This is a genomic window from Bacillus sp. CCB-MMP212 (assembly GCF_022748145.1).
Classification (GTDB): Bacteria; Bacillota; Bacilli; order Bacillales; family Bacillaceae_G; genus Bacillus_A; species Bacillus_A cereus.
In genome coordinates, this window is sequence record NZ_JALDQE010000008.1 from 57,672 (window position 1) to 173,014 (window position 115,343).

Sequence of the window (115,343 nt, forward strand, 5' to 3'; positions counted from 1 at the left end):
CCTATGTGTTGTGGTTGAGTTTTAGAAACAAGTTGTATTCTTGTTTCAATTATGAAAGGGCTTCTTTGAGCCGATTAGTGTATATATAGCTTATTTTGCTATGCACATTTTAATCGACTTGAAGAAGTCCTTTTTGTGTTGTCTTCGAGTTAGGAATCACTTATACATAAATCTTCAGGACTAAAAGTATGCTAAATGAGAAAACACATATTTTGTGCTTTTTGTTTAATTTAGAGGAGAGATTATATGAATTTTTACAGAGTATAGCTTGAACTACTCACCACTTAACGTCCTAACGGACTATTTGAAGTGGGAGATTCCTGCGAACACCGATGCATCCGCGAGTTATCTTAGCAGGCTCTACCCGCAGTCCCTACGGTGAGAACATAAGTATCTTGTACGCTGACCCACCACACTACCTACTTTAGCTTGGTTTTCGCAATTTTGAGAAGCGTGGGGCGATAGAACGTTGAAGATTTTACGGTTGCAACGTTTTTCTGCAACCAACCTCATATCTTCAGTTTTCGAAGAGCAACCTGTACAAGTAAATGATAGCAAATATGTTGGCTTATGCCAACCGACATTCATCTCCCACCTAAAATTGGTGTTTCACACCTTCACATTTTTGAGGAAGGAGTCTTCTGTCGGAAAACGATAAAAAAATATGGATTAAACGCACATATTTCGTGCCTTTTATTTAAAAAAGAGGATATTTATGATGAAATATGAACATGCAATTACTTTAGATAAGTCAACATTATCAATAGGGGAAATGATTTAAAACTTTCAAAAGAAAAAAATTAATTACCACGTTAAAAGTTATGAACTTACTATCTATAAAATCAAACCTTTATCGCTCCTTTATACTGTTGGAAATTCCAACAGTTTACGATGAAGTAAGATAATAAGTATTAATTCATAATGGCATTCGAAAGAGAAGAATAAGGGAATCTAAATATGTAAAGTACTTGTTGCAATGCTAAAAGCACAAGAAATTAGAATATGAAACTTGAGAGGAGTTATATAATATGATTACAGTTAATCGAGGATACATATATGATCCAGATGATAATGAAGTCTTAATTACCGAAATTTATTATGAAGCTGCTACAGATACTAAACTAGGAAGTAAAATGAATAATTTATCTTACTCAGACATTCCTAATGAGATTAAAGAAAAAATAGAAGCAACTGCTTCATTATCCTATGTGGAAAGCATTGAGATGTCTCAGCCATTAGCTGTCGTATATCAAAATGAAATTAACATGTATGGAAAACCAGAAAAATTATACTTTGAGTATACAAACATTTAAAAAGAAAAAAGACATTGAACAGTTTGTTTCAATGTCTTTTTTCTTTTTAAACTATAGTGGAACAAATGTTTAAGGTTTTGTTTGGCATTCTATAGTATTTTAGGTGTGTTATACTTATATTTATAAATTATAATATTTCGTATAATTCTAGGTTTGTTTGCTACTATTCGATATATATAACTGGAGGAAGAATTATGGGTTTTTTTTAAAAGATAGTATGTGTTGTTTGTGATAAAAAGGTTGGTTTAAATCGTTATAAAATACTAAAATCTGATGCATGGCTATGCCCAGATTGCTTTCATAAAGCAGGTGGCTTGGGTGTTGTAAGTGTAAGTACGGACACTATCGAAGAATTGAAAGCTACAATCGATGCAAAGATAGCAAAACTTGCTGAGGATCCATTGTCATGCGCTGAAGGAATGTATCAATTCTGTATAGATAATAAATTCGGTTCTGGCTTTAATGAAAAGTGGGGTGTAAAACACTTCAAGGACTAGAAGATAACTTGATGAATGGCGAAAAAATTCATATGACTTATATCGGAATGCATGATTATCAATCTACAACAAAGCATGATGGTAATTATGCCTACGCCATAACTAATAAACGCATTATGTTCGGACAAAAAACAATGGCTGGTGAAAAATTCAAAGCAGTAGATCATGAAAAGATAAATGATATATCTTTTGAAACAGGGATGTTGTTCGGCTTTCTAACAATTGATACTCCGCAAGAAAAGATCAAAGTTGCGTTAGATAAAGATTCAGCAAAATCCATTAATAATCATATTCATCAAGTTCTAGATGCTTTAAAAAGCAAACCTACTGAAGCTCAACCACAAGAAGTATCTGCTCCAATATCAACAGCAGACGAATTAAAGAAATTCAAAGAGCTGTGCGATATGGGTGTTATTACAGAAGATGAGTTTAACGCCAAAAAGAAGCAGTTACTTGGTATATAAATACAAGATAAACAAGGCAAGTATATTAGAGGGAAAAAGACATTAAACGTATTTGTTCAATGTCTTTTTTATTACACTGTAGAGAAGCATGTATAATAAATATTGTAAATGAAATAGAAACTGCACCCTATACGAATTATTGGCTAAACTAGAGTTTCTTTTTAGATGACAGTTTATTAAATTTTTAGCGATAAAAGCCAATAATTTAAAATTGAGACATCCTATTTCTTATAATTTGACTAATAATTTTTGTTACCTAGGACAAGGATACCAAGGTGCTGAGGAGGTACTAAGAAAAGTACGAATTTGCCCAAAGTCATCATAAATATTGCGTGGAATAGTCCACGTGTGCGTGACAGTATAGTTCTTTAACCTACAATCAGGTGATACAATATCCCGCCATTCAGTAAGGAACCCTCCATCTTTGGTTAAATAAAGAATCTGAAAAACCGTATTCCACACTGCTTCCCCAAGAGGGTCATGTTGTTATTTAGGATGCATGATAAACTAACTTGATTACCCTTATCAGAATTTAGCATAACTGTACCAGTAATGTTAGATATAAGAACATCACTTTTATCCCCAGTACTACTGTTGAATACAATCCAGCCTGGATCAAAGTATGTTTTAGTTAAGCGGTTATTATCCGCTTCAGCAATTTATAAGACTGTTTCTTTTGGTTCAAATCCCATAAAATATCCCCTCTTACCCAATTATATACTCATTGCATGAATGTATTTTTGTTCTAGTAAATTGGATTTAACTATTTTTAAAAATTAGGCAGTATTACTACTTTACTTAAATCTAAAATACATAAATTGTCATGAACGAATTATTATTTTGAAGGAGATGAAATATTAATGCATATAGTTCCGTGTTGTCATCTACAGGTATATACATCATTTACACCAAATCCTATGCAGCATATTCCATATGGGTCATGGGATAATTTTGTACAGCTCAACCCGCAACCACTACCTCCTTGTACTTTTGTAGAACTTAATCCACAGCCACTACCTCCAAGGTACTATTATTAAAAACAAAAGCTTTCTAAAAAACTTAAATTGCAGAGTACCTCTAAAGACCACTGGAAAGGTGGTCTTTAGAGGTATTTACATACAGAACATTGCTTCATATACAACTACAGAGGAACAGACCATTCTATTACAAGTAACCCCTAATTTAACTTTCACTTACCTTTGGACTTTCGTCCTTCACCAAGTTAAGGAATAAGATATCTGTGATGATGGGTTCTAACAAGACTTCAAGAAGATTTACAAATGTTATTAGGCATTGGAGGCCGTTGGGAAACAAGGGCACAATATGAAAATAAATATGTAATAGTAAGGAGAAGAGAAGCGCATGTATAATATACTTAAACGTCAATATAATTCTATTTTCTGAGGGGTGATTTGGATTAACGAGGAAGTACAAAGAGAGCTAAACCTATTAGTACAAAAAATTTGTGAAACCGTATCTTCTGTCCAAAAAATTATCCTTTTTGGCTCTCATGCTTGTGGCACACCAAATAAAGATAGTGATTTTGATCTTTGTATTATTGTGGATGGTGTAGGATCAAGAAAAAGAGAAGTGATTAATCTTATCAATTGGGGTATTTACGATGTGATGGAAACACCAGTTGATCTTTTAGTATATGGACCTGAAGAGTTTCAAGAACGTGCTAACCGTAATGTAACCATGGAATACAAAATTGCACTAAGGGGGCAAGTTTTATATGAAAAATACTGAGGATCTAGAAGAGTGGCTATTCATTGCAAAATCTAATTTAGATTCTGCTAGGTACTTAGCTCACATGAAACCTTTCCCTGCCTCAGTTATTTGTTACCATAGTCAACAATGTGTTGGGAAACCTCTAAAAGGATTTCTTACACTAAACGGTAGAACAGCCCCTAAAACTCATAACCTTTTAACAAATTTCCGGAAAGAATTCTCCTTCCTCAAGCGTGTGAAGGGCGTAGCCCAACGGTAGGTGGGAGATGAATTTCGGTTTGGCGTAGCCAAAAGGTTTTCCTTTTTATTTTGCCTCTGATATAATCAGTCTTATAAATTATAAGGGCTGGTATATAAATGAAATTAGATAGTAATAACCATTCAGTATTCTTGTTATATTATCACCTTGTGTTGGTCGTGAAATACAGAAGAAATGTGTTTGATGATGATATGTCAGACTATGCAAAAGATATGTTTGTTCGACTATCTGAAAACTATAACATCACGTTAGTTGAATGGAATCATGATGTAGACCACGTTCATATTTTGTTCAAGGCACACCCTAATACAGAAATGACAAAATTCATCAATGCTTATAAAAGTGCAAGTTCTCGACTTATTAAAAGAGACTTTCCACAAGTGAAAAAGAAACTTTGGAAAGAGATGTTTTGGTCAAGAAGTTTTTGCTTGCTAACTACTGGTGGTTCGCCAATAGACGTAGTAAAAACATATATTGAAAATCAAAGTGAAAAGTGAGGTGAAATGATATGACAAAGCAGAATAAAGCATATAAATTCCGTTTGTATCCAACAAAAGACCAAGCACATCTTATGCGTAAAACTTTCGGTTGTGTACGTTTCGTGTATAACAGAATGTTAGCTGAACGGAAAGAAGCGTATGAAAAACATAAAGATGATAAGAATCAACTAAAGAAACAAAAGCTTCCCACTCCTGCGAAATACAAAGCAGAATTTGAGTGGTTAAAAGAAGTTGATTCATTAGCTTTGGCAAATGCTCAACTAAACTTGCAAACTGCCTATAAAAATTTCTTTAGTGGTCAAAATGACTTCCCAACATTCAAAAGCAAAAAAGACAGAAAGTCTTATACAACGAATGTAGTGAACGGAAATATTATGTTGCTTAACGGTCATATCAAATTGCCAAAACTGAAAATGGTACGTATCAAACAGCATAGAGAAATACCACAAGGCCATATAATCAAGTCATGTACGATTTCTATGACACCTACTGGTAAATACTATGTGTCCATTTTGACTGAATACGAAAAAGAGATCGTACAAAAAGAAGTAGAAACAGTTGTTGGATTAGACTTTGCGATGGATCAATTATACGTCAGTTCTGAGGATGAGAGAGCCAATTATCCTAAGTTCTATCGTGAAATGTTAGACCGATTAGCAAAGGCTCAACGAGTATTATCAAGACGTACAAAAGGTTCAGGGCGTTGGAATAAACAACGTATCCGTGTAGCTAAGCTGCATGAAAAAGTAGCAAACCAACGTAAGAACTTCCTTCATCATAAGTCTAAAGAGTTAGCTACTCATTTTGATGTTGTAGCTATTGAAGATCTAAATATGAAGGGAATATTGCAAGCACTTCATTTTGGAAAAAGCGTCGCTGATAATGCTTGGGGTATATTCACTTCTTTCTTAGCTTATAAACTACATGAACAAGGCAAACAGCTTGTGAAAATAGACAAATGGTTTCCTTCCACAAAAACATGTAGCAGTTGTGGAAATGTGAAAAATATGTCATTGTCTGAGCGAGTCTATTCTTGTATATGCGGTGTAAATCTCGATAGAGATTATAACGCAGCTATCAATATCAAAAATGAAGCAATACGCCTATTGGCGTTAGCATAGATAGCAATAAAATAACCCTTGGAACAAGGGAGTTAGCTCGGCTGTCTTAGGACGAATTCGTTAGCTACCAAAAGTAACGACTAACCGAGAAGCCCCCACTTCAAACAGTCCGTTAGGGCGTTAAGTGGCGGGTAGTTCACTGCTGCACAAATCTTGTCGTAAATTAGTTGAGGAGTTCTCATTGATTTTAGAACAATACGTGAAGCTGAATGGTTATGTTACAGACATTCGTTATCCGTATTTTGAAGCACTTATTGTCCAAGATGGATTAATGGCTCAACATGCTCAAAAAGTAATGAGTTTCTATAATGAAAAATTAAACAAGCTAAATATACATGAAATTGTGATTGATTAAAAATAGAGGATATACATAAGAGAGGGTTCCTATAGCAAGGGACTCTCTTTTTCTATGTAAAAAAGAAGGGGCAAGTTATATAATGATGAATACTTATAGAGAAATTAAAGAGGAAATGAAAAAAGTCTATTTATCTCGAGATTGTTGTTTTGTAGGTTACAGTGGGGAAAAGATAGTCCGTTGACACTATTATGTAATACAATTGCTGAGATTCTGTTAGAGAACCGTACAAAACCTATTGATATCTTGGCTTCCTAGGTTGGAGTAGAAACACGTCTATGATGGCTGATATCTCACTGACATTACAAAGTATCTAGGCTAATACAGATAAATAAGAAGCTAATCGCTTGTTTATACACTTCTAAACCTCTCGTCATAACAGTAATTAAGTTCCTTGCCTAATAAGACAAACAATGAATGTATTTCGTATTTGCTGCGCCAAGATACGTATATTCAACCCTTCACGTTTTAATTCAAGTCGTATCATCTTTTGTATTGCAACCTCAGACAAAGCCTTTGGCACATCTTTTTCGTAAATTCAACGATATGTTCCCTGATTAAAATTAAATGCTATAAACAAAGGATTATCTGTAAACCGTCTAAGCCTTACATGTTCAGGAATAGTTGTATAGTATTTGTAAAGATGCTTTGTATCTTCCTTAGTTAAGGAAACAGACCTAGTTACTCCATTTTCTCCTGGAACAATTAAAGAGCAAGCTGTATATGGCTCATATTAGGCCATACAAGCTCTTGTAAGGACAACCCCTAGTTTACTACTAAATCTATTATAAAAGCGTTTCTATCCATAATAAGAGGGCGATATTTAACTTATCTTTCTGTTAATCCTTTTGTTGAAAGGATAGTTTGTTTTAATAGTTTTTTTCTGCTTCGATAATAAAACCCTTATCACTTAGTGATTGGTCAGGAAATACGGAGAGGTGCAAATTATCTACTGAAGTATAGATATGTTCAATTTATTTAAGAACCGCCATATTCTGTGCCTTGTTTTCTAGCTTATAGAAATACTCCTAATAATTTTCTTTAGGTAGTTCAATTCATGATTTGATATGTAGGATTTTTTCAGCTTCTAATACTACTTCTAAACTAATACCCTTGTTCATTATAATCACCTAAATTCTTATCATATATTATAACAAAAAATAAGTGAAAGACCTGCTACCGCCCTTTGCTACGCTCGGTTGCTGGCATATCAAAAAGGAAAACGGACAAACAACCCTTTTCCTTTTTGATATGTTGTTTTTTATTTTCAATGAAAAAAAGACAAATCTCGTCCTAATAAGGATTCGTAGATTTGTCCTTTTACATGGGAGTAATGATATGTTTAATTACCATTATTATAACGGATTTTACAAATATTTTCAATTAGGTCTGACATCTTATTAACAAGCATACTAGCTGTATTAAAAATCTATTATAAATATATATCTTATATATTAAAAAGAAATAAAGATAAAACTATTATAGGTTATCAAAAATAGGGGAAAGATCTACTGCTACAAGGGAAAATTTGATGTTGGAACGTAAAAAATCATAAATAGTAGAAAATGTATCCGGAAATTCAATAATTATTAGACTATCAATTCTACAAAAAAGCATAAAGAGAATCACATATTTCTACATGAAATCGGAAAGGAATTGATGCAAATGACTTTATATTTATCCAACTGTGGAAATAGGCTTTATTTTCTTTATTTTGTTAAATACAGCAGTATCTAGCGTTCAATTACCCACATTTTATCCAGATTAGGCTGCTATTTGCTAACATAACTCAGCATTTACACATAACTCACATTATTATTGATGATTTTTATTAGATAAATGCAACAACATTAGTAATTACAATGGTTTTAGAAAGATTATATTCACAATGAACCATATTTGTCCGCATATCCACTATTTTTATAATTTTCCTTTTGATTTTTTGTAGGTATTATGAGATAGGTTTTAATACATTAGAAGAATACTCCCTAGTATTATGTGGAGAGTTATATATTGCTAGAATTGAATTTGTATAGAAGTGCATAAAAAAGGACTCCATTTTATATGAAGTCCTTTCGATTTGGTATTTATAAGTAGAGTAGCAGAAATGGATTACTAATTATACAAACACGAACAGCCCTCTACTTTCGATTTTTTCAAAAATAGAGAGCTCATTACTATTATTTTATTTCCATTGCGGTTAGCACCTGATCTGGAGTTGTTATTGTTATTCCAGCACGTACTAAACGTTCGAAGGTACGCATAAACTCTAGTAAATTAAACTGCTTTGGTAGTTCAATAACACGAAGTTTTTCTTGTGGCAGCTTATCAATTGCCTCGATAAACCATTCACGTACATCACTTGGAATCGTGCGTTCTTTATGGCCACGAACTTTTAGTTTTTCACGCATTTCAATTTCTAAAGCGATATATGCATGGAGATTAACGCCCTGATCATATGCATATTTTCTAAATAACGTTTCTTCCTGGTATTTTAGATAATTACGGTGATAAGACTCTTCCGTCACTGGTACCGCAAACTTCTGCTTCAGTAGTGAATGCACATTCTTAAACATCTTCTTAATGTTGTGAAGAGAGTACATAGAATAATGTAAACCGAAATTAAAGACAGCTTGCTCACGGTCACTATTTCTTTCTTTTGGTATATGCTGCGCAATAAGAGGGTAGATACCTTCTTTTGCCGCTGTATCGAGAATTTGATATTGAGATGTTTGATGCAATAGTTTCTTCAATGTATATACAATTTTCGTTGGATATCCTTCTTTTCGATCAACCATGTCACGTAGTCCGCGGATTACACTGCGAATTTGACGATGACAAGTATGCTTTAATACATGAATGAATTTATTCATGTCTGCAGACAATTCACCGATATTCATCTCTTGTAGGACTGCTTCGATAAATTTCGCTTTTCGAGCATAGGTAACTTTTGGTGTAAATGGATCTCTATGTTGTTCTTCTCCAGCTTCTTTCGAACATAAGAAGTCTGAATGGATAGACAGATATAATGTTGTATATCGTTTTGTATGCTTTACACCTTTTTGCATTTTGCAAATTTTGAATAGGGGATTCCCCGTACATGGTAATGCAGTTGTTAATTCCTCGATAACCGCACGAATCTGATGCGGATATTTTTTATGTAAGAAACGATACATCCCACCGAAGTGAGTTTTGTTTCCTCTTTCGTCCTGCTTGTCCAAAGAACGCTTTAATGTTGTTTCCGTATGTTGTTGCATCGCAATGTCTAAGAATAATTTCTTAGCTGCTACAGATAGTTTAAAGAAAGCCTTTGTAAATACAACAGGACTAATATATACGTATGGATTTGCTTTTTCTGTTTCCTCGTTCATAAAATGAGTTAGTTTGATTGTATATCGGCTATCTAAGCCATTTTCAATAGAGATAATGTTATGTAAGCTTAACTTTTTCAAAGCGATATAGAATTGAGAATGCTGAATGTATGCAAGCTCTTCTTTATATTGCTTGTAATCTTCCCACATCATATGTATGGTTACATTGGGAATAACACCATTAGTAAAGCATTTCTTATGTAGATATAAGAACACTTCAAGATCAGCATTCGTGATGCCGTATAATTTATGATTTCTTCCAGTTTTTTCTGCAAGTGCAGACATTGCGCGACGTGAAAAAGATGGTTTAGCTTTTTCAACAAAGCCTTCTACGTCAGCAATGCGATCTTCGTATGTCATGTGCTGTAGAATATCTTCTAAATAAGTATCTTTATAACTGTAGTACTTCTCTTCAAATGCTTCCACAAGCTTTTGCCAAGATTTGAGTGTTACTAAAACTGCGTTTGTTGTTTCCCCATTTAAGCTACGTTGATTACGTATCACAAATGATTTCCCCATCTTTTTCACCTCCGTTCTACAAATTCAGAAATATATGCCAAAATACTATAAAATATACCAATTTTGATTATAGCAAATCGAAAATTGATGAAAGGTGCTCCTTTAAGAAGAAAAATAGCAACTTGCAACACCTTATAAAGCTAGTTGTATCAAGGGATAAGAGAATTTCATGAATTTTTTTTGTGTTAAGGATACCGCAAACGTGTTGCAAGTTGTGTGGTATGTATAAAAGTAAGTGAAAAAGCACCTAAACCCTTGGTATATAAAGGATTAGAGTGAAAATGGTAGAGAAGTTAGGGAAAGGATACCGCAAACGTGTTGCAAGTTAGTGAATGCAATCATTAAAAATAAATTGTAATAATTAGCCTTGATATAAAAGGACTTGTTGGCATTTATAGAATGAAAGTAGGGAAAGGATACCGCAAACAGTGTTGCATCGTGTGAGAAAAATAAGGGTATGCATACCGCAAACGTGTTGCAAGTTGGGTAATATGTATAAAAATAAATAGAAAAGTACCTAAACCCTTGGTATATAAGGGATTACAGTGAAAATGGTAGAGAAGTTAGGGAAAGGATACCGCAAACGTGTTGCATATTATGTATGTAATTTATTAAAAATATGAGATAAATAGCTGAAAAACTTTAAAATGACATGATTTTTTTTAAAATTATTTGGTTGAGAAATAAATTATACTGTTGCAAGTTGAAAGAAATAGGGAAAGGATACCGCAAACGTGTTGCAAGTTGATTGAAAATAGGGAAAAGAAAGAGCAACCGTGTTGCAAGTTGAAGAATTAAGGAAAACAAGGCGCAAAAGAAGTGTAGGAAGTAGAAATAGGTAAGAGAAAGAGCAAACTGTTGCAAGTTGAGAAATATAAGGCAAACAAAGCGCAAAAGAAGTGTAGGAAGTAGAAATAGGGAAAAGAAAGAGCAGCATGTTGCAAGTTGAGAAATATAAGGCAAACAAAGCGTAAAAGAAGTGTAGGAAGTAGAAATAGGGAAAAGAAGGGCAACTGTGTTGCAAGTTAAGGAGTTAAGGAAAGCAAAGCGCAAAAGAAATGCAAGTAGGTAGAAATAAGGAAGAGAAGGAGCAATATGTTGCAAGTTAAAGAGTTAAGGAAAGCAAAGCGCAAAAAGTGTGCAAGTTGAAAGAAATAGGTAGGAGAAAGGGCAAACTGTTGCAAGTTAAAGAGTTAAGGCAAACAAAGCGCAAAAGGAATGTAAGTAAGGGGAAATAGGTAAGAGGAAGAACAACCTGTTGCAAGTTGAGAAATATAAGGCAAACAAAGCGCAAAGAGAATGTAAGTAAGGGGAAATAGGTAAGAGGAAGAACAACCTGTTGCAAGTTGAGAAATATAAGGCAAACAAAGCACAAAGGGAATGTAAGTAGAAATAGGTAAGAGAAAGAGCAACTGTTGCAAGTTGAGGAGTTAAGGAAAGTAAAGAGCAAAAAAAATGCAAGAAAAGAAGAATAGGGAAAGAAAGAAACAAAAATTTGTAAATATCTGTTACAATAAATTAACTATAATAGTAGTTAAGATTTTTATCCTGAGAATTATTTTATTGTGATCCATGGTTTAGGGAGGAAAAGAAAGTGGATAACTTATTACAAATGTTTCGAGATGCATTGTTAATCTCTGAGCCAATTTATAAAACTAACGAGCTAGTATGGAATAAGTGGAATGCATACTTTAAAGATGTTGAAAACAATAATAATAAGGTGCTCACATCAACCCATGCTTCTCCATCATTTACTGCATTAGTATCTTGGTTAGAGAAAAAGCAAGAGTCCGGAATTACATTAGTACAAATATATGCGAAAATTGATTCTTATAAAGAAGAAATATATAAAGAAATTGAATTATTTATAGAAAAAGAATTTCAAGATGTAGTACATTCTAATTCCTTGATATTGGAAAATGATCAAAATATAGATAAGCCAAATATAGTGAATCACGAGGATTATTACGAGGTAAATAACTCTGCTGTTTATTATAAATTAAGAGATGGGATTGCAAAGAATCAATTTGAAGAAGATGAAATAAGTAAGGTTCTACAATATCCCATTGAAACGAGGTCTTCTAATGGTGTAGCTCAACTTTCTTCACATAAAGATGAAGACTTAAGACTTACCAATATAGAAGAAGCAGCTCGATGGAATACCCTTGTAGATGACGTAATGAGTAATATGGATGATTTAACGGCAGATTGCTTAGATGCAATCACAATACAGTGGATCAATGAAGCAAAATCTCCAGATGATTTTATCGACTTTTCTTATGAACAAGTTTTAGAAATGTGTAACATTCCAAAAACAGTTGTTAAAAATAAAGAATACTATAGAGCGGAAGATAAAATTAAGATAGCAAAGAGAATTGCAGCTTTAGCAAGTATTTTTATCTATTTAAATGATGATAATGAAGTCGTTGTATTAAATGACCGTGATGATGATGGGGAACGTTTAGAATTAAAGCGTGAAGTTATCAAAAGATTATTTGTATTAGATTCAGTTGTTTTATGGAGACATAGTGTTACTAATGAATACATGGGCATTGAATCTTGTCGTATTAAGCCGGGTAGCTTTTTAACTAATTATTTGTATGGATCAAATAATACAACAGCCCTATTGTCTAAAAAAGCACTTGAATACAATAGTTATAGACACAAATATCATAAAAGATTAATTCGATACTTAACATGGCAATGGAGAATTAGACAAATGTATTCATCATTGAAAAAGCCATATTCTATAGGTGGAGACAAAGGACTACTAGCAGTAATGGATATCCCAAAAGATTGGAAGCCGAATCGTATTAGAGAACAGTTAGAAAATGTTCTAATGGATTTAGAAAATGAAAAAGTAATCTCTCATTGGGAGTATAGTGATCCACTGGATGAACAACAAATTGGGAAACGTAATTGGTTTAAAAATTATTACACTAACTTAGGAATAACGATTTTACCACCTGAAGAAATGCTACAGTCAATGGATAGGGTAATAGGAAAGAAGAGTATAGAGGAACCACAAGAGCAGTTACCCGAAGTAACAGTTGTTAAAGAAATAAAGAAGACTGTAGAATCAGTCGAACAAATAGAGAAAAAGATCCGTGACCAAATACTGAAAGTACACAATGAAAAAAAGGTAAGCATTCGTGAAATAGCAGATGAAATGAGTATTTCTCCATCGACATTATCTAGATTTTGTAATTATAAAACAAAACGTTTATCTAAAAAGGCGTTAGAAAAGTTAACGAAATGGTGTGAAAGACAAGAAATATTAGAAAAGATGTAACATAGACTAAATATTTCTTTTAATAATATTCAAGTTAAAAATACACATACATTATGTATGTGTATTTTACTTATTATTACTAACAAGAGTCTGAATTTTCTTTATTTATGGCGGTTTTGGCAGGTGAAGATCCTACCGAAAAGTCATTATAGTTATGCTGTTTAATCCACTGCAATTAAATTTCTTGTCTTATCGATATGGTTCAGTAACATACGATACTCTTCTTCATACATAGTTATACGTTGTAGAAGAGATTGATTCTCTGTTTCTAAATCTTCAATTTGATTTTGTAACTTTGTCAATTCATTCACATCTTTATAAGTTTGTAGAAAGAGAATAATATCATCTAATGTAATAGACAAAGAGTTTTTTTCTATTTGTGATGGGGAGAAGGGAATGTTGTTTCCCATTTTTCGGTCTTGTTTTGCTTGTTGTATTTCTTCTTGGTATTGTTTTCTCACATATGAATTCCAACGAAATCCACAAGCTGCAGGTGTTCTAGCTAGTAGTTTTGCTACTTCTTTGAATGCAGCTAACTGTGTTCCACCGTTACGAATATTCTGAAGTACTGTTGATGCGAGAAGTAAATCGTTATCATCAGTCCAGGAATCTTGTCTTGAGATTACCACGTTTTAACCCCCCTTATATGTTTTATATTATATATATGCAATTACTCAAAATGATAGAAGTTCAATTTCTCTTGAAATAATTGGGAGTAAGTTGGTAGAAGTATGTATGATTTTACATGCAAAATTGCATTTAAGGTTGACTATTCTACAAGGTGTAACTATACTGGTTACAGTGATGTAACTGAATTAATAAAGTTGTTGGTATGAATTGGTTGTATTAATGATGTATAAACAAATATTAAAAAATGAATGGGGTTGAAAATATAGTCCTACATATAAAACGTTTGTATAAAAAGAAATTAGGTAATATACATTTTTTTATAAATATATATAAATAAAAAGAGGTGTGCGTTTTGAAAATTTTTAAGGGAATTCTAGTTTCTTCAATTGCATTAACAGCATTTAATGGGGTGGGCGGACTACTTCCAAATGAAAAATCAGAAGTTGCTTATGCGGCTACTTACAATTATTCAAATAAGCAATTGAATTCTACTGTACATAAGCAAGTTACTAAACAATTAATTTTGAAATTTAAAAATGAAGCGAATTTACCATATCAGGATGGAATAGAAAAATTCATTAAAGAAGAAAAACAAGATCCTGAATTAATTGGAATTTTAGCTGAATATCCAAATGTAACTATAAATCGACTTTTTAATTCTTTAAATCCTAAAGAAATTAAAAATCTTGGTAAAGAAATAAAAGATTCCGATCAAATTTCTTCTAATTTGTTAAACTATTATATTGTAGAAGCTCAAGATGATATTGATGTACAAGCATTACTTACAAAAGTTGAAAAATCATCTCTTGTTGAAACGGCGTATTTACAGGAAGAAGAGGCGCCACCAGCAGAGCGTTTGCCAAATTTATCTGTTAATCCATATGATGAGCCTAGACTTACAAGACAAGGTTACCTTGAACCAGCACCATTAGGAATTAATGCACCTTATGCCTGGAGCATAAAAGGTGGAGATGGAAAAGGAACTACTTTCGTAGATATGGAGTATGGGTGGTTATTTAATCATGAGGATTTAGTGAATCAAAAGATTGAACTGATATCTGGACAGAATAAAAGCGAGCACCATGATCATGGTACCTCAGTCTTAGGAATTGTTTCGGCAGAGGATAATAACATAGGTGGAATCGGGATCGCACCGAAAGCTAAGGTAAAGGTTGTATCTCAGATTAGGGATAACGGAAATTATAATACAGCTGATGCTATTTTAAGTGCGGTTAACAATATGCAAGCTGGAGATATTCTTTTACTAGAGGCACAAGCAACTTACGATGGATATGGGGATAAGAACTATTTTCCTGTGGAAGTAAAACCAGACATATTTGATGCAATTCGTATGGGAACAAATAAGGGAATTATTATTATTGAAGCAGGTGCAAATGGCGGAAATGACTTGGATCAATTTAGAGACCGTAATGGTAAACAAGTTTTAAATCGTAATAGCCCTGATTTTAAAGATTCAGGGGCAATTATGGTTGGGGCAGCTTCTGCAAGGGTTCCTCATAAGCGTTCATATTTCTCTAATTATGGTAGTAGAGTGGATGTGTATGGATGGGGGAATGCAGTAGATACTACAGATGCTAAACCAAGTGAATTTATAACAAATTTATATACATCTAGTTTTGCTGGAACATCTAGTGCATCGCCTATTATTGCTGGTGCTGCAGCATCAATTCAAGGAATTGCAAAAAATAGTCAGGGGAGAGTATATACACCAAGACAGCTTAGGGCTATTTTAAGTGATTCTAGCACCGGAACGAAATCCAATGATCCAACTTCTGATAAAATTGGTGTTTTACCTGACTTAAAAGCTATTTTATCTAAACTTGGTTTTTCACCAAACTTAGGTAATGATTCTTCCATTGTATTTCCTGAGGAACAAGAAATAAATAAAGGAAATAAGGGAAATGAAGGATCTACTATTACATTCCCGAAAGAAGATGCCGCTAATAGTGAAGAGGACTCTAGCTTTATTTTCCCAGAATAATAGAAATACCTCCTATTAAGCATGGGGCAAAATAGTTTACTCAATAAGAATAAAGGATATGAATTCAATAGAAATATGAATTTATATCCTTTTTATTTTAAGCTGTTTTTACTACCTTACAAAAACGTAATGTTAGCGTAATGGAAATGAATTTTGGCAGCCAATAGATTAGGATATAATTTTTGTGAGAAAAGATATGAGGTGAATAATATGAAACGAATAGTGCTTATGTGTAGCGTTTTTGTGATGTTTACTGTGGTGTTATCCGGGTGTAATTTAAATCGTCTTGGTACAGATACATATTATGTGCAAATTACCAAGGATGGTGAAAAATTAAAAGAGAAAAATGTAAATGGGGATACGACTTACGAATATAAATTACCTGGATTTGATAAGGATGGTAATGAGAAAGAAATGGAGTTTACAGCGTTAAAAAATCTTCGTAAAGAAGCGTTTTTACGTATATATTACTCTGAGAAAAAAGGTGTGAAATCTTGGGAAGAAGTTAAAAAAGACGAACTCCCTACAAAGGTAAAAGAAAAAGTAAAGGTGGATTAATATATAATGCTTTGTTAGAGCAATATATCCTCAAACTATTAGAATGTATATTGTGAAATAGGCTAAAGTTTTTTAGAGTTGTTAAAGTAAGAGGCTGATAGTTATTGTCAGTCTTTTACTTTTGCAGGAAGAAAATATAAAAGGTATTTAACAGGCAAGTGTTGGATTATTAACAATTATTTAAGATCCAAAGCTACAATATATCTACCCCTGAACTATAATAATTTTAGGTCAGAAATAAGCTTCTGATTTTGTGAGGAGTTAAGTACTAAAAAAGCTTAATTTTGTTTACGTATTTATAGTCGTTTAAAGGATTTAAGATTGGTTATGATATAATAAAATTCAAGTACAATAAGGGGGATTAATTAAATGATTTTTCAAAGCATGATAACAGCTATTATAGAAAAATTACAAGAGACGGTGAATCCCTATTGGATAATTGTGTTTGGATCAACGGCTGAGAACAGAGAACGAGAAGATAGTGATATTGATATAGCTTATGTAAGTGACACAACATTAGGGAACTATGAACGTTTTTTATTAGCACAGGAGTTAGCTAACATTGTTCATAGAGATGTTGATTTAGTTGATTTATCCGAAGCTTCTACAGTTTTTCAAGCTCAGATTATACATACAGGAAAGACAATATTTTGTTCGGATGAAAAACGTAAGGTTATTTTTGAAATGAAAACCTTAAAAATGTATTCAAAATTGAATGAAGAACGACAGGTAGTATTTGAAGATATAAAGAAAAGAGGTTCTATATATGAAGAATGAGGTTATTTTAAATAAAATTTCTACAATAGAGCGTTGTATAAAAAGAATCCAAGATGTGTATGGAAATGACCCTGAAAATTTAGAGGACTTTACAAAACAAGATTCAATAATATTGAATATACAAAGAGCTTGTGAAGCGAGTATTGATTTAGCAATGCATATTGTTGCGGGAAAAAAATTAGGACTACCACAATCTAGTCGAGAGGCCTTTGATTTATTGGTTACAGCAGGATTACTTAGCGCTGATCTAGCAAATAAGTTAAAGGCGATGGTTGGATTTCGTAATATTGCCGTTCATGATTATCAAAGTGTAAATTTAGATATTGTTCGTCAAATTATTGAAAAACATTTAACTGATTTTAAACTATTTACAAAAGAAGTAATGGGGATATTGGAATTTTAGGAAAAAGAACAGAATAATAGGGCTGAGAAAGAAAGTAATTCTATGATTCCTAAAGCAGCTATTGAAACAATCACTTAATTTCGTAAGAAGAAACGCGGTCATAAGAAGAATTTGTTTATGTTGTAGTGAGGCTTTGCATGAGATGTGTAGATAAATAGTAGGGAAAATATCCATATACAATTTTATCAACAAATAAGTAACTATTTTCAAAACTAATTTTTATGCATATAATGTATACCCAAAACAAAAGAGTTTCCTTATGGAAACTTTTTTGTTTTGGGTAAATTTATAATGGTTAATTAATATTCAGTTTTTGAAAAAAATGATGAATCATGTCAAATCATCTTCATTTACACAAACATGAACGTAGTATAAAAATGAAGCATATCCAAAATAATTAAAGGGGCTGAAAAAAATGATTAAAAAACTTATTATTAGTTCTATTGCTTTAGGTGCAACAATAGGAGTGAGCAAACCTACATTTGCTGCTACAATACATTCTCCATCACAGTTTAAAGAAATTCGAAATGTTCATGTGCAATCCCTATATTCTCCATGGCAGTATTTAGGGCAAACTTCAAGGGAACTTCAAATTAAAAGTAAGGATCCAAAAGTACTAGCTTTTGAACTAGCAAAAGAAGCACCATTTTATGAAGAAGAATTAGTAGACATATGTTCTGTAATTTTAGATGCAAATGTAGATGTTGTATATTGGACAAGTAAGGAATGGGTTAGATTTGAAGAAGGAAATTATGAATTTAAACATGAAATTAAAATTTTTAGAGATAAAGAACGTCAGCAATTAATTACTGCACTAGAATCTTAGATCATTTACAAAAAAGAAGCTATCTTTAGTATGCTATTCTCCCCTCATAGTAGATAGGAAAAAGAAAACACATTAACCTATTTATTATGGAGGGGATTTTTCTATGGGGTAAATTAGAATTACTTGCTATACAAAATGAAAGGAAAAGGAAGTGCGTTTATACTTAAAAGAAGATGTAAAACTGTTAAGAAAGAAATAGCCATTTATTCTCCCATTGTAAGACGTTAAATGAAATGATTCGAAACTTTAGGTATTAAAGAACTAGAAGAAGAACGTGGGAAAACAAAAGGGTTATGTTTAGGTAGAATGAAACCTAAAGGTTCGGGTACTAAGACTAAACGATTGGAAGAAGAGGATGGGATGTTAGAAAAATGAAGGAAAGTATGTCGCGAAAGTAAAACTTTTAGGATAATGCATATAACAAAGACTTCTTCATCTATGTTAAGTCCGCAAATATATACAATTTTATAACCATCAAACATTTCAAAAGAAATTAAATAACCTGAGTCCATACAAATATAGACTCAGGTGGCTTAGCTATACTTTGAAAATACTGTTTACCTGACAGGGCCCTCTCTCTGTATTCTTCAAATAAACAAACTGAAACAAGACTATTAGAATTATTAGCGAATTATCCTCTCTTTAATTCTTATATCGTGTCTCTTACCTCTAACAAGTACAAGCATAACTCATTAATCTATATTATCTTTAAAATATTTATAAATTTGATGCTATAAAAGCAATAGAATTATGTAATAAGTGAATCAAAAAAACAACCCCAAAAGCAGACATGGTAACCTGATATTTTTCATTCTTTTTTTTATATACCCAATAAGCATAGTTATATAAAAGTCCAATTATCGTTGTACCAACTATATAAGTGATTCCATATGGATGATTTAATCCAAATATAATTGAAGCTATTAAAATGATAAGGTAATCGCGATTTTTAATGTAAGGAATCCAACTTAATAGCCAAAATAAAAATACTTGAAAAACTACTGTTTCATATATAGGTACCGCTAATACCCCTAATAAAACTTGAAGAATAAGAGGTGCTTCTGTTATTGGGTTTTTTTGTATTTCAGGTAAGAATAGATCTAATGGTATTACAAATAAAAATGATCCTAATAAAATAAGAAAAACAAAAGAAATTGTAGGCAAAGCAAACATAAATCTATTTATTTTTTTGAGCATATATATTTCTCCTATAATCTTTTATTATATCTATACGAAAAGTAATAAATAATTGAGTCTCTTTTTGTTTGACATGTTTTCGTCTACTATTGATGAAAACCGTTCTGTAATTGAATCCTTGGCTTATATGTAGGTGTAGCGATAAAGTAGGGATATATTAACACTATATTGTTAATATTAAAATATTAAAGAGCTAAGTGAGATATTAAGGTCACACCAATTGTATGATGAATATAATATCAAGCCCCTTAAGGAAATATGCTGTATAGGACACGCTTGTACTGTTTATTTTACTATATGAATATTTAAGTGCATATAGTTTTGGAGGAGTATGTATTTTTGCATTTTTTAATACAAAAGTTTTTTATTAAAAATTTACTTTCTGCGCTACCTCATATGAATTTAAGACAATTGAAGAGTAAAGGCCAAAAGAGTCTAAGTTTAGATTGTACAGGTAAATATTATAATGTTATAGAAAAATAAGGGAAAAAGTTATAAAATAGGAGATTGAATTAAACTTTCAGATTTTATTTTTGAGCAAGATAAAGATAACTAAAGATAAGGCTCTTAAAAATTCTTGTCTTTATTTAAAACCAACGATAGTATAAAAAATCCTCGCTGAAGGTACTGCAACAAATCTAATTTGAAAATCTTTAGGAGATAAATATGGAATTTTAAATAGTCTTAGGAGTCCACTAAACATTATAGCAATTATTATAGGCAAACCCTTTAATATAATTGATTTAGAAGAAATCAGTACAAATAGAAAAGATGAAGTAGTAGAAGTATTACGTCTTCCTTTTAATAGATTTCCAGGAGCAGGTGGACATATAAAAGATGCAATTGTAAATGAAAAAAAATGGAACGTTTGGTTGAACGATTAGTATGCTATTTTAAAGTTTAAATTAATAACAGAAAGAGAACCTTTTAATATGTTACTACTTTGTTTTTGTATTGTTGAAAATAAGAAAGGTGAAATCAATGAAAAAATATTGGCATAAGCTATCGTTGCTTCAGAAAAATGTATTACTAACGGTATTAGTAATTCTGACCCTTGTTGGAAGTATGGGAGCGTTAAGTTTTAATATGTTTCAAAATAGTATGATGTCTATATTTGAGAGGCAGTCTTTTGAAACAGGTGCTGCGGTATTAAATCAATTAGATCTAGAAATAGTAAGAGATGTATCAAAAGACCCCACAGCTCAAAGAGTGAAGAAAGAAAAATTGACAGAGCAATTAGATAAATCTATAAAAGATATGAAAAGTGTTGGGCAAACATATGTTACAGGAGCCAAGCTAAATGATAAAGCTGAATTACAAATAGTAGCTTTGGATACAGAATTAGCAAATACTGTTTCTGTAAAACCAGGTGAATATTATGAGCAGCCTACTTATTGGATGAAAACATATGATAAAGTAATACAAACAAAACAGGCACAAATGACAGAAGTGTATGAAGATGAATTAGGGTTCTGGGTAACAATTTTAGAGCCAGTTACAGATGAAAATAAAAATATAATTTCAATTGTTGCAGCGGATTTGGATGCTTCTATTATTCCTCTTACAAAGAAACAATTTATGATACAAGGTTTACTATTTATTATAATTTCATTAACAATCGCAATTACAATTCAAATATTTATCTCACGAAACTCTCTATCGCCTTTAAAGGATTTACAAGAAGGGTTACGTAAAGTTGGTGAAGGGGATTTAAGTATTAAATTGAATGAAAGATCTGATGATATAGGGATAACTAATATCTATTTTAATAACACTATTAAAAAGTTTAATAGGATTATAGATAAAGTAAGGCAGACTGCTGAACAGGTTTTGACATCTTCACAGGAATTGTCGGTAAGTACAAAAGAAAATAGCATAGCCTTTAAAGAAATTGCAAGTGCTATTACAGGATTAAATTTAGGAGCACATTCTCATGAATATGTAGTGCAAAAATGTTTAGGGATTGTTCAAGAAATGGAAAGTAAGATGAAAGAAATTAAAGGAGCTTCAAAACAAGTTGGCAATGCTTTGGAAGACATGGAACAGCATTCTGTAGAGGGAAAAGATTTGATTAAGCAAACCGTGAATCAAATGAAAAGAATCCAAGATACAGTTCAGGATGTACCTTCTAGTATTTATGCATTAGAAGCACGATCTAAGGAAATTTATGAAATTCTTACTGCAATTACAATCATTTCAAATCAAACAAATTCATTAGCTTTAAATGCTTCTACTGAATCCTCATGTGCTGGAGAGATGGGGGAAGAATTTTCAGGTGTTGCGGACGAGGTACGTATATTAGCGGAAAGAACTGAGGCATCTGCAAGGGATATAGCTAAATTAATTGGTGAAATCCAGGCTGAAGCAGAGAGAGCCGTAAGATCCATACAGAAGAGTTCAAAGGAAGTAGAATCAGGAATAACACTAGTTCAAAGTAGTGGTGCTTTTTTTGAAAAGATTTCAGAATCTGCACAATCTGTTACAAATCAAATTAAAGCGACTTCGAATCATTCAAGTGACATTTTAAAAGATAATCAAACTATTGTTCAGTTTGTAAATGAATTATCACATATTGCAAATACATATGTGAATAGCAGTAGTAATGTGGAGACAAGTATGAAAGAGCAAGAACTATATGTACAAGATATTGCAGAGTTAGCAAATTCTTTGAATTGGCTCTCGCAAGAGTTACAGGGGTTAATAGGGGAATTCAAAAATAAGTAGGATAGAAGAAGGTAAAGGTATAGAGTATGACCTATACCTTTATCTATTCCTATATAAGAGATGAAAGCTTAGGTATATATGTAAAATAGCTAAACGAATAATTTTTTGCATATTTTGTTGGAAATAGAGCATGATATTACCAAATTCAACGGAGGTGTTTAAAAAATGCAAATTCGCGAAAATAATAATTCAAACGAAATCTTAATAGCAGCTGCAGCAAGTGCAATTGAACAAATGAAATATGAAATTGCTCAGGAGTTTGGTGTTACACTTGGACCGGATTCAACTGCACGAGCAAATGGTTCAGTAGGTGGAGAAATTACAAAACGTTTAGTTCGTATGGCGCAAGAGCAGTTATCTGGTCAATATAAAATTCACTAAAACTAAAGGTATATCCCATTGAAGGGATATACCTTTTTAATTTGTTTTTAAAGAGGATCGTTACATTTTTTATTATTGGTTAAGTTTAGAAACAGCAAATTTAGCTGTAAAATTCATCTTCTTCATGTACGTAGAATTTACACCTGCTTGAAATTGTACAGAAATATTACCGTCTTTTTGCGCTTTAAATACACGACCATATGGGGAATTAGCATTGAATGTGCCAATTACTTGATTATCTGCATCAAAGGCCGTATAAGAAATTGGGAACCCTGAATTTTGTACAAAGACTGTAAGTTCGTCCCCTTTTTTAAGATTAAATGATTCTTTTTGAGACACTTCATAGGAACTCATAGAGTAGTATTTTGTGACTTCTTGAATTTCTAAATTCGTAGTAGCTGCACTCGCTTTTGATGCCTCAGCTCCTGGTAAGTTCATACCTGAAAATACTGCAATTCCTAGTGCCCCTGCTAAAATCAATTTTTTCATAATAGTATTTCCTCCTTTAATATATTGTGAGATTTGAAACGAAAGTGAAAATTTCAATCCCTGAAACCATTATAGTTACAATGAGAATTATTTTCAATAAGGGTTAGTATGTAATTTTGCATATATAAAGTATTAACATAAGGTAATCAGTCAAGTTTTGAAGTATTCTTAACAGAAGGGAAGGAAAAAATTAAAAAATCATGAATGATATTGTAACCGAACTATATATCTTTTGAGCATATTCCGTCTGCATCAAGTGAATATATTATTAATTTTATTTTTATTTGTTTTTTATTATAAAACATTTTAAGGTTGATAAAGTTTTATTTAATGGAATTATTAAACAAAAATGATAAATTATATGTTATGATGAAAAGGCAATAAAGTACATCATCCTGACTTTATTGTGTATGTTTAGCCTATGTATGTCGTTTGTATTAGAAATAAGAAGTCTCCTTAAAAAGAGACTTCTTATTTTTTGTATGGAGGGGTTATTACAGATGATGGATTATTATCAATTTTTTTAATTACCATGGCAGGCATTGCCTTATTTTTTTATATACAACATGCTGGAAAACCAACGAAAAGAAACAAATGGAAGTTTTTAATTATAGTATTTTTATTTTATCTTTTGAATTATTTATTTCTTAAATTTTTATAAATAAATATAGGAGGGGATACGTATTGAATTCTAAAATATAAGAAAAAGGAAGGGATAATCCTTCCTTTCATCATCCAGTATGCCCATGTGAATATTTAATAACATTTATGGTACTTTGAGAGCCTGTTGAAGAATTTGATCCAAAAGTTACTGTTACAACAATTAAAATACCTAGTAAGCTAACCGCTAATTTTTTCATTTTAATGCTCCTTTTTTAAAGTTTTTTTCACTGGCTTTACTAGCTTCATAAAAATAATAGCTGGCTTTTTTATGATTATTTTCTTTGTAAAATTGGGTTGCTAACTTTTCAGTATATTCATTTATATACTCATATAGTTCTTCTCGTTCAAAATAAGAAATTCCTTCTAAAACAGTTTTTTCTAAATCATTAGCACAGCTATGTAGATTTATTTTTTCTAAAATATTAAAGTGATGAATATAACCTTCAATTCCCAATTGAGTAGAGAGTTGAAGGCCCTTTTTTATTAATTCTTGAGCAATTTCATGTTCTCCTAATTTATAATGCTCTCTAGCTTCAATGAATACAGCTTTATAATCGCTGGGTAGTTTCTGATTAACTTCGGATAAATATCGTAATGCTACTTCAGATAGATTCTGCGTAGCGTACATAAACCCTAGATTGTGACGGACAATTAAAATATTGTATTCTAAATTTTCTTTTTGGAATGTATCCATAGCAGAGATAAAGTGTTCCTCAGCTAATTCCCATTCCTTTAAGTGAGTGCATGCTAATCCATATAAGTTATTACAGAAGGCAACTTTTAATTCATATCCAGGATGCTTTGAAAATATATCTTTCGCCTTCATTACATGATTAATACATAAAATTGATCTATGTGTATGACAATAGAAAATGGCTAACTCATAATGGAATTCAGCATGTTCAATCTCATCAGGTATGGTTTCTAACAAGTATTCGGCTTTATCGTAATGTATTTTTGCAAGGCTATGATTGCCAGTAACATTGGAATGAATGGCTTTAAAGAAGTGATAATAGTATGAAAGGAAATCGTCTGTAGGAGTTTTGTAAGCATCACTTTGTTTAAAGCTATCTTTAGAAATACTTAAGCTATCAATTAAATATTGATGTCTAAAATCTAGTAGTGAGTAGTATAATAATATCGTTTGATTTTCTTCTATATTATGGATTTTGTTTTCAATTTCTTGTTTAAGTAATTGAGCGGCGTCTACATGCCTAGCCCTAATTTCTTGATACCATTCATTTAATAAATGAGTTATTTGCTCGTTCCCCTGTATATGAACATTCATTGTTCAATTTCATCCTCTCCAAAGATATTATTCAGCAATTAGTATCATATCAAAATTTTACTCTATTAAAATATGTTCTAACTCATTTTTCAATATAAAACAGAAAATTCGGAAATAAGAAAGGTTAAATGTATATAAACACATCCAGTAGAGAGAATATATTATTTAGGATAATTTACAATAACTTTAACAGTAAGTATAATGAAAAATTTGTACTTCAAGTAGAAGGGGGTTATGGGACCCCATTAGCTAAATTACTTTTATAAAGGTGTTCACAGGAAATGGAAAAAATTTAATGAATGAATTACAGAAGAGATTATTTATAAGATAACATGGCTTGGTCCTAATGGAGAGAAGGTTAAAATCGTTCGAATATATATAATTTGCGTATTACTTGCACAAAGCGATAAAACAAATAGTAAATAATAGTCTATAGGTTGTATGTACAGTCGAAAATTATGTTGATTGTAGAGGAGAAACACATGAAGTTTTTTGAGGTTTGTTTGGGTTAATTACTACTTGAAAAAAGGAACAGCTAGCAAAAGCTAACTGCTCTATTCATGGAAATAGGATTATATACAGTATTGACGGAACATTTATTTTAAATTCAATTTATCTAAAGTAAACATCTCAACTGAATTGAACTACTCACCACTTAACGTCCTAACGGACTGTTTGAAGTGGGAGATTCCTGCGAACACCGATGTATCCATCAGTTATCTTAGCAGGCTCTACCCGCAGTCCCTACGGTGAGAACATAAGTATCTTGTACGCTGACTCACCACACTACCTACTTTAGCTTGGTTTTCGCAATTTTGAGAAGCGTGGGGCGATAGAACGTTGAAGAGCAATCTGTACAAGTAAATGATAGCAAATATGTTGGCTTATGCTAATCGACATTCATCTCCCACCTAAAATTGGTGTTTCACACCTTCACATTTTTGAGGAAGGAGTCTTCTGCCGGAAAACAATAAAGGCTGGACCTAATACAGAACCTAACTAACCTAATACATTAAAAGAGGTATATGTTAAGTTTTATAATTTAGAAGATAGCAAACGTCAAAATACCAAATACTAAGCATCCAAAATGTTTGTAAAGATTTAATCGTTTTTCTATAATCAATTACAAGCTTTTTTTGCTGTTTGTATGATTACATTCACTAACTGGTTTAGTAGCATGTCCTTGTTTATCTGTACACCAAGATTGAGATTGAAATGCCAGAAACATACCTACCCATCTCTTTTCTTCTTCAAATTGAATAAGGATGCCGCCATCTTGCCAAATTCCATCGTCACCTTTCCAATTAGAGCTATTGCCTTGATTCATATGAATATCATGAATACCTCTACCTGGTGAAAAACCAAAATATTTATCCTTATTTTTTTCATTTTTGAATTTTTCCCCGTAAGCGTATACAGTAGCATTCTTCTCTTTAGCTTCATTAATATATCGATTCACTTTCTCATTTAAATCATTATCTGGTCCATTTTCTGTTGCAGGAAGGGGAATCATTTTTGTTGGATCAAACAGGTTACCACGAACATAATCTAATGCAATGTCTTGGTTATCGTTGGTGACTTGTGTAAATCCTTCTTCTAATGTTGGAATAATTGTGATTTGTTCTGAGTTGAAATCTTCACTTACATAGTATAAAACCTCTGAAGGACTATCTTGAGAGGCAACGTTGATGGCAATTCGATAATCATTACCAGCAGCTTTAATATGTACTTCGTAATGAGGTGTACGATCCTTTGAATTTACGGGTCTCACATCAAAAACTTTACCTTTTAATACTCCATATTTAAACAAGGGCATGACTTTTAAAACCTCCAGTTTAATTTAATATCGTTGTAAAGTTATGATTTGTTAATGATATCTATTTTATGTATTAATTGAGAGTGATTTTAAATTGGTAGTTTATGAAAATATTCTTATATATCTATAAACGTTTCTTATGTATAGTTTAGTTTTTTAGATAAATAATACATTTGATTTGTGTTTTATTATATAAAAAGGAGATGATTTATATGGATATCGGTAAAATAAATGTAGAAGAATTACAAAGAAAGCTAGCTGAGGCTAATGCAACCTGGGAAGCAGAAGAAACACATTTATCATTACTTACAAGTCAAGAACAACAAAATTGGTTAGGGCTTACACCTCCAACGAATGCACCAAGTATTACGGAAATTGAACAAAAGATACCTTCCATTTTAGAATCCATCCAAACTGAGACTTTAGGAGCAGTAAATTTACCTCCTGTCTTTGACTTGCGAAATATAAATGGGAAAAATTTTGTAACATCAATAAAAAATCAAAAAGATTGTGGCTCATGCGTTTCTTTTGGAACAATAGCCACTGTAGAAGCGAGCTTACGCATGCAACACAATGATCCAAATCTTCAAGTCGATTTTAGTGAGGCTCATTTGTTTTTCTGTCATGGACAAGCTGAAGGTAGAAATTGTAGTACTGGATGGTGGCCTCCAAGTGCTTATGAGGCTTTAAAAACCAAAGGAGTTGTTGATGAATCTTGCTATCCATATGATGAAGGGCTAACAAAAAAAGATTGTAGTGGATTATGTACGGATTCAAATAATCGCCTTACAAAAATTAAAAATTATACAGAATTGACGGGGAACCCTGCAAAAATTAAGGAGTGGTTATCTACTAAAGGACCAGTAAGCGCAGCTATAATTGTTTACCAAGATTTTTTAAGTTATAGAAAAGGCGTATACAAACATGTCACAGGTAATCAAGTTGGAGGACATTGTATATCGATAGTTGGCTATGATGATAGCCAAGGCTGCTGGATCTGTAAAAATAGTTGGAACAACACTTGGGGCGAACAAGGTTTCTTCCGTATAGCATATGGAGAATGTGGAATAGATCATTGGTGTAACCATGGTGTGGATGCTATTTAAGACCTTTATATTACGAGGAGAATACTTATAAATGGTTAAATGCAGCTATATTGGATTATTTTGTTGCCAATTGAAGTGAGAAAGTATTATACAAGTACGTTTTTAGTCATAGGATAATTATAATACATTTAAGTTATATACATCCATCCAAAACGTATCTTAGTCATTAGTGAGGATGGATGTATATAGCAAGGAGGTGTTGAATTATGATATTAACCAAACAAGATTCTGGACGTACTGTTACTATGAGTATAGGAGATACTTTTTCTATACAATTAAAGGAAAATCCAACAACAGGATATCGATGGGCATTAGAAGAAATAGAGGGTATTAAATTAGTACAAGATGATTTTAAGTTAAGTAATAATGGTATTGGTTCATCTGGTTTAAGAATTTTTCAACTTCGTACCACTAAGGATGGGGTATATGAGATTTATATAAAAAATTGGCAAGAATGGTCAGGGGAAGCCTCAATTGTTGATCGGTTTTATATTACAATTCATGTATCTTAAGTATAAATGAATTGTATATTTCTATATTGAATTGTGTTTCAATCACTTATGTTAATCAGTATAATTTTTTATTTAGTATTGAAAATAAACTGTCAGAAATGGCGGTCTCATTCGAATTCTTTCACTACATAATAATGTCAGTACTTGTCTCAACAATCTTGTAGCTTTTAACGTCTATTATTTTGTCGGCCCTTTAAAACGTAATTAATATAAAACTGATCCCCTCGTTATGAAAAGGAGAAATCATCTTCATAGTACAACTCTATAACAAATTTATTTCGAAAGAAATAAGTGTCACTAACAACCGCTGTTATATCATGAATATTACGTATTACATTGTTAAATTTTACATAGAGAACAGGAACAGTTCCAGTTCTCTATATGATGTAAATATTACTTTCCAATGGGATAAGATGAGATCTTTGGTTATTAATTCAATGGCTTGTTTAAGCACAACTTTATACCCATTGATTCGTACTCAACATTCAAAAGGGTGAGATTTAATAATTAGTATATTGCTGTTCCTCATTAAGGAAATAATTCCATAGTTTCAGCACCTAACACGTGGGGAAATTCTTTATATAGCACCATGGTTGGGTTTATGCTTTTTTCTATTTGTTATAAGAAGTTCTAAGAATCTTTCACACCTGTAAGTTTTATTTATCTTTTTACCTACTTACCATAAGATAGATGGAGATATGTACAAAGATCATTGTAAATAGATAAAACTCATTTATTTCTAGACTAATCTATTCTGGATCCGCAGGTATATTAGTAGTCTATAAAGCTAAAGGTTAGATATAGAAAGGGAGTCATATCTCAATGCTTCAAATGAAAGCATTACATTGAAGATAAGGAGAAAGGCGAACGATAGGAAAAAGTATGATATATATAATAATAAATAATACAGCTATAGAGGTTGGATTAGGGGAGAGTAGAATATATACTTTGCGTAAGACGTTTGATAAGGATATTAAAAGAATATAGCTATTGCTAATAGAGATATTCAATTATTCATCCAAAAAAGTAACGTTATGAGAGATAGGTGTAGATCGATTTCTAAATATAAATAAGCGCATCCTAGTAACAAAAGGGTGCGCTTATTTATACATTTAACTTAGAAACATTATAGTATAATTAATAAATTTATAGAGGGATAATGTTTTGTTTTACAAATAAAAAAGATTTACTGTGATTTTTTATCAAAGAATAGGTTTAAATCTGTTTTATCTGTATCATCTGCTAAAGCATTGTGTATAATATCATTTAATACTTGCATTTTTTCTTTTTCAAAGAATGGAACACTTATATGATAAGGTGTACCTGCTTTTTCAATTCTTAAAATCGTTTGGATGCCACTACCTGCAATTCCAATGCCCATTAATAGAAAGATTAATCCACCAATAAAACTATCACCCAAAGTACCTAATCCGAATAAGAAAATTAGTATTCCAAGAATAATTGGTTTGAAGAAATACTTCGTAGATAACATTGCTCCAGAAATATTTTTTAGAGGAATGTTTTGTTGGTCTTTACCAGCAGGAATAAACCCTAATAATGTGTTTGATAAGTTGGTTTTTACAAACCTGTTATCAACGTCTACTCTACCTTTTATCCAAAAGAATAATAGACTAGTTGAAAATTCAAGTCCTTTCATTTCGTCATCTCCTGTTATAAATTATTATATTAAAATTGCAATATTTATATATTAACATGTATTGTTAATGTTGTGTAGATGTTAAAAAAATAAATATATTTTAGAGGCATAAATTTCCTGATAAGAGCTATTTTATAAATAATCTTGATAATAATAACCTTATTATGTAATATATAATTAAATTGTTAGTTTATTTGATTCTGTTTATTCCCACACCTTATGTGTTTTGGTAGAGTTGTAGAAACAAGTTTTGTTCTTGTTTTGATTTTGAAAGGGCTTCTTTGAGCCGATTAGTGTATATAGCTTATTTTGCTATGCACAATTAATCGACTTAAAGAAGTCCTTTTTTGTTTAAGTGGATATATGTAGAAGACATTGAGTCAGAGAGAAAGATCGTTGTTTAGAAGGAATGTGTAAAAAAAGAAATAAAGGATAGAGCATCTAACAAAAAGAGTTATATGAAATTATAGTAAGTTAAATCTCTTATAGAGATTTCAAAATACGAAGTAATAAGCGCAGTTAAAGGGGAAGGTCTCAAATTTTTAAAGGGACACAATAATGCATCTATAGAAGAGGAGAATAAAAATTGAAACCAACTAGAGAAAAGTACGTAATTAATGGGGAGTATACAATAGAACGTAAGCTTTTACATAATGAAATCATTAAATTATTTCTAAATGATCAACCGCAGCAAGAGCAAGAACCTGAGGCTATATTACTTGGTGGTGGTTCTGCTGCTGGAAAAAGCTCAATTGGAGAGTTAGTAAGTAAGGGATATAAACATCAGAAACAAAACATGGTTTGGATAGATCCTGATAAGATCAAAGAAAAAATACCAGAATATCAAGAGTTAATAGAATTCGGAAATATTGAGTTAATGAAACAAGCAGCTTTTTTAGTTCATGATGAAAGTAGTGATATTACCATGAAACTTTTAAAAATCTGCATGAAAAGAAAAATAAACTTTATGTATGATGGTACAATGAAAAATGAAGTAAAATACAAAAAGTTAATTCAACAATTAAGACTAGCAGGTTTTAGTATTAAAGCAATTATTGTAGATGTTCCAATAAAGGTTGCCTTAGAGCGATCCAATTTGCGTTTTAAAGTAACAGGAAGATTGGTACCCCAAAATATAATTGAAGAAAGCCATATGAAAGTAGCGACTACTTTTTCTAAAATTAAAGATTTAATAGATTGCTATACTTTATATGATAATACCGGGAAGGAACCAGAAGTTTTTGCTTTTAAAGAATCAAAACGAGTAAAAGAAATTATTGTTGATGAATCTCGAAATAATCAATTTATCGAGAAATCAGCTCTTGTTTTTTAGTAAATATATCTTATAAATTTTATAAAATGATTAATAGATATTGTCCTGACATTTTATTATATTATTGATATAATAAATACAGGAGGCGATATAAATGGAACTTAAAGACCTTATGAATTATATTGAAGAAAACAAAGAAGAGCATTTTCATGATTTAATCGCTAAAAATGAACGGGAAATTGCAAAAAAAGAAGAAGAAGAGAAATAAAAAATTTAAAATAGAAGAGTTGACCTTTTGGGTCAACTCTTTTGTTTTTATAAATGGATATAAAGTTGGATTTCTCAATTGTTGAGTAAAAGGAATTGCAGAATTTTTCTGTAGAAAAGGTTGTTTGGTATTGAAAATGAAACAGACAATTTGCTAATCATAGGAGAGTTTTTTAGTATTATATTAAATAGAAAATAGCGTAATGAGTTAACGCTTTAGGAGAGAGTATATGAATCATTTTATTGTTATGCAGGGGCATACATATCAAGAGGAAAAAGGATTAGAAATTATTTGGTCACCTAAAAAGGATAGAGGCGGTAATGTACCACATTCATGGAAAAGAATGATGGATGTAAAAGAGGGGGATCGAATCTTTCATTATGTAAAAGGGAATATTGTAGCAGTTAGTATCGCTGAAGAAAATTGTAAGGAATCGAATAAACCATCGATTATGAAAAGCCATGATCAATGGAATGATGAAGGCTATTTGGTATCTTTAAAATATCATGAGTTAGAAAAACCAATTAATATACGTGATAAATTTGAAGAGATATCGCACCTGTTGCCAATTAAATATTCACCTTTTCAATCAGATGCAAATGGAAACCAAGGTTATTTATATCCATGTAATGAAGAATTAGCCCTTAAATTAATGGAACTAATTGGTGATTCAAACATTTATAAAATCAATGATGAGCAATTAGAGTTGGCAGTTGATCCGGTAAGAAGGACAGAAAATAATACATTAATTCCGGTTATAGCTGAGACGGAATCCGAAGTAAAAGCGAAAATCCGAATTGGACAGCAAAAATTTAGAGAGGAATTAATAGAGATTTGGAACGGAAAATGTGCATTATGCGGAATAAATTTACCAGAATTGTTAAGAGCAAGTCATTCTAAGCCATGGAAAGATAGTACAAGTATGGAACGCTTAGATCCGTATAACGGTGTACTACTGTGCTGTAATCATGATGCTCTTTATGATAAAGGGTTTATCACATTTGATGGGCAGGGACGATTGCATATTTCCTCATTAATAGTGGAAACAGATTATTTGAAATTTGGATTAATACCAAAAGTTAAGATAGGAATTCAACCGGAGAATAAATTATACTTTAAGTGGCATAAGAGGAATATTTTTAAAGTGAAATAGTATAATTTTTAACTTCAAGGAAAGGAAGAACATAAGAGAGACGAATTGGGTTATCCAGTAAAGGGGAATGGTACATGTATAACTGTAATCAATGTGGGACAGAAATGATTATGCAATTACAAGATAGATATAGAGAATATTGTCCCAAATGTGAAGAGCTTAAACCAAATAACTTGGTATACTATAATCTATATGAATTACTAGATTATATGGAAGCGAATCACTACATGAGTAAGGAAAGTATGCTACATAATTTTTTGAAGTGGGAGTTTGATTTAACAAAAGGGAATATATTTAAGTTATATCTAGGCGTAGATAAATATGATCAATTCAATGATGAGGATTTTACAAGACGATTAGAGGACTATATGAAGGGGATTCGATTAAAATTAAATGTTAAATATGAAGATGATTATATCTGGATTAAGGTTAATTAGATGGAATTATAGATGTAATGAATTTTGGTTTAAAGAGATAGTAAGTAATTGAGAGGAGAGTAATAGTGATGGAAGATTTGCAAAATGCAGTAATAAAGTTTCGAGATGAGAGAAATTGGGGGCAGTTTCATAATGCGAAGGATCTAGCAATTTCCTTAAATTTAGAAGCATCAGAGTTGCTTGAGACTTTTCAATGGAAGTCTAGTGAAGAAGCAACAGAGACGAAAATGCAGGAAATAAAAGAAGAAATGGCGGATGTAATGATTTATTTACTTATGCTAAGTGATAAATTAAATATTGATCTAGAAGAAGTAGTACATGCTAAGTTGGTAAAGAATGCAGAGAAATATCCTGTAGAAAAAGCATTTGGAAGTAATAAAAAATATAACGAACTGTAAAGCGATAATCGTTTTACAGTTTTTTGAAATGGTTATGGGAAAGCAGATGGTTGAGATCATGATTTGGATGTATGGATTGTATTCTAAAAGTATGCAATCCACACATCCTCAAATATTCTTAAAATTAAAAAGTCGGGAGTTATTCAAATGCTATCATTTGCAGCAAAATTATCTTCATTTTACATAATTAAAAAGAAGCGAAAAGAGTTTGAGCAAGGTTGTATTAGAGACCCTAAAATAGATGGAATACCAGTAGTTTATATTCAACGAGATAAAAAGAATTTATATGTAGGTAAGTCCACAGATATTTATGGCCGTTTCATTGCACATTTAAATGATGAAGATAAAACATTCAAGGAAGTTATTGTGATAAAGAGTGATTTATTTAATGAAAGCTCAATTAAACATATTGAAACATTATTAATTGAATATTTATTAGCGGATGAAAAATTTAACTTACTGAATAAAGTCAGAGGACAAAAAATTCATTCCTATAATGGAATTGAAAATGTTGAAAATATGTTTGGAGAAATTTGGGCTCAGTTAATGAAAGAAGGTATAGCTAGTGAGAATTTAGGTGAGATACATAATAAATTTATTTATAAATATTCACCATTTAAAGAGTTATCGGCAAATCAAATTGAGGTTTGCAAAGACATTTTTAATACAATGCTTACTAAATCAAATAGTCGAAATTTGATTACAGGGGACCCGGGTACCGGTAAAACAATAGTATTAACAAATATCTTATATGCGCTTGCTTATGACGATAAAACTGGTAAAGCACGTGAGGGGCTGTCTCATGAAGACATTGCACTTATTGTCCCACAAAATCATTCTTTAAATTTATATAAGAGTTTAATGAAAAAACTAGGTTTACAAGGTATTACAGTACTTTCACCTTCATTATTTATTAAGAAAGCAAAAAATAGAGGATCTAAATATAAATATGTTTTTGTAGATGAAGCTCATCGTCTGAAACAATATTTTGGTAAACAAGCACGTGATTTAAAACATTTAGTTACTGATGATGGTTATACAAACGAGTTGGAATTAATAGAAACATTTGCATATCATTTAACAATAGTTTATGATCCATACCAAACGATTCGACCAGCAGATATAGATACAGATGCATTCCAACGGTTGACAGCGAATTATAAGAGGCATCCCTTACATAAACAATTCCGTTTAAAATCTGGAGATCAATATCTAGCATGGCTTCGTAAATATTTACAAATAGCAAATAATGTTGGAGTGTATGAAGAAGGGTTATTACGGGGCTATGACTTTAAGGTAATGGATTCTATTACAGAATTGAATGAATCTATGAAAATGTTAAATGAAAAACATGAATTATGTCGCGTAGTCGCAGGTTATTCTTGGAAATGGATTACACAAAAGGATAAAAATCACTATGATATAAAAGATCCCGTTACAGGTGAGACATTCAAATGGAACTCAAAGGTAAAAGGTTGGATTAACTTTGAGAATAGTATAGAGGAAATAGGATGTATACATACTACACAAGGTGCGGATTTAAATTATGTTGGTGTAATTTTAGGAGCTGAAATTGATTGTGATTACGCAGGTGAAGAAAATGGAGACTATGATATAAATAAGGCTAAGATTGTAGTGAATCCAAAAGAATATAAAGATCGAAACGGTCTTCCAATTAAGGGAACAGATATAAATAATGATGAGTTAACATCCTATATTAAACGTATTTATTACGTACTATTATCTCGCGGAATAAATGGATGTTACGTTCATGCAGTAAATCAAAATATGCAGAGATACTTTAAAGAAATAGTGAGAATAAGTTATTAATTATATAAAGAAGTTACTGTAATTACAGTAACTTCTTTATATTTAGTAAAATGAAAGGTATATAGATATTAAATTTTAATCATAAAGTTATGATTTATTGTTAAAAAATTACGTTAAAGATATGAAAAGATAGTACTACTTAGAAAGTGTATAGAATGAGGAGTATAAGCATTGTTAACATGATGCAAATGTGCATATTAAATAGAGAGTAAATTAAATTGATACTTTATATGTTAAGAGATTATATGTAAATACAATATATGAGTAAGATGTATGCTTTGGACCTTTAGCTCAGTTGGTTAGAGTCTTACAAGGTCCACTTATAAACAAGGAGAAATAAAAGGGATTGTATGATAAAAATAATCGACTTAGAAGCAATAAGAAAAAAGAAAGAAAAAGTAATGATAACTATTCCAATTATAGAACTAATGTATGGGGAAAATGGGGGATTGAATTTAAAATAGTGGGCAAAAAAGTTGTTTTACAATCCATGTTAGAGAATTGAACTACTAACACTTCTAATAGGCTGTAATGTAGCTAAGTTGAAGTAGTTCAAATACTTGTTGATGAACCAATTCTTTTAAATCAATCTGTCCTTTTTATTTGAAAAGATTTCTTGCAATGCAATTGAGTCCTAAAAATTTTTGATTTGAAAAATCATTTGAATCGTGTAATTGATTGCTTGTTCCAAATTCTAATTGTTTATTATTTTTTTCATGTTCTTTGTGACAATATTGTTCAGATATTTAATGAACTTTTAAATGTTTATCAGAGGGGCATGTGGCAGTATTTCTAATAATACTCAAAGAAGTTATGTAATGAAAACAAGACAAAAAGTAAGAAAAACTTTACATAATGTAAAAAAGATGATACATTATCTGTATAAAATAAGTAAATAAATGGAGGTATTACATATGTTAACTATATTTGCGAAGATTAGCACTGCGATTTTATTAATGTCAATTGCATATTGGATGTATTATTTAGATAAAAATAAAAAAGATGAACGTGGTGAGCAAGTGGTAGGGAGAGCATCAAAGTATGCATTCTTGTTTTCGTATATTTTATTGGGATTCTTTGCGATATTACATTTAAATGGATATATTTTAGTAGATGAAATATTTAATTTTCTCGTTATTATTATTTCTATAATGGCTTTTATTAATTCACTTCTGATATTCGTTTTTAATAAAAAACTAGGTTGAATAACTGAGGGATAATTGTTGTGATTAAAAAACAATTATTCTTCCTTACTAATTAAAATAAATTGAGGTGATAAAATGCTGAAAAATAATATGAAAATGTATAGGGCTGCACAGAGCATTTCTCAGGATGAATTAGCCAAATTAGTAGGGGTCACCAGACAAACAATTTCGGCCCTTGAGAAAAATAAGTATACACCTTCTTTAGATCTTGCATTTAGAATATGTAAAGTATTCGGCCGAAAAGTTGAGGAAGTATTTGAACATTATTGATTATTATCAATATATTAAGAATAGAAATGTCTAATGATAAAGTTAATATAATAAGCAATATTTCCTACTAATTAAGCGGTATACTTATTTTGTATGTCATTTCGAATTATTTAAAAGGTTTTAAATGGTTCGAAAAACCACCTTCAAAAGATAGCTTTTGAAGATTAGTATCTATTCTTTTTAATATACGTATCAATTTTGTTCATAGCAAGTTATTGATGCGGTATTCAAAAATTTTTAAATCTCTCTAAAGTAATACTAAGTATTTCTCCAGTAGTGTTATTATTAATTGAAAAGTAACTACAGTACCATAAAGTGATTACTTGTTAGTGATATTTTAATTATAAAAATTCGTTTTTATGTGAATATCTGGGTTTATTATTTTTTTAAATGATTCTTGTAATTAAGAATCTATATGTAGATTAAATAGACAAACTTTCTAATTCTTATCCACCAATATAATAAGTTTTGAATCTTCATAGCTTTTAATATTGCAAGAAATACTTTTAGAGCCCTTTAGTTTTTAATTTTTATTTGGTGAATATATATGAAAAATATAAACTTATATACATTCCTACATAATTAAATTTTTTGAACAACAGTTGTAATTTATTAGATGTAGGTATAGAAAAACAAACATGCTATTCTTTCTATGATTTTATGGAAAGAATAGCATGTTTGTTTATTGTAGAGGAGGAATTTTATTAGCTTTATAGTGCTGTGAAGCTAATAAAATTTATTGCAGGCTATCTTATTTAACTCATTGAGAAGTACCTAACCTTACAAGTGTTTCAAATAACTAGATATGTAATTTAAATTATTAAAAGATAATATGTATTCAGATATATATATAATATGCAATTTTGCATATTTTGTAAATCTGTTTATTAATGGTTGCAAATTATACGAATATTTGTATATAATCTAATTGTAAGAAAAAGGATATATATTCTTTTCTTTCAAAAAAAAACTATAAAAAGAAGAAAGTGGGTTTTGAGTATGAGTAATTTGAATGAAAATGTAGTAGGTTTAAGTATGAAAAAGCTTAACAAAACAGAAATGGAAAAAATTTATGGAGCTTCTGGGGTAGATACAAGAACACATCCAACAGTTGTTGTGGCTTCTCGTATCACTGTTCAAGCTTCTAAAGCAAGTAGTAAAGCTTGCCTGAGTGCAGCTGGTAGTATTACTGGTTTAGTATCTTATAATAAAAATTGCTTAGGTTAAAAAGGAGGTTTTTTCATGATGAATATTAGTGAAAAGACAGTAGGCTTAAGTATGAAAAAGCTTAGTAAAACAGAAATGGAAAAAATTTATGGAGCTTCTGGAGTAGATCCACGTACGACTCCATCACCATTTCTTGCAAGCTTTGTTGCTTCTTACATAGCGTCTGCTGAATTTAAATGTGGTAAAGACAATAAAGGGAAGTAATATGAATAGAAAAGAATGAGATAATATTATCTCATTCTTTTTGTTCATAAATATTTAATGAGGTGTTTTTATGACTAGAATTTTACTCTACTCAGGATCTAGAAGTGTTAAATCAAGAACAAATAAAATTATAAATGAGTTAAAAAAATATATAGAGCAATCCTATCCAAATATACAATTAGATGTTTTTGATCCAATCCAAAAGCCTTTGATGCATTCAACGGGTTGTAAGAACTGTTTTATAAACGGTTTTTGTCCATCTGATGGATTAGAAAATGATTCTGGACAAGAGCTAAAAACAAGACTAGAAAGTGCAGATTTAATTATTTTTGCAACTCCTGTTTATTCTCATAATGTGTCATCCGATGCAAAGATTTTTATTGACCGTTTATCGTATTGGGGACACTTATTTAAGTTAATTTGTAAACCTGTAATAACTATAGTGACAGCTGAAAGTAACGGTGGGGACTTAGTAGAAGATTATGTGCGTAAAATTTTTTCCTTTATGGGAGCAACAGTTGTTAATTCAGAAGTTTTTTTAAGAACTGATGAAGAAGAGTATGAAGAATCTTTATCAAGTTTAATTGATAGTATAGATGCATTGTATAAAAATAATTTTAAGGTGGAAGTAAACGAAAGGCACGAAACTACATTTCAATTATTAAAATCTAGTATTCATATGTATCCTGAAGAGAATTTTGAGTACCAATACTGGTTAAAAAATGGATTGTTTGATAGTGATACATTGAAAGAGTATGTAAGCAAAAAATTAGTTTATTAAAAAGGGGATTAGGGGATGTTATTAACAAATTTACATAAGTCATTAAATATTAAGGAGCGCTATGACGTAATTAAAGCATATATTGAAGATAATAAAATTTTTGATGCATCAAATTTAGAGGCCTTATTGAATTGGCGTTCAGAAATGAGCATCATATCCGAAGAAGATTTTAATTCAATGTTAAAATACAATAATTATGAAACAAACATTTTTTCATTGGCTGTTGATAAAAATCCATCTAAGGGATATATAGATTTATATAATGAAGCTGCAAAAAATTCTGATTGGTATAATACATTTAAAGATATCTTAAATAGTACTGACAGGAATGAAGTTCTGGACTCGGAAATTGGGGGCATCTTATTTATTGTAAGGCCATTTATAGATTTTGTGAAAAAAGAAATAGGCGCTTCTATCTCTAAATATAATTATGGAAGTCTAATTAATGAGAATATTTTAGAGAGTATGATCGAACAGTTCGCATATTCCATTGTTGAATTAGCACAAAAAGCTATAATTTTAGAATTGAACATGGATAGAGAAAATAAAATTCTTGTTGGAGATACACCTGAAAATAGATTTTTATTCTTTATTAATCAATATAAATCTAAAGAAAAATTATTAGAGTTTTATAATACATATATTGTATTAACACGGATTTTAAGCACAATTACATCTTATTTTATTACTAATATGAAAACAATGCTTAATCGAATGAAAAAACATAAAGACGACATATTAAATACTTTTTCGATTCCAGGTCCGCTATTACTCACAAGTATTAAAATAGGACAAGGTGACACGCATAATAAGGGTAATACAGTTATAGAATTAATGTTTAACGAAAAGTATAGAGTAATATACAAGCCTAAGAATATAGAGTTGAGCAAGGTCTATAATGAATTTATTCATTACTTTAACCAAAAAGATAATATATTAGATATGAAAACCGTCAAAGGAATTTATGAAAGTAGTTATTGTTTTGAAGAATTCATTTTATACGAAGGTTGCCATGAAGAAGTAGAATTATCTAAATATTACACAAGGTTCGGCCAGATATTAGGGGCATTATATTTAATAAATGCTTCTGATATGCATATGGAGAATCTAATTGCTCATGGTGAATACCCAGTAATAATAGATTTAGAAACAATTGTTCAACAGCCTGTATTAAATGTTCTTGATGATTATCCAATCTTAAAAAGAGCCCGTTTAGATTTATTTAACAATATAACCTCAACAATGCTACTACCACTTAACCCAAGAAGTGATCGGGAAGACGAAGTAGGATTGGACTTGAGTGCATTAGATGGTAAGGGAATGAAAATAGCTAAAAAAATATTACAGCCTATAAACATTGGAACAGATGAAATGAGGTATGAACATTTAGAATTTACAACTAATGATTCGAATAATATTCCATTTCTAAAGAACCTTGAAAATAAAATTGGATTTAAAAATTATACTAATGAAATAATTAGTGGCTTTAGAAATATATGTGAAATAGCAATGGATAATAAAGAAGATTTAATTGAAATATTAAAGCCTCTTAAGGGTAAAATAGTGAGACTAATTGTTAGGGATACTAGTCAATATGGAAATATCCTACACCATTCATATCATCCAGATTTATTAGGTGACATGTTAGATAGGGAAAAAGTGTTGGAGAATATGTGGAGTCATCCATTTAGTGACAAAGAAATGATTAAATATGAAGTGCAAGATATGATGAACAACGATATTCCAATATTCTTCAATAAAATTGGTACAAAAGATGTTATTTCAAGTGACTTTGAATTTATGAAGTCAATACAGCAATATAATGCAGAAGAATTAGTAATTAATAAAATTAATTACCTGACAACAGAAGAAATTAATAAACAAATTTCAGTGATGAAAATTTCGTTTGGATTGTATCTAAAAAATGAGAAAGAATATACACCATCTAAACTATTTAGAAATTGTAAAATTCAAAATACAGATCTCAAAAAACAAGCAATAATGTTAGCTGATAAAATTATAGAATCTGCCATTGTAGAAGATGATAAAATCATGTGGATAGTTGTTAATCCAGAACAAGGTGAATATTGGTCAGTTGGAATGATAGATGATGATTTTTATGATGGATTTACAGGGGTGTATTTATTCTTATATACAACATATCTTGAAACGGAAAATGAGAAATATTTAGATTATGCAAACATGGTACTAAATACTCTAAACCAGCATGTAATTAAGAATGAGTTGGGTTTAAATAGTGGGTATGTTAGCGTTATACATGCAGCAGCTAGAATGAAAAAGAAGAAATTGCCTAGAGCATTAAAAGACGAACTAAAATTCCAAATGGAATATATAGATAATCAGGAAATAAATATGATACATACTGATTATTTAAACGGGGCTATTAGTTTAATTAATTCTTTATTAAAAATATACAATAATAATAAGGATTTAAATTACTTAACTTTAGCAATAAAATATGCTGAAAAATACATTAATATGAATGATGAAGAAAAAGAAGAAAATCTTGAGTTTAATATGGGATTTGGCCATGGAGATATATCTAATGCATTAGTATTTTTCAGGTTGTGGAAATGTACAAATAATGAGCGTTACTTTAAATACGGAGAAAAATTGTATAAGAAGTTTGAGAGGAATTTTGAGGAAAGTAAAATAGAAAACTTCAAAAACTTGAATTTCTCTTGGTGTAGAGGAATAGTGGGAATTCTAATTGCAGAAATTGAGATCAGAAATATCATTGGTAATGACAAGCATAGTGAAGTTATAGAAATATTAGAACCTTTACTATTAAATATGGATATGTTGAAAAATGATGGGCTTTGCCATGGTAATATAGCTGTAACAGAATTCTATCTGAAAAAATATGAATTTAATCAAAATGAAGAAGACTTAGAAACAGCAAAATTATTAGTAGAGAATATTATAGATAGGGCTAATGAAGAAAATGGATTCAAACTAAGATACATAGAAGGATTTAATTCGATTGGACTATTTACAGGATTGTCTGGAATAGGTTATCAAATGCTTAGAATCAATAATCCTGGTAAAGTAAGATCAATTTTGGACTAATAGAAAATAAGAAGGATTGTATATGAAAATATATAAGAAAAAAGTAAAGTTTATAGAACAAATGGAGAGCGTGGAATGCGGATTAGCATGTTTTGCTATGATAGCTAATTTCTATAATGTAAAAGTCTCATTAAATGATTTGAGAAATCTTTATCCAGCCCCTAGAGAAGGTTTTTCATTTTTAAATCTTCAGGAAATAGCAGAGAACTATTATTTTAATGTAGATGCATATGAGGTCAATAGTGAAGAGTTAAAGCTTATTGCGCTACCTTGCATTATACAATGGGGAAATAATCATTTCGTTGTTTTAGAGGAAATAAATAAAAATTACAAAATAATAGTTGATCCTAATCGTGGAAAGATTAAAATCTCGCATGAGGATTTTGAAAAAAAATATTCTGGTTTTGTTTTAACATTTGAATTTCTAGGAACTGCTAAAAATAAGGTTGTAAAAGAAAAACAAGAGAGCATAATTTTAAAATATTTTAATCAGCATAAAGGTAAGTTCTTTGTTTTAGTACTTATATCAATTATTATTCAAGGCTTAATGACAGTTATCCCACTTAGTACTAAGTGGGTAACTGATAATGCTTTTACTAATGGAGATATAGGTAAATTAGATACATTTGGATGGTTAATGGTTATTTTTTCATTGTCTTTCATTAGTATGTCAATTTTAAGAGGAGTATGTATTGCTATACTTCAAAAAGGTCTTGATTCATCAATAATGAATGATTTTATGAAAAAAATGTTTTATTTACCATATTCATTTTTTGATAATAGGAGTAGTGGAGACTTATTATTTAGAGCAAACTCAGCTGTATTTATAAGGGATATAATTTCTACTACAATGATTACTATTTTCATAGATTTATTACTTATCGTAACTTATACGATAGTAATGATTAATTTTTCTGTTCAATTGACATTATTACTTTTCCTGTTAAGTATGGTGCTAGCTATATTACTATTTTTCACCTCAAATATTGTTAGAAAAATGACTAAAAAGAATATACAGGATAAAATTAATACACAATCTGTCTTAACCGAAAATATGTATAATATTGTCGATATAAAGAGTTTAGGACTTGAGAAAAAAAGGTTATCCCTTTGGTCAAATAATTTTGCTAAAGAACTAGTAAGTTCTAAAAAACTTAATATATTTCAAGCGGTAATCCATACGATTACAGGATTCTTTCAAGTGGTCGTTCCATTATTGATATTGTGGGTTGGTGGTCACTATTTGTTAAAAGGAGAGATTACTTTAGGGACTTTAATAGCTTTTAGTTCCATCGCTGGGTCTTACATTACCCCTATAATTTCAATTAGTAATAATTACACTGAATTAATTTCTTTAGAAAGTTATTTTTCTAGAATTAGAGATGTTTTGAGAAGTAAAGATGAGCAAGAAAAAGAAAGTGTTCAAGTAAACACTAAAAGTATTAAAGGTGATATTGAGTTTGAAAATGTATTTTTTAAATACAATAGATTTAGTGACTATACTCTGAAAGAGTTAAGTTTCACTATTAAGCAAGGGGAAAAAGTAGCTATTGTTGGTCCTTCAGGATCAGGAAAAAGTTCAATTTCTAAATTATTACTTGCACTATATAAGGTTAGTGAAGGCAGGATACTAATTAATAATCAGGATATTAATGACTATGATTATTATAGGTTAAGAACCTCGATTGGTACTGTACTACAAGAATCAAAATTATTCTCAGGATCAATTAGTGATAATATTTCTATGTCTAAAGATAGTCATGATGATTTTAAAGTTATTGATGCAGCTGAGAAAGCTGGGATTTTAGAAGATATTATGAATTTTCCAATGGGATTTGAAACAATTATCTCAGAGAGTGGTAATAACTTTTCTGGAGGACAAAGACAAAGACTCTTGATAGCTCGAGCATTATATCAAGAACCAAGCGCAATTATTTTCGATGAAGCTACTAGTCATCTTGATTTCTTTACAGAGAGACATATAGAGAATACATTAAAACAGCTACATATTACTCAAATAATCATAGCTCATAGATTAAGAACTATTCAAAATGCAGATAAAATAATTTATCTAGAAAATGGTTCTATTAAAGAGATAGGTACACATGAACAATTATTAAAAAATAAATCTTATTATTATAATTTATATTCTCAATGATAAGTTAAAGAATTTCAATTATGTAATAAAGAATAACTGTAAGGTTGGGGGATAAATGAATATTTTTAAAAAATATATATTATGTATTTTCAGTTTTTTATTAGTGTTGAGTTTTTTACCAAATGATATTAAAGCAGAAGGAAAAGAATATTATTCAATCCTTATAAAGGAAAATGCAGATTTTGAGGTTGTTTTAAGTAAATTAAGAAGTGAAGATCAAAAAGTAATTTATTCCATACCGGAAATCAAAATGCTGCAGGTCGAAGGTGAAAGAGATAAAATTATAAATACCATTGATTCAAACAATATTGATGAAATTAACTCATCAACTGGAGCGTTTAAAACGTATACTCCAAATATAAATGATGAAAAAGTTATTAATCCGGATTCTATTTGGGAGCAACAATGGGATATGAAACGAATTACGCATAACGGTGAAAGCTATAAACTTCATAAACCTTCAGGTAAAGTATCTATTGCTGTTATTGATTCTGGTAATCCAGAGGATCATCCTGATTTTCAACAAACATCCATTTTAAAATCCAAGAACCTTGTACCTAAGGGTGGATATAAAGGGAAAGAACCAAATGAAACAGGAGATATAAATCAATTAACAGACCTTACAGGTCATGGAACGAGCGTACTTAGTCAGATAAATGCTAATGGACTGATGAAAGGTGTAGCACCTGATATGCCTGTAAATATGTATAGAGTATTTGGATCGAGTTCTGCAGAAGCTATCTGGATTGTTAAAGGAATAATTGAAGCTACAAAAGATGAAAATGATATTATTAATATTAGTGCAGGGTCATATATGTTGAAAACAGGTAAATATTCAGATGGTAGCGAAAATAATAGTGCAGAAATTAAAGCTTATCGAAAAGCAATTGATTACGCAAAGAAAAAAGGAATCATTGTTGTGAGTGCTATAGGAAATGATTCAGTAAACATTGATAAAAATAGTGAGTTATTAAATGTTTTAAATAATGGATTAAAAGATGAAGGGAAATTTGCGAAAGGCATAGTACAAGATATTCCATCCCAATTACCTCATGTTATTTCGGTTGCTTCGACTGGTCCTAAGCAAACTGTTGCATCATTTTCGAATTATGGAAGAAATGCAATAGATTTTACAGCTCCTGGCGGTGATATTGAATTGCTGAACATGTATGGTCCAGAGAAATGGATGGAAGATGAGTTATTTAAAAAAGAAATAATTCTTGTTGCTCATCCTCAAGGGGGGTACTATTTTAACTATGGAAATTCATTAGCTGCACCAAAAGTATCAGCAGCTTTAGCATTAATAATCGATAAATATGGTTATAAAAAGAACCCAAATAAGGCAATTCAACATTTAAAAAGAAATACTAATGAAAACAATGAAATTGATTTGTATAAGTCATTACAAAAATAATATAGTATACAGTGGATATGTACGCCTCAGATAATTATCTGAGGCGTATTTTTCTATTAACTGCAGAGGTAGTTTAATGGAACAGTTTTGGAAAGAGTAAAGTATTTATATGCTTTTTTATTTGGAAGAAAATAAAGAATGAAAATCAGCATTTGGAAATATTTTAAAATATCTTGATATATACCTATGTATTTTGTAATATATAGGTATATTGTTAGTTTATTTGATTCCGTTCATTCCCACACCTTATGTGTTGTGGTTGAGTTGTAGAAGTAAGTTTTTTTCTTACTTTAATTTTGAAAGGGCTTCTTTGAGCCGATTAGTGTAATTAGCTTTTTTTGCTATGCACAATTAATCGACTTGAGGAGGCCTTTTTTGTTTAGGTTTAAACAGGTATAAATATATATTTCTGTATAAAACAACAGATTAAGATAGGAAGTTTATATAGGGGGAGAAGAATACATATGAGTAATTGATTTGTTTATCAGGGAAATTGGAGGGATATGTAGTTTTTTTACGTTAAATGTATACACGAATACATGAAACTGTGATTGTAAAATAGATACATAATAGATTTACGAATCGCAGCAAAAATAATTATATAGAAGTTTTATAGACGACATAAATGTACTCATTATAAGAAGGATGAATAGAATTTTACTGTGAATTTTTAAAAAACGTATCAATTGATACGTTTTTTATTGTAATTCTAGTAAATATGAGGTACGATTTGAAAGGGGAAAGAATTTTAATGCATATTAGCTTTCAAAATAGGGAGACAAAAAAGCACACTAATTTTACAATCGGGGAGATTGAGCAGTACATATTAGAGTTTAAAAAATTAATTAAAAATAATCGATTTACGGTTTCTCGAAATGAAAAAAGGAAAGAGAATAGTGAATTTTTAGAGGCTAATAAGATTAACGCTAGTAAAGTGAAAGAGATTCTTCTTAATATAGGAGTACGTGATTTTTGTTATGCAGTTGATAATAAAAATCCAAATTTTGCTCATGAAAAACTGTATATCTTTTGTCCACAATATGAGTTAGATAATTGGGGACAAAAGAAGTCGGTAGACATATATATTAAGATGAATCTAATTGAAAATAAGGACAGGAACAAATACATGATTGTTGTTTCTTTTCATACAAGGAATAAACCAGTCACTTATCTTTTTAGGTAAAGATAAGTGACTAATGGTTTTAGAATGAGGGAGGATTTTTATGTTGGTTTTATGTGAGTTTTGTCGAGATATGGTAAAGTATTCTACTAAAGATGTTTCAAAAGTGACAGTCATTAGAGGGAAGCAATATCATTATGTAGGTAAAGAAGCAAATTGCGAGGAGTGTAAATCTGAAATATTTGTTCCTAACATTCATGATTATAATTTAGAACAATTAGATCATGCCTATAGACAACAGGAACAGTTAGTTACTATTTCTGAAATAAGAGAGGTTTTAGAAAAATATAAGATTGGAAAACGTCCATTGTCTTTACTTTTAGGTTGGGGAGAGGTTACCCTAACAAGGTATGTAAATGGAGATATTCCGACAAAGCAGTACTCGGATATATTGAAAAGATTAGGTAGAGATCAATCTTTTATGCTAGATATTTTGGAAAGAAATAAAGATTTAATTACTCAAAAAGCATATAGAGTCTCTAAAGAAGCAATCGCAAATCTACAGGAAAATGATGATATTCCTTCTACGCAGACTACGAAAATCGAGGAAGTTGCTAACTATTTGCTATATAAAAATGATGATATTACTCCTTTAGCTCTTCAAAAGCTGTTATACTATGCGCAAGGATTTTGTAAGGTGTTTACTGGAACATATTTATTTGAAGATGATTGTGAAGTAGGAAGTCATGGCCCGGTATATCGAGTTATTTTTAATAAATATAAAGTATATCGGTACGACAATCTTGAAGTTAATTATGATAGTACAAATCAATTAACTCAAATAGAAAAGGAAATATTAGACTGTGTAGTTAATACTTTAGGCTGTTATAGTGGGAAGACTTTAAAGAAAATGATTCTATTTGACTTACCATGGGCAGTAGCTGATCTAGAATTAGAAGGTAATAATTCTGGTAAACCTATCATGGAAAAAGGGGAGATAGATAATTGTTTTAATACAATGAAACAGGCATATAATTTAGTTGCTATTACTGATATTAAACAATATTGCATAAGAGTATTTGACAATATAAGTAATTAAATATTGTAACTATATCATTTTTAATATGATTGATATATACATTTTATTTACTGTTAATCAGATCTCTGTAAAGGTATTAAAAGATAGTACTAATTACAAAATATTAGGAGTGCAGAAAATAAACACTTTTAACACGATGTAAATGTGCATATTAAATAAAAAGTAAAGTGAATTGATACATTATATGGTAAAATGATATATGTGAATACGCCTTATGAAGTAAATTTTATGCTTTGGACCTTTAGCTCAGCTGGTTAGAGCAAACGGCTCATAACCGTTCGGTCGTAGGTTCGAGTCCTACAAGGTCCACTTATAAACAAGGAGAAAGCACTCAAATGAGTGCTTTCTCCTTGTTTATAATAAATAAAGGGGATTGTGACATGAAAATAATTGATTTAGAGACAGAAAGAAAAAAGAAGGAAAAATTAATGGTAACTATTCCAATTATAGAATTAATATATGGAGAAAAAGGGGAATTTGAATTTAAAGTAGTGGGAAAAAAAGTTGTTCCACAATCCATGTTAGAGATGTATAAAATCTAGAAATTTAGACGAGTTATGTTTTAAGCTGAGTAAAAATAAAGGGATGCCCTAGATATAGTACTAGGACATCTCTTTTTGTTTTAACGAGATTTAATTTATTATGATTTGTAGGGTACTTATTGCATGTATATACTTATTACTTAATCCTAACCTACATCGTTTTAAAATTAGGTTATCGTATTAATTTGTAAGAAAGGATGAACGTGGTCCAGCAAGACATGCATCTATACGATCTACTTGACCTTTTGTAAACATAACCATAGTATCATCATCAACGTAATCCATATAGTTCATAAACATATCGCCATCAGGTCCATTGTTACAAGAAGTATGTGGAAATGTTATTACAGGACGACCAGGTGCACCTTGTGAACTACCAACATTATCTCCTCCTTGATTAGGCGTATCATCAACTCGATCAGTGCCATTGCATGCATTTCCATCATCACCCCAAATATGGAATAAATTGAACCAATGACCAATTTCATGAGTAGCTGTTCGTCCTAAATGGAAAGGTTTTTTTGCAGTACCTGTAGTACCAAATGCAGTGTATGTGATAACAACTCCATCTTTATCAGCTGGTCCACCAGGGAATTGTGCATATCCTAAAAGCCCACCTTCTAACTCACAAACCCATAAATTTAAGTATCTATCAGCTGGCCAGGCATTTACTCCACCAGCACTTTCTGATTTGACTGCATCATCTACTGAGAATGATTGCTGAGTTGTTTGGGTACGAGTGATACCATTTGTTTGATTTCCGTCAGGATCTTTTGTAGCAAGAAAGAATTCTACTCTAGCATCACTTACAGAATCTTTAAATGCAGAAGGTACATTTGCTATGTCAGGGTTTGTTGCTCGGAAATCACGATTTAAAACATCAATTTGACTATGGACTTGTTCATCTGAGATGTTTTGTTCCTCAGTATTCCATACAATATGGACTACTACAGGGATTTTAACAACTGGTCTTTCTGATTCTAGACGCGCACTATTCAGGAATTCATTTGTTACACTTTCAATTTCAATACGAGCATTCTTATATTGTTCAGACTCATTTAGTAATTTATGGTGAAGCTCAATAGTTGCGCATCTACGCACAGTAGGTGTATTTTTTCCTTCTGCTGAGTTAGTTTGATTTGGCATTTTAATTTCTCCTTTTAGCTGATATTCTGTAAGTTTCGTTCAGTATTTCAAATAATGTTTTATTCGAAAACGATTGTAAAAATGTTTATTGTTTTTTATTCTTAATAAATTCTTCAGTCGTTTTTTCAATTTTTTCTCGTTCTTTTCTGTATTCTTCGGATTCCTCTAATAATTTTTCGTGCATACTCATAGTTCCACAATTACGTCTGGTAGGGGTCGGGTCTTTAGAATTGTCTGTTGAGTTATTGAAACTTTCTTCATGAGTAAAGTTGTTCATGAAAATTCCCTCTTTCATTCTAAATTTGTAACTTGAGAAGCAATAAAAGCTATATTCATTCGTAAAATATCAAGAGCAAGTGGATAATAGATATGCTCAAGAGTATCGTTTGCGGTATGGTCATTAGGATTCAAAGAGTCTTCGCCCTCTATTGTTAAAACAGCAGGGATCCCCTTATTAAGAAAAGATACATGGTCGCTATCAAATGGATTTAGAGATACCTTGACATCGAGATTTGTATATAAAGATGCTACATTTTTTAATCCATTAATGAGCTCTTCAGATAAAGGTGAACCTTCAATTAATACTGCTGGTGTCGAAGTATTTAATTTTCCTATCATGTCCATATTAATAACTGCTCGAATGCGATTTTTATCTGGAGTAGTTAGGTTCTCAACATATTGTTTACTACCTAATAATCCTTGTTCTTCTCCTCCAAAAAGGATAAAACGTAGATCATGTTGTACGGGAATGTCTTTGAATACACGAGCAATTTCCAAAACTCCTGCACTACCACTGCCATTATCATCGGCTCCAGGAGCATTAGATGAAGGCCCTCCACTATGGTTAACAGAATCAAGATGTGCAGTAATAATAATTAAGTGTTTCTCTTCATCAGGATTTGTACCCATTTTATTTGCGATAACATTTTGGCTATTTTCATTGTTTACGCGTATTGTTTCGCTACTAGTTGTATATCCCATTTCCTTTAATATCTCACGAGTCCATGTTGCGGCTTCTTCATAAAAAGAGCTAGTAGAAAACCTTGTTGGATATGAAACTAAATGGGTTAAATATGATTGGAACTGATTTTCGCTTACTTGATTGACTAGTGATTGTATAGAATTTACAGTTGTAGAATGATTACGAAAACTGCCGGAAACAAGTAATTCGTTTTCAGGATCATTAGTACCACCAGGGAAAATAGATGTTTTCATTCTTATAGTTTCACCACCTTAATTATATTTTTGCTTAGAAAGCAGTATTTCAAATATAACTTGTGAACGAACTCATTTGTTTATACAAGTATTAAATGGAAAATTTGCATTTATCATGGTTAATTATTTTTTGATATATATATATGAAATTACATGAAACTCTTGGATATAAATACCATTTGGGAGTGTTGCTTAAATCTTAGATAATCCTCGAAATTTTCAGGGTTAGAGAAATATAAATATCTTATTTTAAAAATGTATTAGAATAAATAAAGAATATTAGATTTTTGTAATGTAAAGAAAGAGAATTTAAAAAACTAATTTGATAAAGATATTGAGTTGTATTAATTTTATAATAACTGAACGAAGTACAGTTATAGATGGCTGGAGAGTTTCTAAAAACTAACTTTTGATCTTATGTGGAATGATTACAAGAAATGAAAAAAGGATTAGCTCATATTATAAGATTATTTATAGACTAATTATGCTCCATAAGACGATTAAATGCTGCATTTGCTTGAATCATATCAGCACCGGTATTTGAGTCCCAACCAGGTTCCTCTAAGTTTTTTGCTGTATCCATTAGCGCTTTTTTAGCTTTATTCTATGTTAAATCAGGATTAGCTTGTTTAAGAAACGCAACAACTCCAGCAGCAACCGGACAAGCAGCTGAAGTACCAGTATTGTTGTGATGATAACCAGTAAAGTGAGTAGGTGCACAGAAATCTGGTTTATGTTCATCAAAATTAGCTGGATCCTGAGCGTTATATCCTGCACGAACATCATTAATATTAGCAGCACCTACTGTCATTACTAATGGATGTCCATTAATTCCATGTATACTCTTTCCGGGGCCATTCGTTCTACAATAATTAGGATTTCTACTTCCACAAGGATCTTCACAGTTACCGGCTGAAAATAATACTAATATGCCTGTTTAAATTGCTTCTCAAATCATTCGATTCATCGAATGATTTGAGTTATCAGTGGCCCCTGGAATTGCACCTATCCCCTCATGAGCTGGAAAGTATTTGAGGAGTCCCATTGCGACGAAGCTGTTGAATTGCCCAATCATAAGCTTCAATTACTACATCTAGAAAAGATTCTTCTATTCCTTCTTTTTCGAAGATACGAATATCGAAAAGTTTTGCGTTTGGTGCAATACCAAGTGTATCAGTAGATGTCATATTTCCATGACATGCTTTTTTATCTGTATAAGTTCCCCAATCTTCTGGGAACCCTCCAATCACTCGTTTAACTAAAGGAAGTGTCCGATTATTCGGATTTTCTCGTTCTGCAGCTGATAAATTTTCTTCTTCGGCATAATAAAAGGCATTCCTTATGGAGTGCTTTTATTACGTGAATAATTGTAATAGTACTTCCGGTCAGTCCGGTAGCACCAATAGTACCCGTTGAACCTGTGTGACCAGAAGGGAATTGAAAAGGTTGCATAGGTGGAAGTGTGGGTCCAATCGAATCGGGATTAAGTACTGCAAAAGATAAAAACTTGTCCAATATAATTCACCTCTAAAAGTTCTTATTATTAATAGAAAATACAATGATAGAGCAAAGTGAAATGGACAAGCGATTTTATTTTGAAAATTAAACCAAATAGTTATTTAACTAAAAGAACCCCCATTTATCTCTGGGGTTTCTAAGGGGAAGCGGTAAGTAATGGCATTCGACTAATTGTTTTAACCTTACTAGAAGCTTTCGAGTTGTACAGTGCTAGGCATTTACAAAGTTTTCAATATCCTCCAGTACAGAAATTGTGACAATGACATCTAAAGGGGATGCTGAATTGACGTGAAGATGGAATTCTACTCCACCCGAACTACCTGGTCCACCTTCGGGATCATGCGGGCCGATATTTGTTACAAAGACATTAGCTTCACCTAAGTGGGGACGACCAGCAGAACCAAAAACCCCTCCGGAGAATCGCCATTCTGCAGCAGTGATTACAACTGCAGAGTTTTGTCTAATAGGGGGCCAGTTAAAGTTTCTCCGTACTCTGCCTTGTACGCCTCGGTAGAGAACACGAATTGAGCGAGCCATGCTCTATTCCTCCTTTATTCGTTAGGGTCTTGTCAACATTTCGGAATTTTTGTTCTAAAATGCTTGATGCAGTTACTTTCTTTTTATGTCAAGGTTTGTATACTTCAAAGCAAATGTTCCCTAACTATTCATTAAAAAATGTATTCTTAAAATCATATTTAATATATGAACCGATAAGAACTATTATTTAGAGAAACACCAGTGTATTTAACATCAGTCACAAAACAAATGGAAAGCACTGTGAAATTTAGTGTTAGCAATGAAATGCAATTACAAGATAAGCGTTAGCGAATATAAAAATTCAATCTTCTAGAGGACGGAAAAATTAGTAGTTTTTATTAAAATTCATATTTAAATAAATAAGAAGCTAACAAAATCCAACTTCTCGGCTCAAAAGAGAGAACGAAGAAAGATTATTGTATCTGCAGTATTGACAGGATTTTGACTTTTATTTAGCGGAGGGAATATTGTGGTATCTGGTTGAATTGTAGTCAAACATCTTTGTTCTCAGCCTATTTTGGTGATTATACAGTAGATTATACTCTTCCACTAAGTTCAGCAGCTGTGAGATGTCCATTCATAATTGTACTTTCAAAAGGGAATACCATTGTAACAATTTCTTGACCTGCTTGATCATGGTCAACTTTGTGTATAAATACACGTGTGCCAGCAGGAATTACATGTCCTATCTGGGGGACTTTTATAGGTTTTAGAGTAGTAAAAAACTCTCCAACTAATCTTTCGAATATACGAAATTGATATGAATTATTATGATAATGGTATGGTTGAAAATTCTGATACATAAATGTCTTACCTCTTTCTTGTTTTAGATTTATCTAATATATTTACCTATATATTCATTGGTTCATTTCATGTATAGGCAGAAAACATAATGGTGGGAAAGATTAAATGAAAAAGAATAAAATTTGTGTATATTGGTTTGTGATCGGCAGAAATGAGAATTATCTCTATATAGAGTATTAGTTGTAATTTTTAATTAAATAAATCTTTTATAGAAAAGAGGAATGCAATATAGAATTAGTTATAACGCGTGTATTACACTTAGCAAATGGATTTAGAAAAGGAGGACTGACTAACTATGGAGTACAGAAATTTTACTACTTTTGGTTGTGCATTTTTTACTTGTTTTACGGCGTGTTAGATGGAGTGGACTAAGCATCGTTTTATAGGAATTAGGCACATGCACATATGTTGGTCTAAATAATATTATATGAGAGGCGAATGAAAAAGCGAGGAGTGATTGGTAATGAATAATAATTACTGGTATCTTAATCCTGAAAGCAGGTTTTTAAATAATCCTTCAGGTGATTTACCTAACGTTAATCTAAATCACCAAGCATTGATGTCTCAATATAGGGATGAAAGGACGTTAGGTGCAGAAAGAGGAAGAATCTCATTAAAAGCTACTAAAGGAACTGGAATTGATCTCGGCGATGGTTTTGAGTCTTTTAAGTGGGAAGGTGTGGATATTGGTACTAAGGGGAAAATTAGTACAGTTTTTATGATAGCACCTGACATGAAAGTCATTAATGCAGGGTGGGCTACAGTATTATCAAATACGGCTTTGCGAATAGTGGATCATTTTCCATTTGGAATAGGGACATGGGTAATTACCCTAGTTAATGAAACTCCAAAAGATTGGGATCCTAACCCACAATCACTTATGTTTTACTTAATAGCAAAATCTTAAGGAAATCTAAATTATTCACTTTGTATAAAGAGAATTTGTACTGTTAAAGGGTATTTAAGGTTATTGTAAGATAAATGAAAGTTGCCTGAAAGAATCCCAGTTTAATATAAAAGTATGAATTGATACAGGAGGGATGAAATAATGTTGAGGAAACTGGGAATAGGTTTAGTTACTTCCGTGATTTTGTTAAGTACAAATGGTATAGCTGATGCGTCCAATAACAGCGTATATGTAAAAAATAAAATAGTATCAAAGAATACAAAAAAGTGCAATGACTGTTGGCGTGTCGGTCAATCTAGAACAGAAGATGGAGTTGCAGCAAAGCATACAACAATAGATGGAGAAAAAGTTGTCAAATATACAGTACAGGGCAATGGAAAGGTTAGAATGGATGTCATTGGTAAAGGATTTGCTGAAATTAAAGTAACTAGGGAGAATGGGAAAAGTGTATATTATCAGTTTGAGGTAATTTAATTAGTAATCAAATATAGGTTTTCATTTTAGAACGTTGCCTTCCTATAATTAGGAAGGCTTTTATTATTACATAAATAGGATAAAATAATAGTTCGCTAAATTGGCTAGGAACATAACTAAAAATGTCAGAGGAAATTTAGTAAATTGTTTCACATGAATCATCTTCTCTTGTTTGGATTAATACATATTAAAGTTTATTCTTTGCTTTTCTTTAATTTTAAGGAGTATTTTGTTTGCTTAGCTTGATAGCAATGTGTTGTCCCACTTATCATTATGACATTTGCACTGGCTATGGCTAAAAATGAATATAATAAGATTTTCTATGTAAAAGAAAAAATCTTAATTAGTTAAATTAGAATTATTTCTATAATTTAGATAGATGAGATGAAGAGGTAGTTTAATTAGTTGACTATTTGAGCTGCATATTGTTCTAAATTTGCGAGTGGCTCCCAAAAAGAAGGAATCGTTGACGTACCACATGATAAAGTGAGAAGCTTTAAAATGTTTACCTTCGTCTAAATACAAGTTATACACACATATATTGATCTTATTAAGGTATATATTACACATAATATTATGTTAAAGGTGGCGAATTGTATCATGAAAGATTTTGTTCTCGAAAAAGAAAACATTATTCGTAAATATGGTGAATGGACCGCTTATGATATTAAATTAACGGATACTCTATATACAAGAGATATTCGACAACCAAATCCTGCATTAAAAAAAATTGTGACAATGATTCAAGATATCACACAATGTGATTTTAAAAATCTTCGAATCTTAGATTTAGCTTGTTTAGAGGGGCATTACGCTATTGAGTTTGCTATGCAAGGAGCAACTGTTGTAGGGATAGAAGGAAGAGAATCAAACATACAAAAAGCTATATTCGCTAAAGATTTATTAAGGTTGGAAAACTTAACCTTTTATCAAGATGATGTAAGAAATTTAAGTGCTGAAAAATATGGTCAATTTGATATTGTTTTATGCTCTGGTATTTTATATCATTTAGACTGCTCAGATGTATTCCCCTTTTTAGAAAAAGTGTATGAAGTATGCAAAAGGTTTGTAATAATTGATACTCATATCACTTCTACTCCTAATGTATCAGTACTTTATAAAAATTATGAATATAAGGGACACACAATGCTAGAACACTCTGCTAATTCATCAATAGAAGAACGTTTAAAATCAAAATGGGCATCATTAGATAACGTTACCAGTTTTTGGATGGCAAAATCCTCTTTATACAATTTTTTAACGCGAACAGGTTTCTCTTCTATAAATGAATCCAGAAGTTTAGTTCAAGAAGATAGGATTACTGTTGTAGCTTTTAAGAAATATGCTATAGAAATTAAAAGCTCTCCTGAAACAGAAAAATACATTGAACCCGATTATTTAGACTGCTAAAAATAACACGTTTAAGTTTAATATTCTAATCAATCTGTATGAGGTAAAACTATATGTCATTTAAGCTAAAATCTTAAAGTAGCCCTAAACAAAATTATTAGTTTTCCAAAAGCTATTTATATAAATGCAACTCGTTGTTTCCGTTTTGGGGCACTATAAAGTTTTAGCTTTATATAGATGGGATAGCACCACATTGCTATCATCTTAAAGAAATACTTCCGAAAACAAAAAATGAAAAGAATAATAAAAAAGCTTATCATTACGTTTTAAAGGATAAGCTTTTTTATTTTAGTTTAATTACAAGTTTTGAAATTCTTTTACTACTTTCATAATAAACTTAAAGATGCTCTTTTCGACCTTGTAAAAGTAACCCTTCATTATTTAAAAGCCGTGATATACCAAATAGCAACAACATTTCCATTTTTATCGAGTACTCTGCCTTCAGCTGCTCCTTCTTCATATGCTGTTACTACACCAGTTTTAGGGTTTACATAAATTTTATTTTCACTAAATAAGACATATTTGTATTGTTTTCCGCTTGGCGTCATTGACCAAGGTTTCTCCACTTTAATATGCATAAATTCACCTTGCACGTCAGATACTTGATAAACCGATTTTGTTGATTCTTGATTGTTTACTGCAGCGTGAGTTTTAGTAGTAGCAAAAGTTCCTAAACCTCCAATTCCAATGGTAGCTGCTAACGCAATTCCAACAAATTTTTTCATGTGATAATGCCTCCTTTTTTAATTCATACCTGTATATTAAACGGTTAGTCTTTCATGTCACTTTCATTTACCTTACAATAACCTTAAATAGATTTCGAAAATTCTGACTGATGCGAGGGAGAGTATGAAAAAAAATATATTAATTGTTGATGATGACAAAGATATTATTGATCTTCTAAAGCTTTTTTTAGAAATGGAAAATTTTTTTGTTGTAGAGGCTTCAAATGGTGACGTTGCCTTAAAGTGTCTAGAAGAAAATCATATTGATTTAGCTATTGTTGATATTATGATGCCTAAAATGGATGGTTATCAATTAATTAAAAAGATTCGTGAGACGTTACAATTTCCAATACTTATATTGTCAGCCAAATCTCAAGAAGTAGATAAAATTATAGGTTTAGGGATTGGAGCAGATGACTTCATTACAAAGCCATTTAGTGCTTTAGAAATTATAGCTAGAGTTCAAGCTCATCTTAGAAGGTCCTATGAATTTAATGATAAGGCTGTAGAAGGTAAGGAGAAGCAAATTCATATGGGTGATTTAGTATTAGATCATCATTCTTGTACACTCTATAAATCAAGCGAATCCATTTCTCTCAGTGCTACGGAATATAAAATCTTAACCCTTTTTATGGGAGAACCAGGGAGAATATTTACTAAAAAACAAATTTTTGAAAATGTATGGTCTGATTATTACTGTGCAGATGATAATACGATTATGGTTCATATTAGTAGACTACGAGAGAAATTAGAGGATTCTCCTAAGAATCCAGTTTATATAAAAACGATCCGGGGACTTGGGTATAGATTTGCTAGGAAGGAAGAACTTTATGAAAAATAAAGTTTTATATATCTTAATTAAAAATTACGTTATATTTGCACTAGCAATAGGTTTCACGGTGATAATCTTATTTATATTTTTGATGTACCAAACAGAAAAGCAACTAGGAGAGCTAAATAATTTAAAAGCAAGTGAAGTAGTGCGTGAAAACTTTAAAACTATTAATTCAGAATCAATAGAATCATTTGGTGGTTGGGTAGAAATTCTTAATGAAAATTTACAAGTTATCTATACCAAAGGGGAAAAGAAGGATAAGCTTTTATCATATTCACAAAGAGAATTTACTACTTTATTTTTTGATAATGATCAACTTCCTTATTATTCATCTGTAGCAACATTTGTAACGGAAAAAGGTGATACATTATATTGCCTTGTTAAGGTTCCTAAAAAAGCAATAAAGTATGAATATACGTTTTCTGATAAAAATGAGGAATACGTATATGTTTTTTATAAGATATTTTTTTCTACAATCGCTTTATTTTTTGTATTTTTCTCTATGAATGTATATATATTTAGTAGGCAAATTGCTAGGAAAATAACCAGGCCATTGGATAAACTAGCAACTGGATTTGAGGAAATTGCTAGTGGGAAATATGATAAAAGGTTAAACTATGAAACATATTTTGAGTTAATGCAAATACAGCATTCGTTTAATGTTATGTCGGAAAAGCTCGATAAAATAGAGAAAGAGAAGAAGAGGTTGGAAGAAACCAAACAGCAGATGCTTGTAGATTTGTCTCATGATTTAAGGACACCAATTACAACCGTTCAAGGTTATGTTGAAGCATTACAACTAGGGATCATTACAGAAAAAAGTGAAAGAGAAAGAACTTTGAATGTAATATATAATAAGATTCGAATCATTGCGGTATTAACTGAAGATATTTTTGAACTGTCTAAATTAGAGCATTCTGATTACCCTTTTGAAGTACATCCAACTGATGTATCTGAGTTTATTCGTGAATTGCTTGTAGAATATTATGATTTATTCCAAGCCAAGCGCTTAATCCTTCAATATCAAATTCCCTCTAAAGAAGTGATTGCTCCAATTAACAACAGGTTACTATACCGTGCTATCTCTAACATAATATCTAATGCTCTACAGTATAATACGGCAGGTACGACCGTGTTTGTATCGTTAATTGAGGATGAAAGCAAAGTATATATAAACATTATAGATAATGGAATTGGAATACCTGAGGATATGAAACAAAGTATTTTTGATGCATTTGTTCGAGTAGATGATTCTCGAGAAAATAATGGGGGATCAGGTCTTGGATTAACTATTGCTAAGCATATAGTAGAAAAACATGGAGGGAGCATAAATTTAGATAGTACAAAGAAAAAAACACATTTCTGTATTTCTTTACCTAAATGCAGTGTGTAAATATCTTATGAAAAGTGTTAGTAAGTTAAATGGTTGAATAAAGAGAAAACGCACGATTTAGTTCTTTTAAATTTAACTCTGATTCATATGAAATTGTATAAACATAGCAACTTAAAACTGCTCTTCTTTTTGTTAAACTTCGTGACTTTATCGGAAATCTATATTAGCATTTATGTATATGAAGTAAGCATAAAAGGAGATACCATATGAAAATAACAAAAATAACATGTAGTATGATGTTTAGTTTAATACTATTAACATCATGTGATATATCGGATAAAGAAATTAAACAAAAAGCTCAAAGTTATACAAAATCGCAGTATGGTTTTTCTGTTAAACTAAATGAAGTTGAAATACCGGGGAATTATAAAGATTTACTGGGGCCAGATGTACGGATAGCTCATGTACAGCAAGTAAATGAACCGTATTTGCAGTTTCAGCTAGCTTTGGATGGACGAATCTCTCCAAAAGTAGATAGTGATAATTATAAAATCAAGAAAGAAGCGAATGATGTAAAAGAAAAGTTCAATACATATTATGCTGGAAAAGAGAATAACGATATATTTACGTTTGAACAAATGTATACGGGAAATATTGTTTTTGATAAAAAAGAAGAAACAGAAAAAGAAAAGAAAAATGTAAAGAAATACGTTACGGCAGTTTTTAGAAGTAATATATTTTTGGATGTAAACAATCCTGTGCATATGGAAAAATTAGCAGAGCTGGCAAGAAGTATTCAAGAATTTAATAAGACAAATGGAAATAATAAGAGTAGCGTGGAAGATATAACGATTCAGTTGCCAAATGCAGATAAGGAGCTATTACAGAGCATTGCAGTAGATTATATATTAACAGCTGATGATGCAAAAAAAGCTCTTGAGAGAAAAGAGCATTATATGGAAGCTTTACTGCTTACAAAATAAAAAAGGGGCTCATTTCGATTTCTTGTTTTATCATTTTAGTCAAGGTGGTTCTTTTAAAACCTCGTATAAGTAATCAGTACGATAAAATGGGAGACATTAGTCATTGCTTATTGATGGTAAAGTAGACGTATATCATTTAATAAAGAACCCATGCAACAATACAAATAATAATTTGTATGTGAACGTAAAAAACACCAAGATGGCCCTGGAGAGGAGAGGGGCAGTCTTGGTATTTTATAGTTAAGATTACGATTTTTTAAGTAATTTTCATATTCTGTTCACCACACTAACATCAAGTCCTTTAATTCAATCGTTTCAAGTTCGCAAGTGTATTCTTCATCTTCCACATATCGGTGGGTAATCTTTGTATAAACTGATCTTATCTCTAAATCAGAATTGTTACCCCATCACCATCAAGTTAAAGTTTTTTAGGTCCCAAAAATGAAAAATATGCTATTCCATTTGTAGAATTATAGGAAGGGTGGCGTAACCTTAAGTATTTAAAAATTAAAAAAGTCCCTTAATCATGTTAAAGGGAACTTGCTCACGCAAATGATCTGTAAATCAATTCATTTTTGATATACAGATCATTTGTATGATAATTTTTATAAATAATTGCTAAATAGTGAATTTACATAAATGCTTTTAGAAGTTCTTGAATTAATGGGATTGCGCCACCTATAAATTTTAAAACTGCCATTGCGATTTCCATATTATTCGCTCCTCTTTTTTCTTATTAAGATGTGGTGAATCTTTATATTCTTATTATAGTAAGCGTTTACAATTATAACAATACATTTATTTATGCAATATTGCATATTTATACATTAGGCCTCTATTAGCCATTTTTTAATGTTACCATAGCAAGGTGAGAGTCTATAAGGGTTCTCCTTAATAGGAGGAAATATGGAAAGAGTGCAAGCGATTTACAGTAATCAAAAATTTAAGAGTTGGGTTAAACAGGTATTAGCTGTAGGAGGAGTAATAGGGTGCTGCTATTTGGTGTTATATGTTTTCTGTTTCGTAGTTATCATGTAAATATTATACAACTAAACTAGTAGAGTCTTGCCGAGGGAGGTAAGGCTCTTTTATTGTATGTATGTAGTACCTGGAAATAAGCAAACTACATACAATACCTCTCAGGTTTTTCAGATCACTTTGTATGGTTCCTTGTTTAGAACACTAATTCCTAGCATTGAAAACAGAATTCTATTGATAAAAAATATGTTCTTACTAGATACATATTAAAAAGACAAGCATAAATTATATTAGATTTTGGCAAAATCTTTTTGACTTGGAAAAGGATTTAAATCTTACTTATAGATTTGATTCCTTTTCATATACCATAATCCTTATATTGCTACGTAAACATAATACAGTAATAATGATTTAAAAGCAAGAATTTTAGTAGCGTTACGTTCACACATCCCTCAACTTAAGATTTTAAAGTAGCTCTTAAAAAAGTTCTTTTTTTAATTCCCTCTAATTATAATTTGATAAAATTAAATACTAATATTTGTAATGGTTAAATTGATATTTCTATAAACATGTAAGTTACTTGATGATCGCGTGTTTTTCAAAGTTGAATATCCAAAGATGACCATCTCCATCAATTGAACGATACAGATAGCGCTATTCTCCTTTCAATTGGATGCGAATTTCACATTTATGAACCCAACGCATGATCGTTGTTGGATGAATTGATACACCACGTTCTTTCAGAATTTCAGATACATCTCGATAACTTAAAGAAAAACGAAAATAGTAGCCAATGGCTATCAAAATAATGTCTTGCTTGAATTCTTTTCCTTTAAAATATCAAACTTTTGATTCTCCCATATTCTTTTTTCTAAAGTATAGTTTAACTAGGGAAATTTTGAAACAGAACTAAATTTTCTCAATATGAGGGCACACATAATTTGGGTTTGAATATTCCAAAAACAAATCTGCTAATTTACAATGATTTTAGAACGATAGAACAGTAAAAAATGTTGAATTAAATTCTTTAGTAAAGGGGTTCATAAATGAAAAAAATACCTTTCTTTCTAACGGCTGTATCCTTATGCATAGTTATATCGGCTTGCTCTAATCAAACGAAATCTGAAAAAGAGGTGATATCTGACAATAAAAAAGCTCCTATAACCGAAATTAATGCGATACCTAAGCCTTATACAGAACCATTAACACAAGTGGGACAAGAAGCAAAACATCCATTTGGAACAGTTATTTTAAAGCAATTAAGTGAACCTCATACAATGATAGAAGCAGGGCCTCTTCGTATTCAAGTGGAAAGAATTAAGGTTATTGAAAGTACAGAAGTAAGTGAAGTTGGGATATATAACTTAAAAGAGAGAGGGTTAAGTACAGAGAAAATGAATGCAATACAATTCACAACAACTTTAGAAAACACTTCGAATCAGGAACTTGATTTAGAAAAAGGTCCTTTTAAAACACTTGTTTTAAGTAATGGTGAACAAGTAGATGTATATAAAATGAATGCGGATCCAAAAGATAGAAGTCTAAAGGGGAATGAGAAAATAAAGCTAACACTCATATGTTTCTTATCTCAAGCCCCAAATGATATTAAAAACATAAAAGTAATTACTGATGTGGTACGAGATCAACAAACTAAAAGTCAGTTAAGTACATTAACCACTACAGAGATTACCATGTAAACAAGAAAACAGCCTCATTAGGCTGTTTTCTTTTATTTCCAAATTAAAAATTACAATATCCAACAACTGGACTAGACGATCCTGTTTTAATGAAATAATCAGGAGCATAGCCATAGCTAACACCGCCACCATAGCCATTATCATCTACATAATCCCAAACCTTACTTCCCATATAAGATTCGCCATTCACATAGCAATATAACCAAAGTTGAGTCCCATCTGGGATATTCGATTGAGTTCGTGCACCATTTATTGTTGGAGTTGTACGGAGATCTAGGCCAGAACCAGTTTTTTGGACCGGATAAAAAGCAGCTTCCGTTACTGATTGACTTGCAAATAAAATTGAACCTGCTACTGCTACTGAAGCAATTGATAATGCAACTTTTTTAAACATGTGTTACCTCCTAATAAATTATATTTTATTGCAAATGGGGAATCCCCCTCATACCTATCAAGTAAAAATTTCTCTTTATTTAAGATTGGTAAATATGAGGGAGATTCCTCTACTCTCTTATAAATTAGTAGAATGTATGTTGACAAATATGAGATAAAGTTAATGCCTACATCTTTATAAATGCTAAAGCTATAATTTAGAAAAACATAATCTTAGGTAAAATCAAAGTTCTCATTTATTATTTTTAAACCATGTTTGAAATGTTTGTAGAGATTGCTCCCCTAAGATTCGATTTACTTCTTTTCCATCCTTATAAGAAATAATTGTCGGCGTTCCTTTTATTTGGAACATATCCCACCCTTGTTTATACTCTTCCAGATTAAGAACTTGCATATTAATTTTCATATTTTCTGCCATAGGAACTACAATTGGAGAAACCCTTAAACAATGTGGACATGTTGTTTTATAGAAATAAACTATTTTTTCTTTATGATTTGATAGATCCTCTTGCAATTGTTCGGGGGTAATTTGATTCTTATAATAATTTACTTGCTCTGTACCTGTAGTTTTTTCATTTTTTGTTTCTTTATTTGTCAGAATAATAACTAATGCAAATATTGATAAAATAGCAATAATAAAAATTAGCATTTTTTTCATATACTGTTTCGCTCCTTGCTTAATTTCATTAGAGTAAAGCTACAAATGATAATAATAAGAAAGGCTAATAGGGCAAGAAAGGGTATTGTAATAAAACCAAACCCGTCTAAATAATCTTCTGTACAGGAAATTCTTCCACATGATTCTGCATTTTCCAATGAAAAAGGAATTATTTGAAGTAAATAATGATATGTTGCTATACATGCACCAACAATAGAGAAAATTAAACTGTAAATGCCAATTTTATAATCTTTTCGTATAATTGCTGTTCCTAATAATAAAACCAGTGGGTACATGAGGATACGTTGATACCAGCATAATGTACAGGGTTCATATTTCATTATTTCAGAAAGATACAAACTTCCGAGGGTTGCAACAAAAGAAACAGACCATGCACTGAATAATATGTAATCTAGTTTTTTTTCAATACTATTCATGAATTTTACCTTTCCTATTTAAGACATGGAAATTATTTCAAAGATTAATAATCTTGGAGGATAGAATGTAAAAAGTAAGATTTAATAGAATAATTAGCTCAAGGATTATTATAAAATACGCTCTGCTTTTTTGTATTGAGAAAATTCTGAACTTAAAATCAGATGAACGAAGATAAATTGATTCTGGTGCAAAGTTTTCTAAATAAGATACTTTAAAGGAAATCAATTTAAACAAGATATTATTTTGGTAGCCGTCGGCTACTATTGTCGCTTTTATTTAATAGAAGGTAATTTACGATTAAATGAATTCAAGAAATAACTATAAAAATAAATGGTAGTAATAAAGGGGAATAAGCATGAAAATATGGGTATTAAAGAGAGTATTAGATAACTATGAGTCTTTCCAGTTATTAAATTTTGAAGAAGACCACAAAAAATATATAGATGGAAAAATAAATTCGATAACTCATTTAACAAATTCATGGGGAAATATATATATATTGTATTGAAGGAGATATTCATAGTGATTTCCCTAAATTTTGGGGAGGAACTGGTGTACCAATGATTAGTGAAAAAGCCAAGCAAGTACTTGAACCTTTAGTAGGTGATAATGTTGAATTTTTACCACTCTTACGCAATTCAACTAGTGAGGTATATTACTTGGTCCACGTGTTGAATGTACTAGATGCAATTGATGGAGATAAAGCAATCTTTAAAAAACTGATTACAGGCCTTATAGTAGGTTGTGAAAAGTTCGCATTTGATTTTAATATAGTTCAAAATGAAATGATTTTTAAAGTTTACATAAATGGAAAAATTCATCCGACGGTTGTCTTTATTTCAGACGAGTTGAAGGCTCTTATTGAACAAAGTGAATTAAAAGGCTTTGAATTTATTGAAGTATGGGATTCGGAAGAGGGGGCCTAAATAATCTAATAAGATGCTCCTATATCTAATAGAGTAAAAATAATTAAATTCAAGAAACTTACACTATCGAAAAGAAATTTAACTATTAAATCTACCATATGCATAAGTCGATTATAAGATCAGGGAAATTCAAATATATGTAAATATTCTACATTTTTGTAAAATGCATTCATTGACACTTGTGTATATAAGTAACTATACTCGTTACATCAAATTGAATGCATGATAATACGATTTCATTATTATTACAAACATGTAAATATAAAAATAGAAAATCTCAATTTGATAAATACAATGGTAGAGGTGTTTATTTTAATGAAGCACAAATTAATTGCAACAGGTATCCTTGCAGGAGCTATATTATCCTATTCTTCTAATATTTTAGCAGATACTCATAAATTCCCTGATGTTCCTACGTGGGCTGATAAATCCGTTAATTATTTAGTTGATAAACAGGTATTAAATGGTTATCCAGATGGAACTTTTGGTTCAAATGACTCATTAGACAGAGCTTCGGCTACAAAAATTATGACAAAAGTTTTAGGTATACAAATTGATTCTAATGCAAAACCATCTTTTACAGATTCACAAAACCACTGGGCTACTCCTTATATTGCTGCTGCTGAAAAAGCTGGGATTGTTAAAGGTGAAGGTAATGGAATCTTCAATCCATCCGGAAAAGTAACTCGCGCTGCTATGGCTACGATGTTAGTAAATGCATATAAACTACAAAGCACAGCAAATCATAACGAGCAGGTTAGATTTGAAGATTTAAAAGGTCATTGGGGAGAAAAATATGCCAATATTTTAATAGATTTAAAAATTTCTAATGGTACCGAGAACGGTTGGCAACCAAATAGATTTATAACACGTGCTGAAGCTGCTCAACTTACTGCAAAAACAGATATGTTACAACAAAATTTAAACGATGAAAAAGAGAGTATTACTGCTACCTCATATGAAGATTTAAATTTAACAGTGGCTTCGAAAATTACAGCTCAAGAGATTGATAGTTTTATTGCGAAATATCATTCGGATAGTCCTTTAGTTGGACATGGGCAAGATTTTATCAATGCGCAAAATCAATATGGCGTGAGTGCTCATTATTTAGCAGCGCATGCGATTTTAGAATCTGGATACGGAAAATCAGAAATCGCATATCAAAAACATAATCTATTCGGTCTACGTGCATATGATGGAGATCCGTTTAAATATGCGAAATATTTACCAAGCTACGGCGATAGCATTGCTTATAATGCTAATTATGTACGAGAAAGATATTTAGAAGAAAGTGGAATGTATTATAACGGGCCAACATTAACTGGCATGAACGTGAAATATGCATCAGATAAAGGCTGGGCTACAAAAATTGCGGGTATTATGGAACGTATTAAACCGTTTCGTGTAGAAGACTATACATATGCAAAAAAATTACCAAAGAATCTTGAAACATTAGATGTCGACGCGTTATCTAATGAAATTCCATATAAAATGTATGCAGACGGTTCAAGGTCAAATGTTGTATCATCAGCTGCTTACTACCAGGTACCTTATCCATTTAATTTAAAAATTAAAAGTAGACCAGATGTAGCTGTCGAGGAGAATAAAGTTGGTACAGTAACTCCTGGAACAACCATCTTTATTTATCGTGAAGATCCAAATGGATGGGTAGAATTCTCTTTTGAAGCTAATGGAGAAAAATACTGGACATTAAAAAGTAAATTAAGTATGTAATTAAAAAGATCTATTTCATTACTTTTAATCGTTTAAATAATAATCTCATATAATTGAGAGATAAGTTTTTTACTTTCTTAAAATAAAGTTATGTATACAAGAAAAGTTAGAGAATTATTTTCTCTAACTTTTCTTCGCTAGTATTTGAAATTAAAAAGATGGTGGAGTTACTCCAAATATAACAGTGACTTTGTTTAAAGAAGTGTTTTCCCATTTATGCTTTGCATAAGGTGGGATTTTAACACTATCACCTGTATTGAGAAGTAAAACCGCATCATTTAGATATAGTTTCACTTGTCCTTCCATAATAAATGCTATTTCTTCCCCTTTATGTGCCACAGGCTCCATAGATGAAGCAGTTTGAGGTAACAGATTCATTAAAGCCAATTCTAGTGCTCCATCTAAATTAGGAGATAATAGCTCATACGAAACATTGCCGCTTTCAGGAAAAGTTATTTTTTTCCTTTGGTTAGCTCGTACAACTAATTCTTCTGTATTGGTATCCTCTAAGAAAAAATTAAACAATGGAATATTTAATGCTACAGAAATTAATTTTAGTGTTTGTAATGAAGGATTTGTGATTCCTTTTTCAATCTGACTTAACATGGAAGGTGTTATATCAGCTAACTCTGCTAAACGCTTACTGGTTAATCCGGCACCTTTTCTAAATGCCCTAATTTTGTGACCAACATTAATATCGTTCATATATGTAATCCCCTTTAAATAAGTAAATGGAATTAAATTATTATTAATTTTATTTACTTATACTTAATATATTGTTAATATATACTTAATTATAATAAATTATGATTAATTTTAAAACATCATATGTACATATGGCAGCAGCTGCGAAAAAGTGGGAAAAAGATTTACTTAGAAACAAAGGGGCTACTATTTTTGAATATACAGCTGGTTATAGTAAAGCAATAGAAGAAGGAGGAACATAAGTTAATAAGAATCAAATGTGCTATTTTATTAATGATGAAAAATCAAAGCATGTATTTTAAGGTAATGCAGTAGTTGCTACTCGTCTAAAAAATTGATATACAAATAAAAGTTGATGGATCGCATCCTCTATTTGTATATCTACAATGTGGAGTAGGATTTGGTGGAGTTTCGTTTAGTTTGAAAATTATGGTATGGGATCATGTACATGTAATTTTTGCTGGGCCTACCCATTCTCCGTATATGCTAATAGGTATGATGACCGGGTTGTATGATGGGATTTCCATACAAGATTTTTAATGAAAAGGATTCTAATAAGTAAAGGACAACTTAAGAGTAGACTTCAATGCTGTATTGTAAAATTTTTAAGGAAGTGAAAATAGTATGAAATCAGCTTTAAATAGTATTGTGATCTCCTCAATTCTTGCAGTAGGAGGGATTCTTTCGCTTTTGTTTAATTTAATGGGGGATCAAGATTGGATCTGGAATTGGGTAGGGCTATTACTGGCATATCTATCTTTGGGCATTTTAATAGGTTTATATAATAAAACTGTGGATCACAAAACATTTCCTAAAATACTAAAAAGAACTTTGTTTATTTCCTTTAATGCTACTATATTAGGGATAATAATAGGGGTAACATACCAACTATTAGGAAAGTGGAATCTTACTATAATGATGTATTATTGGTTGATAATTTTATTACTACATTTAATTACTATAATAACATTAGTCATCCTAGTATTGGAAAACCGTAATAGTAAAAATTACAGCTTACTATATAGTTTTATTATACTTTTAAACATTGTCCTTACCTTAGGACCAGTATTATTTCCAGTTGTTCTAACTATTATAGGAAATGCCATGAACGCTAGTGCAGGGCACTAATTTTCACCTATATAGATTATTAAAATGATTAGTCCAAAATTGAGATTGGTTAAGTTAAAAAACTTAATAAGCTAATAGGATAATAAAACTAAACGACATAAAGTGGAATGATTTGATAGAAAGAAGATTATAATATGAAAATTAAGCTTAAGAAAAAGAGAATTATAAGTGTATTGTTGGCTATTACTTTAGTAGCAATAGGGTATTACATGTTTCAATCTATTACGAATCCTAAGCTGGTAAATGCGGAAGAGGCAAATAGTGTTCAACAAGTGAGCAGTCTACCTAAAAATGAATTGAAAAAATCGATACCTAATCGTTTTGATGGTAAAGAAAGAAAAGTTGCATATTTAACTTTTGATGATGGACCAGGAAAATATACAGCTAATCTATTAGATGTATTAAAGAAAAATGATGTGAAAGCAACATTCTTTTTAATTGGCGCTAATGTGAAAAGGTTCCCAGATTTAGTGAAACGAGAGCATGTAGAAAACCATTATGTGGGCATGCATAGTATGACACATGATTTTAAAAAGTTATACACCAATCAGGAATATGTGAAGGAAATGAAAGAAGATCAATCTTTAATTAGAAATGTTATTGGAAACATACCAAAATTAACACGTCCACCATATGGATCAATGCCTGGATTAAATGAATCACTTCGAAATGAAGTGGTCGGAAATAGATTAAAAGTATGGGATTGGACAATTGATTCTTTAGATTGGAAATACAATAAATTACCTGTTGATGTAGCAGCTGCAAAAATTGTTCAAAATGTCTTAGCAGGTGCGACGTCTTCAAAAGAAATTGTTTTAATGCACGATATTCATCCACAATCTGTCGTGGCAGTTCCAGCAATTATAAAAGGATTAAAAGAAAAAGGGTATGAATTTGAAGCTTATGATGAGAATAATCATTTTCCAATAAACTTCTGGCATGATAATCGAATATAAAAAGATATGTATGAGTTAAAAGAAAATCAGAATGGAATAAGCAAATCATATAGGGTTTAAATATTTGTAAGAGCGTGTTTAGATAGATGAAACACGCTCTTTTTACTGGGCTATTTTATTGTAGATTTAAGTATAGGCTTTCTAATTTCAGAAAAATTTATATGATTTTTTCATTCATTTTTACATAAGCGTTGGATATTTCGTATGTTTGTCTAGAGTGAAAAGAACTCATAAAAAACCGCCATTATTCACGTTCTTCTTCATATAATTGCACCGCACTTATTTTTTGTATGTGGTTAAAACTAGTTTTTAAGAAGCATATGTTTTAGCAACTGCAGAAATTCTGTATCACTTTTATCATCTTTTATATAATCCTGTTCGTAGTTAAAAATCATTCGTACTAACATAAAAGCTGTAAGCGGTAATGGGACCTTATGCAAAGCTCCTTGCTGATAACCTTTTTCAAGTAAATTACTTATCATGTTAATTGCTTCTTCTTCAGATTGTTTAAAACAAGTTGTAATTTCAGGTGAATGGTACTCTTTATATTCTTGAAAGAGTGTAGAAACAAATGGATCTTGATGATATTCTAGGCTGATATAATGAAGAATTTTTTGTATTCGAAGTAAAACATCTTTTTCTTCTTTATATAAATTAAATAATTGTGAGCGCTTAAGCTGAATATGACGCATATAGCAGTCGCATAATATTTCAGTTTTATCTGTATAGTAATAATAAATAGTACCTTTACCAACTTTAGCTGTCTTTGCAATTTCATCAACCGTTGTGTTACGGACACCACGCGTAGAGAACAGTATTGTGGCAGATTGAATGATTTTCATTTTTTTATTTTCTTTTTCTAATTTGATCATTGTCTACACCCTATCCTTGAAATATTTAGCGAAGTTTTCTGTCTTTACATTCTGTATTAGTTCATTTCTAATTTTGTAAATCCTAATAGAAAGTCCTCTATTTGCTTCTTATAGAATAACATACACCATTCTTATTTCTAGTATATAACTATAATAGAATGCAACTGTATCACTTAGGATGAAAATGAAAGTTTAAGGTAATAAATTTTTAATCGGACGATGAGAATTCAAGTGAAAGGGGACAGTGATTTCTTTCTTGATTGAATTATTTGATTTTTTATTCAATTCATTTTATTATATAAACATGACTAAAAGATGTTTTTAGTCGGATTTTTTTACGGAAAACCGACTGATATTTGATTTTAGTCGGTTTCTATACTATTTGAGAGAAGGTAGACACTATGTGTGGAATTGCAGGGTGGATAGACTGGTCTAAAGACCTGTCTAATGAACAAGAAACGTTAAAAAAAATGACAGATGCTATCATTCACCGAGGACCTGACGCAGAGGGGCATTGGTTTTCAAAACGAGCGGCATTAGGTCATCGACGTCTCATCGTCATTGATCCTGAAGGTGGCCTTCAACCTATGCTGTATAAAGATGGAAATAATACGATTGGCCTTACGTTCAATGGAGAAATTTATAACTATCAAGAATTACGTAAAGAACTTGAGGAGAAAGGTCATGAATTTCAGACCAAGTCGGATACAGAGGTATTACTACACGCTTACTTAGAATGGCAAGAAGATTGTGTTCAACACTTAAATGGGATTTTTGCTTTTGGTATTTGGGATGAAAGATTTGGGAAATTGATGCTTGGTCGTGATCATCTAGGTGTGAAGCCTTTATTTTTTGCTCAAAGGGGAAGTGCAGTTCTCTTTGGTTCAGAGTTAAAAGTTTTACTTTCACATCCACTTGTAGATGCAGAGGTAGATAAAGAGGGACTTTCTGAAATTTTCTGTCTTGGACCAACACGTACTCCTGGTCATGCTATTTTCAAGGATATACATGAAGTGCGTGCTGGCCATTATATGACGTTTACCTCTAATGGTTCGAATACGACACAATATTGGAAACTTGAAAGTAAAAAACATGTAGATGATATTGATACAACAGTCGAGACAATCCGCTCCATTTTACAAGATACGGTTAAACGGCAGTTAATTGCTGATAAACCAGTGGTATCTATGCTTTCCGGAGGTTTAGATTCCAGTGGTTTAACAGGTTTAGCAGGAAATGAATTTGGGAATAAAGGGGAACGCCTTCATACATATTCCCTGAATTTCATCAATGATGAAAAGGACTTTGAGCAAGACTTCCTTCGTTTTGATCGTGATGAACCTTGGGTGAAACGTGTGGCTGAATATGTAGGAACAAAGCATCATTCTATAGAGTTAGGATCAGATAGTTTAATAGAGTATTTATTAACTCCAATGCGAGCACGTGATCTACCTGGAGTTGGAGAACTAGAAACGTCTCTTTATTTGCTATTTAAGGAAATGAAGAAAGACGCAACAGTTGCACTTTCAGGCGAATCCGCAGATGAAGTATTCTCAGGATATCCATGGTTTCATCAAGAGAAGTTTCTAGATGCAGAGATATTCCCTTGGAGTGTTAATTTATGGTATAGTACAGAAATTTTATCAGAGGATTTTAAAGCGAAGATTAGCCCTGAAAAATATCAAAAACAAAAATTTGAAGATGCGGTTGCTGAGGTTCCCTTTTTAGAAGGTGAAAGTGATCTGCAAATGAAGCAACGTCAAATGTCTTACATGTTTATTACTCGTTTCTTGCCATTTATGTTAGAACGAAAAGATCGCACAAGTATGATGAATGGCTTTGAAGTACGAGTTCCATTTTGTGATTACCGGCTTGTAGAATACTTATGGAATGTCCCGTTCGAAATGAAAAGCATAGACAATATTGAAAAAGGTATTTTACGTCGAGCTTTTGAAAATGTACTTCCAGAAGATGTACGTTATCGCAAAAAAAGTGCATATCCAAGCACAAAGGATGCCTCTTATCTACAAGGTATTAGTGATTGGATGTTACATGTGTTGAACAATCCTGAATCACCTATATTGCCATTAATTAATGTAGAAAGAGTTCGTGCTATTGCAGAAGGAAAAGACGAAGTAATTTCAGGTAATGATGCCCGAGGTATAATAGATTATTTACTTCAAGTTAATGGTTGGCTTCAGGAATATAATATTAAATTAGTATGGTAGATGTAATTTTCAAATAAAGAAGATAGCTGAAACATTAATGACCTAAGTGAACCGCATTCCCAATGGATTAGATAGTTATCTAATAATTGGAGATGCGGTTTTATAAAAAATAATAATATGTTTATAAATGTAAAGCCTACGGGAACTTTTCCTGTGGGCTTTTTAAGTAGTTTTTACGAAATTATGAGTGTTTTTTATTTTGTATTTCAATAAGTTTATCTGGTATCAGTTTTGTATAATATTCTTTTTCTGTTAGTTCAAATATAAATAATGCTTTTTTCCAGTTATAAACAACATCTTCTACATTGTGTTGTTTAATCTTTAATAAAAACCGACCTTTTAAATAGAATAGTTCACCTAATAGGTATAAAGTATTTAGATTAATTGCTAATTTGATGCCCTTATCAATGTATTTTATTGCCTCTTCATGTTGATATGTGAAGGCCAAAGATTTTGCTAAATTTAAAATGATTTTTAGTTTAATTTCTTTATCTCTAGGAAAATTTAACTTATTAAAATTAGTTAAACATCTTCTTAATATAGTAATGCTTTTTTCATATTCTTTATTTTCTCCATGAAATATAGCCATTGTCTGCATAATATCTATTTCTCTTTCTGATAAAAAATTAGAATTGGTTAAAGTTAGTTTTAATGCATGATTTAAAAGAGTTAAAGCAGTTTTGGTTGATCTATTTACCTCAAATATAGCAATTGCTTCATGCCATATTAGAAATTGTTTCTCTTCATTTGTTTGAAAGTTATTTAAGTTTTTCTCCTTTTTTACTATTTCATAAAGTTCTTTATATTGTTTTTGTTTTAAGCAATCTTTTATTACATATTTTACATTTTCTACATATTTAATTTTTTTGTTTTGAGTTAGTGCAAATATATTATTTGGATCAATACCAAGTCTTTCAGATAATTGATATAACAATATGCTAGATGGATAAATCACACCTTTTTCGATCTTGCTAATTTGACTTTGTGAACATATTCCATGACACAATTCGGATTGTGATATGTTTTTTTTTATTCTAAGTTCTTTAATGGTAATACCCAAATCGTTAAATTCCATTTTCTCACCTACTATTTAGCACTGTATTATTATAAGAGTTTTCTCTAACCTTTAATGTAATGTAAAATTAATATAGTTGCAATTGTTATTTGTTTTAAAGGAATTACCGTTTCCATAGGATGGTGAGGCTTTTATTATGTACAAAAAAAGACACCCTAAGGTGCCTTCCTGTGACTTGAACCACGTTCATTTAGTATAAACTTATCCGTATTATCCCTTTGTTATACGTGTAAACACACCCTATAAAACAGAATCGTCTATATACACCAGATTGTTAGTTTACAAAGTACAAGAGATTTGAGATCAGTATTAGAGTGACGCGACACCTTCTATAATGATTGGTATGTTACGCCTTTCAAAAGAATCTGCTTTATAGAATGTATCCACGTTTATTATTTTACTATATATAAAATTCATTCGGTGTATTTTTTTCAGATATGTATAATTGCATAAAGTTGATGGGAAAATCAGAGTATAATTTGGATTGTGTAATAAAGATAAGGCCCACCTACGGAAATAGGTGGGTTTTTGTTGGGTATTACTATCTCATTGCACACAAGGGAATTTCTATTAAAATCATAGCATATTTTTATAGCTCTTATATTGAGAAATAAAGAAAAGACACCCAAATAAGAGTGTCTTTTCCCATAGTTTTTTAGCAGAAGCAACTGCATCCAATAATGATTAAAAGTATAAAGAGTACAACGAGTAAAGCAAAAACGTACTATTCTACATTATCTGAATTAAAGGTAGCTACGAAAAATAGAAGTATTCCTGACCTTGTAAAGAAAGGTATTGTAGATCGAGAAGGAAGTGGATTTACTCCAGGTGATGATGATACATTTTATGTAATGTTCACATTCGTAGATAGCGGTGAAGACCAAAATGTATTTCAGGGAGATGCATTGAAATTAAATTGAACGTTTAATTCCATGCAAGCAAGCGGTGAAGAAAAGTAAGTGTAATAAATTTGTATACTCTATGTTTAAAATTGTAACAAGAAGCATAAGATGGCCGTTTTGATCAACTTATTCCTTTTTAGTTTGCGGCCAACGTATGCTTTCGACTCCGTTGAATAATTAGGTAATCATCTACAAAAAGAAGTGTTTTTTGGCCAATTTATGGGGAAAGTGACAAAAACGTATAGTATACAATTAAAAGAACTGTTTTAAAATTGAGGAGTTTATCGTGAATGGTAAAGATTCTCATAAATATATGGGCGAGAAAACTGATGACGATTTCCTTTTTTTTAATACATCGTAAAATATATTTTACGATGTATATTGTTGTATGTTGGAGAGTATAGGAATATTAAATAATTATCCTACTTTTGAGATATCTTGAGGGGATTTTACTCGTAATCTGGAAGAAAAACAGTTTTGGAAGGTGCTCAATTATATACCATATTCATTGGTAAGAGAGAGAAAAGAAGTAAAGAATCATGAATGAAAAGGGGGGATATACTATATTACGACAAATGAAGCCTTTGTATATGTGAAGTAGAAAAAGTAAAAGATTACCTGTAAAGGGTGGTTGAAAATTGGTCTTACTATTTATTTTTTTAATCTCTTTTTAAGAGTTCAACTATTTGTACTAGCTATTCTATAGGAGTGAGGTTTAAAGCACGAAAATAAATTTCGGTATTATATGTAATGAGTTCTTCTTTTTTATGAACAGATAAACCACTTTGTAGGATAGCTGTAATATTGAACTACTCACCACTTAACGTCCTAACGGACTGTTTGAAGTGGGAGATTCCTGCGAACACCGATGTATCCATCAGTTATCTTAGCAGGCTCTACCCGCATTCCCTACGGTGAGAACATAAGTATCTTGTACGCTGACTCACCACACTACCTACTTTAGCTTGGTTTTCGCAATTTTGAGAAGCGTGGGGAGATAGAACGTTGAAGATTTTACGGTTGCAACGTTTTTCTGCAACCAACCTCATATCTTCAGTTTTCGAAGAGCAATCTGTACAAGTAAATGATAGCAAATATGTTGGCTTATGCCAACCGACATTCATCTCCCACCTAAAATTAGTGTTTCACACCTTCACATTTTTGAGGAAGGAGTCTTCTATCGGAAAACGATAAAACTACTATTTTATAGGAATACATTTCCGAATGATCTATTACCATCAATTTAATATTTTTCAAGTTTCCCAAAAACTGAAGTAATTACTAAAGTCTTTATAAGGAAATAGAAAGCTTTTTAATTCTTGACTAATATCTTCTAGATTCCCATATATATTATCTGCTGCTAAATTAATGTCCTCATTAAAATTATATAGCTGTTCATCTACATAACTGAATCCCTCACAGCAATTATTATGTATCAAATTAGATATAAATGGTTTTATTTTCAATACATTTTCTTCATTTAGGATAAATTTATCCCATAACAGCCCCAGTATTATTTTTACGGGTAATTTTTTATCATACGTTCCTTTTACGTTTTTTAATTTAGGTACGATGTCAACCAACTTATCATTACTAGATAGAGAAACTTCTATAATTTCAATAGAAGGGCTATCTAATGCTTCAATTGTCTGATCAGCCCAATCAATTATTTCAGTTTTTGAAAATAAACCAATTTGTAATCCTATACTCAGAACCTCAGCTATTATTTTTATATTATCCATATATATAACTCCTTAGATTTTATGATAATTATACATCGCAGTAATCTCAATTTCAAAAGGTTGTTGCTAATATGCAGTAACTAAAGGGATTTTTTAACCTAGGATATCTCCACATTGTTAGCAAGCTAAAAAACAAAATCTCTCCTAAAACGAAAAAAAGATGAACGAAATAATAAAAAAGGTTCATTTCTATTTCTTTTTTAGATTCTATTCCTTAGTAAAAGAACTTAGTAGATGAAAAGGTTAGATTGCAGAATTAATTGGGTGATAAGTACAGTAACTTTGAATCTCTTGAACAAATAGTTCTAATTTATCATTTTAGCCAAGAAGACTCCTTCCTCAAGGAGCGTGAAGGGTCATAGTCCAGGAGATGAATTGGCTTCGAACAAGGGATGGCAGGAAGCCATCCCTTGTTCGACATACAGAAAGTATTACTCCACTACCTATCGAATGTACGTTTGGTGTATAATAGTCATATACCGAAATGGAGGTGAATTAAATAATGATGAATAAAGCCTATAAGTTTCGTATCTATCCAAATCAAGCACAAGCAATTCTAATCAACAAAACGATTGGGTGTTCTCGCTTTGTATTCAATCATTTCCTAGCCTTATGGGATCACGCATACAAAGAGACAGGGAAAGGCTTGACCTATGGTATATGCTCTGCCAAACTACCTGCCATGAAGAAAGAGCTGGTTTGGCTAAAAGAAGTGGATAGTATTGCGATTCAGTCATCTGTTCGCAACCTTGCGGATGCCTATACGCGCTTTTTCAAAAAACAAAACAGCGCACCGAGCTTTAAATCTAAGAAGAACAACGTACAATCTTATACCACAAAACAAACAAATGAAAACATTGCCGTTGTAGGGAACAAAATAAAGTTGCCGAAACTAGGCCTTGTTCGATTTGCCAAAAGTCGCGAAGTAGAGGGGCGTATTGTAAATGCTACGGTTAGACGGAACCCTTCTGGTAGATATTTTGTGTCACTATTAGTTGAAACAGAAGTACAAGAACTTCCGAAAACAAGTTCTTACATTGGAATAGATGTAGGACTAAAAGATTTCGCTATTTTGTCAGATGGAACACACTATGAAAATCCGAAGTTTTTTCGATCATTAGAAGATAAGTTGGCGAAAGCACAGCGTGTTCTTTCTAGAAGAATGAAAGGATCTTCTCGCTGGAATAAACAACGAGTAAAGGTAGCTAGAATTCATGAATATATGTCAAATGCTAGAAAAGATTACTTGGACAAAATTTCAACTGAAATCATCAAAAACCACGATGTTATCGGTATAGAGGATTTGCAAGTATCGAATATGTTAAAGAATCATAAGTTAGCCAAAGCAATTAGTGAGGTATCTTGGTTACAATTTCGATCCATGTTAGAATACAAAGCAAACTGGTATGGCAAACAAGTCATTGTCGTATCGAAAACATTTGCTTCCAGCCAATTATGTTCTTGTTGTGGATATCAAAATAAAGACGTTAAAAATCTAAACCTACGTGAATGGGACTGTCCTTCTTGTCGTACAAACCATGATAGGGATATTAACGCAAGTATCAATCTAAAGAATGAAGCGATAAAGCTTCTAACCGCAAGGACTGCGGGGTTAGCCTAATCAATTAAAGTTCGATAGAACTCTTTACTTAGGAATCCCTCACTTCTAAACGAAGTGAAAGTGGGGGTAGTTCAAAATAAGAGGAGCATATCTACACCGTCCATTTTTAGAATGGGCTGTTTCATTAGCTATTATAATTTTTTATATGATATTCTTTTTTATTAAATCTATTTTGACTGGTATTTATGAAACAGATATTAATAATAAAGAACAATTAAACGAAAAAATGAGTAATACCTTTATTTTTTGTTTTGCCGCAATAGGTGCAACTACATACAAATATTACTTCCCTGAAGATTTGGTTGGTTAGCAGTAATAGCAAGATTTATTATATTTTTCGCTTTCCTATTTGGTATTCAATATCTTATTACAGTATTAGCATGGAAGAAATCAAATAAAATTTAATAAGTATAGATAAAAAAAGCTTATCTTTTAGCACTTAATGATAAGCTTTTTATTATTTTTTCATCTTTTTTTGTTTTGGGGTACAATGAATTTCTTTGCTTGATAGGGATGGGATAGAACCACATCGCCATCAAGCTGAAATTTTATAGTACTCCAGAACGAAATTTCGTGCTAATTTGTAACAAAAAAACATGTGAAATTGCCCATAGATAACTATCTTATATTAATTACATAAACTACTTTGTTATATAATAATATAAATATATTAAATTTAAAGGGGGATTCAAATTGATTAAAAACTTACCTTTACTAATAGTCATTTTACTACTTGGTATAAGTTCTTCTACGTTAAGTACGAATGGATACTTTTCTCCAGTTATAGAAGGATCTTTAATGATTATAAGTATTATTTTAAACATTACTGCAGTGATAGGTTTATCATTACACGTTCTTGTATACCAACCTATAAAGAGATTTGAAACAAATTTAAAAGAGACTTTCAAATAAAATAATTATATTTGAGGTAACACGACATCGCTATCGAGCTAAAAAATGTATCCATAAAAAGAAAAAATACGCTATTCTTTCTGTAGAATCATAGGAAAGGATGGCGTTTTTTATTTTAGGGTGTATTTTGTTCTGTTAGCTTGATGTGGCGGTACCCCATGCACATCAAGCTAAGAAAAACAAATACCCCCAAAACGAAATTTTCTGCTAACTTGTATTAAAAAAGCCCATTTTTTGGTGTTATAAAACCTTTAAGTTGATGGACATTTGGTGCCACTCCATATAGTATAAGACTGCCCTCATTTTGAGCAAAAGCAATAATGGTTTAAAATTAAGGTATGAGACAAAGTTAATAAATAAATCGGAGGATGAAATGTATAAATTATTGATTGTTGAAGATGAAATGAATATAGCATATACGCTAAAAAACCATCTTAAAAAATATGGATATCATTGCCTCGTTGTAGAAGATTTTCAAAAGGTATTAGAAATTTTTCAAGACTTTCAACCCCACCTTGTCATAATGGATGTTACCCTTCCTGCTTTTGATGGTTATTATTGGTCCCGTAAAATAAGACAAATATCAAATTGTCCTATTGTGATTCTCTCTGCTCGTATGAGTGAGGCAGATCAAGTGTATGGCATTGAAAATGGGGCGGATGATTTCATTACTAAGCCTTTTTTATTAGGAGTGATACTTGCAAAAATTAATGGACAAATTCGTCGTATATATGGCGAATATGCAAGAAATGTACAGGGGAAAATTATAAAAATAGGAAATACAGCTTTAAACCTGGATACTGTACGATTATGCACACCTAATCAGGAGGAGCTATTAACAATAAAAGAACTCCAGCTATGTACAATGTTCTTTGAAGCGTATCCTAATGTTGTAACAAGACAGCAACTACTTACAGCCATTTGGGATGAGGAAGAATTTGTTGAGGAAAATACCTTAACAGTAAATATTGCAAGAGTACGAAAGAAATTAGAAGCCATTCATTCTACTTTAGAAATTAAAACTATACGAGGAATTGGCTATCAATTAACGGAGAAACTCACATGAAGTTATTTTTAAAAGACCATATGAGCTTTATCATTTTGTATATCATTACATTTATTAGCTTACCAATTATGATTCATCGATTAGATGGTTTTGAAAATCATTATACCTATTTTATATTTCTAGCCTTCTCTCTATTAATCATACTACTTTTTTGTCGTTACTTACGCCGTAAAAAAATGTATGCACATATTGAGAACAAGAACATCCATACGGACAGTCTTATGATTTATCAGCCAATAGCTTCATACGAAAAAGCATACGCATCTCAGTTGCAATATATTCAATCCTTATTTCTATCAAAAGAAGAGGAATATAAGAGTTCTTTACATAATCAGCAATTAATGATTTCTCATGCTGTTCATCAAATGAAAACGCCACTTTCTGTCATTCAACTGCTTATACAATCTAATCAGTTTAAGGAACCAAATTCCCTTGCAGAATGGCAAAAAGTAAAAGTTGAGTGCGATAAACTAAACTTCTCTTTAAATCAGTTACTAACGTATAGTCGCTCTACTAAATTATTAGCAGATTTAAAAATAGAACCAATTCCGTTAAAACATATTGTGCAGGAAGTTATTAATGATTTAAGGGATTATTTTATTGAGGAAGAAATCTTTCCTAAGAGCACTATACCTGAGCAGATATTTCTCTATTCAGATCGTAAATGGCTAAAGGTTGTAGTTTACCAGTTATTAAGTAACGCTGTTAAATATGGAGAAAAATACTCATCCATTATAATCCACTATGAAAATGGGCAGTTACTTATTAAAAATAAAGGAGAAACGATACCTGAAAGTGAAATAAAACGTGTTTTTGAATTATTTTACACGGGAACGAAAGGACGTACAAAAGGAGAAGCAACTGGTATCGGTCTCTATTTAGTAAAAAGTATTCTTACTACATTAAATCATCCATACCATCTATATTCTAAAGATAATGAAACAATATTTACAATAGACCTCTCAAGAAGTATAGAAACGGCTACCAAATAAGGTAGCCGTTTTGAATGTGACAATTTTGTCATATTGCTGTCACGTTGAAAGATGTTAAGAAGTAAAAGGCCCATCTATAATCAAATACTGAAAGATACAAAGGAGTGAGGTACTGATGTCAAACACCATTTTAAATGTAAAAGAGCTTCAAAAAGTATATACAGGAGAAATTTCCTATCAAGCATTGAAAGGTATTGATTTTAATTTAAACATGAATGAGTTTGTTGCGGTAATGGGGCCTTCTGGTAGTGGAAAAACAACTTTTCTTAATTGCATTTCAACGATCGATAGCCCAACTAATGGCTCAGTTACAATTAATTCAAAAAATCCTTATGAATTAAATGATAATGAACTAGCGAAGTTTCGTCGCAAAGAATTAGGGTTTGTCTTTCAAGACTTTAACCTTGTTCATACCTTAACAGTAGAGGAAAATATTTTATTACCTTTGGTACTTGATTCTGTAGAAGCTAAAGAAATGAGCAAACGTTTAGAGAAAGTTGCAAATTTTTTAGGTATTAAAGAAATTTTAAATAAACGTACATTTGAAATTTCAGGTGGACAGAAACAGCGTGTGGCAATTGCTCGAGCTGTTATTCATGAACCAGGGTTATTATTAGCTGATGAACCAACTGGAAACCTAGATTCTAAAGCGGTAAATGATGTTATGACATTGTTTGAGTCAATTAACAAGAACTTTAACACAGCTATTTTAATGGTGACACATGATGCCTATGTTGCTAGTTTTGCACATCGCGTAATCTTTATAAAAGACGGTATTCTTTATAATGAGGTGCATCGAGGTAATAATAAACAGAAGTTTTATCAAGAAATTATGGACACACTTACATTTTTAGGTGGTGGACAGCATGAGTTTTAATCATATTGTCCTTCAAAACATTTTGCGCGATAAATGGACATATATTTCTTATTTTTTGAGCAGTGTATTTTCTATTTTGATATTTTTCTTATTTTCGATTGTAGCATTTCATCCTATGTTAGCGAGCATTCAAACAGGAAGCACACTTAGCCTTGTAATGATACTTACGAGCTGTATTGTATATATTTTTTCATTCGTTTTCATCATTTATTCGATGTTTTCGTTTTTGAAAAAGAAAACAAAAAGTCTTGGCATTTTTATGATTACTGGAGCATCTATGAAGCAAGTGCGTAAGATGGTGTTCAGAGAAAATATGCTTATTGCTAGTGTAGCGATTATAAAAGCGATTGTGCTTGGGCTTGTAATTGCCCCGTTGTTTTTAATGGTTACCAAAAGGGTGTTACAAGTGAATAGCTTTGGTATGTATATACCAATACAAGCTATCGCATTAACTATTATTTTATTTGCAATTTTATTCTGTATCGTTTCTAAATTTATCACACGTTTTATTAACAAAGAAGAAGCTGTACATCTGTTAAAAGCAGATGTAACACAGGAAAAATTAATTGTGCCTGCACCATGGAAGTTGTTACTATCAGTAATTACCAGCGTATTCTTAGCACTATCGCTCATATTAGAAATGAATTGGGTTGAATCATCTGGAACCATCCATTACATTTTACTATTTGTTAGTTCGCTATTAGCCATATATTTTATTATCACGCAGGGAATGTTTGTATCGATTCATGTATTACAAAAACGACCGTCGTATTACAAAAAAACAAATATGCTTTACGTTTCGAACATAAAGGCCAAAGGTCGCTCACATTCCCATCTTATCTATTTATTAACAATCTTGTTGCTAGGTGTATTTTTATGTACAAATGTACTGTACAGTTCCTATTACAATATAAATACGAGAGCAGAATCAATAGATCCGTACAGCTTTGAATATATCTCACTCTCAGGTAATGCACCGGAAGTTGAAAAGAAAGATATTTCATTTATTGAAAATGCATTAGCAAAACAAGGTAAATACGATGCATATTATTCTGCATTTAAAACAGATAAAAATCATAATATTGGCTTTATGTCAGTTTCAAATTATAATGCCCTTGGTTTTCATAAGACAATTTCACTAAAGGATGATGAATACTATGTTGCAGCAGGAAATAACTATGCTCTTCCAAGTATAGAATTTATTCGTGACTACCCGTTAGGAAAACTTAAATATGCGGGCCTTGAGAAACGAAATATTTTAACTTCAGGTTTCCAAAAGATGTACTATATCGTCCCAGATGCTGTTTATGAAACTATTGACTATCCTGTATTTAAAGTATTTGCTTATGAAATTGATAATTGGACAGAAAAGCTCGACTTGTCCGAAACGATTCTTTCCAAAATTTCAACAATACCAAATGAGCGCCTAATTTCTTCTAAAATTAATTTTTACGAGATTGAAAAAACGACAGTGAGTCTTCTATTCTTTATCGGTTTCATGTTGAGCCTTATCTTCTTGAGCGCGGCAATGAGTATTCTTTATTTCTATCTGCAAACGTCATTTGAAGGAGAAAAAGAAAAATATGCAGGAATCCGAAAACTTGGCTTTTCTGTGAAAGAATTAGTTGCTGTTGTGACTAAGGAGTTGGCAACTTTAATTTTTGTCCCGTTTACACTTGCATCTATTCTTCTATGTGGAATAATGCTTGCAATGCGTAACCATTTTTCATCAGCACTTTATGGAGTCACAGCAATAGGCGTAGGAATATTTTTATTGCTATTTGTTATAAGCTTTTTCATCATTCGACGAAGTTATTTGAAAAAACTTATGAATTAACAATGCATGTTTCTAATAATATAGGTGCTTGATCTAAAAATAACATAGAAAGTATACCTGAAATTATACTTTTCAAGGGGTTCTTTTCATGAAAAAGAACCCCTTGGATAAATAAGAGATGCTCTTACTATAGAAACTTTATATAAGTATATCGTTGATTTAAGAAACAATATAGTTCTCCTAAAGGACTAATAGTATTTGAGTAATATATAAAGTGGAGGTTTTATATTTTTATGAGATTAAATGCTTTTCAATTAAAGATTTTTGCAATGATCCTTATGGTCATTGATCATGTATATACTTACATTCCAGGTATGCCAATGTGGATGCATCATCCAGGACGTATTGTGGCACCAATTTTCTTCTATTTTGTAGTGGAAGGATTCTTTTACACAAGAAGTCGTACAAAGTATGCTACACGTGTATTTATGTGGGCAGCAATTATGTTTGCTGGTTCAGCGACTATTCAATATATCTTTCCGACAGAGACGGGATTATCAAATAATATTTTCTTATCACTTGGGTTTGGGATAGTATTATTATGTTCCATTGATTATATGAAACGTACAAAAAACTATTTACTCGGAATTCCAGCTACAATTATTGTGGGTACATTAGGAATATTTACAGAAGCAAGTTTTATAGGCGTCTTCATGACATTAATCTTTTATGTCTTTAAAGAAAAGAAAAAATGGTTAATTATCACATATGTATTATTTTCATTAATGGATGTCCCATCGTTACTTATGGCGGAAGAAATTTTTACAGACATGGGTTTGTTTGGTTTTAATAACCAATGGATGATGGTATTTGCTTTACCGTTCTTCTTCTTATATAACGGGGAACGTGGTTTAAATAATGCATTCACAAAATATATGTTTTATATTTTCTACCCGGTCCACTTATGGATTATCTATACAATTGGATATTTTATGAGTAAATAAAGATAAAAGTAATAAATTTATAAAAATCTGGAACAAGATAATAAATAATATAGATAAGAACCTCGCCATTTCCATAAGATGGCGAGGTTCTTACGCATAAAGAAAAGACACTCTAAGATGCCTTTTCTAACAGTTTTTTAGCAGAAGCAACTGCATCCGATAATGATTAATAGTATAAAGAGTACAACGAGTAAAGCAAAGCCTCCAGCAAAACCGCAGCCTTCGCCGCAACTACCACCATATCCCATAATAATAGTTCCTCCTTTAGATAAGAGAAAAAGACTAGGGGTCATTCCATGTGTTTTAATGGGTTCACTCTACCTTATGTTTTGACGTATGACTTGAGCAGGTCCTTTTGAAAATAAGGGAAAGATCATTTAATGTGCTTCCCTGGAATATTGATTACCCATTTTCTAAAAAACAAACCATTTAATTATATCGATAATTAGATTATTTAATATAATGTATTAATCCTAACAGAAGGGAGGATTATCCATGCAATTAGTTTGTTTTAAAGTAGTAAATGGACAATACTTTTTAGTTGTAGAAGGTATCGAGATTCCTGCGCCAATTCCAGCTTTTGCTGCAGCTTTATTAATTGGTTTAGGAGTAATCCCACTTTGTTCTTAATTTAAAGAATTCCAAACAGCTCTACCTTTCAATTGATAAACCCTTAAGCATATAAATGCTTAGGGGTTTTTATAATAAAAAGAAAAGACGCCATAAGGCGTCCCCACAAATAGGTAGATAAGACTTTAGTTTTCCAATCTAAAGAAATTTTGTATCAGCTCTTTGAAAGTATATCATAATATCTGATTGATTTATTATGCATTATTACATACTTCTCTCAAACCCTCTAGTTTGTATTTGATAAAATAGAATCCTAATATTACTAAAAATCAAATAAATATTTCTAAAAACCCTAAATATTTAAAAGGGTAATAAAAGTGATACATTTAAGGTGCAAATTATAAAAAATATTAAAGGGGGAATAAAGCAGTATTAAAAAAACTTATTATAAGCGGTGGGCATTTATACAGGTTATATGAACTTGAATTTTGTTAAAAAGATACTCATTTAAGTGTACTTTTTCTGACTTGGACTAACGTAATTTTAATAATATGAATGATGGAGGCAGATCCCAATAGGGGCATAATGAAACGAAATACCAACAGCGCTTTAGGTATCCTATCATGCAGTAAAATCTTATTATTTAAATGAATTGTTTTATTAAATTCAAAGGATTGAAAAACGTATTTAAAATTGTAATCCTTTGCAGAGATAATAAAGGTATTTAATTAAAGCACCTGTTCGTTAAAGTGAGTTTTTCAACAGATTACTATTTTAGGATGAATTCTGTAATGGAATGATACTGGCATTTGTCTATTGGGCTTTCAGAAGGATATAAAATCATATATCTAAAAAATATAAACATATATATTTTAAGAGAACTGAGTTTGAAAGTATAATGATAAATGTGCTGGGTTTACTGACACATTGATAACCGAAAAACAAACTATTCAAGACCAGTGCTATCAGATACTACAATTCTACTAGTCACGTTAATTATTTCTCACTTGTGGGGGGAATGTAGTGTTTTGAAATGTATCTGTTTTTGTTTCCCCATATGAACTATTATATCAACGGGCTCCTTACTAATATAATGAAGAATCATCATTTGTTTATTCTGATTTCTGGAAAAGTTTTAATAGATTCATGCTGAACAAACATACTTTTTAGAAAGAGGAGAGATTATTGATGGATAGTCAATTACCATATCAACAGCAAAAAAGAGAAAAGGCACTTGTGATTGGAGCTGGTATTGCAGGCTTACTTACTGCACGCGTGCTTTCCAGTTATTTTGAGACAGTGATAGTTGTTGAAAAAGATGAGTTACCTCAAAAACCATCTGAACGTCCAGGTACACCCCAAGACTTTCATCCTCATCGTGTATTACCACGCGGAGAAATAATTATGAACCGCTTTTTTCCTGGATATGTTGATGATTTATTAAATCTAGGGGCCCATAATGTTAAGAATGATAAAATGATTCGATTTTCTACGTATGGGGCACTTGAACTAGTTATAGAACGTAAAGGTGCAGCGAGCAGTCGAGCATTGTTAGAATGGACAATCCGCCAACGTGTGCAAGAAATTCCTAATGTACATTTTTATTCAAAGCAAGCGGTGACAGGCCTTTTAGCTTCGTCTGATCACAAGCGTGTTATTGGGATTCATATTCAAGAACGAGACGAATTAAAAACAAAGCGAACTGTGTTAACCGATTTGGTAGTTGACACATGTGGTCGTCAATCTAAACTCAATAAATGGCTTACATCTATGGGATATGATGTTCCAGAACCAGAACGTTTAAAGGTGAATTTTGGATATAGTACGAGATATTATAAAGTACCTTCACATATCAAAGAGAAATTGAGTGCAATTTCTGAAGGCGATCCTGCTAAAAAAGTTGGTGCTGTAGGGTTATTATATATTGAAGATAACATAGCTCAAGCGCTACTATTTGTTGCTGGAGGTATGCACTATCCACCAACCAATTCAAAAGAATATGAAAAAGAACTGGACTCATTAGTTACCCCTATGATGAGGGAGTTAATTAAAGAGTTAGAACCAATTAGTGTCCCAAGAGGATTTAGAGCACATGAATCAACTCGTCAACATTTTGAACAAATGGAAAATTGGCCATCTGGATTATTAGTGTTAGGTGATGCTTTTTGTAACTTTGATCCCATTTACGGACAAGGGATGACCGTAGCCGCCATTGAAGCTGAAATGTTAGATACTTGTTTAAAAGAACATTCTACTCATAAACCTGGATTCGAACGCAAGGTGTTGCAACGTATGCAACAAGCTATTGAGCCGGCATGGTGGCTGAGTTCAATTGCGGATTTACGTTGGAAAGGTGTTGAACATGTAGGAGCCGTTCCACTAAAAGGTGTGAAATTTGCACAGAAATATTTTGATTTATATCTTAAACAAGCTGTAAAGCAAGCGAATGAGGGTAATTCATCCAAGCTCCAAAAATATATAATGATGAATGGGCTAGTTCATTCGCCTCATGAGATCATTAACTCAGATATGTTAAGGATGTTAATCAATGGAGATGAGTCTTCAGAAGAGAATGAACTTTTGAACGAACTTGGAGAAGTAAATAAGAAATCAATGCAAGAAAGAATACATGAACTCATCCCTTCCTTTACATTAGCTTTTGAGAATAGCGTTCCAAATCTGTTCTCATCCATTTCAATTTCTAATGTCAAATGAGGAAAAGAAACATTGCTCTAATTAGGGCAATGTTTCTTTTATTAGCTAAGCGGTATTTAATCAACTACTTTTTCAATTGTTGGCATTATAGCGATTGGTGGTAAAGAGTAAGTCAAAGCAGCAGCGTATACGTTTAATTTTTCACCTAATTTGTAGTTTTCACCATTGGATACAGGTACTCTTAAAATTTTATTTTGGGAAACTAGCTCCCACCAATTATTCTGATAATAAAGTGCTTCTTCTTTCGTAAAAGTATCAGCAACAATTAAGTAATTATCGTCTGCTGAAATAACATAGCCCGTGAAAGGTATTTGTATTCGTACCTGTTCCTCCTTAATTGGAGAAGTGTTATTGGCAGTATCCGCAGAAGCAGGTGTTAAGCCAAAAGTAAATCCGCACCCTAATGTTAATGTTGTAATTACTGTTAATAATTTTTGTTTTTTTGAAAACATAATAGAAAGCCTCCTTAAATTTTATTACCACAACAATATTTTGCCAAAATGTGTTTCAAACAAAAGAAAGGACACCCAAAGGTGCCTTACTGCGACTGGCACTAGCGTAATATGGTATTGGGTGCCAACTCGATTAGTATTTTACCACGTTAAGTAATTTGAGTTGTTGAGAAATATAATTCAAATCTATATGTTGTTTACTTTTGCTTTATTAGTTTTTGTTGTGGATTTTTCAATCTGTTCAGATGTACTTTTAATTTCATCGGTGATTGCTATCTTGCTACTCGGGCGCATCCGTTTTTATTTCTTGTCTGCGGACTAATTTTCCTTTATGAACTGTATTTTGACGAAGAATTAGTAATTCTCGGTGTTTAAGTAAATTGAAAAGAAGTATGTTTTTTGACAGATTTGTGATGCGAAGCATCCAGGAATCCGAAATCCCACAAGGGAAAAATGCTCTTAAAGAACATTCACTCGGCTTTGCCGATCTTGGTTTTTTGGGTTCCGTGAGAAGCCTGCTTGAGAAGTGCTGTAACGAGATTAATTGATTTATGTGTGACTTTTAAGTTTAACTCCCTGTATAAATGTGTAAAAGATGTCTTTGGAAAGGGAGAGGTAGCGAAATTGATTTTTATTAATACAGTGTATAATTCGACTATGAAATAATTTAAGTTTTATATATTATATAATCTTAACATTATGTTTAATGGTAAAATAGGTTAGTAAATATATTGAGGAGGTTATACGATGGAAACGCATTTACAACAGTTACTAAATTTTTATGAAGATAACATTAGTAATTCTAAATTATTTATTAAAGAAAAAGTATATGCTTTAATTTGTTTATTATTAATTATTTTACTTTTTTTTACAATAATTTTAGGTCAACATGGATTTAAATATTATGTAGTAATAACAATCTTAGCAATTATAACTTTTATCTCTTTTGTTTGTTTAATATATAGAATTGAAGGACGATTAGGACATTTTAAAGGTCTAACTTTTAAACAAAAAGTCTCTAAATGCGTTTTATTTGTTGCAGATACAAAATTTTTAATGACTTTAAACGACTTAAAATCGCTTAGAGATGAAAAAGTATTCACATTACGTCAACATTTTCAAGAAAAAGGATTTTATAATGAGGAACACTTAAAGGTATTTATGGATGTTTTAGAAAAAGAATATCAAAATCGGTTTAATATATCTCGTTTATCTGTACTTATAAGCATATTAATTCCTCTATGCACTTATTATATTCAAACAGTATTTAATTTTAGAGATGCTAAAATTGATATTACTAATAGTGGACATATTTTTATGTTAAATTTTATTTTTATAGAAATTGCCGTTATTATGTGTTGTTTTTATTTTATTACTAGTTGTGTATTATCATCTATAAAGTCTACATTTTTATTGGTATATTCTGTGAGGAAATATGAAGTGTTAGATTTAACAAGTTTGATTAGAGAATTATATCTTGAATGTTATATAGAAGAAAAACAAAAGAAAGAAGTTTTAATTATAAAAGGATTTGTAAAAAAAGAATAAAATTTAATATGAGAAAAAAGTACAATAATGGATTGAAAATTATTTACTATTTCTCAAATAGCAAAAGAATTGAATAGCCAGAATCAACAGCTCGTTATTAATAGCGATCGATTTATTGAGAAGGATTTCCATCGCAATTTAACTGTAATGGAAATAGAAGAGGATTTATCCCGGATGAATGCAAGGAATATTGATGTTAAAGAAGAAACTGCAACAACGATGCGAAGCCAAAGGGATGATTATGCAAATAAAGATTTGAGAAAAGTTTCAACAAATGATTAATAAGTTTATTTTAGTTATGAAGGTAATAGCAGATCAGAAGCAAGAAATTACGGATTTATGGAAGACTGTTGCAGAACTTCAAAATAAACAAATTAATTGAGAAGAAACATAGGAAATAAATTAAAAGAAGATTAGAATTATAAAAGAAGTACAAGAAACAAAATATCAATTTGAAAGTATCAAGAATGATTCGTGGTGGCGACGTTTTTTTGAATAACACTTGTATATTTTTTAATAAAGGAGATAATTTATGTTTGAAATTACTACTATTAGCAGGTCTGAACAATTAAGAGAGTTTTTATTAGAAAATTTCACCGATTTAATAATGGATTCAGCAGGTGGAAGTAATTTTGAATTTCCTGATTTTGATTTATTTGCACGAGATTATTTACAATTTGCAGAACACGAACTTTTGCACTTAAAGAAAGATGATACAAATATTAATCATATACATTTGATAAATTGTGTTTCTCATTTGAGAAGGGCAATCGATTGTCAATTAGATACATGTTTATATGTCTTGAAGATAAAGGTATTTAGGAAGAAAAATTTAAGTTTAGATCAAAAACTTAAATTTTTTAAAGATATTGGTGTTTTTAATTCTTTTTCTCTTTCTAGATTTAATAAGATTAGGAATAAAATGGAACATAATTATCAAATTCCTAAAATAGGTGATATAGAAGCCTTTTTTGATTTAGTTTCGGCTTTTATTACTATTTTAGAATCTTTTCTTACTACTTTGCATTATCAATCCGAAATTAGCTTATATATAGAAGATGTTAATTCTAATATGAATATTAGTTTTGATATTAAATATTTTTATGAAGATATCCCTCGTATTACTTGTGAAATACGTAATCGTTCAAATTGGGATGAGATTAAGGAGTTAACTGTAACAGTAAATGACGAGAAGGACTTTCCTTATTTTTTAAAGGTTTTGCTTTTATTGGCGCGTAATTATTATTTTGTGAGTGGAAATTATATGAATAAACATATATTAAATGAATTGTCTAAATGAGTTATAAAGGGGGAAATATATAAAGCTTTATGTTTTATACAGAAGCTTTATATTTTCTATTAAATAAAGTCACTATGTTTTGAAAAAAGATGCGATAAAATATAAAAAGGAAATGGACCATTTGTTAAAAAGATCAATTTCCTTTTTACGATTTAAATATGTTTAAATTTTATTATGAAGGAACCTAAATCATAGCCTGTTTTTATTATTGCTATAGCTGAAATTATAGCTAATGGGTATTTAATAGATGGTTTGTTGAGAAATTCCTTTAGGGTTTTCATGTTGTAGACCTCCATTGTATTGATATTATTAATATATATAGTATCACAAACATAGTGGTTAAAAGCCATTATATTTATCCCAATTAAATATAATGTGAAGAAGGGTACTTAAATTGACGGAGAACGAAACAAAATAATGGGTAACAAAACGATCAAATTTTTTATAAAAATCGCATACTAGTTTACAAAAAAAGAATCCATTTTGAACAAGTTTATGTCAGATTCTTCTTATTTATCATATAATATGTGTTTGTGTTACTATTACTATTTAATAAAGTTGTATTCTTTATTAAATAGAAGTATCGTTTATAAAAATTGTACTGTTTTCAGTCCTTTTTATTTTCAAGTTAATGTGATATATTCATAACATAAAGAGCGAAATATATCACATGGAGGTTTTTATGAAAAATAAATTGTCTTATTTAGGATTTCTCGGTTTTTTGGGTTTTTTAGGTCCGTTTACACTTTTAGGCAATATTTCATGGGCATATTATTTTTTCGGTTTCTTTTTCTTTTTCGCATATGCAAAAGTAGTACCAGATGAGCTTTTTATGCTACATGTTCGTATCGCTGCTACAAGGGCTTTTTTCGTAGCAGTAGTACTAGGAAGTATACTACTTTTGAGTGTTTTTATATTAGAAAATTTACATATAATTCGGTTATTCGTTATAATTTCATTTTTCATACCTTTAGGCACATTTATAATTAATTTAGAAATATTTGAGCGCAGAGAAAAGAAAGGAATGCAAGATGCCACTTAAGACTAGAATGAAAGAATATAGAGTAAAGCTAAATATGTCGCAAGAAGATTTAGCCAAGGAGGTTGGTGTTAGAAGAGAAACAATTGGCAATCTCGAAAATGGAAAATATAATCCTTCCTTCAAACTTACTTATGATATTGCGAAGGTTTTAAAAGCACCTCTTGAAGTTCTGTTTTGGTTTGAAGAATAGTTCATGTATGAGTAAATGATTATGATAGATATGTTCATGAGCTTTGAACAATCTTTTTTATAAAAACTAAATGCAGATTTCTAACAAAAGAATCCATTTTGATTAAACCTTTTTCAAAGTGGAGTCTTTTTGTTTACCATAAACTATGGGTTTGTGGTTTTTTGTTTAAATTTCATTACAAATCAACATCAATTTGCGAATACCTTGTTTGTAGATAAAAGAGAGCTGCAAACATCTGTATGCAATATATAAAAGGTGCCAATTCTAATGTTAATAATGGAGATTGATAGCTCCTCTACGTTCACTTTTATAGAAGAGGGGAGATGAAATAAGCTAAGATACAGCTGTTTTAGTAGATTTGCTTTATTTTTCAATTATTTTGAACGCAGGTGATAATTTGTTAAATACACTATGTTGTTCATTTCCTTCTTGGTTCATACCTGATTGATAAGATGAAAATCCTTTATATGTTTTTCTTTTCCATTGCCATAAGCCATTACTTTGATCGAATTCACCATAGTAATGATTGTAATCGAGTTTGTTTCCAGTGTTTTTATTAAAATTATTGCTGATAAAAATACGGCTATTACTAGCATAAATTTGGTTATTGGTAATTACATTGTTCCGGGTATCGTAATTTAATTCTATTTGGCCACTCTCTTGATCTTTTGAATCATTTTTATAAATCACATTGTTTGTAATCGTGTTATTTTCAGCATATCCTTGCTGACTATCATATCCACCAATTGCAATACCACTCATGATATTATTGGATATCGTATTGTCTCTAACAGTAATACGGCTTGAGCTTTTTCCTGCATGTTCGCTAGCTACTTCAATACCGAGGTCGTTTTCATAGCTTTGATTTTGCTCAATGATAATTTCCTTCCCGCCATCCACGTAAATACCATCAGCTGAATATTCATTATAACTAGTATTATTGATGGATGAATTGTGATGGACAATGTTATTACGAACAACTCCATTTCGTGCCTGATCTAAAGCAGCTACTAGAGATACGCCTTCATGTCCAATCAGAACAATTCCGATGTTGTTGTTATCATGTACTTTGTTATTGGTAACTTCAAAGGAATCTACATTCCCATTCACAGCAATTGCTTCACTCATTCCTAATTTCAAATTTGCTACTTCATTATTATCAATGACAATATGATTTAAATTATTTTGTGCACTAGATGAAGTACCGTAGACAGCAATGCCATGTGCATTTCCATTCTTTACATTCGCTTCAATGTGATGGATATAATTATTTCTAATATCAATGTAACTTCCTTTTCCAGTGATATAAATACCAATAGGGGTTTCGTTAACTTTCGTTGACTTTAAGTTACGAAATTCTAATCCTTTTACTTGAATATAGTTTTTGTCTTCTATTGTAAATAACCCATCATCTTCTAACTTGACTTTAGAACCATCGAGAATGACTTTTTCATCTTGATAACTTTGAAAAGTAATGGGTGCGCCTGAGGCACCAGAATGAGCGACACGAACTTTTTGGTTATAAACTCCGCCTCTTATGTAGATTGTACTTCCTTCTGTTGCGACATTAGCAGCCTTTTGAATGGTAGCAAAAGGTTGATCTAATGTACCGGGATTGAGATCATTTCCTGTTGGAGATACATAGTAATTTGCACCAGAAATTACATTGTTATTGGATTGTGCAAAGGTAGAGGTAGGGAGTGTGAAAATTAACATACTGAAAGAAAGTATAAAGATAAAAAGCGATTTTTTTAATGAGGGAAATATGGTTTGATATTTCACTATGATCCTCCTTCTTTATTAAGCATTCCTTCTCAACTATATAGTTGAAACTGACGATTTATAACTTGTACTAATAAAAAAAGACCCAGTAATGTATTCTGGATTAAGAAACACCAACTCCTATGGTCTACGTGTTCTATCTGAAACTAAATTTTTAATAATTCATGGTTTTTCGTATAAAATCAAATCATATATATGTGTACTTGAAGAAATACGGATATTAAAATCGGTAGACGAGGGAATGAGGGATACTGATACTAATTTTAAGGGAAGTTATTCAAAATATATTTTCTATTCAATTAAACCTTCCCTGTGTATCATGTTAACTGTTGTACTAATTGGATTGGTAAGATTAACAGATAATTATTTAAAGTGTGGGTAGTTCAATAAATCTGAAATTAACATTGTTTAATATAAGTGTTAAAAAATTTATCAAGTTTTAATATTCAAAAAATAATTTATATAAACAAGTATGTTGTGGTAACATTTAACAAAAGGGGGTAGCGTATATGAATGTTGAAATTATTTCTAAAGAAGAAATCACAAAATTATTAAACGACTGGTATCAAGCTATAATTTCACAACGTGTATTACAGTCTAATAAAATAAAAGAAGAGATTGCAGATAAAATCAATAATATTAAGGAAGACCAAACAATATTAGTCTACTATGCTTTATTGAATGCACGGTATAATCTGCTAATTCGTGATATGGATAGTTCAAAAGATATTTTGGATAAAATTGAGCCATTAGAAGAGCCTACAGAAACATTTTTAGAGTACTATCATCATTTATTTAAAGCAATTTATGCTACTAATACAGCAAACCATAGTGAAGCAAGAATGCAATTTGAAGAAGCTGAAAAGTATTTAGAGTACATGCATGATGAAATTGAAAAAGCTGAATTTAATTATTGGCTTGCAGTTCATTACTATCACATATTGAAACCAATCCTAGCTATTCAATTTGCTACGAAGGCAAATGAAGTATTTTCAATTAGTCCAGGGTATGAATTAAAAACTGCTGCTTGTTTGAATACTTTAGGGATGGCACACACTCGCTTAAGTGATTTCGAAAGTGCAGAAGAATATTTACTTTCAGCATTGGGTACTTTCCAAAAATCTCATGACGAAAGTCTTACTAAACGTGTAAAGCACAATTTAGGACTTTTATATGCAAGTCAAAACATGTCAGAGTTAGCAATTAAGCATTTAGAGGAATCACTAGAAAACAACGCTAAAACGATGTTTCTTTTAGCAAGAGAACATTTTAAGTTAGGTCATAATCATAATGCTAATGAATATATTGAGAATGGCTATAAGATTAGTGACTTATGTTATCGTCATCATTTTCAAATTTTAAAAGCAGTACATAACTATGCACCACAAGAAGAATTAGAAAAGGTGGTCATGGAAGGTATTTCGTATTTTGAAAAAGAAGAATTATATGATTGGGTAAAAGAATATGCTTATCTTTTAGGTAATATATTCTATGGTTCAGAAAATCACGAAAAAGCCAGCAAGTATTTACACATCGCTTTAGATGCAGACAAAAAGAGTATAGAAAGAAGGGCGCTAAAATGAAAAAAGCAATCTTATTAATGATGATGTTATCCGCTGTTTTTACTTTTGGTCTTACTAATGTAAAAGACGTATCACAAAATGAAACTATTGAAGTGTTTATGGATCATGGAGAGCATATTTAATTATCTAAAAAAAGAGGGAGCTGCGAGCACCCTCTTTTTTAATTATGAACATATTAATTTAGAAATAACATAAGTAGCAGTAGGAATGAAAAATATAAGGGATAATGTTCCATAGTACCAAATACGGTCTCATTTACATTCTTCTTTAAACCCCATACTTTTAAGGATGGAGTTGCGGCTAGAACGATTGAACCGCTTCTATTTACATCACCGACTACTGCTGATTTTGTATTCATAGGGTCTAATCCCATTTTGATGCAACTTACTGAAGCGTAAAAACTTCATAGAACTACACATAAGATGATTTTATTCGTTAGGATTGAATAGTCATACACTGTGATTGCCCCCTTCATAAAAGAGCGTATGTTCTTTTATGAAGGGGGATATTAAATATAATGTAAAAAGAATCTTTTAAATGGAAAAAAATTTTTTCTTTTATATTATAATTACTAAATGTTGTTAATTATGATTTTGAAAGGAGTGAAAATAATGGTAATGTATCCAATCAGTATTACATTGTTAATCTTTATTCCTATAAGAACAATGGGAATTAAGAACTAAAGGAGACTTTAGAATTTGGAAATCGAGATACTGATAAAAATGAATGGATGCATATTGAAATATATCCTGATGAAGTATTTATGCGTATAAATACTTTTGGGGGAAGAAAACATAGTAAGAAGATTTATATCTTGTATCAATAAAAATATTAACTTGGAATTCTGGGGGCACATTAATGACTAGTTAAACCGCCAAACATTTGCTAGGACCTTTAATGAGAAATAGTGAAGTATTCTTACTTCTAATACTAAAACCTACTACCGGGTAATTTTACTTGATTTATACATTGTAAGTACTAAGGGTGATTAATATTAATAGAAAAAACTCTTATAATAAATTTTGACTTATGTGTAAAGTAGTTAGAGGTACTTGAGTCTAGAGATTATATCATCACGTATAAATTTTTAACTAATAATACTATTTATATATTAAAAATTTTATTTTTTATATATAATGAAATTATAATTAATTTATACTATTTTATTTTTTGCAAAATGAGAGGCAAATATGAAAAGAAGTGATTATTTTTACAGTGGAATTTCAAAAAGAGAATTAAAATTAGAAATTGCAAGGTTACTAATTAAGCATAAAGTGCAAGTAACAAACTTTGGCATTGAAAATATGGAGATAGAAGATTTAAAGTTATTAAATGCTTTTATTAAATCAAAAGCAGAACAAGTAAAAGCGACACAACTATATACTTCAAAACTTGCATTTGGATTAGGAATTTTAACACTTATGATGAAAGGGATATTAGATTTCAATCTAATTTTTGGTATTTTTATAGTATTCATAATATTTGTTTCGATGTCCGTCTGCTTCAATAAAGATGAAAAGGTTTTTAGAAAAAAAGTTCAAGGATTGTATTATCTTTCAAATTTATTAGATTTATATATCAAAGAGAGGGAAAATAATCGTTAAACTAAGAAATAGAAAGTACCTATTTACATGAAGATAAAAACAATGGATTAGCTAGTCTGGATAGTAATATGGGAGCATCTAAGTAATAGGACGAGCAAACAATAAATTATCTAAAAATATTTATTAAGTAAAAAAAGACTGGATGATATAAAAACAGGTGAGATTATTTGGAGAAATAATTATATAGTCGTATAGTGACATGGTTTTCTTAATTTTAGGAGACTTGAAATAATATTTAAGGAAGAGATCTTACATATTTATATAAAGGAGATAGGGTATTTTGGAAAACTTATACCATGTAGTGAAAAATTTTTTTAGAACATTATTCCTTACAAAAAATGGTGAGATCGATTTTAGTGCTATATTAGTAATAGGGTTTTTAATTGTAATCACTTGGATTGTTAAACAAGGATTTAGAAGTATTAAAGCAATTCAAAATACTACTAGAAAAGATCAAATAAGGATGATGTTATTTTTTAGCGTATATACAATTGCTGTAATTTCTATGCCGTTTCTTGATTCGGCGAGTGCAGGGATAGTATCAATAATAACTTCTATATCTGTAACTGTAATAATTACATATATGCAAGGGGCATCAAGTAAAGGTTCTCAAAAGCAAGTTATAGAGGATTTACAGGAACATAATAATAGTATAAAAGTAGAATATGAGGAGAAACTAAAAAGATTAGAAAATAAATTACACCGATTAGAAAATAAGTTGGATAGTATGGAATATAATCAAAAAAAAGCATTGTTAAAAATGGATAATGCCAATAATAACCTGATAGATAATCAAGAAAAAACCTTAAAATTAATAGGACAAATCAAAAGAGTTAACAAATTTAATAATAAATCATTGAGAAGAAAAGCAAGGAATAGATAATATTTATTCCTTGCTTTTCTTCATATTGTAAATCAATATTGCAGTAAAGATGCTTCTATATATATCTGTTATTTATTATATTTGGATTTCGTTATAAAAAATTAAAAAACAGAAGTTTAGATTAATTAAATTTTTAACATGTTATATGGTGGATAAGGTAATTATCGTGATACGATTACTTTAAAGAATTAATATATACAAGGGAGAGTAAACATGCCTATCTATAACAAATTAGTAAGAGATAATATTTTAGAAATTATCAAAGCTGAGGGTTTAAACTACAACGCAAGAATACTTACACCTGATGAGCTACTAGTAGAAATAAAAGAAAAAATGATTGAGGAAGCACATGAATTTAAGGAAGCTGTTGAAAAAAAAGAAGCGGTTGAAGAACTTGCGGATATTTTGGAATTAATTCATGCATCATTAGGGGCTTATGGTGTAGATTTTGAAGAGTTAGAGGGTATTCGTCAGAAGAAAAAAGAAAAACGAGGTGGTTTTGAGAAGGCTATTTATCTTATTGATGTAGAAGACTAATAATTATAAGGGGTAATTGTATGAATAATTTTCTTGAGAATGACCAGTCATTAGAATCTAACTTTCGATCAGTTTACTTATTTGGTAGAAATGTAGCTACTTATAAGTTTGCTTTTGCAAAGACACTATTAGAGTTAGGAAATTGTGATAAGAGTTTTATAAGTCTTGAGGAGTTGTCACCCATATTTGCTAAGCATATGCTAGAGCATATAGGAAATGGAAAAAGGCAAATTACTAGTGCGTCATCCAAGTTTATTAATGCGTTAGAATTGTACAATGAACAGAAAATTACATGGGAACAGCTATTACAGGTTACAGAAAGAGTTGGATTTAATAATGTAATAGATGCTTTCCATAATATTCCGAATGGAGAGCTTAATACATTATTTTATGAAAAATCTGTTCAGGGTAAAACGTTAGGTATTACATTAACTGATAATATCTATATCTTAAATGAAAGTGAACAACGAGCGAATTTGTTCAATGAAATCGAGGGTAGATGGAACTTAGTTGAAAGTGCTTGGACGGAAAGAAATCCAAAGTTAGAAGTTAGATTTGATAGCGAGCTTGAACAGTTCTTTTTTTTGAAGTCAGTTACCCCAGAAAGGTATTTACACTCTCATGAACGTGTAAATTTAACCTCTGTAAGAAAACCATTAAATGGGTATCAAAAAGGAAAATGTTTTTATTGTTATAGAAGTATTTCTATTCAAAGTGGTCAACAAAATACCTGCGATGTAGATCATTTTATACCGCTCTCTGTGCAATATTTATCAACTGAAGAGATGGATTTGAATGGTGTATGGAATCTAGTATTAACTTGTCAAGAATGTAATAGGGGCGAACATAATGGTAAATTTGCTAGAGTACCGCATGAATCTTTGTTAGAACGGCTAAATAAACGGAATGAATATCTAATTGAAAGTAACCATCCTCTTAAAGAAACAATTATCATGAAAACAGGAAAAAATAGTAAGATAAGAGCGGGTTTTTTAAAAACAATTTTTGATTATGCATCTTCTATTAAAGGTTCTGGATGGATGCCTAAACAATATTACGATATTGGATTTTAGGATATAAAAATAAGTGAATTTATACATATTAAGTGAAAATTAGTTTTTTGTGTTCTTTAGAATAGATTGTTTATTTTTTCCACTACCGAAAAATAACTTAGCTAGAATCATTTTCAATAGTATGTTGTGCCAAACTAAACTGCAAGTTAATAAGGAGAATAAATATGAAACGAGGTATAAAATTTTTACCCAAAAGGCTCTTAATAGAGTTCAATAATGCAGCGAAAAGAGAAAAAAGAAACCAATATATTGAGCCATCAATCTTAGCTTCTTGCCCTAATGGATATAATTATCCTATTGAGTACCTAATGATACATAATGTTGTTGATGAAGTTAGAACTCGAGTGTATTTGGGACCAGAAATTGGTTTTGCTTTATTAGATATGTCAAGGGATCGTTTTTCAACGATTCCAATAGCTGTACGTGATCAAAATGGTGACATTAAATTTCCTACAGAATCTGAAATTCGTAAAAAAATGCCTTACAATGGAAAAGAATGGATCGAAACGAAATGTAAGAAAGTTTATAGGGGGAATCAGAAAGCTTTTCGTAAAAAAGTATTAGCTGCGTATGAGAATCAATGTGCGGTTTGTGGCCAATCTAATCCTATTTTTTTACGTGCAGCTCATATTAAAGATGCTGCAAAAGGAGGAGAGGAAGTCATTAAAAATGGCATTTGTTTATGTACGAATCATGAAATAGCATTTGACCGTGGAGACTTGAAAATCTGTGAAGATGGAACTATTCTTCTTAATTATGAAGACTCTAGTATAAACAGAGAAAAAATTAGATTGCCAATACAGCAAAAAGAGTGGCCTTCGAAGGAATTATTGAAGTGGAAATTTGATAAAATCAAAAATTGATACAATACTCATTCTACTGTGGACTGTATTATAGATGAAGAAAAATAAGAAATTGGAATTTTAAATAATGGTTTGTGATGATATAAAATATGGTAGGAATATATGCGGGTAGTAGTGTAAATATTTCTTTTATTATGATAGACAATTAGAAATAAGAAAGCCGCGATTCTAAAATTGCGGCTTTCTTTAGTCATATAGAGTTTTTTTCTATATTAATTGTGATTTTAGTCCTGTGATTCTTAGGGACTTTTTTGGGTTCAGACGTTATCTCTGTTTTAACTAATTTTTTACACTCCATATAAAGTTTCGAAGAAGAATCATATACGTAAAATATTTTTTCGCTTGATTCTAATTCATTGTAGAAGACTAATCTATTCTCATCCATCTGATAGTCGTATTTTAAGTTATCTATCTCTCTAAATGTTTCCTCAGTAATGGGACAAATATCATATTCATATTTGGTAGCTTTAGCTGTAGTAATTTTGTGAAGTGTAAAGAAATAAAATAAGCTGAATAGAAAAGCAACAAGTGGCATATTCCATAAGAAATTTAAATACTTTTCATTTACAATATATTCCCATGAAGCTGAGGAGAAAAATAATATACTAGTTAATACATGAAAAATAAATAAATTGAAATGCCATTTGGTTTTAATAATTCTTTTAAATAATTTTATTGGTATGAGCGTAATAGAAAAATATATAAATAATGAGAAACATATTAGGGCATTTAAAATGAATAAGCTAGAATTACGATATTCATGTAAAGCTGGATAAAGAAGAATGCCATAAATAAAATACACAATGGTTCCCATAAGTATACCGATGGTATAAAACCAAAATTTCAATTTAAATTGATTAGATTTATCTTTAAAATAATTATCAAGCGGGCTTGTGGTTATTACATTAATAAATTGATTAATAATGTATATGAAAGCAGCTGTAATTGCACCTAGAAGTGCCACGATGACTGGGGAAAACTTACTTATGGTTTCAATAGATAATTCGCTAAACATACCACTTTTTCACTCCTTTAACTTTTTTATCAATATAATGTATTATAACAATTATTATATTTAACCGGTAGCGGTTTTTGGTAATTATCAATATATGAAATTTTTTGTTATTAATTTCATATGGTATTAAATGAAAAATGAATGTAAAAAGCAAGACATAATAACACTGTTTCTTTATAATGTAGTCTCTTCGATTCAAGAAAATAATAAAGTTTTCTGATATAGTATCATATTTTTATGTGGATGAAGCGAAATAGAGTTTCTTGTTGTGGACAGTTATAGACACAAAATTCTTAATAGTTTTGACTCAATAAAATTAAAATGAAATGACTAAATGAAGTTTTTGTAGAATTGTTCTTTTGAAGTGAAAAACTTCTAAATAGTGAACACAAAATGTATAAAAACAATAAAGCCTAAAATAAATAACAGGAAGATATTCATGAATAGAAGATATTATCTTGGTATGTTACATGCTTAATAATTAAATGTAGAATTTGAATTTATAAAAATTAATTCTTTATTTATAATTAAAAACCTAAAACTGATATTCAAACAAGATGTCTTAGATATTTTAGAAACAGGTCAAACAAATAAAACATTAGATTTCAAAATAAAAATTAACGAAAGCATGTAAATATTTATAGCTTTTATAAGTTTAATAGAGGAGTAATGAATCTGATTCAGTATAAATTAAGCGTTAGTAAATTAGGAATAGTTTAAGCTTTATCATCAATTATTTTGGACATTGATTTTAAAGATTGATCTTTTCTTTATAATAAAGAATTGGTCTTCTAATAAGGATATATTTTCCTGGTTAGTGTATGATAAATAGGATATTATAGTGAATTATTTTATAAAAAGATACTGGATTTAAAAGGAAAGGAGAGGGAATAATGGGTTTCTTAGATGATATTTTCGGTAAAAAAAAGTTAGTAAAAGAAATAGAACAATTCCAAGAAAAAATAAAAATTTTAGAAAGGGAACTTAAGGAAAAAAATAATTCATTAAAAAATTTATATGCAAGTAATGAAAAGTTAAAAGAAGAGAAGAAAATATTAGATAAAACATTAGATAGAAGTATAGTAGAGCTTGAACATGCGAAAGATTCTATTACTACCAAAATAAAAGAATCAGTGCATGCTGAAAAAGTTATGAATCTTTATCAAGGTATTTATGGAGAACTTGAGTATGATGAAGGGAAAGAGCAACATGTTCTTTCTGATTATGATGAAGATAAAGGTTTTTTTGATTTTTTAAAGCCTAAAAATGATAATAATGATTTTAATAATGAGCAAATTGAGGCTATTAGATATGATATGGAAAAGAATCTTAGAATTATTGCGGGTGCTGGAAGTGGAAAAACACAGACAATTTGTGCGAAAACTGCATATCTAATAATGATGAAGAATGTCCCTGAGGAAAAAATAGCCATGATTACGTTCACAAAAAAAGCATCTGAAGAGATGAAAGAAAGAGTGAATTTTTTCTTAGACGAGGAAAAATCTAAAGTAGCAGTTGGGACCTTTCATAGCTTTTTTATACGCTTGTATAATGAATTGAAAAAGCAATTTCCATATGTAGAGCAAATGGGCATTATTGGAGATAATCCGGATGAGAGCAGCTATAAGAACGAATTAAATAAATTAATTAGAGTTTATAATTTGAAAAAATTAGATGAAAATGCTGGAGAGAAAAATTTATTTGAAAAAATAAGTTATTGGACGAATATGGGATTCTCCATAGAGATGATGACAAAATATATAGAGAAGCACTTTAATGTGCTTGAACCAACAAGTGATGAAACTTTAAGTCAAAGATTTCAAAAGATGATGCGGGAATTTTATGATAAACGAAAAAGTAATAAAATTGTAGTTTTTGACGATTACATGTTAAATTTGCTTCATGTTTTAAAAGATGATATTCAAGCACGTGAATATGTACAAAAAAGATTTCAGTATATATTTATTGATGAGTTTCAAGATACTAATCCTCTTCAAATGGATATCATTAAACTTATTTGCCCACCAGATTTGAAGGACGGAGCTAAATTAATCATTGTTGGTGATGATGATCAGAGTATTTATTATTTTAGGGGCGCAGAGCCAAAATACATAAAAGATTTCGACCAAATGTATGAAACCCAAACTCTTAAACTTATGACAAATTATCGTTCTACTTCAAAAATAGTTCAAGCTGGGAATCGGGTAATTGCATTTAATGAGAACAATAGGATAAAAAAATCAATGAAACCATTTCATAAAAATGAGGGCGACTGCTATATTCAAAGTTTATCTAATCCAGAGGAAGAAGCTGAATGGATTATAGATCAATCTCATCATATTGGTTTATCAGGAAATAAAGCTGTCCCAGATTATAGAGAAAGTGTAATTTTATATCGCTCTACTTCCCAAATTAAAACATTACTCCATAAACTGGAGGTTAATAATATCCCATTTGTAATAGAAGCTAATGACGACTTAATGGGTATTTTTAACTTGGATGCATTTAAAAGGGCATATAGATATTGGAAAGCTTTTTTAATATCTAATGAAGATAGTGATAAATTAACTCGATGGAACCAAATAATTGCAGAAACTTCATATGCATTCTACAAGAAAAAACAAGAAGTTGTTAACTTTATTGGAGATAGTTCATCATATTTAAATCCACAAAAAATTGCTGATTTTATTTGTGGAAATAAATCTTTGGATAGAAAAAAAGAGATTATTGATTACTTTGAGGGGTTAGTAAGATTAAAAAATAAGAAGTCAGTATCTATGGAAAATATTATTAAAAATTTTTTGGGATTTCCACTTGTTAGAAACCAGTTAACAAAAGATGAAATAAAATGGATAGAAAAAGAAACAGAACAGTTTCAATCATGGGAAGGTATGGTCAAAAGGTATCAAGAGTTAAACCAAAAAAAAGAAGAGATGAAGAAAAAGTTAGATGAATACCATAAAGGTACATTTAATGCAATTTACCTATTAACTATACACAAGAGTAAAGGATTATCATTTAAAAATGTATTTTTAATAGGGTTATATGATGAAGGATTACCAAGTAACAAAGCAACAAAAGTTACTCCAGAAATAATTCAAGAATCTATAGAAAAGGCTGAGCCCCCGACTACTATAGAAGAAGAAAGACGCTTAATGTACGGTGCGAAACGTTGGTTTGAAATCGTTTAACGAGGGATAAACCACATTATAAATTTTTATAATGATAACTGATATTGCGAGACCACAGTAGGAAACCTTAAAAAAATCCTATGATAAGATGGCTGCTAATACTCCCACATGCATAACTGGTAACGGTTTTGTATGAAGCTGGGTGAAGACGCATTGAGTAGTCCTAACAGATAACGCTGAGGAAAGGTTAAACATTACTGCGAAAGTAATGCGGGCAGGGAGCTATATATGGTTAGTATTCAACATAGTTGATGACGAACTACTGAATGTACACCTCGAAAAGCTTTATATAGAAATGTATAAAATAAAAAATTCACTCCAAAGAAATTATCGTACAGATTTTGATGGATAAAGCTAATGGGTTGCTTTAGTTTAAATAACGTGAATTCGGGGTAAAGGTAGAACCTAAGTATAGTTATTTACCTAGCAATATCGGAACGTTTGAAGTCTCTAACGTTTAGTAATAATCTGGTGAAAAGGGTTGTGAGTAGAGATGGCAGTAGAGATGTAGTACCAATGAAACCATGATAATAAGTGGCGGAGGGAAGGTCTCAAGTCTTTTTATATAATAGTTGTAAGGAATATATAAGAAGATGGAGCGCCGTATGCGATGAAAGTTGCACGTACGGTGTGGGGTGGGGGAAAACTTGGAGATAAATTCAAAGGGTTACCTATCACCATTTGCTGTAACTCGTCCAAAGAAGAATCTATATATTACATTCCCAGCTACAATTAATGGGAAACCTTCTAAAAGATCGAGATTTTTAAAAGAGATTAATCTCCCTATTCAACAAGGTGAATAGAGAGAGCCGATTACAAGAAGGGAATTTTCGGGTTCAAAATAATATATAATGGAATTCTCCAATGACTAATAAAAGAATATAAACTTTTTTAAACTGATGAAGGATGACATTATTAAATAGAAGTAATATAATTCAAGAAATTTTTGTTAATTTTTTATAAGATAGTCAATAATCTATTTTTATGTACAATTGTAGATAAAATATATATTCATAGAAAACTCCTATTTAAATGGTTTTATTTCCATATATTGAATGTTATCTTGTTAGTAGGGTGAGAAACCCCTATTGTTATTTAAAACATTTATAAAGAGAGGAGTTAATATTATGAAACTTCGTTATGCTCTTGTAACATCGGTTGCTTTTCTAAGTATTTTAGGTATCGGAACCACTGATTCACAGGCTTCCACTGATTTTAATGGGGGAGACCAGAAAAAATTAACACAAACTCTCAACATCAGGGATTACACAGTTACTTTGCCAACATTTTTTAGTGGATATCAACTTACTTATCATGAGCCAGGAATGACTTATCGTACTAGTAATGATTTGATAAAAGTTTCTTCTACTGGACAATTAACAACTTATTTTTCCACAACAGCAAAAGTATATGTTTATAGAAATGGTGTATTAGATCATACAATTACAGTAATTGTTGGACAAGGTTAAAATTAATTGATGTATTCTATATTTCTTAACAGATAACTAGTAATTGGGATAAGTATTCTATGAGAAAATATTTTGTTCGTAGATCATACAAATCATCAGTTATTAGTTGATATTGGATCTAATTAAAAAATAATGGAAACGAAACGTATTAACTGTTATTCTTTATTTGAAGGAAAACGTATTTGAAGTGTAAAAGCCCCTTATAATAGAGGGCTTTTTATTTTATATTTATATTTTTTCGTGAGATAAAGCTTCTATAAGATTAAAAGGTTGTAATTAGTTATGTAATAAACCCACAATTGGTCCGGGTAAATCTTTAATTGCAACTCTTAATGATAAAACTTTGTTCATTTAATTAAAAATGTTAAAGATCCCTTTAACATTTTTGTCTTGAGCTACAGATGCTATAAAATCGTTATTTACAAATATCAATGAAACTATGACTTAAATTATTTTTGAACTAGATGAAGTACCATAGACAGCGATATCATACGTGTTTCCATTCTTTAAATTTGTTTCAATGTAATTGATATAATTATTTCTAATATCAATAGGGATTTCGTTAGCTTTAGTTAATTTTAGATTGTAAAACTCTAATCTATTCACTTGAATATAATTTTTTATCTTCTATCGAAACTAATTTTTGAAACAGTTAAACAGTCTACGATATACTTATAGCAGAAATCTAAGACTATATAAGTATAAATTTTGGTTTGAGATACTGTTGATTTCTTCCTCTAGTTGATTGATAAGGAAGATTGACTACATGTCGAGTAGTCTTTGTTACTATATTAATTAATGAAAGGGAATTAAAGCATATACGGGAGAATTTGATGTCACTAGAAATAGATTATTGAATGTTAATAGAAATTCGAACAAAAGGTGAACCAAAATGCTTTATAAATATATTAAAAATAACAGAACAAAATCCATAGATATGGAAATTAGAGTTGCTATTGAAATATCATCAGATGGAATGATGAGATAAAAATCTACAGAATTAAGTGAGGATGTTACGATACGTATCTATGTGGCTACTGATATATATTAATATTGGACAGAGTTATAATATTTTAGAAGTTAAACGAGGTGGTTGTTCATTCTCAATATTGATTTTCTTGTCATTAATTAGTTGCAATACATGTGCAATCAATTGTTTATAAATCTTGTGAATTTTAGTGAGCCTTGTTTAAGAAATTCCCTGGATAGTATTGAAAGCATGATTGTTAAAATGCTAAAGATAAAAGATAGTTATAACAATGTTGGGCATAGGGTAAATTTGCTAGCGAATATATTTACAATTTAAACTAGATTTATTAATGAATTATGCTTTATTGAAAAGGCATTAAGGGAGGAAATTTAATGTATAAAACGAAGAATGTGGATGTAATTAAGAATTTAAAAAAATCCAGAAATTTAAAGAGAGATATAGAGTTTTATAAATGCAATGCCCCTTTTTCAGAAATAGGTAATATATTTGAGGAAATTTATCGTATTAGTTATTATAGATTAACTTTAATTGGTAAAGCTTTTCCAAAAAGGATTGATCAATATAAAAAGAAATCTACTATATATCCTTCAGATGACGTGCAAAGAGAGTTGATATGGACTTCAAAAATTATTTCCAAATATGTTGATGAAATAAATTGTTTTCTAAAGAAAAAAGAGGATTACATTAAATCTTTATTTTTATCAGATTTTCAAAGAGCTAAGGAAATTTTAGATTCTATAGAAGAAGAGTTTGGTTTATCTTGTTGGCTACTTGAAAATAGAATTGCACTATTACAATCGATGGAAGGACTAGAGAAACAAAAAGAATATACCCAGAACATTATAGAAAATGATAAGGCGAATGTAATCTTAAGATTTTTATTACGATTCTATAGCATTAAAGCTGAAAGTAATGTTTCTCCAGAGAAATATAATCAAGAAATTTATAAAGCATATGAAGAATTTGACGATAATGCATATGATGATCCATTTTACTCTTATCTCAAGTTTAAAATAAATATTGCTAACATAGACGATTTTGATTATCGCTGTATTATTTTAATTGAAAATGAACTTTCAATTATAGATAGATACATGACTTTCGTAGAAATAATTTTAAACCTAGCTGTTTCTAACAGTATTGATTTATATAGTGAAACAATTCAAGAAATAACAAAAAATATATCTCACATTAATGATAGTTCTTTTCATAATTTTTGGGGTTTATTATATGAATCTAAAACAATTTATATTGAGAATAAAAATTCCTTAATTATAGAAATAATGGATTCTTATACAAAAGGATTGTATGCAGAAGTTATAGAAAAGTCAGAGGGATTACTTAGCGGAAATCCTGATATCGTAGAAATTTATGAAGTTTATGTGAAGTCTTTGTTATATTTAAATAGTTCTGAAATGTATTTTAAGAATAATTTATTAGGAGATATTATTAGTAATTTAAAGGACATTTATACTAATAATAATTTAGCAGAAGAAAGTTTAGTGGATTTAATCAAAATTTGCTATATATACTCTAAGGATACATGGTCAAGAAAATTAAGAAGTCTTGCATTGAATTCTTATTATGGAACAAGAAAGGCCTCCAAAAATATGTTTGCAGCTGTTGGAAGTATTACTTCATTTTTATCAAAACCTCAGGTTCTCAATAATTTATATGAAGATAAAAATATATTAGAAAAGCTAATAGACAAGCTGTTACTACTAAATCCTTCTAGTGAAACATTAATTCTTCAAAAGGCTTTTTTAAATTCTAATATGGATACAATAGAAAAGTTACCTATTCCTAATGGTAGAAAGAGAAAATTTTTAGCTGAAATACATAATAAAAATAAAGAATATGAATTAGCAATTCAAATGTTTGAGAAATTATTAAATGTTGATACAACAATTAATAAATTAGAAATTGTAACAGGTATAATTAACTCATACATTGAATTAGATAAATTAGAAAAGGCAGTAGAAATAGCTGTTGATTATTATTTTGAAAATAAGAATATACTTAACAAAATCGAAGTAAGTGAATTGTTGAATAGAATTGAACAGACAAATGTATCCCGTGATAATATTTGTCTGCCTATTTTATACGATTTATATGCGAAACATTTAAATAGTGATAAAGATGGAATAAGAAATGATTTGTATGAAGATTTTTTAGAATCATGTGGAATAAGTAGAGCCTCAGAATTAGACTTTATAAAAGATTTTACCGTAGATAAGAAATGGATTTATTTTTTACGATATATTTGTATTCCGAACATAATGGCTAATTCTATTGAATTTGACACACTAGTTGAAGTAGAATCAGAGCGATTAATTATCTGCCAAATGTTACGTGATTTAGATCAAGAAAATGAAGAGATATACTCAAATGAAATAAAAACGATTACTCAAAAACAAATGGTCCGTAAAGGAATAAGAGAGATTGAAAATAGTAAAATATATGTTGATGTAGATGGAATTAAATCAACTTTAGAAAAAAATCTTAAAGAGAACTTTAATCGATATAAAAGTTTTGGATTTGATAATATAAATCATTCTAAACCTAAATATATTTTATTAGATAAAGAGCTTACTATAATGGTTCCAAGTAACGAAAAGTTAAATTTATTTTCTAGTATGGTCATTGAATTAAGGGATAGCTTTGTGTCAAGTAAAGAGTATGGATTAGATGGTTATCTCAGTGTAGGAATTAGACATGGGACATTATCGGGTCAATTAAGAGGGCAGATTGAGAATGAAAAATTAATTACCCAGTTAGATTCAAATACGCAAAATTACCATGCAAATAATTATTGGCTGGAGAGAGTAGGTACAATAGATTTTATAATTAAAGAATTCCTTCTCGAAAAGCTTAATGAGTTTTCTCAGAATATTGATGAGTTGATTAATAAATTAAAAAATGAATTGATTCAAATTAATATTGATAATAGTAAGAATGAAAATGGCTTGTTTGATTATATAATTACAACAGATGACTTGGAGTATTTGTATAATATAATTGATGAAGACACTTCATACTCGGAGTTTGTAGATATAATTATTGATTATCTTTGGCAAAGAACAGAGGAAAATTTAAAATCAATTAGGCATTATTTAGAGGGGAATTTTAAAATTGATTTGAATGTTTGTTTTGAAAAATTACAGTATGATATAGACTCAATCAAAGATAAAGCTAATATAGTTGATCTTAATAATAGCATTGTAACAGCAAAAACTTCCATGCAATATGAGGTAGATAAAATTTCTAGCTGGTTTAGTAGAGGGAAAGTTTCTGAGAGAAGTGACTATAGTATTAGTTTACCGATAGAAATAGGTCTTGAGATGGCTAAAAATATCTATAAGAATGAAAAAAACTATGAAATTATTTCTAAAAGTATAGATGATATTATTTTAGATGGGAAAAGTTTTAAAAGTTTAGTAGATGTTTCATTTATTATTTTTGAAAATATTTTTAAGCATAGCGGATTAGGTGACTCACAAAAAATCGAAATAAATTGTACGAAAAAAGATAGTAAAATTCTTTTCAAGTGTATTAATAAAGTGAGAAAAATTGAAAATATCGATGAGTTAAATAAAAATTTAAAACAAAAACAACAAAATCTAAAAAGTGAAAATGGCCTGGAAATGGTAAATAAAGAAGGGGGATCAGGATTTTACAAGATAATTAAAATAATTTCAGTAGACCTTCGATGCGCCATTAATATGGACTTTAGATTTTTGGATGAAAATCGGTTTGTAATTATGATTGAAATAGATGCGCAGGAGTTGATTGTGTGAAGGTTTTAATTATTGAAGATGATCAAAATAAAAAAAAGCAAATTTTAAGCTTTCTGGAAGAAGCTTTTAAAAATGTTTTTATTGTTGATAAGCATTCTTATAAAAGTGGATTGAAAGAGGTAGTTAGTAAACAATATGATTTGATTCTCTTGGATATGAGTATGCCAACTTTTGATATTACAGTTTCTGAAACTGGAGGAAAACCTATGCCTTTTGCAGGTAAAGAAATACTTCGGCAAATGAAGCGTAGATCTATTCGTATTCCGACAATAGTTGTTACCCAATTTGAGAAGTTTGGTGATTATGAGAAATCTTTAAATCTGGATGAATTAAATGAAGAACTTGAAAAAGAGTATAGAGAAATATATGTAGGAACGGTCTACTATAATCCGGCTAGTTCAAGTTGGAGAGAAGATCTAAAAGAAAATTTAAAATTAATTAAGGGTGTAGAAATTGATAAAAATATTAATAGCTGATGATAGTCCTTTAAAGCTCCAAAATATACAAAATTGTGTTTTAGATAAAGTACAAATAACATCAAATAGTGTAACTGTGGTTTCCGATATGATAAGTGCTAAGAGGGAATTGAAAGATAATCACTTTGATTTATTTATTATTGATATTCAATTACCACAACGTATTTTGGAGCCTCCAAAGCCAGAGGGTGGATTAGAATTATTACAAGAATTAAAGAGAAGCTCTCGTTATATTACTCCAACAAATATTATTGGTTTATCAGAATTTGATACTAGTTTAGTAGAAAAAGAATTCTCTTCAAATTTGCATGCTTTAGTAAAATATGATAGATCAAATGATGAATGGATAGGAAAACTTCAAAATCATATAAAACACATTATAACCGCAAAAACAACTTTTGAGGAACAACAAGAGGACTATGATTACGACTTGGCAATTATTTGTGCACTTGAAAGTATTGAGCTTGAAGCTATATTAAATCTTAATGCAAATTGGGAAGAAAAGAGATTTCAAGCAGATAATACAACATACTATGTAGGGAACTTCCAGGATAGCAAACAAAGTATACGTGTAATTGCAGCAGCAGCTCCTCAAATGGGAATGACTGCAGCAGCAGTTTTAACTATGAAAATTATCGAACATTTTAGACCGAAATATTTAGCCATGAGTGGTATTACGGCTGGGGTTTATGGAGAAGTAGAAATGGGGGATATAGTTATTGCAGATCCCTCTTGGGATTATGGAAGTGGAAAATATAAAGATGTTCAAGGAGAGATTCATTTTTCACCCGATCCTCAACCGTTGAGATTAGATATTGATTTAAGGGCAGCTGTATCAAGGTTAAGTTCAAATGATAAAATATTGCAGGGGATTAAATCAGCATGGCCAGCTCCTAAGCCTCCTACAAGTTTAAGCGCACATTTAGGTGCCGCTGTTCTTGCCCATCCACAAATCATCGAAGATATTATGAAACATAACAGAAAGCTTAAGGGAGTTGAAATGGAGTCTTATGGTGTTTTATATGCAGCAAGCAATGCTACTAAGCCTAGACCAAAAGCTTTTGTAGCAAAATCGGTATGTGATTTTGCTAATTCAGAAAAAAATGATATGTATCAAAGTTATGCGGCATTTACTAGTGCTAATTTTATATATAATTTAGCACTGAATTACTTAGATTTTGATTAAAAATATCAATATAAAAATATGAATTTGCACTATATAGATAGAGAGGATAAAGGATTTGTTTAATATGATTGCTTCGGCAATAGATTCATTAGAAGCAACGAAATATATTACCCTAATTGCTCTTATAATCATTGTTTTTATCAGTTTTATTACTTTATGTAAATCCAGAAAAATTAACAGAAAAACTATGTATATAAATTCGATTACAAAGTAAAGGGTAGAATCTATGAGTGAGCTGAAGGAACAGGTTTCTCGTTACTTATCTTTAGTGCCTAATTATGTTTTTGAAGTAGTAGTACAGATATAGGAAAAAAGACTTTTTTCAAGAAATTAATTATAGAGTGAATAGAAGTATGCTTTAATTAAATCAGAGTAATGAATTTGAGGGAATAATCTTTGAAGATGTAAATAAAGTTAATTAATTTTAAAGATTTAATACTGAATTATGAAAATGAAGAGCAACAATTATTGGGATTTTTAAACTTAGCACAAATTTATTATTTTGATGTATCTAGTTACTCTAATAAAAGTGATATGGATACTACATAATTAACTTGGATGTACAAGATAGTGTACATCTAATAGAAGAGACTAGTTTGCACATAAACTAGTCTCTTCTATTTCCCTTAGCTGTTTCTGGATATAAAATTTAGAGGGATGCTAACTAAAATTAATTAAATTTCCTTTTTAATTTTTTCCCACTCTACTTTAATGTGATTTTTTAAATCGGCTTCTAATAGGTCTAATTCCATACTAATTAACCTTTTTAAATACTCTTTTGAATTCTTTATACCTAATCTTGTATCTTCAGTATAAGGTATTGGTAATCTATTCATATCAATTCCCTTATTTGTTAATTCAATGAGTATAGTTTTAACTATATTATCTTGATTTATACTGTGCATGTAATTTATTAATATATATAGTTTATCCATTCTTTGAATGATAATTTTTTCACGCTCTTTTAAATGGTTTAATTGGTATTCAATATGTAATTTTAAATTATACAGTTTTGAAATTGAAATATTGCTTTCTTCATTGAAGATAAATGATTTTAAGATAGAAATATAATTTGCAGTATTTTGCTTAAGGTGTGTCATTGAATTTATACGTTCATTAGTTATAGAATTTATATAAGATGATCGCTTATTCAATTTTAATGAAATTAGTAGTGTGAAAAAACTTGTTGTTGCAGTAATTATTATACCTATAAAGGTAACCTTGTCTTTATTAGGTAACTCTAAAAAAAAGTCTAGCATTGAAGGCCTCCTACCTTATTTGTTACTATAAATTATACTATATGTAAGAAAAAATTTGTTTAAAGAAATATTGATACAGTTATTTTATGAAAAAATGAAAAGGTAAACGTCTATAAGAATCCTGAATAAATATTAAAATATAAAAGTTATTCGTATATTTTTTTTCTAATTTAGTTAATTATTTATAGGCCTGTTGTAAGGTATGCAAAAATATTAGCAGTTTAATAGATTAGAAGGAATATTTAGGCTGTGGTTAGTATATGCTGTAATTCATTGAACGTCAAGAAAACGGAGTCTAGTTGAGGACTTCGTTTTTATTTAAATAAATG

Annotated in this window: 97 protein-coding genes, 1 tRNA gene and 15 pseudogenes; 78 read left to right on the forward strand and 35 right to left on the reverse strand. The window is 30.6% G+C overall.

Annotated features, from left to right (window positions below; translation table 11 throughout):
- Window positions 1-1,028 precede the first annotated feature (1,028 nt).
- From MRP26_RS21250 to MRP26_RS30970, 8 genes and pseudogenes are all read left to right on the forward strand, one after another.
- Window positions 1,029-1,313: a hypothetical protein gene (locus MRP26_RS21250; RefSeq protein WP_043936475.1), complete on the forward strand. Its 285-nt coding sequence runs from the start codon at window positions 1,029-1,031 to the stop codon at window positions 1,311-1,313.
- A 212-nt stretch (window positions 1,314-1,525) separates the two neighbouring features.
- Window positions 1,526-2,274: pseudogene (locus MRP26_RS30965) on the forward strand (PH domain-containing protein).
- 1,407 nt (window positions 2,275-3,681) lie between these two features.
- Entirely contained in the window at window positions 3,682-4,023 is a 342-nt protein-coding gene (locus tag MRP26_RS21270; RefSeq protein WP_197241555.1) for a nucleotidyltransferase domain-containing protein, read from the forward strand.
- Window positions 4,010-4,204 (forward strand): annotated as a pseudogene (locus tag MRP26_RS21275) (HEPN domain-containing protein); the annotation flags it as partial. The gene MRP26_RS21270 and the pseudogene MRP26_RS21275, both read left to right, overlap by 14 nt.
- 158 nt (window positions 4,205-4,362) lie before the next feature.
- Window positions 4,363-4,761, forward strand: coding sequence for an IS200/IS605-like element ISBth16 family transposase (gene tnpA, locus MRP26_RS21280; RefSeq protein WP_000762752.1), 399 nt, complete (start codon window positions 4,363-4,365; stop codon window positions 4,759-4,761).
- Between the two features lie 11 nt (window positions 4,762-4,772).
- The gene (locus tag MRP26_RS21285) at window positions 4,773-5,885 is read left to right on the forward strand and encodes a transposase (protein ID WP_242806860.1); all 1,113 of its coding nucleotides are present in this window, start codon (window positions 4,773-4,775) and stop codon (window positions 5,883-5,885) included.
- Between the two features lie 139 nt (window positions 5,886-6,024).
- Window positions 6,025-6,240 (forward strand): annotated as a pseudogene (locus MRP26_RS21290) (HEPN domain-containing protein); the annotation flags it as partial.
- Between the two features lie 82 nt (window positions 6,241-6,322).
- Window positions 6,323-6,495 (forward strand): annotated as a pseudogene (locus MRP26_RS30970) (phosphoadenosine phosphosulfate reductase family protein); the annotation flags it as partial.
- Between the two features lie 136 nt (window positions 6,496-6,631).
- Here the strand turns inward: MRP26_RS30970 and MRP26_RS21295 are convergent.
- A pseudogene (locus MRP26_RS21295) lies at window positions 6,632-7,249 on the reverse strand (integrase); the annotation flags it as partial.
- A gap of 1,171 nt (window positions 7,250-8,420) precedes the next feature.
- On the reverse strand, window positions 8,421-10,130 hold the full coding sequence (locus MRP26_RS21300) for a hypothetical protein (RefSeq protein WP_242806861.1): 1,710 nt from the start codon (window positions 10,128-10,130) through the stop codon (window positions 8,421-8,423).
- 1,594 nt (window positions 10,131-11,724) lie between these two features.
- On the opposite strand from MRP26_RS21300, the gene MRP26_RS21305 reads away from it, so the two are divergent.
- Window positions 11,725-13,422: a helix-turn-helix domain-containing protein gene (locus MRP26_RS21305; RefSeq protein ID WP_000369391.1), complete on the forward strand. Its 1,698-nt coding sequence runs from the start codon at window positions 11,725-11,727 to the stop codon at window positions 13,420-13,422.
- A gap of 161 nt (window positions 13,423-13,583) precedes the next feature.
- On the opposite strand, the gene MRP26_RS21310 is transcribed toward MRP26_RS21305, so the two are convergent.
- The gene (locus MRP26_RS21310; protein ID WP_000237075.1) at window positions 13,584-14,051 is read right to left on the reverse strand and encodes an RsfA family transcriptional regulator; all 468 of its coding nucleotides are present in this window, start codon (window positions 14,049-14,051) and stop codon (window positions 13,584-13,586) included.
- Window positions 14,052-14,404: 353 nt separating this feature from the next.
- On the opposite strand from MRP26_RS21310, the gene MRP26_RS21315 reads away from it, so the two are divergent.
- The 5 genes from MRP26_RS21315 to MRP26_RS21335 all read left to right on the forward strand — a co-directional run bounded on the left by MRP26_RS21315 (window position 14,405) and on the right by MRP26_RS21335 (window position 18,618).
- Window positions 14,405-16,054, forward strand: coding sequence for a S8 family peptidase (locus MRP26_RS21315; RefSeq protein WP_197242028.1), 1,650 nt, complete (start codon window positions 14,405-14,407; stop codon window positions 16,052-16,054).
- 210 nt (window positions 16,055-16,264) lie between these two features.
- The gene (locus tag MRP26_RS21320) at window positions 16,265-16,612 is read left to right on the forward strand and encodes a YxeA family protein (protein WP_000822915.1); all 348 of its coding nucleotides are present in this window, start codon (window positions 16,265-16,267) and stop codon (window positions 16,610-16,612) included.
- Window positions 16,613-16,981: 369 nt separating this feature from the next.
- Window positions 16,982-17,389, forward strand: coding sequence for a type VII toxin-antitoxin system MntA family adenylyltransferase antitoxin (gene mntA / locus MRP26_RS21325; RefSeq protein ID WP_000577227.1), 408 nt, complete (start codon window positions 16,982-16,984; stop codon window positions 17,387-17,389).
- Window positions 17,379-17,792, forward strand: a complete 414-nt coding sequence (gene hepT, locus MRP26_RS21330; protein WP_000787540.1) for a type VII toxin-antitoxin system HepT family RNase toxin — start codon at window positions 17,379-17,381, stop codon at window positions 17,790-17,792. Before mntA ends, hepT begins: the two co-directional genes overlap by 11 nt.
- 415 nt (window positions 17,793-18,207) lie before the next feature.
- Entirely contained in the window at window positions 18,208-18,618 is a 411-nt protein-coding gene (locus MRP26_RS21335) for a hypothetical protein (protein WP_242806863.1), read from the forward strand.
- A 717-nt stretch (window positions 18,619-19,335) separates the two neighbouring features.
- On the opposite strand, the gene MRP26_RS21340 is transcribed toward MRP26_RS21335, so the two are convergent.
- Window positions 19,336-19,815, reverse strand: coding sequence for a CPBP family intramembrane glutamic endopeptidase (locus MRP26_RS21340; protein WP_064532502.1), 480 nt, complete (start codon window positions 19,813-19,815; stop codon window positions 19,336-19,338).
- Between the two features lie 981 nt (window positions 19,816-20,796).
- Here MRP26_RS21340 and MRP26_RS21345 point away from each other — a divergent pair.
- Window positions 20,797-22,539: a methyl-accepting chemotaxis protein gene (locus tag MRP26_RS21345; RefSeq protein WP_242806865.1), complete on the forward strand. Its 1,743-nt coding sequence runs from the start codon at window positions 20,797-20,799 to the stop codon at window positions 22,537-22,539.
- Between the two features lie 165 nt (window positions 22,540-22,704).
- Entirely contained in the window at window positions 22,705-22,920 is a 216-nt protein-coding gene (locus tag MRP26_RS21350; protein ID WP_001167047.1) for an alpha/beta-type small acid-soluble spore protein, read from the forward strand.
- Window positions 22,921-22,992: 72 nt separating this feature from the next.
- On the opposite strand, the gene MRP26_RS21355 is transcribed toward MRP26_RS21350, so the two are convergent.
- The 4 genes from MRP26_RS21355 to MRP26_RS21365 all read right to left on the reverse strand — a co-directional run bounded on the left by MRP26_RS21355 (window position 22,993) and on the right by MRP26_RS21365 (window position 27,176).
- Window positions 22,993-23,409, reverse strand: a complete 417-nt coding sequence (locus MRP26_RS21355) for a hypothetical protein (protein ID WP_197242030.1) — start codon at window positions 23,407-23,409, stop codon at window positions 22,993-22,995.
- Window positions 23,410-24,140: 731 nt separating this feature from the next.
- Window positions 24,141-24,269 (reverse strand): hypothetical protein, encoded by a 129-nt coding sequence (locus MRP26_RS30805; RefSeq protein ID WP_000732002.1) that lies wholly within the window; start codon window positions 24,267-24,269, stop codon window positions 24,141-24,143.
- Window positions 24,266-25,360, reverse strand: coding sequence for a Rap family tetratricopeptide repeat protein (locus MRP26_RS21360; protein WP_242806867.1), 1,095 nt, complete (start codon window positions 25,358-25,360; stop codon window positions 24,266-24,268). Before MRP26_RS21360 ends, MRP26_RS30805 begins: the two co-directional genes overlap by 4 nt.
- Before the next feature lie 1,123 nt (window positions 25,361-26,483).
- The gene (locus MRP26_RS21365; RefSeq protein ID WP_001127956.1) at window positions 26,484-27,176 is read right to left on the reverse strand and encodes a YukJ family protein; all 693 of its coding nucleotides are present in this window, start codon (window positions 27,174-27,176) and stop codon (window positions 26,484-26,486) included.
- Between the two features lie 212 nt (window positions 27,177-27,388).
- On the opposite strand from MRP26_RS21365, the gene MRP26_RS21370 reads away from it, so the two are divergent.
- The gene (locus tag MRP26_RS21370; protein ID WP_088346532.1) at window positions 27,389-28,282 is read left to right on the forward strand and encodes a C1 family peptidase; all 894 of its coding nucleotides are present in this window, start codon (window positions 27,389-27,391) and stop codon (window positions 28,280-28,282) included.
- A 206-nt stretch (window positions 28,283-28,488) separates the two neighbouring features.
- Window positions 28,489-28,794, forward strand: coding sequence for a protease inhibitor I42 family protein (locus tag MRP26_RS21375; RefSeq protein ID WP_167319698.1), 306 nt, complete (start codon window positions 28,489-28,491; stop codon window positions 28,792-28,794).
- Between the two features lie 1,186 nt (window positions 28,795-29,980).
- On the opposite strand, the gene MRP26_RS21380 is transcribed toward MRP26_RS21375, so the two are convergent.
- The gene (locus tag MRP26_RS21380; protein ID WP_167319699.1) at window positions 29,981-30,451 is read right to left on the reverse strand and encodes a hypothetical protein; all 471 of its coding nucleotides are present in this window, start codon (window positions 30,449-30,451) and stop codon (window positions 29,981-29,983) included.
- Between the two features lie 586 nt (window positions 30,452-31,037).
- Between MRP26_RS21380 and MRP26_RS21385 the strand changes: the two genes are divergently transcribed.
- From MRP26_RS21385 to MRP26_RS21465, 17 genes are all read left to right on the forward strand, one after another.
- Window positions 31,038-31,784, forward strand: a complete 747-nt coding sequence (locus tag MRP26_RS21385) for a zeta toxin family protein (protein ID WP_197242032.1) — start codon at window positions 31,038-31,040, stop codon at window positions 31,782-31,784.
- 437 nt (window positions 31,785-32,221) lie between these two features.
- Window positions 32,222-33,145, forward strand: a complete 924-nt coding sequence (locus MRP26_RS21390; RefSeq protein WP_119684429.1) for an HNH endonuclease — start codon at window positions 32,222-32,224, stop codon at window positions 33,143-33,145.
- A gap of 74 nt (window positions 33,146-33,219) precedes the next feature.
- Window positions 33,220-33,582, forward strand: coding sequence for a hypothetical protein (locus MRP26_RS21395; protein ID WP_242806869.1), 363 nt, complete (start codon window positions 33,220-33,222; stop codon window positions 33,580-33,582).
- Between the two features lie 68 nt (window positions 33,583-33,650).
- On the forward strand, window positions 33,651-33,980 hold the full coding sequence (locus MRP26_RS21400; protein WP_119684427.1) for a nucleotide pyrophosphohydrolase: 330 nt from the start codon (window positions 33,651-33,653) through the stop codon (window positions 33,978-33,980).
- A gap of 147 nt (window positions 33,981-34,127) precedes the next feature.
- Window positions 34,128-35,810 carry a DUF2075 domain-containing protein gene (locus MRP26_RS21405; protein WP_242806871.1) on the forward strand — a complete coding sequence of 561 codons (1,683 nt, stop codon included), beginning with the start codon at window positions 34,128-34,130 and terminating at the stop codon, window positions 35,808-35,810.
- Between the two features lie 914 nt (window positions 35,811-36,724).
- Window positions 36,725-37,015, forward strand: a complete 291-nt coding sequence (locus MRP26_RS21410; protein ID WP_242806872.1) for a hypothetical protein — start codon at window positions 36,725-36,727, stop codon at window positions 37,013-37,015.
- 75 nt (window positions 37,016-37,090) lie between these two features.
- Window positions 37,091-37,285 (forward strand): helix-turn-helix transcriptional regulator, encoded by a 195-nt coding sequence (locus MRP26_RS21415; protein ID WP_100616760.1) that lies wholly within the window; start codon window positions 37,091-37,093, stop codon window positions 37,283-37,285.
- A 999-nt stretch (window positions 37,286-38,284) separates the two neighbouring features.
- Window positions 38,285-38,512 (forward strand): lichenicidin A2 family type 2 lantibiotic, encoded by a 228-nt coding sequence (locus MRP26_RS21420; RefSeq protein ID WP_100616759.1) that lies wholly within the window; start codon window positions 38,285-38,287, stop codon window positions 38,510-38,512.
- Window positions 38,513-38,527: 15 nt separating this feature from the next.
- Window positions 38,528-38,716, forward strand: coding sequence for a lichenicidin A2 family type 2 lantibiotic (locus MRP26_RS21425; protein WP_100616757.1), 189 nt, complete (start codon window positions 38,528-38,530; stop codon window positions 38,714-38,716).
- 70 nt (window positions 38,717-38,786) lie between these two features.
- Entirely contained in the window at window positions 38,787-39,497 is a 711-nt protein-coding gene (locus MRP26_RS21430) for a flavodoxin family protein (protein WP_100616756.1), read from the forward strand.
- Window positions 39,498-39,512: 15 nt separating this feature from the next.
- A complete protein-coding gene (locus MRP26_RS21435) occupies window positions 39,513-42,587 on the forward strand; it encodes a type 2 lanthipeptide synthetase LanM family protein (RefSeq protein ID WP_242806874.1) in 3,075 nt (1,024 codons plus the stop codon).
- A gap of 22 nt (window positions 42,588-42,609) precedes the next feature.
- A complete protein-coding gene (locus MRP26_RS21440; protein ID WP_100616753.1) occupies window positions 42,610-44,745 on the forward strand; it encodes a peptidase domain-containing ABC transporter in 2,136 nt (711 codons plus the stop codon).
- Between the two features lie 55 nt (window positions 44,746-44,800).
- Window positions 44,801-46,159 carry a S8 family peptidase gene (locus tag MRP26_RS21445; RefSeq protein WP_100616750.1) on the forward strand — a complete coding sequence of 453 codons (1,359 nt, stop codon included), beginning with the start codon at window positions 44,801-44,803 and terminating at the stop codon, window positions 46,157-46,159.
- A gap of 751 nt (window positions 46,160-46,910) precedes the next feature.
- On the forward strand, window positions 46,911-47,342 hold the full coding sequence (locus tag MRP26_RS21450; RefSeq protein ID WP_197242058.1) for a hypothetical protein: 432 nt from the start codon (window positions 46,911-46,913) through the stop codon (window positions 47,340-47,342).
- Between the two features lie 40 nt (window positions 47,343-47,382).
- Window positions 47,383-48,378: a type II toxin-antitoxin system antitoxin SocA domain-containing protein gene (locus tag MRP26_RS21455; protein ID WP_242806876.1), complete on the forward strand. Its 996-nt coding sequence runs from the start codon at window positions 47,383-47,385 to the stop codon at window positions 48,376-48,378.
- A 235-nt stretch (window positions 48,379-48,613) separates the two neighbouring features.
- Window positions 48,614-48,687: transfer RNA gene (locus tag MRP26_RS21460), tRNA-Ile, on the forward strand.
- Between the two features lie 71 nt (window positions 48,688-48,758).
- Window positions 48,759-48,920, forward strand: a complete 162-nt coding sequence (locus MRP26_RS21465; protein WP_242806878.1) for a hypothetical protein — start codon at window positions 48,759-48,761, stop codon at window positions 48,918-48,920.
- 180 nt (window positions 48,921-49,100) lie between these two features.
- Here the strand turns inward: MRP26_RS21465 and MRP26_RS21470 are convergent, their stop codons facing one another.
- The 8 genes and pseudogenes from MRP26_RS21470 to MRP26_RS21505 form a co-directional block, all read right to left on the reverse strand.
- Window positions 49,101-50,066, reverse strand: coding sequence for a zinc metalloprotease (locus MRP26_RS21470; protein ID WP_197242038.1), 966 nt, complete (start codon window positions 50,064-50,066; stop codon window positions 49,101-49,103).
- 85 nt (window positions 50,067-50,151) lie between these two features.
- On the reverse strand, window positions 50,152-50,343 hold the full coding sequence (locus MRP26_RS21475) for a hypothetical protein (protein ID WP_197242039.1): 192 nt from the start codon (window positions 50,341-50,343) through the stop codon (window positions 50,152-50,154).
- A 14-nt stretch (window positions 50,344-50,357) separates the two neighbouring features.
- Complete coding sequence (locus tag MRP26_RS21480; RefSeq protein ID WP_153582664.1) at window positions 50,358-51,281, reverse strand: M28 family metallopeptidase; 924 nt, start codon at window positions 51,279-51,281, stop codon at window positions 50,358-50,360.
- A 604-nt stretch (window positions 51,282-51,885) separates the two neighbouring features.
- On the reverse strand, window positions 51,886-52,212 hold the full coding sequence (locus tag MRP26_RS21485) for a S8 family serine peptidase (protein WP_197242059.1): 327 nt from the start codon (window positions 52,210-52,212) through the stop codon (window positions 51,886-51,888).
- Window positions 52,213-52,294: 82 nt separating this feature from the next.
- Window positions 52,295-52,531 (reverse strand): hypothetical protein, encoded by a 237-nt coding sequence (locus MRP26_RS21490; protein ID WP_197242040.1) that lies wholly within the window; start codon window positions 52,529-52,531, stop codon window positions 52,295-52,297.
- 124 nt (window positions 52,532-52,655) lie between these two features.
- Window positions 52,656-52,796 (reverse strand): annotated as a pseudogene (locus MRP26_RS21495) (exosporium leader peptide-containing protein); the annotation flags it as partial.
- A 213-nt stretch (window positions 52,797-53,009) separates the two neighbouring features.
- A complete protein-coding gene (locus MRP26_RS21500) occupies window positions 53,010-53,336 on the reverse strand; it encodes a hypothetical protein (protein ID WP_016078275.1) in 327 nt (108 codons plus the stop codon).
- A gap of 536 nt (window positions 53,337-53,872) precedes the next feature.
- The gene (locus MRP26_RS21505) at window positions 53,873-54,139 is read right to left on the reverse strand and encodes a hypothetical protein (protein WP_197242042.1); all 267 of its coding nucleotides are present in this window, start codon (window positions 54,137-54,139) and stop codon (window positions 53,873-53,875) included.
- 464 nt (window positions 54,140-54,603) lie between these two features.
- On the opposite strand from MRP26_RS21505, the gene MRP26_RS21510 reads away from it, so the two are divergent.
- The 3 genes from MRP26_RS21510 (at window position 54,604) to MRP26_RS21520 (ending at window position 56,931) form a co-directional block, all read left to right on the forward strand.
- Window positions 54,604-55,047, forward strand: coding sequence for a hypothetical protein (locus tag MRP26_RS21510; RefSeq protein ID WP_242806880.1), 444 nt, complete (start codon window positions 54,604-54,606; stop codon window positions 55,045-55,047).
- A 141-nt stretch (window positions 55,048-55,188) separates the two neighbouring features.
- A complete protein-coding gene (locus MRP26_RS21515; protein ID WP_242806882.1) occupies window positions 55,189-55,521 on the forward strand; it encodes a hypothetical protein in 333 nt (110 codons plus the stop codon).
- Between the two features lie 600 nt (window positions 55,522-56,121).
- The gene (locus tag MRP26_RS21520; RefSeq protein WP_242806884.1) at window positions 56,122-56,931 is read left to right on the forward strand and encodes a class I SAM-dependent methyltransferase; all 810 of its coding nucleotides are present in this window, start codon (window positions 56,122-56,124) and stop codon (window positions 56,929-56,931) included.
- 377 nt (window positions 56,932-57,308) lie between these two features.
- On the opposite strand, the gene MRP26_RS21525 is transcribed toward MRP26_RS21520, so the two are convergent.
- Window positions 57,309-57,656 carry a hypothetical protein gene (locus MRP26_RS21525; RefSeq protein WP_242806886.1) on the reverse strand — a complete coding sequence of 116 codons (348 nt, stop codon included), beginning with the start codon at window positions 57,654-57,656 and terminating at the stop codon, window positions 57,309-57,311.
- A 124-nt stretch (window positions 57,657-57,780) separates the two neighbouring features.
- On the opposite strand from MRP26_RS21525, the gene MRP26_RS21530 reads away from it, so the two are divergent.
- The 3 genes from MRP26_RS21530 to MRP26_RS21540 all read left to right on the forward strand — a co-directional run bounded on the left by MRP26_RS21530 (window position 57,781) and on the right by MRP26_RS21540 (window position 60,807).
- Window positions 57,781-58,497, forward strand: a complete 717-nt coding sequence (locus tag MRP26_RS21530) for a response regulator transcription factor (protein ID WP_097920827.1) — start codon at window positions 57,781-57,783, stop codon at window positions 58,495-58,497.
- On the forward strand, window positions 58,487-59,884 hold the full coding sequence (locus tag MRP26_RS21535; RefSeq protein WP_197242045.1) for a sensor histidine kinase: 1,398 nt from the start codon (window positions 58,487-58,489) through the stop codon (window positions 59,882-59,884). The genes MRP26_RS21530 and MRP26_RS21535 overlap by 11 nt, the downstream gene beginning before the upstream one ends.
- A 206-nt stretch (window positions 59,885-60,090) precedes the next feature.
- Window positions 60,091-60,807 carry a hypothetical protein gene (locus tag MRP26_RS21540; protein WP_097962054.1) on the forward strand — a complete coding sequence of 239 codons (717 nt, stop codon included), beginning with the start codon at window positions 60,091-60,093 and terminating at the stop codon, window positions 60,805-60,807.
- Window positions 60,808-61,438: 631 nt separating this feature from the next.
- Here the strand turns inward: MRP26_RS21540 and MRP26_RS21545 are convergent.
- Both MRP26_RS21545 and MRP26_RS21550 read right to left on the reverse strand, forming a co-directional pair.
- Window positions 61,439-61,625, reverse strand: a pseudogene (locus MRP26_RS21545) (hypothetical protein).
- Window positions 61,626-62,386: 761 nt separating this feature from the next.
- A pseudogene (locus MRP26_RS21550) lies at window positions 62,387-62,595 on the reverse strand (IS6 family transposase); the annotation flags it as partial.
- A gap of 236 nt (window positions 62,596-62,831) precedes the next feature.
- On the opposite strand from MRP26_RS21550, the gene MRP26_RS21555 reads away from it, so the two are divergent.
- Entirely contained in the window at window positions 62,832-63,482 is a 651-nt protein-coding gene (locus tag MRP26_RS21555) for a hypothetical protein (protein WP_097962053.1), read from the forward strand.
- Window positions 63,483-63,525: 43 nt separating this feature from the next.
- Here the strand turns inward: MRP26_RS21555 and MRP26_RS21560 are convergent, their stop codons facing one another.
- The 3 genes from MRP26_RS21560 to MRP26_RS21570 form a co-directional block, all read right to left on the reverse strand.
- A complete protein-coding gene (locus MRP26_RS21560) occupies window positions 63,526-63,876 on the reverse strand; it encodes a hypothetical protein (protein WP_087947821.1) in 351 nt (116 codons plus the stop codon).
- 231 nt (window positions 63,877-64,107) lie between these two features.
- Window positions 64,108-64,533: a thioredoxin family protein gene (locus MRP26_RS21565; RefSeq protein WP_065705094.1), complete on the reverse strand. Its 426-nt coding sequence runs from the start codon at window positions 64,531-64,533 to the stop codon at window positions 64,108-64,110.
- Window positions 64,530-64,970 (reverse strand): disulfide oxidoreductase, encoded by a 441-nt coding sequence (locus MRP26_RS21570; protein WP_001084323.1) that lies wholly within the window; start codon window positions 64,968-64,970, stop codon window positions 64,530-64,532. Before MRP26_RS21570 ends, MRP26_RS21565 begins: the two co-directional genes overlap by 4 nt.
- Window positions 64,971-65,172: 202 nt before the next feature.
- On the opposite strand from MRP26_RS21570, the pseudogene MRP26_RS21575 reads away from it, so the two are divergent.
- The 3 genes and pseudogenes from MRP26_RS21575 to MRP26_RS21585 form a co-directional block, all read left to right on the forward strand.
- Window positions 65,173-65,250: pseudogene (locus tag MRP26_RS21575) on the forward strand (IS6 family transposase); the annotation flags it as partial.
- 76 nt (window positions 65,251-65,326) lie between these two features.
- Window positions 65,327-65,897: pseudogene (locus MRP26_RS21580) on the forward strand (imm11 family protein).
- A 315-nt stretch (window positions 65,898-66,212) separates the two neighbouring features.
- A complete protein-coding gene (locus tag MRP26_RS21585; protein WP_242806888.1) occupies window positions 66,213-67,631 on the forward strand; it encodes an S-layer homology domain-containing protein in 1,419 nt (472 codons plus the stop codon).
- Window positions 67,632-67,781: 150 nt separating this feature from the next.
- On the opposite strand, the gene MRP26_RS21590 is transcribed toward MRP26_RS21585, so the two are convergent.
- Window positions 67,782-68,336 carry a helix-turn-helix domain-containing protein gene (locus MRP26_RS21590; protein WP_242806890.1) on the reverse strand — a complete coding sequence of 185 codons (555 nt, stop codon included), beginning with the start codon at window positions 68,334-68,336 and terminating at the stop codon, window positions 67,782-67,784.
- 101 nt (window positions 68,337-68,437) lie between these two features.
- Here MRP26_RS21590 and MRP26_RS21595 point away from each other — a divergent pair, with 101 nt between their 5' ends.
- The 3 genes from MRP26_RS21595 (at window position 68,438) to MRP26_RS21605 (ending at window position 70,420) form a co-directional block, all read left to right on the forward strand.
- Complete coding sequence (locus MRP26_RS21595) at window positions 68,438-68,578, forward strand: serine dehydratase (protein WP_098855337.1); 141 nt, start codon at window positions 68,438-68,440, stop codon at window positions 68,576-68,578.
- Between the two features lie 382 nt (window positions 68,579-68,960).
- Entirely contained in the window at window positions 68,961-69,464 is a 504-nt protein-coding gene (locus MRP26_RS21600; protein WP_242806892.1) for a DUF3902 family protein, read from the forward strand.
- Between the two features lie 134 nt (window positions 69,465-69,598).
- Window positions 69,599-70,420 (forward strand): peptidoglycan-N-acetylglucosamine deacetylase, encoded by an 822-nt coding sequence (locus MRP26_RS21605; RefSeq protein ID WP_242806893.1) that lies wholly within the window; start codon window positions 69,599-69,601, stop codon window positions 70,418-70,420.
- Window positions 70,421-70,722: 302 nt separating this feature from the next.
- On the opposite strand, the gene MRP26_RS21610 is transcribed toward MRP26_RS21605, so the two are convergent.
- Complete coding sequence (locus tag MRP26_RS21610) at window positions 70,723-71,292, reverse strand: TetR/AcrR family transcriptional regulator (RefSeq protein WP_000593069.1); 570 nt, start codon at window positions 71,290-71,292, stop codon at window positions 70,723-70,725.
- 401 nt (window positions 71,293-71,693) lie between these two features.
- Here MRP26_RS21610 and asnB point away from each other — a divergent pair, with 401 nt between their 5' ends.
- Window positions 71,694-73,520, forward strand: coding sequence for an asparagine synthase (glutamine-hydrolyzing) (asnB, locus tag MRP26_RS21615; RefSeq protein ID WP_063549749.1), 1,827 nt, complete (start codon window positions 71,694-71,696; stop codon window positions 73,518-73,520).
- A 181-nt stretch (window positions 73,521-73,701) separates the two neighbouring features.
- Here the strand turns inward: asnB and MRP26_RS21620 are convergent, their stop codons facing one another.
- A complete protein-coding gene (locus tag MRP26_RS21620) occupies window positions 73,702-74,595 on the reverse strand; it encodes a helix-turn-helix domain-containing protein (protein WP_242806894.1) in 894 nt (297 codons plus the stop codon).
- A gap of 655 nt (window positions 74,596-75,250) precedes the next feature.
- A pseudogene (locus MRP26_RS21625) lies at window positions 75,251-75,313 on the reverse strand (YjcZ family sporulation protein); the annotation flags it as partial.
- A 10-nt stretch (window positions 75,314-75,323) separates the two neighbouring features.
- Here MRP26_RS21625 and MRP26_RS21630 point away from each other — a divergent pair.
- A pseudogene (locus tag MRP26_RS21630) lies at window positions 75,324-75,515 on the forward strand (TasA family protein); the annotation flags it as partial.
- A gap of 1,235 nt (window positions 75,516-76,750) precedes the next feature.
- Here the strand turns inward: MRP26_RS21630 and MRP26_RS21635 are convergent.
- Window positions 76,751-77,239 (reverse strand): hypothetical protein, encoded by a 489-nt coding sequence (locus MRP26_RS21635; RefSeq protein WP_016083074.1) that lies wholly within the window; start codon window positions 77,237-77,239, stop codon window positions 76,751-76,753.
- A 502-nt stretch (window positions 77,240-77,741) separates the two neighbouring features.
- Between MRP26_RS21635 and tnpB the strand changes: the two genes are divergently transcribed.
- From tnpB to MRP26_RS21675, 8 genes and pseudogenes are all read left to right on the forward strand, one after another.
- A complete protein-coding gene (gene tnpB, locus MRP26_RS21640; protein ID WP_242806895.1) occupies window positions 77,742-78,860 on the forward strand; it encodes an IS200/IS605 family element RNA-guided endonuclease TnpB in 1,119 nt (372 codons plus the stop codon).
- Between the two features lie 76 nt (window positions 78,861-78,936).
- A pseudogene (locus tag MRP26_RS21645) lies at window positions 78,937-79,265 on the forward strand (hypothetical protein).
- A 288-nt stretch (window positions 79,266-79,553) separates the two neighbouring features.
- Complete coding sequence (locus MRP26_RS21650; RefSeq protein ID WP_242806896.1) at window positions 79,554-79,772, forward strand: hypothetical protein; 219 nt, start codon at window positions 79,554-79,556, stop codon at window positions 79,770-79,772.
- A 373-nt stretch (window positions 79,773-80,145) separates the two neighbouring features.
- Window positions 80,146-80,838, forward strand: a complete 693-nt coding sequence (locus tag MRP26_RS21655; protein ID WP_000277462.1) for a response regulator transcription factor — start codon at window positions 80,146-80,148, stop codon at window positions 80,836-80,838.
- On the forward strand, window positions 80,835-81,830 hold the full coding sequence (locus MRP26_RS21660; RefSeq protein WP_060852663.1) for a sensor histidine kinase: 996 nt from the start codon (window positions 80,835-80,837) through the stop codon (window positions 81,828-81,830). The genes MRP26_RS21655 and MRP26_RS21660 overlap by 4 nt, the downstream gene beginning before the upstream one ends.
- Window positions 81,831-81,945: 115 nt before the next feature.
- Window positions 81,946-82,707 carry an ABC transporter ATP-binding protein gene (locus tag MRP26_RS21665; RefSeq protein WP_242806897.1) on the forward strand — a complete coding sequence of 254 codons (762 nt, stop codon included), beginning with the start codon at window positions 81,946-81,948 and terminating at the stop codon, window positions 82,705-82,707.
- Entirely contained in the window at window positions 82,697-84,544 is a 1,848-nt protein-coding gene (locus MRP26_RS21670) for an FtsX-like permease family protein (RefSeq protein WP_242806898.1), read from the forward strand. Before MRP26_RS21665 ends, MRP26_RS21670 begins: the two co-directional genes overlap by 11 nt.
- 233 nt (window positions 84,545-84,777) lie before the next feature.
- Window positions 84,778-85,488 carry a TraX family protein gene (locus MRP26_RS21675; RefSeq protein ID WP_242806899.1) on the forward strand — a complete coding sequence of 237 codons (711 nt, stop codon included), beginning with the start codon at window positions 84,778-84,780 and terminating at the stop codon, window positions 85,486-85,488.
- A gap of 137 nt (window positions 85,489-85,625) precedes the next feature.
- Here MRP26_RS21675 and MRP26_RS21680 read toward each other — a convergent pair whose 3' ends face one another.
- A complete protein-coding gene (locus MRP26_RS21680) occupies window positions 85,626-85,736 on the reverse strand; it encodes a YjcZ family sporulation protein (RefSeq protein WP_000540371.1) in 111 nt (36 codons plus the stop codon).
- 247 nt (window positions 85,737-85,983) lie between these two features.
- On the opposite strand from MRP26_RS21680, the gene MRP26_RS30810 reads away from it, so the two are divergent.
- Both MRP26_RS30810 and MRP26_RS21685 read left to right on the forward strand, forming a co-directional pair.
- Window positions 85,984-86,118 carry a hypothetical protein gene (locus tag MRP26_RS30810; protein ID WP_001177696.1) on the forward strand — a complete coding sequence of 45 codons (135 nt, stop codon included), beginning with the start codon at window positions 85,984-85,986 and terminating at the stop codon, window positions 86,116-86,118.
- 1,128 nt (window positions 86,119-87,246) lie between these two features.
- The gene (locus MRP26_RS21685) at window positions 87,247-88,773 is read left to right on the forward strand and encodes an FAD dependent oxidoreductase (RefSeq protein WP_242806901.1); all 1,527 of its coding nucleotides are present in this window, start codon (window positions 87,247-87,249) and stop codon (window positions 88,771-88,773) included.
- A 56-nt stretch (window positions 88,774-88,829) separates the two neighbouring features.
- On the opposite strand, the gene MRP26_RS21690 is transcribed toward MRP26_RS21685, so the two are convergent.
- On the reverse strand, window positions 88,830-89,225 hold the full coding sequence (locus MRP26_RS21690) for a DUF3221 domain-containing protein (RefSeq protein WP_242806903.1): 396 nt from the start codon (window positions 89,223-89,225) through the stop codon (window positions 88,830-88,832).
- 747 nt (window positions 89,226-89,972) lie between these two features.
- Between MRP26_RS21690 and MRP26_RS21695 the strand changes: the two genes are divergently transcribed.
- From MRP26_RS21695 to MRP26_RS21715, 5 genes are all read left to right on the forward strand, one after another.
- Window positions 89,973-90,773, forward strand: coding sequence for a hypothetical protein (locus tag MRP26_RS21695; RefSeq protein WP_242806905.1), 801 nt, complete (start codon window positions 89,973-89,975; stop codon window positions 90,771-90,773).
- A gap of 69 nt (window positions 90,774-90,842) precedes the next feature.
- Window positions 90,843-91,055: a hypothetical protein gene (locus MRP26_RS21700; protein WP_242806907.1), complete on the forward strand. Its 213-nt coding sequence runs from the start codon at window positions 90,843-90,845 to the stop codon at window positions 91,053-91,055.
- Between the two features lie 250 nt (window positions 91,056-91,305).
- Window positions 91,306-92,073, forward strand: coding sequence for a hypothetical protein (locus tag MRP26_RS21705; RefSeq protein WP_242806909.1), 768 nt, complete (start codon window positions 91,306-91,308; stop codon window positions 92,071-92,073).
- Between the two features lie 682 nt (window positions 92,074-92,755).
- A complete protein-coding gene (locus tag MRP26_RS21710; RefSeq protein WP_074642482.1) occupies window positions 92,756-93,115 on the forward strand; it encodes a DUF3796 domain-containing protein in 360 nt (119 codons plus the stop codon).
- Window positions 93,105-93,305, forward strand: coding sequence for a helix-turn-helix transcriptional regulator (locus MRP26_RS21715; RefSeq protein ID WP_001128812.1), 201 nt, complete (start codon window positions 93,105-93,107; stop codon window positions 93,303-93,305). Before MRP26_RS21710 ends, MRP26_RS21715 begins: the two co-directional genes overlap by 11 nt.
- Before the next feature lie 363 nt (window positions 93,306-93,668).
- Here the strand turns inward: MRP26_RS21715 and MRP26_RS21720 are convergent, their stop codons facing one another.
- Window positions 93,669-95,087: a right-handed parallel beta-helix repeat-containing protein gene (locus MRP26_RS21720; protein ID WP_242806911.1), complete on the reverse strand. Its 1,419-nt coding sequence runs from the start codon at window positions 95,085-95,087 to the stop codon at window positions 93,669-93,671.
- A gap of 509 nt (window positions 95,088-95,596) precedes the next feature.
- Here MRP26_RS21720 and MRP26_RS21725 point away from each other — a divergent pair.
- Both MRP26_RS21725 and MRP26_RS21730 read left to right on the forward strand, forming a co-directional pair.
- Window positions 95,597-96,670 (forward strand): Rap family tetratricopeptide repeat protein, encoded by a 1,074-nt coding sequence (locus tag MRP26_RS21725; protein WP_242806913.1) that lies wholly within the window; start codon window positions 95,597-95,599, stop codon window positions 96,668-96,670.
- Window positions 96,667-96,792, forward strand: a complete 126-nt coding sequence (locus tag MRP26_RS21730) for a hypothetical protein (protein ID WP_000709205.1) — start codon at window positions 96,667-96,669, stop codon at window positions 96,790-96,792. The genes MRP26_RS21725 and MRP26_RS21730 overlap by 4 nt, the downstream gene beginning before the upstream one ends.
- 140 nt (window positions 96,793-96,932) lie before the next feature.
- Here the strand turns inward: MRP26_RS21730 and MRP26_RS21735 are convergent.
- Window positions 96,933-97,127 (reverse strand): annotated as a pseudogene (locus MRP26_RS21735) (Y-family DNA polymerase); the annotation flags it as partial.
- 733 nt (window positions 97,128-97,860) lie between these two features.
- Between MRP26_RS21735 and MRP26_RS21740 the strand changes: the two are divergent.
- The 5 genes from MRP26_RS21740 to MRP26_RS21760 all read left to right on the forward strand — a co-directional run bounded on the left by MRP26_RS21740 (window position 97,861) and on the right by MRP26_RS21760 (window position 101,630).
- The gene (locus MRP26_RS21740) at window positions 97,861-98,274 is read left to right on the forward strand and encodes a hypothetical protein (protein WP_242806915.1); all 414 of its coding nucleotides are present in this window, start codon (window positions 97,861-97,863) and stop codon (window positions 98,272-98,274) included.
- A 280-nt stretch (window positions 98,275-98,554) separates the two neighbouring features.
- Entirely contained in the window at window positions 98,555-99,157 is a 603-nt protein-coding gene (locus MRP26_RS21745; protein ID WP_242806917.1) for a hypothetical protein, read from the forward strand.
- 213 nt (window positions 99,158-99,370) lie between these two features.
- A complete protein-coding gene (locus MRP26_RS21750) occupies window positions 99,371-99,694 on the forward strand; it encodes a nucleoside triphosphate pyrophosphohydrolase (protein ID WP_089607928.1) in 324 nt (107 codons plus the stop codon).
- A 20-nt stretch (window positions 99,695-99,714) separates the two neighbouring features.
- A complete protein-coding gene (locus tag MRP26_RS21755) occupies window positions 99,715-100,767 on the forward strand; it encodes an HNH endonuclease (protein WP_242806919.1) in 1,053 nt (350 codons plus the stop codon).
- Window positions 100,768-100,931: 164 nt separating this feature from the next.
- The gene (locus MRP26_RS21760) at window positions 100,932-101,630 is read left to right on the forward strand and encodes an HNH endonuclease (RefSeq protein ID WP_242806921.1); all 699 of its coding nucleotides are present in this window, start codon (window positions 100,932-100,934) and stop codon (window positions 101,628-101,630) included.
- A 190-nt stretch (window positions 101,631-101,820) separates the two neighbouring features.
- Here the strand turns inward: MRP26_RS21760 and MRP26_RS21765 are convergent, their stop codons facing one another.
- Window positions 101,821-102,645 carry a hypothetical protein gene (locus MRP26_RS21765; protein WP_242806923.1) on the reverse strand — a complete coding sequence of 275 codons (825 nt, stop codon included), beginning with the start codon at window positions 102,643-102,645 and terminating at the stop codon, window positions 101,821-101,823.
- Between the two features lie 893 nt (window positions 102,646-103,538).
- Here MRP26_RS21765 and MRP26_RS21770 point away from each other — a divergent pair.
- The 3 genes from MRP26_RS21770 to MRP26_RS21780 all read left to right on the forward strand — a co-directional run bounded on the left by MRP26_RS21770 (window position 103,539) and on the right by MRP26_RS21780 (window position 107,305).
- Window positions 103,539-105,836 (forward strand): ATP-dependent helicase, encoded by a 2,298-nt coding sequence (locus tag MRP26_RS21770; RefSeq protein WP_242806924.1) that lies wholly within the window; start codon window positions 103,539-103,541, stop codon window positions 105,834-105,836.
- Window positions 105,837-106,483: 647 nt separating this feature from the next.
- On the forward strand, window positions 106,484-106,639 hold the full coding sequence (locus tag MRP26_RS21775) for a hypothetical protein (protein WP_153580446.1): 156 nt from the start codon (window positions 106,484-106,486) through the stop codon (window positions 106,637-106,639).
- Window positions 106,640-106,963: 324 nt separating this feature from the next.
- On the forward strand, window positions 106,964-107,305 hold the full coding sequence (locus MRP26_RS21780; RefSeq protein ID WP_016093820.1) for a hypothetical protein: 342 nt from the start codon (window positions 106,964-106,966) through the stop codon (window positions 107,303-107,305).
- Between the two features lie 427 nt (window positions 107,306-107,732).
- Here the strand turns inward: MRP26_RS21780 and MRP26_RS31100 are convergent.
- A pseudogene (locus MRP26_RS31100) lies at window positions 107,733-107,926 on the reverse strand (DUF5123 domain-containing protein); the annotation flags it as partial.
- A 741-nt stretch (window positions 107,927-108,667) separates the two neighbouring features.
- Here MRP26_RS31100 and MRP26_RS21785 point away from each other — a divergent pair.
- From MRP26_RS21785 to MRP26_RS21795, 3 genes are read left to right on the forward strand one after another with little or no spacing between them, the layout of a single operon-like run.
- The gene (locus tag MRP26_RS21785) at window positions 108,668-112,093 is read left to right on the forward strand and encodes a tetratricopeptide repeat protein (RefSeq protein WP_242806926.1); all 3,426 of its coding nucleotides are present in this window, start codon (window positions 108,668-108,670) and stop codon (window positions 112,091-112,093) included.
- Window positions 112,090-112,569 carry a response regulator gene (locus MRP26_RS21790; RefSeq protein WP_168409581.1) on the forward strand — a complete coding sequence of 160 codons (480 nt, stop codon included), beginning with the start codon at window positions 112,090-112,092 and terminating at the stop codon, window positions 112,567-112,569. Before MRP26_RS21785 ends, MRP26_RS21790 begins: the two co-directional genes overlap by 4 nt.
- Window positions 112,547-113,755 (forward strand): phosphorylase family protein, encoded by a 1,209-nt coding sequence (locus tag MRP26_RS21795; protein WP_242806928.1) that lies wholly within the window; start codon window positions 112,547-112,549, stop codon window positions 113,753-113,755. Before MRP26_RS21790 ends, MRP26_RS21795 begins: the two co-directional genes overlap by 23 nt.
- A gap of 674 nt (window positions 113,756-114,429) precedes the next feature.
- Here MRP26_RS21795 and MRP26_RS21800 read toward each other — a convergent pair.
- Window positions 114,430-115,014 carry a hypothetical protein gene (locus MRP26_RS21800; protein ID WP_242806930.1) on the reverse strand — a complete coding sequence of 195 codons (585 nt, stop codon included), beginning with the start codon at window positions 115,012-115,014 and terminating at the stop codon, window positions 114,430-114,432.
- Window positions 115,015-115,343 lie beyond the last annotated feature (329 nt).

What these genes read in the sequence shown, in the direction of transcription:
- MRP26_RS21250 (WP_043936475.1), top strand. Translation starts at nt 1,029, where the DNA reads ATGATTACAGTTAATCGAGGATACATATATGATCCAGATGATAATGAA.
- tnpA (WP_000762752.1), top strand. Translation starts at nt 4,363, where the DNA reads ATGAAATTAGATAGTAATAACCATTCAGTATTCTTGTTATATTATCAC.
- MRP26_RS21285 (WP_242806860.1), top strand. Translation starts at nt 4,773, where the DNA reads ATGACAAAGCAGAATAAAGCATATAAATTCCGTTTGTATCCAACAAAA.
- MRP26_RS21300 (WP_242806861.1), bottom strand. Translation starts at nt 10,130, where the DNA reads ATGGGGAAATCATTTGTGATACGTAATCAACGTAGCTTAAATGGGGAA.
- MRP26_RS21320 (WP_000822915.1), top strand. Translation starts at nt 16,265, where the DNA reads ATGAAACGAATAGTGCTTATGTGTAGCGTTTTTGTGATGTTTACTGTG.
- mntA (WP_000577227.1), top strand. Translation starts at nt 16,982, where the DNA reads ATGATTTTTCAAAGCATGATAACAGCTATTATAGAAAAATTACAAGAG.
- hepT (WP_000787540.1), top strand. Translation starts at nt 17,379, where the DNA reads ATGAAGAATGAGGTTATTTTAAATAAAATTTCTACAATAGAGCGTTGT.
- MRP26_RS21335 (WP_242806863.1), top strand. Translation starts at nt 18,208, where the DNA reads ATGATTAAAAAACTTATTATTAGTTCTATTGCTTTAGGTGCAACAATA.
- MRP26_RS21340 (WP_064532502.1), bottom strand. Translation starts at nt 19,815, where the DNA reads ATGCTCAAAAAAATAAATAGATTTATGTTTGCTTTGCCTACAATTTCT.
- MRP26_RS21345 (WP_242806865.1), top strand. Translation starts at nt 20,797, where the DNA reads ATGAAAAAATATTGGCATAAGCTATCGTTGCTTCAGAAAAATGTATTA.
- MRP26_RS21350 (WP_001167047.1), top strand. Translation starts at nt 22,705, where the DNA reads ATGCAAATTCGCGAAAATAATAATTCAAACGAAATCTTAATAGCAGCT.
- MRP26_RS21355 (WP_197242030.1), bottom strand. Translation starts at nt 23,409, where the DNA reads ATGAAAAAATTGATTTTAGCAGGGGCACTAGGAATTGCAGTATTTTCA.
- MRP26_RS30805 (WP_000732002.1), bottom strand. Translation starts at nt 24,269, where the DNA reads ATGAAAAAATTAGCGGTTAGCTTACTAGGTATTTTAATTGTTGTAACA.
- MRP26_RS21360 (WP_242806867.1), bottom strand. Translation starts at nt 25,360, where the DNA reads ATGAATGTTCATATACAGGGGAACGAGCAAATAACTCATTTATTAAAT.
- MRP26_RS21365 (WP_001127956.1), bottom strand. Translation starts at nt 27,176, where the DNA reads ATGCCCTTGTTTAAATATGGAGTATTAAAAGGTAAAGTTTTTGATGTG.
- MRP26_RS21370 (WP_088346532.1), top strand. Translation starts at nt 27,389, where the DNA reads ATGGATATCGGTAAAATAAATGTAGAAGAATTACAAAGAAAGCTAGCT.
- MRP26_RS21375 (WP_167319698.1), top strand. Translation starts at nt 28,489, where the DNA reads ATGATATTAACCAAACAAGATTCTGGACGTACTGTTACTATGAGTATA.
- MRP26_RS21380 (WP_167319699.1), bottom strand. Translation starts at nt 30,451, where the DNA reads ATGAAAGGACTTGAATTTTCAACTAGTCTATTATTCTTTTGGATAAAA.
- MRP26_RS21390 (WP_119684429.1), top strand. Translation starts at nt 32,222, where the DNA reads ATGAATCATTTTATTGTTATGCAGGGGCATACATATCAAGAGGAAAAA.
- MRP26_RS21395 (WP_242806869.1), top strand. Translation starts at nt 33,220, where the DNA reads ATGTATAACTGTAATCAATGTGGGACAGAAATGATTATGCAATTACAA.
- MRP26_RS21400 (WP_119684427.1), top strand. Translation starts at nt 33,651, where the DNA reads ATGGAAGATTTGCAAAATGCAGTAATAAAGTTTCGAGATGAGAGAAAT.
- MRP26_RS21405 (WP_242806871.1), top strand. Translation starts at nt 34,128, where the DNA reads ATGCTATCATTTGCAGCAAAATTATCTTCATTTTACATAATTAAAAAG.
- MRP26_RS21410 (WP_242806872.1), top strand. Translation starts at nt 36,725, where the DNA reads ATGTTAACTATATTTGCGAAGATTAGCACTGCGATTTTATTAATGTCA.
- MRP26_RS21415 (WP_100616760.1), top strand. Translation starts at nt 37,091, where the DNA reads ATGCTGAAAAATAATATGAAAATGTATAGGGCTGCACAGAGCATTTCT.
- MRP26_RS21420 (WP_100616759.1), top strand. Translation starts at nt 38,285, where the DNA reads ATGAGTAATTTGAATGAAAATGTAGTAGGTTTAAGTATGAAAAAGCTT.
- MRP26_RS21425 (WP_100616757.1), top strand. Translation starts at nt 38,528, where the DNA reads ATGATGAATATTAGTGAAAAGACAGTAGGCTTAAGTATGAAAAAGCTT.
- MRP26_RS21430 (WP_100616756.1), top strand. Translation starts at nt 38,787, where the DNA reads ATGACTAGAATTTTACTCTACTCAGGATCTAGAAGTGTTAAATCAAGA.
- MRP26_RS21435 (WP_242806874.1), top strand. Translation starts at nt 39,513, where the DNA reads ATGTTATTAACAAATTTACATAAGTCATTAAATATTAAGGAGCGCTAT.
- MRP26_RS21440 (WP_100616753.1), top strand. Translation starts at nt 42,610, where the DNA reads ATGAAAATATATAAGAAAAAAGTAAAGTTTATAGAACAAATGGAGAGC.
- MRP26_RS21445 (WP_100616750.1), top strand. Translation starts at nt 44,801, where the DNA reads ATGAATATTTTTAAAAAATATATATTATGTATTTTCAGTTTTTTATTA.
- MRP26_RS21450 (WP_197242058.1), top strand. Translation starts at nt 46,911, where the DNA reads ATGCATATTAGCTTTCAAAATAGGGAGACAAAAAAGCACACTAATTTT.
- MRP26_RS21455 (WP_242806876.1), top strand. Translation starts at nt 47,383, where the DNA reads ATGTTGGTTTTATGTGAGTTTTGTCGAGATATGGTAAAGTATTCTACT.
- MRP26_RS21465 (WP_242806878.1), top strand. Translation starts at nt 48,759, where the DNA reads ATGAAAATAATTGATTTAGAGACAGAAAGAAAAAAGAAGGAAAAATTA.
- MRP26_RS21470 (WP_197242038.1), bottom strand. Translation starts at nt 50,066, where the DNA reads ATGCCAAATCAAACTAACTCAGCAGAAGGAAAAAATACACCTACTGTG.
- MRP26_RS21475 (WP_197242039.1), bottom strand. Translation starts at nt 50,343, where the DNA reads ATGAACAACTTTACTCATGAAGAAAGTTTCAATAACTCAACAGACAAT.
- MRP26_RS21480 (WP_153582664.1), bottom strand. Translation starts at nt 51,281, where the DNA reads ATGAAAACATCTATTTTCCCTGGTGGTACTAATGATCCTGAAAACGAA.
- MRP26_RS21500 (WP_016078275.1), bottom strand. Translation starts at nt 53,336, where the DNA reads ATGGCTCGCTCAATTCGTGTTCTCTACCGAGGCGTACAAGGCAGAGTA.
- MRP26_RS21505 (WP_197242042.1), bottom strand. Translation starts at nt 54,139, where the DNA reads ATGTATCAGAATTTTCAACCATACCATTATCATAATAATTCATATCAA.
- MRP26_RS21510 (WP_242806880.1), top strand. Translation starts at nt 54,604, where the DNA reads ATGAATAATAATTACTGGTATCTTAATCCTGAAAGCAGGTTTTTAAAT.
- MRP26_RS21515 (WP_242806882.1), top strand. Translation starts at nt 55,189, where the DNA reads ATGTTGAGGAAACTGGGAATAGGTTTAGTTACTTCCGTGATTTTGTTA.
- MRP26_RS21520 (WP_242806884.1), top strand. Translation starts at nt 56,122, where the DNA reads ATGAAAGATTTTGTTCTCGAAAAAGAAAACATTATTCGTAAATATGGT.
- MRP26_RS21525 (WP_242806886.1), bottom strand. Translation starts at nt 57,656, where the DNA reads ATGAAAAAATTTGTTGGAATTGCGTTAGCAGCTACCATTGGAATTGGA.
- MRP26_RS21530 (WP_097920827.1), top strand. Translation starts at nt 57,781, where the DNA reads ATGAAAAAAAATATATTAATTGTTGATGATGACAAAGATATTATTGAT.
- MRP26_RS21535 (WP_197242045.1), top strand. Translation starts at nt 58,487, where the DNA reads ATGAAAAATAAAGTTTTATATATCTTAATTAAAAATTACGTTATATTT.
- MRP26_RS21540 (WP_097962054.1), top strand. Translation starts at nt 60,091, where the DNA reads ATGAAAATAACAAAAATAACATGTAGTATGATGTTTAGTTTAATACTA.
- MRP26_RS21555 (WP_097962053.1), top strand. Translation starts at nt 62,832, where the DNA reads ATGAAAAAAATACCTTTCTTTCTAACGGCTGTATCCTTATGCATAGTT.
- MRP26_RS21560 (WP_087947821.1), bottom strand. Translation starts at nt 63,876, where the DNA reads ATGTTTAAAAAAGTTGCATTATCAATTGCTTCAGTAGCAGTAGCAGGT.
- MRP26_RS21565 (WP_065705094.1), bottom strand. Translation starts at nt 64,533, where the DNA reads ATGAAAAAAATGCTAATTTTTATTATTGCTATTTTATCAATATTTGCA.
- MRP26_RS21570 (WP_001084323.1), bottom strand. Translation starts at nt 64,970, where the DNA reads ATGAATAGTATTGAAAAAAAACTAGATTACATATTATTCAGTGCATGG.
- MRP26_RS21585 (WP_242806888.1), top strand. Translation starts at nt 66,213, where the DNA reads ATGAAGCACAAATTAATTGCAACAGGTATCCTTGCAGGAGCTATATTA.
- MRP26_RS21590 (WP_242806890.1), bottom strand. Translation starts at nt 68,336, where the DNA reads ATGAACGATATTAATGTTGGTCACAAAATTAGGGCATTTAGAAAAGGT.
- MRP26_RS21595 (WP_098855337.1), top strand. Translation starts at nt 68,438, where the DNA reads ATGATTAATTTTAAAACATCATATGTACATATGGCAGCAGCTGCGAAA.
- MRP26_RS21600 (WP_242806892.1), top strand. Translation starts at nt 68,961, where the DNA reads ATGAAATCAGCTTTAAATAGTATTGTGATCTCCTCAATTCTTGCAGTA.
- MRP26_RS21605 (WP_242806893.1), top strand. Translation starts at nt 69,599, where the DNA reads ATGAAAATTAAGCTTAAGAAAAAGAGAATTATAAGTGTATTGTTGGCT.
- MRP26_RS21610 (WP_000593069.1), bottom strand. Translation starts at nt 71,292, where the DNA reads ATGATCAAATTAGAAAAAGAAAATAAAAAAATGAAAATCATTCAATCT.
- asnB (WP_063549749.1), top strand. Translation starts at nt 71,694, where the DNA reads ATGTGTGGAATTGCAGGGTGGATAGACTGGTCTAAAGACCTGTCTAAT.
- MRP26_RS21620 (WP_242806894.1), bottom strand. Translation starts at nt 74,595, where the DNA reads ATGGAATTTAACGATTTGGGTATTACCATTAAAGAACTTAGAATAAAA.
- MRP26_RS21635 (WP_016083074.1), bottom strand. Translation starts at nt 77,239, where the DNA reads ATGGATAATATAAAAATAATAGCTGAGGTTCTGAGTATAGGATTACAA.
- tnpB (WP_242806895.1), top strand. Translation starts at nt 77,742, where the DNA reads ATGATGAATAAAGCCTATAAGTTTCGTATCTATCCAAATCAAGCACAA.
- MRP26_RS21655 (WP_000277462.1), top strand. Translation starts at nt 80,146, where the DNA reads ATGTATAAATTATTGATTGTTGAAGATGAAATGAATATAGCATATACG.
- MRP26_RS21660 (WP_060852663.1), top strand. Translation starts at nt 80,835, where the DNA reads ATGAAGTTATTTTTAAAAGACCATATGAGCTTTATCATTTTGTATATC.
- MRP26_RS21665 (WP_242806897.1), top strand. Translation starts at nt 81,946, where the DNA reads ATGTCAAACACCATTTTAAATGTAAAAGAGCTTCAAAAAGTATATACA.
- MRP26_RS21670 (WP_242806898.1), top strand. Translation starts at nt 82,697, where the DNA reads ATGAGTTTTAATCATATTGTCCTTCAAAACATTTTGCGCGATAAATGG.
- MRP26_RS21675 (WP_242806899.1), top strand. Translation starts at nt 84,778, where the DNA reads ATGAGATTAAATGCTTTTCAATTAAAGATTTTTGCAATGATCCTTATG.
- MRP26_RS21680 (WP_000540371.1), bottom strand. Translation starts at nt 85,736, where the DNA reads ATGGGATATGGTGGTAGTTGCGGCGAAGGCTGCGGTTTTGCTGGAGGC.
- MRP26_RS30810 (WP_001177696.1), top strand. Translation starts at nt 85,984, where the DNA reads ATGCAATTAGTTTGTTTTAAAGTAGTAAATGGACAATACTTTTTAGTT.
- MRP26_RS21685 (WP_242806901.1), top strand. Translation starts at nt 87,247, where the DNA reads ATGGATAGTCAATTACCATATCAACAGCAAAAAAGAGAAAAGGCACTT.
- MRP26_RS21690 (WP_242806903.1), bottom strand. Translation starts at nt 89,225, where the DNA reads ATGTTTTCAAAAAAACAAAAATTATTAACAGTAATTACAACATTAACA.
- MRP26_RS21695 (WP_242806905.1), top strand. Translation starts at nt 89,973, where the DNA reads ATGGAAACGCATTTACAACAGTTACTAAATTTTTATGAAGATAACATT.
- MRP26_RS21705 (WP_242806909.1), top strand. Translation starts at nt 91,306, where the DNA reads ATGTTTGAAATTACTACTATTAGCAGGTCTGAACAATTAAGAGAGTTT.
- MRP26_RS21710 (WP_074642482.1), top strand. Translation starts at nt 92,756, where the DNA reads ATGAAAAATAAATTGTCTTATTTAGGATTTCTCGGTTTTTTGGGTTTT.
- MRP26_RS21715 (WP_001128812.1), top strand. Translation starts at nt 93,105, where the DNA reads ATGCCACTTAAGACTAGAATGAAAGAATATAGAGTAAAGCTAAATATG.
- MRP26_RS21725 (WP_242806913.1), top strand. Translation starts at nt 95,597, where the DNA reads ATGAATGTTGAAATTATTTCTAAAGAAGAAATCACAAAATTATTAAAC.
- MRP26_RS21730 (WP_000709205.1), top strand. Translation starts at nt 96,667, where the DNA reads ATGAAAAAAGCAATCTTATTAATGATGATGTTATCCGCTGTTTTTACT.
- MRP26_RS21740 (WP_242806915.1), top strand. Translation starts at nt 97,861, where the DNA reads ATGAAAAGAAGTGATTATTTTTACAGTGGAATTTCAAAAAGAGAATTA.
- MRP26_RS21750 (WP_089607928.1), top strand. Translation starts at nt 99,371, where the DNA reads ATGCCTATCTATAACAAATTAGTAAGAGATAATATTTTAGAAATTATC.
- MRP26_RS21755 (WP_242806919.1), top strand. Translation starts at nt 99,715, where the DNA reads ATGAATAATTTTCTTGAGAATGACCAGTCATTAGAATCTAACTTTCGA.
- MRP26_RS21760 (WP_242806921.1), top strand. Translation starts at nt 100,932, where the DNA reads ATGAAACGAGGTATAAAATTTTTACCCAAAAGGCTCTTAATAGAGTTC.
- MRP26_RS21765 (WP_242806923.1), bottom strand. Translation starts at nt 102,645, where the DNA reads ATGTTTAGCGAATTATCTATTGAAACCATAAGTAAGTTTTCCCCAGTC.
- MRP26_RS21770 (WP_242806924.1), top strand. Translation starts at nt 103,539, where the DNA reads ATGGGTTTCTTAGATGATATTTTCGGTAAAAAAAAGTTAGTAAAAGAA.
- MRP26_RS21780 (WP_016093820.1), top strand. Translation starts at nt 106,964, where the DNA reads ATGAAACTTCGTTATGCTCTTGTAACATCGGTTGCTTTTCTAAGTATT.
- MRP26_RS21785 (WP_242806926.1), top strand. Translation starts at nt 108,668, where the DNA reads ATGTATAAAACGAAGAATGTGGATGTAATTAAGAATTTAAAAAAATCC.
- MRP26_RS21800 (WP_242806930.1), bottom strand. Translation starts at nt 115,014, where the DNA reads ATGCTAGACTTTTTTTTAGAGTTACCTAATAAAGACAAGGTTACCTTT.